111 protein-coding genes and 6 tRNA genes (2 of these 117 running past the window's edge) are annotated in these 111,611 nt (G+C 66.3%); 85 read left to right on the forward strand and 32 right to left on the reverse strand.

Going from position 1 to position 111,611, the window contains the following annotated elements; all coding sequences use genetic code 11:
* A protein-coding gene (gene hemB / locus P7B02_RS10175) for a porphobilinogen synthase (protein WP_277786235.1) crosses the window boundary here: on the reverse strand, positions 1–235 show its 5' end (the start). Its footprint begins 770 nt before the window's first position; only the first 235 of its 1,005 coding nucleotides appear in the window; the start codon lies at positions 233–235; the stop codon falls past the left edge of the window.
* Between the two features lie 124 nt (positions 236–359).
* Here hemB and P7B02_RS10180 point away from each other — a divergent pair, with 124 nt between their 5' ends.
* Positions 360–1,634, forward strand: a complete 1,275-nt coding sequence (locus P7B02_RS10180; RefSeq protein ID WP_277786236.1) for an NAD(P)/FAD-dependent oxidoreductase — start codon at positions 360–362, stop codon at positions 1,632–1,634.
* Positions 1,635–1,646: 12 nt separating this feature from the next.
* Here the strand turns inward: P7B02_RS10180 and P7B02_RS10185 are convergent, their stop codons facing one another.
* Positions 1,647–2,138: a hypothetical protein gene (locus P7B02_RS10185; protein ID WP_277786237.1), complete on the reverse strand. Its 492-nt coding sequence runs from the start codon at positions 2,136–2,138 to the stop codon at positions 1,647–1,649.
* Positions 2,139–2,257: 119 nt separating this feature from the next.
* On the opposite strand from P7B02_RS10185, the gene P7B02_RS10190 reads away from it, so the two are divergent.
* The 6 genes from P7B02_RS10190 to hemA all read left to right on the forward strand — a co-directional run bounded on the left by P7B02_RS10190 (position 2,258) and on the right by hemA (position 8,515).
* Complete coding sequence (locus tag P7B02_RS10190) at positions 2,258–3,397, forward strand: isobutyryl-CoA dehydrogenase (protein ID WP_277786238.1); 1,140 nt, start codon at positions 2,258–2,260, stop codon at positions 3,395–3,397.
* 124 nt (positions 3,398–3,521) lie between these two features.
* The gene (locus P7B02_RS10195) at positions 3,522–4,574 is read left to right on the forward strand and encodes an enoyl-CoA hydratase/isomerase family protein (protein WP_277786239.1); all 1,053 of its coding nucleotides are present in this window, start codon (positions 3,522–3,524) and stop codon (positions 4,572–4,574) included.
* Between the two features lie 64 nt (positions 4,575–4,638).
* Positions 4,639–5,430: a class I SAM-dependent methyltransferase gene (locus tag P7B02_RS10200; RefSeq protein ID WP_277786240.1), complete on the forward strand. Its 792-nt coding sequence runs from the start codon at positions 4,639–4,641 to the stop codon at positions 5,428–5,430.
* Positions 5,431–5,450: 20 nt separating this feature from the next.
* Entirely contained in the window at positions 5,451–6,206 is a 756-nt protein-coding gene (locus P7B02_RS10205) for a class I SAM-dependent methyltransferase (RefSeq protein WP_277786241.1), read from the forward strand.
* Positions 6,207–6,235: 29 nt separating this feature from the next.
* Positions 6,236–7,138: a 3-hydroxyisobutyrate dehydrogenase gene (gene mmsB / locus P7B02_RS10210; protein WP_347276646.1), complete on the forward strand. Its 903-nt coding sequence runs from the start codon at positions 6,236–6,238 to the stop codon at positions 7,136–7,138.
* Positions 7,139–7,288: 150 nt separating this feature from the next.
* Positions 7,289–8,515 carry a 5-aminolevulinate synthase gene (gene hemA, locus P7B02_RS10215; RefSeq protein WP_277786243.1) on the forward strand — a complete coding sequence of 409 codons (1,227 nt, stop codon included), beginning with the start codon at positions 7,289–7,291 and terminating at the stop codon, positions 8,513–8,515.
* A 63-nt stretch (positions 8,516–8,578) separates the two neighbouring features.
* Here hemA and P7B02_RS10220 read toward each other — a convergent pair whose 3' ends face one another.
* Positions 8,579–9,016 carry a MucR family transcriptional regulator gene (locus P7B02_RS10220; protein ID WP_277786244.1) on the reverse strand — a complete coding sequence of 146 codons (438 nt, stop codon included), beginning with the start codon at positions 9,014–9,016 and terminating at the stop codon, positions 8,579–8,581.
* A gap of 158 nt (positions 9,017–9,174) precedes the next feature.
* On the opposite strand from P7B02_RS10220, the gene glyA reads away from it, so the two are divergent.
* The 14 genes from glyA to P7B02_RS10290 all read left to right on the forward strand — a co-directional run bounded on the left by glyA (position 9,175) and on the right by P7B02_RS10290 (position 24,425).
* Positions 9,175–10,446, forward strand: a complete 1,272-nt coding sequence (gene glyA, locus P7B02_RS10225) for a serine hydroxymethyltransferase (protein WP_277786245.1) — start codon at positions 9,175–9,177, stop codon at positions 10,444–10,446.
* A 33-nt stretch (positions 10,447–10,479) separates the two neighbouring features.
* Entirely contained in the window at positions 10,480–10,947 is a 468-nt protein-coding gene (nrdR, locus tag P7B02_RS10230) for a transcriptional regulator NrdR (RefSeq protein WP_277786246.1), read from the forward strand.
* A gap of 6 nt (positions 10,948–10,953) precedes the next feature.
* Complete coding sequence (locus P7B02_RS10235; RefSeq protein ID WP_277786247.1) at positions 10,954–11,595, forward strand: RibD family protein; 642 nt, start codon at positions 10,954–10,956, stop codon at positions 11,593–11,595.
* Positions 11,596–12,186, forward strand: a complete 591-nt coding sequence (locus P7B02_RS10240) for a riboflavin synthase (protein WP_277786248.1) — start codon at positions 11,596–11,598, stop codon at positions 12,184–12,186.
* Complete coding sequence (ribB, locus tag P7B02_RS10245) at positions 12,187–13,299, forward strand: 3,4-dihydroxy-2-butanone-4-phosphate synthase (RefSeq protein ID WP_277786249.1); 1,113 nt, start codon at positions 12,187–12,189, stop codon at positions 13,297–13,299.
* Positions 13,300–13,305: 6 nt separating this feature from the next.
* On the forward strand, positions 13,306–13,773 hold the full coding sequence (locus P7B02_RS10250; protein ID WP_277786250.1) for a 6,7-dimethyl-8-ribityllumazine synthase: 468 nt from the start codon (positions 13,306–13,308) through the stop codon (positions 13,771–13,773).
* A complete protein-coding gene (nusB, locus tag P7B02_RS10255) occupies positions 13,770–14,225 on the forward strand; it encodes a transcription antitermination factor NusB (protein ID WP_277786251.1) in 456 nt (151 codons plus the stop codon). The genes P7B02_RS10250 and nusB overlap by 4 nt, the downstream gene beginning before the upstream one ends.
* 22 nt (positions 14,226–14,247) lie before the next feature.
* Positions 14,248–15,210 (forward strand): thiamine-phosphate kinase, encoded by a 963-nt coding sequence (thiL, locus tag P7B02_RS10260; protein ID WP_277786252.1) that lies wholly within the window; start codon positions 14,248–14,250, stop codon positions 15,208–15,210.
* A 101-nt stretch (positions 15,211–15,311) separates the two neighbouring features.
* The gene (locus P7B02_RS10265; RefSeq protein WP_277786253.1) at positions 15,312–16,439 is read left to right on the forward strand and encodes an L-talarate/galactarate dehydratase; all 1,128 of its coding nucleotides are present in this window, start codon (positions 15,312–15,314) and stop codon (positions 16,437–16,439) included.
* Between the two features lie 62 nt (positions 16,440–16,501).
* On the forward strand, positions 16,502–16,978 hold the full coding sequence (locus P7B02_RS10270) for a hypothetical protein (RefSeq protein ID WP_277786254.1): 477 nt from the start codon (positions 16,502–16,504) through the stop codon (positions 16,976–16,978).
* Between the two features lie 70 nt (positions 16,979–17,048).
* Positions 17,049–17,345, forward strand: a complete 297-nt coding sequence (locus P7B02_RS10275; protein WP_277786255.1) for a hypothetical protein — start codon at positions 17,049–17,051, stop codon at positions 17,343–17,345.
* 194 nt (positions 17,346–17,539) lie between these two features.
* Complete coding sequence (locus P7B02_RS10280) at positions 17,540–19,660, forward strand: sodium-translocating pyrophosphatase (RefSeq protein ID WP_277786256.1); 2,121 nt, start codon at positions 17,540–17,542, stop codon at positions 19,658–19,660.
* A 299-nt stretch (positions 19,661–19,959) separates the two neighbouring features.
* Positions 19,960–22,713: a TonB-dependent receptor gene (locus tag P7B02_RS10285; protein ID WP_277786257.1), complete on the forward strand. Its 2,754-nt coding sequence runs from the start codon at positions 19,960–19,962 to the stop codon at positions 22,711–22,713.
* Positions 22,714–22,994: 281 nt separating this feature from the next.
* Positions 22,995–24,425, forward strand: coding sequence for a S10 family peptidase (locus tag P7B02_RS10290; RefSeq protein WP_277786258.1), 1,431 nt, complete (start codon positions 22,995–22,997; stop codon positions 24,423–24,425).
* 21 nt (positions 24,426–24,446) lie between these two features.
* Here P7B02_RS10290 and P7B02_RS10295 read toward each other — a convergent pair whose 3' ends face one another.
* Positions 24,447–25,337, reverse strand: coding sequence for a LysR substrate-binding domain-containing protein (locus P7B02_RS10295; RefSeq protein ID WP_277786259.1), 891 nt, complete (start codon positions 25,335–25,337; stop codon positions 24,447–24,449).
* Positions 25,338–25,434: 97 nt separating this feature from the next.
* Here P7B02_RS10295 and P7B02_RS10300 point away from each other — a divergent pair, with 97 nt between their 5' ends.
* Positions 25,435–26,790, forward strand: a complete 1,356-nt coding sequence (locus tag P7B02_RS10300; RefSeq protein WP_277786260.1) for an aspartate aminotransferase family protein — start codon at positions 25,435–25,437, stop codon at positions 26,788–26,790.
* A 32-nt stretch (positions 26,791–26,822) separates the two neighbouring features.
* Positions 26,823–28,688: a DUF885 domain-containing protein gene (locus tag P7B02_RS10305; protein WP_277786261.1), complete on the forward strand. Its 1,866-nt coding sequence runs from the start codon at positions 26,823–26,825 to the stop codon at positions 28,686–28,688.
* Positions 28,689–28,761: 73 nt separating this feature from the next.
* On the opposite strand, the gene P7B02_RS10310 is transcribed toward P7B02_RS10305, so the two are convergent.
* Positions 28,762–29,250: an outer membrane protein assembly factor BamE gene (locus P7B02_RS10310; RefSeq protein ID WP_277786262.1), complete on the reverse strand. Its 489-nt coding sequence runs from the start codon at positions 29,248–29,250 to the stop codon at positions 28,762–28,764.
* Between the two features lie 99 nt (positions 29,251–29,349).
* Here P7B02_RS10310 and P7B02_RS10315 point away from each other — a divergent pair, with 99 nt between their 5' ends.
* The 7 genes from P7B02_RS10315 (at position 29,350) to P7B02_RS10345 (ending at position 33,622) form a co-directional block, all read left to right on the forward strand.
* Positions 29,350–29,874 carry a ubiquinol-cytochrome C chaperone family protein gene (locus tag P7B02_RS10315; RefSeq protein ID WP_277786263.1) on the forward strand — a complete coding sequence of 175 codons (525 nt, stop codon included), beginning with the start codon at positions 29,350–29,352 and terminating at the stop codon, positions 29,872–29,874.
* Positions 29,871–30,398: a DUF177 domain-containing protein gene (locus P7B02_RS10320; protein WP_277786264.1), complete on the forward strand. Its 528-nt coding sequence runs from the start codon at positions 29,871–29,873 to the stop codon at positions 30,396–30,398. The genes P7B02_RS10315 and P7B02_RS10320 overlap by 4 nt, the downstream gene beginning before the upstream one ends.
* Positions 30,399–30,493: 95 nt before the next feature.
* Entirely contained in the window at positions 30,494–31,561 is a 1,068-nt protein-coding gene (gene plsX, locus P7B02_RS10325; RefSeq protein ID WP_277786265.1) for a phosphate acyltransferase PlsX, read from the forward strand.
* Positions 31,562–31,569: 8 nt separating this feature from the next.
* Positions 31,570–32,538, forward strand: coding sequence for a beta-ketoacyl-ACP synthase III (locus tag P7B02_RS10330; RefSeq protein WP_277786266.1), 969 nt, complete (start codon positions 31,570–31,572; stop codon positions 32,536–32,538).
* An 89-nt stretch (positions 32,539–32,627) separates the two neighbouring features.
* Entirely contained in the window at positions 32,628–32,930 is a 303-nt protein-coding gene (locus P7B02_RS10335) for an integration host factor subunit alpha (RefSeq protein WP_277786267.1), read from the forward strand.
* A 10-nt stretch (positions 32,931–32,940) separates the two neighbouring features.
* The gene (locus tag P7B02_RS10340) at positions 32,941–33,345 is read left to right on the forward strand and encodes a MerR family transcriptional regulator (RefSeq protein ID WP_277786268.1); all 405 of its coding nucleotides are present in this window, start codon (positions 32,941–32,943) and stop codon (positions 33,343–33,345) included.
* Between the two features lie 200 nt (positions 33,346–33,545).
* Positions 33,546–33,622 (forward strand) — tRNA-Pro (locus tag P7B02_RS10345).
* Between the two features lie 20 nt (positions 33,623–33,642).
* On the opposite strand, the gene P7B02_RS10350 is transcribed toward P7B02_RS10345, so the two are convergent.
* Together P7B02_RS10350 and P7B02_RS10355 are read right to left on the reverse strand one after the other, a co-directional pair.
* Complete coding sequence (locus P7B02_RS10350; RefSeq protein ID WP_277786269.1) at positions 33,643–33,852, reverse strand: DUF2842 domain-containing protein; 210 nt, start codon at positions 33,850–33,852, stop codon at positions 33,643–33,645.
* The gene (locus P7B02_RS10355) at positions 33,849–34,097 is read right to left on the reverse strand and encodes a GlsB/YeaQ/YmgE family stress response membrane protein (protein ID WP_277786270.1); all 249 of its coding nucleotides are present in this window, start codon (positions 34,095–34,097) and stop codon (positions 33,849–33,851) included. The genes P7B02_RS10350 and P7B02_RS10355 overlap by 4 nt, the downstream gene beginning before the upstream one ends.
* Before the next feature lie 170 nt (positions 34,098–34,267).
* On the opposite strand from P7B02_RS10355, the gene P7B02_RS10360 reads away from it, so the two are divergent.
* A complete protein-coding gene (locus P7B02_RS10360; RefSeq protein WP_277786271.1) occupies positions 34,268–35,299 on the forward strand; it encodes a COX15/CtaA family protein in 1,032 nt (343 codons plus the stop codon).
* Here the strand turns inward: P7B02_RS10360 and P7B02_RS10365 are convergent.
* Positions 35,296–36,681, reverse strand: coding sequence for an alkaline phosphatase PhoX (locus P7B02_RS10365; RefSeq protein WP_277786272.1), 1,386 nt, complete (start codon positions 36,679–36,681; stop codon positions 35,296–35,298). The two genes, P7B02_RS10360 and P7B02_RS10365, sit on opposite strands and share 4 nt — an antisense overlap.
* Positions 36,682–36,921: 240 nt before the next feature.
* Between P7B02_RS10365 and rplM the strand changes: the two genes are divergently transcribed.
* From rplM to argC, 3 genes are all read left to right on the forward strand, one after another.
* Positions 36,922–37,395, forward strand: coding sequence for a 50S ribosomal protein L13 (gene rplM, locus P7B02_RS10370; protein WP_277786273.1), 474 nt, complete (start codon positions 36,922–36,924; stop codon positions 37,393–37,395).
* A 3-nt stretch (positions 37,396–37,398) separates the two neighbouring features.
* The gene (rpsI, locus tag P7B02_RS10375; protein WP_277786274.1) at positions 37,399–37,872 is read left to right on the forward strand and encodes a 30S ribosomal protein S9; all 474 of its coding nucleotides are present in this window, start codon (positions 37,399–37,401) and stop codon (positions 37,870–37,872) included.
* A 92-nt stretch (positions 37,873–37,964) separates the two neighbouring features.
* Positions 37,965–38,912 carry an N-acetyl-gamma-glutamyl-phosphate reductase gene (gene argC / locus P7B02_RS10380; RefSeq protein ID WP_277786275.1) on the forward strand — a complete coding sequence of 316 codons (948 nt, stop codon included), beginning with the start codon at positions 37,965–37,967 and terminating at the stop codon, positions 38,910–38,912.
* Here argC and P7B02_RS10385 read toward each other — a convergent pair.
* The 4 genes from P7B02_RS10385 to phaC all read right to left on the reverse strand — a co-directional run bounded on the left by P7B02_RS10385 (position 38,909) and on the right by phaC (position 45,330).
* Positions 38,909–40,414, reverse strand: coding sequence for a PepSY-associated TM helix domain-containing protein (locus P7B02_RS10385; protein ID WP_277786276.1), 1,506 nt, complete (start codon positions 40,412–40,414; stop codon positions 38,909–38,911). The genes argC and P7B02_RS10385 overlap by 4 nt on opposite strands.
* Entirely contained in the window at positions 40,415–40,990 is a 576-nt protein-coding gene (locus P7B02_RS10390) for a hypothetical protein (protein ID WP_277786277.1), read from the reverse strand.
* Positions 40,987–43,227, reverse strand: coding sequence for a TonB-dependent receptor (locus P7B02_RS10395; protein WP_277786278.1), 2,241 nt, complete (start codon positions 43,225–43,227; stop codon positions 40,987–40,989). Before P7B02_RS10395 ends, P7B02_RS10390 begins: the two co-directional genes overlap by 4 nt.
* A gap of 153 nt (positions 43,228–43,380) precedes the next feature.
* A complete protein-coding gene (phaC, locus tag P7B02_RS10400; RefSeq protein WP_277786279.1) occupies positions 43,381–45,330 on the reverse strand; it encodes a class I poly(R)-hydroxyalkanoic acid synthase in 1,950 nt (649 codons plus the stop codon).
* Positions 45,331–45,459: 129 nt separating this feature from the next.
* On the opposite strand from phaC, the gene P7B02_RS10405 reads away from it, so the two are divergent.
* The 11 genes from P7B02_RS10405 to P7B02_RS10455 all read left to right on the forward strand — a co-directional run bounded on the left by P7B02_RS10405 (position 45,460) and on the right by P7B02_RS10455 (position 53,688).
* Positions 45,460–45,846, forward strand: coding sequence for a hypothetical protein (locus P7B02_RS10405; RefSeq protein WP_277786280.1), 387 nt, complete (start codon positions 45,460–45,462; stop codon positions 45,844–45,846).
* A gap of 119 nt (positions 45,847–45,965) precedes the next feature.
* On the forward strand, positions 45,966–47,186 hold the full coding sequence (locus tag P7B02_RS10410) for an LL-diaminopimelate aminotransferase (RefSeq protein ID WP_277786281.1): 1,221 nt from the start codon (positions 45,966–45,968) through the stop codon (positions 47,184–47,186).
* 18 nt (positions 47,187–47,204) lie between these two features.
* Entirely contained in the window at positions 47,205–48,494 is a 1,290-nt protein-coding gene (locus P7B02_RS10415; RefSeq protein WP_277786282.1) for a homoserine dehydrogenase, read from the forward strand.
* 53 nt (positions 48,495–48,547) lie between these two features.
* Positions 48,548–49,498: a class II fructose-bisphosphatase gene (gene glpX, locus P7B02_RS10420; protein WP_277786283.1), complete on the forward strand. Its 951-nt coding sequence runs from the start codon at positions 48,548–48,550 to the stop codon at positions 49,496–49,498.
* A gap of 81 nt (positions 49,499–49,579) precedes the next feature.
* The gene (recJ, locus tag P7B02_RS10425) at positions 49,580–51,394 is read left to right on the forward strand and encodes a single-stranded-DNA-specific exonuclease RecJ (protein ID WP_277786284.1); all 1,815 of its coding nucleotides are present in this window, start codon (positions 49,580–49,582) and stop codon (positions 51,392–51,394) included.
* Positions 51,395–51,457: 63 nt separating this feature from the next.
* Positions 51,458–51,532 (forward strand) — tRNA-Glu (locus P7B02_RS10430).
* Positions 51,533–51,695: 163 nt separating this feature from the next.
* The gene (locus P7B02_RS10435; RefSeq protein WP_277786285.1) at positions 51,696–52,337 is read left to right on the forward strand and encodes a cold-shock protein; all 642 of its coding nucleotides are present in this window, start codon (positions 51,696–51,698) and stop codon (positions 52,335–52,337) included.
* 132 nt (positions 52,338–52,469) lie between these two features.
* Positions 52,470–52,546: transfer RNA gene (locus P7B02_RS10440), tRNA-Pro, on the forward strand.
* A 23-nt stretch (positions 52,547–52,569) separates the two neighbouring features.
* Positions 52,570–52,875: an ETC complex I subunit gene (locus P7B02_RS10445; protein ID WP_277786286.1), complete on the forward strand. Its 306-nt coding sequence runs from the start codon at positions 52,570–52,572 to the stop codon at positions 52,873–52,875.
* Between the two features lie 44 nt (positions 52,876–52,919).
* Positions 52,920–52,996 (forward strand) — tRNA-Arg (locus P7B02_RS10450).
* Positions 52,997–53,160: 164 nt separating this feature from the next.
* On the forward strand, positions 53,161–53,688 hold the full coding sequence (locus P7B02_RS10455) for a dihydrofolate reductase family protein (RefSeq protein ID WP_277786287.1): 528 nt from the start codon (positions 53,161–53,163) through the stop codon (positions 53,686–53,688).
* Positions 53,689–53,893: 205 nt separating this feature from the next.
* Here the strand turns inward: P7B02_RS10455 and P7B02_RS10460 are convergent, their stop codons facing one another.
* From P7B02_RS10460 to metC, 5 genes are all read right to left on the reverse strand, one after another.
* Complete coding sequence (locus tag P7B02_RS10460) at positions 53,894–54,985, reverse strand: sialidase family protein (RefSeq protein WP_277786288.1); 1,092 nt, start codon at positions 54,983–54,985, stop codon at positions 53,894–53,896.
* Between the two features lie 11 nt (positions 54,986–54,996).
* The gene (locus P7B02_RS10465; protein WP_277786289.1) at positions 54,997–56,382 is read right to left on the reverse strand and encodes a DUF4861 family protein; all 1,386 of its coding nucleotides are present in this window, start codon (positions 56,380–56,382) and stop codon (positions 54,997–54,999) included.
* Between the two features lie 203 nt (positions 56,383–56,585).
* Positions 56,586–57,278, reverse strand: a complete 693-nt coding sequence (locus tag P7B02_RS10470) for a cell wall hydrolase (protein WP_277786290.1) — start codon at positions 57,276–57,278, stop codon at positions 56,586–56,588.
* Positions 57,279–57,300: 22 nt separating this feature from the next.
* A complete protein-coding gene (locus P7B02_RS10475; RefSeq protein ID WP_277786291.1) occupies positions 57,301–58,044 on the reverse strand; it encodes a hypothetical protein in 744 nt (247 codons plus the stop codon).
* Between the two features lie 116 nt (positions 58,045–58,160).
* Positions 58,161–59,318, reverse strand: a complete 1,158-nt coding sequence (gene metC, locus P7B02_RS10480) for a cystathionine beta-lyase (RefSeq protein ID WP_277786292.1) — start codon at positions 59,316–59,318, stop codon at positions 58,161–58,163.
* A gap of 83 nt (positions 59,319–59,401) precedes the next feature.
* On the opposite strand from metC, the gene P7B02_RS10485 reads away from it, so the two are divergent.
* The gene (locus P7B02_RS10485) at positions 59,402–60,493 is read left to right on the forward strand and encodes an amino acid ABC transporter substrate-binding protein (RefSeq protein WP_277786293.1); all 1,092 of its coding nucleotides are present in this window, start codon (positions 59,402–59,404) and stop codon (positions 60,491–60,493) included.
* Here P7B02_RS10485 and P7B02_RS10490 read toward each other — a convergent pair.
* From P7B02_RS10490 to P7B02_RS10510, 5 genes are all read right to left on the reverse strand, one after another.
* A complete protein-coding gene (locus tag P7B02_RS10490) occupies positions 60,490–61,002 on the reverse strand; it encodes a GNAT family N-acetyltransferase (protein ID WP_277786294.1) in 513 nt (170 codons plus the stop codon). The two genes, P7B02_RS10485 and P7B02_RS10490, sit on opposite strands and share 4 nt — an antisense overlap.
* Positions 61,002–61,847: a 3-mercaptopyruvate sulfurtransferase gene (gene sseA / locus P7B02_RS10495; RefSeq protein ID WP_277786295.1), complete on the reverse strand. Its 846-nt coding sequence runs from the start codon at positions 61,845–61,847 to the stop codon at positions 61,002–61,004. Before sseA ends, P7B02_RS10490 begins: the two co-directional genes overlap by 1 nt.
* An 8-nt stretch (positions 61,848–61,855) precedes the next feature.
* Positions 61,856–62,857, reverse strand: a complete 1,002-nt coding sequence (locus P7B02_RS10500) for a cysteine synthase A (protein WP_277786296.1) — start codon at positions 62,855–62,857, stop codon at positions 61,856–61,858.
* A gap of 109 nt (positions 62,858–62,966) precedes the next feature.
* On the reverse strand, positions 62,967–64,199 hold the full coding sequence (locus tag P7B02_RS10505; RefSeq protein WP_277786297.1) for an SAM-dependent methyltransferase: 1,233 nt from the start codon (positions 64,197–64,199) through the stop codon (positions 62,967–62,969).
* A gap of 29 nt (positions 64,200–64,228) precedes the next feature.
* Positions 64,229–65,692, reverse strand: a complete 1,464-nt coding sequence (locus P7B02_RS10510; RefSeq protein WP_277786298.1) for a cryptochrome/photolyase family protein — start codon at positions 65,690–65,692, stop codon at positions 64,229–64,231.
* A gap of 76 nt (positions 65,693–65,768) precedes the next feature.
* Here P7B02_RS10510 and kdsA point away from each other — a divergent pair, with 76 nt between their 5' ends.
* The 3 genes from kdsA to P7B02_RS10525 are packed head-to-tail and all read left to right on the forward strand — an operon-like array spanning position 65,769 to position 68,787.
* Entirely contained in the window at positions 65,769–66,647 is an 879-nt protein-coding gene (kdsA, locus tag P7B02_RS10515) for a 3-deoxy-8-phosphooctulonate synthase (protein ID WP_277786299.1), read from the forward strand.
* Positions 66,644–67,651 (forward strand): ADP-glyceromanno-heptose 6-epimerase, encoded by a 1,008-nt coding sequence (gene rfaD, locus P7B02_RS10520; RefSeq protein WP_277786300.1) that lies wholly within the window; start codon positions 66,644–66,646, stop codon positions 67,649–67,651. The genes kdsA and rfaD overlap by 4 nt, the downstream gene beginning before the upstream one ends.
* Positions 67,652–67,659: 8 nt before the next feature.
* A complete protein-coding gene (locus P7B02_RS10525) occupies positions 67,660–68,787 on the forward strand; it encodes a DUF3089 domain-containing protein (protein WP_277786301.1) in 1,128 nt (375 codons plus the stop codon).
* Here P7B02_RS10525 and recG read toward each other — a convergent pair.
* The 5 genes from recG to P7B02_RS10550 are packed head-to-tail and all read right to left on the reverse strand — an operon-like array spanning position 68,764 to position 74,304.
* Positions 68,764–70,842, reverse strand: coding sequence for an ATP-dependent DNA helicase RecG (recG, locus tag P7B02_RS10530; protein WP_277786302.1), 2,079 nt, complete (start codon positions 70,840–70,842; stop codon positions 68,764–68,766). The genes P7B02_RS10525 and recG overlap by 24 nt on opposite strands.
* Before the next feature lie 32 nt (positions 70,843–70,874).
* Positions 70,875–71,819, reverse strand: coding sequence for a DMT family transporter (locus P7B02_RS10535; protein WP_277786303.1), 945 nt, complete (start codon positions 71,817–71,819; stop codon positions 70,875–70,877).
* Positions 71,816–71,986, reverse strand: coding sequence for a hypothetical protein (locus P7B02_RS10540; protein WP_277786304.1), 171 nt, complete (start codon positions 71,984–71,986; stop codon positions 71,816–71,818). Before P7B02_RS10540 ends, P7B02_RS10535 begins: the two co-directional genes overlap by 4 nt.
* Before the next feature lie 25 nt (positions 71,987–72,011).
* Positions 72,012–73,715, reverse strand: coding sequence for an alpha,alpha-trehalase TreF (treF, locus tag P7B02_RS10545; RefSeq protein ID WP_347276647.1), 1,704 nt, complete (start codon positions 73,713–73,715; stop codon positions 72,012–72,014).
* Positions 73,624–74,304, reverse strand: coding sequence for an HAD-IB family hydrolase (locus tag P7B02_RS10550; protein WP_431355804.1), 681 nt, complete (start codon positions 74,302–74,304; stop codon positions 73,624–73,626). Before P7B02_RS10550 ends, treF begins: the two co-directional genes overlap by 92 nt.
* A gap of 345 nt (positions 74,305–74,649) precedes the next feature.
* Here P7B02_RS10550 and clpX point away from each other — a divergent pair, with 345 nt between their 5' ends.
* The 5 genes from clpX (at position 74,650) to P7B02_RS10575 (ending at position 80,550) form a co-directional block, all read left to right on the forward strand.
* Positions 74,650–75,909, forward strand: coding sequence for an ATP-dependent Clp protease ATP-binding subunit ClpX (clpX, locus tag P7B02_RS10555; protein WP_277786307.1), 1,260 nt, complete (start codon positions 74,650–74,652; stop codon positions 75,907–75,909).
* A gap of 153 nt (positions 75,910–76,062) precedes the next feature.
* A complete protein-coding gene (locus P7B02_RS10560) occupies positions 76,063–77,328 on the forward strand; it encodes an MFS transporter (RefSeq protein WP_277786308.1) in 1,266 nt (421 codons plus the stop codon).
* A gap of 204 nt (positions 77,329–77,532) precedes the next feature.
* Positions 77,533–79,932: an endopeptidase La gene (lon, locus tag P7B02_RS10565; protein ID WP_277786309.1), complete on the forward strand. Its 2,400-nt coding sequence runs from the start codon at positions 77,533–77,535 to the stop codon at positions 79,930–79,932.
* Positions 79,933–80,098: 166 nt separating this feature from the next.
* Complete coding sequence (locus P7B02_RS10570) at positions 80,099–80,374, forward strand: HU family DNA-binding protein (RefSeq protein ID WP_277786310.1); 276 nt, start codon at positions 80,099–80,101, stop codon at positions 80,372–80,374.
* 101 nt (positions 80,375–80,475) lie between these two features.
* Positions 80,476–80,550 (forward strand) — tRNA-Val (locus tag P7B02_RS10575).
* A gap of 6 nt (positions 80,551–80,556) precedes the next feature.
* On the opposite strand, the gene P7B02_RS10580 is transcribed toward P7B02_RS10575, so the two are convergent.
* Both P7B02_RS10580 and P7B02_RS10585 read right to left on the reverse strand, forming a co-directional pair.
* Positions 80,557–80,943 (reverse strand): VOC family protein, encoded by a 387-nt coding sequence (locus P7B02_RS10580; protein ID WP_277786311.1) that lies wholly within the window; start codon positions 80,941–80,943, stop codon positions 80,557–80,559.
* A gap of 14 nt (positions 80,944–80,957) precedes the next feature.
* A complete protein-coding gene (locus P7B02_RS10585; RefSeq protein ID WP_277786312.1) occupies positions 80,958–81,125 on the reverse strand; it encodes a hypothetical protein in 168 nt (55 codons plus the stop codon).
* A 185-nt stretch (positions 81,126–81,310) separates the two neighbouring features.
* Here P7B02_RS10585 and P7B02_RS10590 point away from each other — a divergent pair, with 185 nt between their 5' ends.
* From P7B02_RS10590 to P7B02_RS10600, 3 genes are all read left to right on the forward strand, one after another.
* Positions 81,311–82,039: a glycine zipper domain-containing protein gene (locus tag P7B02_RS10590; RefSeq protein ID WP_277786313.1), complete on the forward strand. Its 729-nt coding sequence runs from the start codon at positions 81,311–81,313 to the stop codon at positions 82,037–82,039.
* 139 nt (positions 82,040–82,178) lie between these two features.
* Positions 82,179–83,345, forward strand: coding sequence for a glycosyltransferase (locus P7B02_RS10595; RefSeq protein ID WP_431355805.1), 1,167 nt, complete (start codon positions 82,179–82,181; stop codon positions 83,343–83,345).
* Between the two features lie 182 nt (positions 83,346–83,527).
* Complete coding sequence (locus P7B02_RS10600; RefSeq protein WP_277786314.1) at positions 83,528–84,100, forward strand: hypothetical protein; 573 nt, start codon at positions 83,528–83,530, stop codon at positions 84,098–84,100.
* Here the strand turns inward: P7B02_RS10600 and P7B02_RS10605 are convergent.
* Both P7B02_RS10605 and P7B02_RS10610 read right to left on the reverse strand, forming a co-directional pair.
* Entirely contained in the window at positions 84,097–84,483 is a 387-nt protein-coding gene (locus P7B02_RS10605; RefSeq protein WP_277786315.1) for a hypothetical protein, read from the reverse strand. The two genes, P7B02_RS10600 and P7B02_RS10605, sit on opposite strands and share 4 nt — an antisense overlap.
* A gap of 104 nt (positions 84,484–84,587) precedes the next feature.
* Positions 84,588–84,664 (reverse strand) — tRNA-Asp (locus P7B02_RS10610).
* Positions 84,665–84,931: 267 nt separating this feature from the next.
* Here P7B02_RS10610 and P7B02_RS10615 point away from each other — a divergent pair.
* The 26 genes from P7B02_RS10615 to P7B02_RS10740 all read left to right on the forward strand — a co-directional run bounded on the left by P7B02_RS10615 (position 84,932) and on the right by P7B02_RS10740 (position 108,130).
* On the forward strand, positions 84,932–85,309 hold the full coding sequence (locus tag P7B02_RS10615) for an NADH-quinone oxidoreductase subunit A (protein WP_277786316.1): 378 nt from the start codon (positions 84,932–84,934) through the stop codon (positions 85,307–85,309).
* Entirely contained in the window at positions 85,279–85,902 is a 624-nt protein-coding gene (locus P7B02_RS10620; RefSeq protein WP_277786317.1) for a NuoB/complex I 20 kDa subunit family protein, read from the forward strand. The genes P7B02_RS10615 and P7B02_RS10620 overlap by 31 nt, the downstream gene beginning before the upstream one ends.
* Entirely contained in the window at positions 85,899–86,510 is a 612-nt protein-coding gene (locus P7B02_RS10625; protein WP_277786318.1) for an NADH-quinone oxidoreductase subunit C, read from the forward strand. Before P7B02_RS10620 ends, P7B02_RS10625 begins: the two co-directional genes overlap by 4 nt.
* Entirely contained in the window at positions 86,510–87,739 is a 1,230-nt protein-coding gene (locus P7B02_RS10630) for an NADH-quinone oxidoreductase subunit D (protein ID WP_277786319.1), read from the forward strand. The genes P7B02_RS10625 and P7B02_RS10630 overlap by 1 nt, the downstream gene beginning before the upstream one ends.
* Positions 87,736–88,422: an NADH-quinone oxidoreductase subunit NuoE gene (nuoE, locus tag P7B02_RS10635; RefSeq protein WP_277786320.1), complete on the forward strand. Its 687-nt coding sequence runs from the start codon at positions 87,736–87,738 to the stop codon at positions 88,420–88,422. The genes P7B02_RS10630 and nuoE overlap by 4 nt, the downstream gene beginning before the upstream one ends.
* Complete coding sequence (locus P7B02_RS10640) at positions 88,422–88,643, forward strand: hypothetical protein (RefSeq protein WP_277786321.1); 222 nt, start codon at positions 88,422–88,424, stop codon at positions 88,641–88,643. The genes nuoE and P7B02_RS10640 overlap by 1 nt, the downstream gene beginning before the upstream one ends.
* Entirely contained in the window at positions 88,640–88,903 is a 264-nt protein-coding gene (locus P7B02_RS10645; RefSeq protein WP_277786322.1) for a hypothetical protein, read from the forward strand. Before P7B02_RS10640 ends, P7B02_RS10645 begins: the two co-directional genes overlap by 4 nt.
* A gap of 3 nt (positions 88,904–88,906) precedes the next feature.
* Complete coding sequence (gene nuoF / locus P7B02_RS10650) at positions 88,907–90,226, forward strand: NADH-quinone oxidoreductase subunit NuoF (protein ID WP_277786323.1); 1,320 nt, start codon at positions 88,907–88,909, stop codon at positions 90,224–90,226.
* A 4-nt stretch (positions 90,227–90,230) separates the two neighbouring features.
* Positions 90,231–92,291: an NADH-quinone oxidoreductase subunit NuoG gene (gene nuoG, locus P7B02_RS10655; protein WP_277786324.1), complete on the forward strand. Its 2,061-nt coding sequence runs from the start codon at positions 90,231–90,233 to the stop codon at positions 92,289–92,291.
* Between the two features lie 3 nt (positions 92,292–92,294).
* The gene (nuoH, locus tag P7B02_RS10660) at positions 92,295–93,359 is read left to right on the forward strand and encodes an NADH-quinone oxidoreductase subunit NuoH (RefSeq protein WP_277786325.1); all 1,065 of its coding nucleotides are present in this window, start codon (positions 92,295–92,297) and stop codon (positions 93,357–93,359) included.
* On the forward strand, positions 93,359–93,586 hold the full coding sequence (locus P7B02_RS10665) for a hypothetical protein (RefSeq protein ID WP_277786326.1): 228 nt from the start codon (positions 93,359–93,361) through the stop codon (positions 93,584–93,586). Before nuoH ends, P7B02_RS10665 begins: the two co-directional genes overlap by 1 nt.
* A gap of 7 nt (positions 93,587–93,593) precedes the next feature.
* Complete coding sequence (gene nuoI / locus P7B02_RS10670; RefSeq protein WP_269713440.1) at positions 93,594–94,085, forward strand: NADH-quinone oxidoreductase subunit NuoI; 492 nt, start codon at positions 93,594–93,596, stop codon at positions 94,083–94,085.
* An 80-nt stretch (positions 94,086–94,165) separates the two neighbouring features.
* A complete protein-coding gene (locus P7B02_RS10675; protein ID WP_277786327.1) occupies positions 94,166–94,798 on the forward strand; it encodes an NADH-quinone oxidoreductase subunit J in 633 nt (210 codons plus the stop codon).
* Positions 94,795–95,100: an NADH-quinone oxidoreductase subunit NuoK gene (gene nuoK, locus P7B02_RS10680; RefSeq protein ID WP_277786328.1), complete on the forward strand. Its 306-nt coding sequence runs from the start codon at positions 94,795–94,797 to the stop codon at positions 95,098–95,100. Before P7B02_RS10675 ends, nuoK begins: the two co-directional genes overlap by 4 nt.
* Positions 95,101–95,102: 2 nt before the next feature.
* Positions 95,103–97,190, forward strand: a complete 2,088-nt coding sequence (nuoL, locus tag P7B02_RS10685) for an NADH-quinone oxidoreductase subunit L (RefSeq protein ID WP_277786329.1) — start codon at positions 95,103–95,105, stop codon at positions 97,188–97,190.
* 13 nt (positions 97,191–97,203) lie between these two features.
* Positions 97,204–98,688: an NADH-quinone oxidoreductase subunit M gene (locus P7B02_RS10690; protein WP_277786330.1), complete on the forward strand. Its 1,485-nt coding sequence runs from the start codon at positions 97,204–97,206 to the stop codon at positions 98,686–98,688.
* Positions 98,689–98,698: 10 nt separating this feature from the next.
* Positions 98,699–100,135 carry an NADH-quinone oxidoreductase subunit NuoN gene (nuoN, locus tag P7B02_RS10695; protein ID WP_277786331.1) on the forward strand — a complete coding sequence of 479 codons (1,437 nt, stop codon included), beginning with the start codon at positions 98,699–98,701 and terminating at the stop codon, positions 100,133–100,135.
* The gene (locus P7B02_RS10700) at positions 100,136–100,876 is read left to right on the forward strand and encodes a biotin--[acetyl-CoA-carboxylase] ligase (protein WP_277786332.1); all 741 of its coding nucleotides are present in this window, start codon (positions 100,136–100,138) and stop codon (positions 100,874–100,876) included. It begins immediately after the preceding gene.
* The gene (locus P7B02_RS10705; RefSeq protein ID WP_277786697.1) at positions 100,873–101,655 is read left to right on the forward strand and encodes a type III pantothenate kinase; all 783 of its coding nucleotides are present in this window, start codon (positions 100,873–100,875) and stop codon (positions 101,653–101,655) included. Before P7B02_RS10700 ends, P7B02_RS10705 begins: the two co-directional genes overlap by 4 nt.
* Entirely contained in the window at positions 101,652–103,331 is a 1,680-nt protein-coding gene (locus P7B02_RS10710) for a ribonuclease J (protein WP_277786333.1), read from the forward strand. Before P7B02_RS10705 ends, P7B02_RS10710 begins: the two co-directional genes overlap by 4 nt.
* A gap of 32 nt (positions 103,332–103,363) precedes the next feature.
* The gene (gene mce, locus P7B02_RS10715; RefSeq protein ID WP_277786334.1) at positions 103,364–103,783 is read left to right on the forward strand and encodes a methylmalonyl-CoA epimerase; all 420 of its coding nucleotides are present in this window, start codon (positions 103,364–103,366) and stop codon (positions 103,781–103,783) included.
* Positions 103,783–104,043, forward strand: coding sequence for a DUF1467 family protein (locus P7B02_RS10720; protein WP_277786335.1), 261 nt, complete (start codon positions 103,783–103,785; stop codon positions 104,041–104,043). Before mce ends, P7B02_RS10720 begins: the two co-directional genes overlap by 1 nt.
* Positions 104,044–104,354: 311 nt before the next feature.
* On the forward strand, positions 104,355–105,683 hold the full coding sequence (gene proS, locus P7B02_RS10725; protein WP_277786336.1) for a proline--tRNA ligase: 1,329 nt from the start codon (positions 104,355–104,357) through the stop codon (positions 105,681–105,683).
* A complete protein-coding gene (locus tag P7B02_RS10730; protein WP_277786337.1) occupies positions 105,680–106,975 on the forward strand; it encodes a lipoprotein-releasing ABC transporter permease subunit in 1,296 nt (431 codons plus the stop codon). Before proS ends, P7B02_RS10730 begins: the two co-directional genes overlap by 4 nt.
* Positions 106,968–107,657 (forward strand): ABC transporter ATP-binding protein, encoded by a 690-nt coding sequence (locus P7B02_RS10735; RefSeq protein ID WP_277786338.1) that lies wholly within the window; start codon positions 106,968–106,970, stop codon positions 107,655–107,657. Before P7B02_RS10730 ends, P7B02_RS10735 begins: the two co-directional genes overlap by 8 nt.
* 2 nt (positions 107,658–107,659) lie before the next feature.
* The gene (locus P7B02_RS10740; RefSeq protein ID WP_277786339.1) at positions 107,660–108,130 is read left to right on the forward strand and encodes a ribonuclease H; all 471 of its coding nucleotides are present in this window, start codon (positions 107,660–107,662) and stop codon (positions 108,128–108,130) included.
* On the opposite strand, the gene P7B02_RS10745 is transcribed toward P7B02_RS10740, so the two are convergent.
* Complete coding sequence (locus tag P7B02_RS10745; protein WP_277786340.1) at positions 108,127–108,735, reverse strand: methyltransferase domain-containing protein; 609 nt, start codon at positions 108,733–108,735, stop codon at positions 108,127–108,129. The two genes, P7B02_RS10740 and P7B02_RS10745, sit on opposite strands and share 4 nt — an antisense overlap.
* 129 nt (positions 108,736–108,864) lie before the next feature.
* Between P7B02_RS10745 and sidA the strand changes: the two genes are divergently transcribed.
* Complete coding sequence (sidA, locus tag P7B02_RS19690) at positions 108,865–108,957, forward strand: cell division inhibitor SidA (protein WP_431355806.1); 93 nt, start codon at positions 108,865–108,867, stop codon at positions 108,955–108,957.
* 29 nt (positions 108,958–108,986) lie between these two features.
* Positions 108,987–111,611, forward strand: partial view of a DNA polymerase III subunit alpha gene (gene dnaE, locus P7B02_RS10750; RefSeq protein WP_277786341.1) — the 5' portion only. It continues 813 nt past the right edge of the window; the window shows 2,625 of its 3,438 coding nt (coding positions 1–2,625); the start codon lies at positions 108,987–108,989; the stop codon falls past the right edge of the window.

Consider the following 111,611-nt stretch of genomic DNA (forward strand, 5'->3'; position numbering starts at 1 on the left):
GAATGCCCAGTTCGCGGGCCTGGACCGCCGCCTTGGCCGCCTCGGCCACCGACAGGCGCTCGACTCCCGGCATGGAGGCCACCGGAACGCGGCCCTCGCCCTCATGCACCACCATGGACCAGATCAGGTCGGAGGGGGTGAGGACGGTCTCACGGACCAGGCGGCGGACCCAGTCGGCCTGACGCAGGCGGCGAAGACGAAGGGCGGGATAGGCGGCGAGTGGGGGAAGGCTCATGGCCGTCTTAGTCGCCGACACGCATGCCGGTGGCAAGGCCCATGACGCGCACTTGCCCAGCCGCCCGCCATATCGGCGTCTTCAGGGCGGCTGAACTTCAGCGGCGGCCCCGAGTTGTGAGACAATGAACCACGACATTGTCATCATCGGCGGCGGCGCCGGCGGCCTGGAGCTGGCCGCCCGGCTTGGGCGTCGTCTCGGCGCACGGGAAGGCCGCCGCCGCGTGCTGCTGATCGACCGGTCGATCTTCCACCTCTGGAAACCCAGCCTGCACGAGGTGGCCGCGGGCTCCCTCGACAGCCACCAAGAAGGGTTGTCGTACCCGCTGCTGGGGCGGCGCAATCATTTCAGCTTCACCCTGGGCGACCTGATCAAGCTGGACCCGAAGGCCAGGACCGTCACCCTGGCCAAGATAAAGGATGACGACGGCAAGACGCTGGTCGCCGAGCGGACCTTGACCTTCAAGACGCTCGTCCTGGCGATGGGTAGCGGGGCAAACCTGTTCGGCACGCCCGGCGCGGCGGAGCATGCCCATCGGCTGGAGGATGTGGCGGACGCCGAGGCGTTCAACAGCCGCCTGACCTCGGCCTTCCTGGGGGCTGCCTATTCGGACGAGCGAATGCTTCGCATCGCCATTGTCGGAGCCGGCGCCACCGGGGTGGAGCTGTCGACAGAGCTGATCGAAGGCCATGACGAACTGTCGGCTGGGCTATCCGACGACCAGCGCTTCAAGCTGCAGGTCACCATCGTGGAGGCGGCGCCCGCCATCCTGGGCGGACTGCCCAAGCGAGTCTCGGACAAGGCGGCGCGGGCGTTGACGGCCAAGGGCGTCAAACTGCTGACCGACGCCAAGGTTGAGGCCGTGCGCCCGGACAAGGTGGTGACCAGCAAGGGTGAGGTCGCCGCCGACCTGATCGTCTGGGCGGCAGGAGTGAAGGCCGATGACCTCCATAAGACGTTCGGCTTGGAGACCGGCAAGTTGAACCAGTTCGTCGTGGACGATCATCTGCGGACGTCCGTGGACGGCGTCTATGCAATGGGCGACTGCGCCCAGGCGCCGGGCCCTAACGACCGTCCCGTGCCGGCGCGCGCCCAGGCGGCGTCACAGCAGGCCGCCTATCTGGCGCGGGCGCTGACCAATCCCGGCAAGGACGTCGGGCCGTTCATCTATCGCGATCGGGGCTCGCTGATCTCGCTGGGCGAGGGTCGGGGCGTAGGCTCGCTGATGGGCGGCCTGGGCGGTCCGAATTTCCTGATCGAGGGGCTGCTGGCCAAGTGGGCCTATATCTCGCTGCATCTCGCCCACCACAGGGCGGTGATCGGGATCAGGCGCACGGTCATCCTGGCCTTGTCACGCCTGCTGCACCGTCGGGTGTCCGGGCGGCTCAAGCTGCATTGAGGCGAGGAGGGCCTATCGCTGGCCGATCGGGCGCTGGTTGATCAGGCGGATGAAGCCAAACGCGGGCGCGCAGAGCAGCCAGAGCGTGGCGATCAGGGTGAAGACGCCGGCGGCGATGGTCAGGACGATCATGGCGGGATCGAAGCGGATCGCCTCGAACTCCAGCTCCACCACGTCCCAGGCGCTCCAGTCGCCATGGACGGCGTACTGGAAGATGTCGCCGATGGCCGCCACCAGCCCGCCCATGCCGCACACCGCCGCGATCAGCGACAGAACCAGGGCGATCCAGAAGATGCGGATCTGGAAGTTGTGATGGGTCGTGACCTGCGGGTCGGCGTGACCACGCTGGGCGTAGGCGATGACCACGGCGATCAGGGCCGGGATGCCGGCGAAGAAGATCGACGAGAACAGCAGGGCATAGACGACCAGGGCCAGGTTCCGATCCACGTCCGAGGCGGGAGCCGTGACGGCGGGTTCGGGCGAGGCGGTGATGGGGTCGGTCATCGGTTGGTCGATTCCGGTTGTCTCAATCGGGGCGAGATTGACAGGCCGCGCGCGCCGCGTCACCTCCTGACCCCAACAAAACGAAGGCGGGTTCATGCCTTCGACAAGAGGAATCGCGCATGGACTTCACGCTGAACGACGATCAACGGGCCATCTGGGACGCCGCCAGCGCCTTCGCGCGGGAGGAGCTTGCCCCGCACTCGGCTCGCTGGGACGAGGAGAAGCACTTCCCCGTCGACGTAATCCGCCAGGCGGCGGCCCTCGGCTTCGCCGGCATCTATGTGCGCGAGGACGTGGGCGGCTCGGCCCTGGGGCGTCTGGACGCCAGCCTGATCTTTGAAGCCCTGTCCTATGGCGACGTGCCGACGGCGGCGTTCATCTCCATCCACAACATGGCGTCGTGGATGATCGACCGGTTCGGGTCGGAGGACCTGCGCCAGAAGTACCTGCCGCGCCTGACGACCATGGAGCTGATCGCCAGCTATTGCCTGACCGAGCCGGGCAGCGGTTCGGACGCGGCGTCCATGCGGACCTCGGCCAAGCTGGACGGCGACCACTACGTCCTGAACGGCTCCAAGGCCTTCATCAGCGGGGCGGGGGTGTCGGACGTCTATGTGGTCATGGCCCGCACCGGCGGCGACGGCCCCAAGGGCGTGTCCGCCTTCGTGGTGGAGAAGGGCTGGGAAGGCCTGACCTTCGGCGCCAACGAGAAGAAGATGGGCTGGAACGCTCAGCCGACGGCCCAGGTGAATTTCGACAATGTCCGCGTGCCGGCGGAGAACCGCATCGGGGCCGAGGGCGACGGCTTCCGCTTCGCGATGATGGGCCTGGACGGCGGGCGGCTGAACATCGCGTCGTGCTCGCTGGGCGGGGCGGGTTTCGCGCTGGATACGGCCAAGGCCTACATGGAGACCCGCAACCAGTTCGGCCGGCCGTTGAAGGAATTCCAGGCCCTGCAGTTCAAGATCGCCGACATGGCGACCGAACTGGAGGCCGCGCGCCTGATGGTGCGCCGGGGCGCCGACGCCCTGGACAAGAAGGACCCTCAGGCCACCAAGCTCTGCGCCATGGCCAAGCGCTTCGCCACCGACGCGGGGTTCTCGGTCGCCAACGACGCCCTGCAATTGCATGGCGGTTATGGCTATCTGCAGGACTATCCGCTGGAGCGCATCGTGCGCGACCTGCGGGTCCACCAGATCCTGGAAGGCACCAACGAGATCATGCGCGTGATCGTCAGCCGCGAGATGTTCCGGCAGTAGGAAGCGCTGTGCGTCCTTCGACCTGGCGCTGCGCGCCAGCTCAGGACGACGCATTCAGTTGCTATGGAGTTCGTCATCCTGAGCCGCGCTGAAGGCGCGAGTCGAAGGACCAGTGAGGTCGCCCATGTCTGAAGAACCCGAAGTCATCACCCGGATCGAGGGCAAGGTCGGGCGGATCACCCTGAACCGGCCCAAGGCGCTGCATGCGCTGAACCTGGGCATGTGCGAAGCGATGATCGCCGCCCTTCAGGCCTGGCGGAAGGATCCGGCGGTTTCGCTGGTGATGATCGACCATGCCGGTGAGCGCGGCTTCTGCGCCGGGGGCGACATCCGCATGTTGGCCGAGAGCGGCGCCAAGGACGGCAAGGAGGCCATGGCCTTCTTCCACACCGAGTATCGGCTGAACCACCTGCTGTTCGTCTATGAGAAGCCGGTGGTGGCGGTGATGGACGGGATCGTCATGGGCGGCGGCGTGGGCCTGTCCATGCCCTGCGCTTATCGCATCGCCACGGAGCGGACGACCTTCGCCATGCCGGAGACGGGCATCGGCCTGTTCCCCGACGTGGGCGGCGGCTGGTTCCTGCCGCGCCTGCCGGGCAAGACGGGGCTGTGGCTGGCCCTGACCGGCGCACGGATCAAGGCGGCGGACTGCCTGATCCTGGGCATCGCCACCGACTATGTGCAGAGCACGGAGGTCGAGGCGCTGAAGGCCGCCATCATCGCTGATCCGGCGGATATCGAGGGTGTCCTGGCCCAGATCGACGCCGATCCGGGCCACGCGCCGCTGGCGGACAATCTGGCCGTCCTGTCGGACACCTTCGCCATGACCTCGGTGGAGGGGATCGTCTCGGCGCTGGAGCTGCAGGATGGCGACTGGGCCAAGGCGCAGCTTGAGACACTGAAGACCAAGTCGCCCCAGACCATGAAGGTGGCCTTCCGTCAGTTGAAGCTGGGCGCCCGGATGGACGCCTTCGCCGACAACATGGCCATGGAGTACGCCATCGGCGCCCGCGTGGTGCGCAAGCACGACTTCCTGGAGGGGGTGAGGGCGGTGATCGTCGACAAGGACAACCAGCCCAAATGGAACCCTGATCGCCTTGATGCGGTCACAGAGTCGATGCTGGACGAGATCTTCGCCCCTCTGCCGGCCGACGAGGCATGGACGCCGCTGACGTAGCGGTGCTGCTGGAGTAGTCTGGCCGGCAACGAGAGAAAACGGTTCGTCCAAAGGGAATTTGCTCATGCGTAAACCGCTGCTCAGCCTCGCCGCCGCTTTGCTGGTGACGGCCTGCGCCACCGCTCCCGCGGCTCCGCCGCCCGGAGCCGGGCGGCCGATGGGCGGCGGTGATCCGCTCGTGCGCGCCCTGGACGATCCGAAGCGTCCCGAAGCCGATGTCCGCCTCGATGATTCCCGCCATCCGGCCGAGGTGCTGGCCTTCGGCGGCGTGCGTCCCGGCGCCAAGGTCGCCGATCTGATCCCCGGAAACGGCTATTACACCCGCATCCTGTCGCGCGCCGTGGGCCCGACAGGGAAGGTCTACACCTATGTGCCGGACGAGCTGACCAAACTGGCCAACCGCAAGCCGGCCGTGGCGGGGATCGCTGATGATCCGGCCTATGGCAATGTGGAGATGGTGCTGAACACCCTGCCGAACTTCGGCGCGCCGGAGAAGCTGGACCTGGTGCTGTCGGCGGGGACCTATCACTACCACTACACCCGCCTGCTGGGCTCGCCGAACGTGGTGGCGATCAACCGCAAGGTCTTCGATTCCCTGAAGCCGGGCGGGGTGTTCCTGGTGGTCGACGCCGTGGCCCCGGCCGGCACGGCGGCCCAGGGCGCGGAGAACCTGAACCGCATCGATCCGGCCACGGTCCGCAGCGACGTGACCAAGGCCGGCTTCGTGTTCGAGGGCGAAAGCCCGGTGCTGCGCACCACGGCGGATGGCTATCAGACCAACGCCCTGGCCCCGAACGCCGGGCGGGTCGACCAGTTCGTCTACAAGTTCCGCAAGCCGCGCACCGCGGCCCGCTAACCCCCGAAAGGGAGACTGGCATGCGTCGTCGTTCGATCCTTGTGGCCGCAGCGGCGGCGATGCTGTTTTCCGGCGTGGCATACGCGCAGCCCGAGGTGATCGCCAAGGCGTTGGGCGACCCGGGGCGTCCGGCCGCAGACAAGGCGCGCGACGCCGAGCGCGTGCCCGGGCCGCTGCTGTCCTGGGCCGGCGTGAAGGCGGGCGACAAGGTCGGCGAGTACATGCCGGGCGGCGGCTATTTCACCCGGGTCCTGTCACGGGTGGTGGGGCCTGCGGGGAAGGTCTACGCCTATGTGCCGACCGAGTTCGTGAAGGTGGCGCCCAAGTATCTGGCGGACGCGAAGGCCATGGCGGCCGATCCGGCCATCGCCGGCAATGTGGTGGTGTCGTCGGACACCAACGCCAATTTCGGCGCGCCGGAGCCGCTGGATGTTGTCTGGACCTTCCTGAACTATCACGACCTGCACGGCAAGTTCGCGCCGGCGGGGACGGCGAGCGCCTTCAACACGGCGGTGTTCAAGGCGCTGAAGAGCGGCGGGACCTATGTGGTGGTGGACCATTCGGCGCTGCCGTCCTCGGGCCTGAAGGGCGCGGCGGAGCAGCACCGCATCGCCAAGGCGGCGGTGATCGAGGAAGTCTCGCTGGCCGGCTTCGTGCTGGATGGCGAAAGCAAGCTGCTGACCAATCCGAACGATCCGCTGACCGCCTCGGTGTTCGACCCGTCGATCCGAGGCAAGACGGACCAGTTCGTTCTGAAGTTCAGAAAGCCGCAATAAGCGGCTGAAAAACAAGAATATCGCAGGGAGTGAGTTTTATGCGTATCGCGTTCATCGGCCTGGGGGCCATGGGTGGCGGCATGGCCGCCAATCAGGCCAAGGCCGGTCACGAGGTGGCGGCGTTCGACCTGTCCGCCGAGGCTCTGGCGCGGGCGGTTCAGGCCGGCTGCAGGGCGGCCGGTTCGGCGGTGGAGGCGGTGGTGGACGCGGACGTGGTGATCACCATGCTGCCGGCCGGGCCGCACGTGCGGTCGGTCTATGCCGAGGCGATCATCGGCAAGGCGCCGAAGTCGGCCCTGCTGATCGACTGCTCCACCATCGACGTGGAGAGCGCGCGGGCCGTGGCCGAACAGGCGAGGGCGGCGGGTTATCGCGCCGCCGACGCCCCGGTCAGCGGCGGCATCATGGCGGCGGACGCCGGAACCCTGGCCTTCATGGTCGGCTGCGAGGACGCGGCGTTCCCGCAGGTCGAGGCGGCGCTGAAGCCCATGGCCCGCGTGGTGATTCACGCCGGCTCGGCCGGGGCGGGGCAGGCGGCCAAGATCTGCAACAACATGCTGCTGGGCATCTCCATGCTGGGGACCTGCGAAGCCTTCGCCCTGGCGGAGAAGCTGGGTCTGGCGGCGGACCGGTTCTTCGAGGTGGCGAGTCAGTCCTCGGGGAACTGCTGGTCGGTCAGCACCTATTGCCCCGTGCCTGGCGTGGGGCCGCAGACGCCCGCCGATCGCGGCTATGAGGGCGGGTTCGCCACGGCCATGATGCTGAAGGACCTGAAGCTGGCGCAGGACGCTGCGGCAAAGGCTGGCGGGGTCACGCCGCTGGGCGCGCAGGCTGAGGCCCTGTATGCGCTGTTCGACGCGCAAGGTTACGCCAGGAAGGATTTCTCGGCCGTGTTGCAGATGCTGCGCGGACGACTTGGCGAGCTCAGTTGAGAACCGTTCGCGGAGTCCGCGACATTTTCGCGTCGATTGGCGAATAACCGGTCTCGATTTGTGGACAAATCTACAAACCACATGCGAAAAGCCGCGCCATATTGAGAGGGATCAATGAATCCCCCGCTGGCATGGCCGAGCATCGTCGTTATGGATTACAAAGCCGCTTTCAAAACCGCCGTCGAACAGGTTCGTTCGGAAGGCCGCTACCGGATTTTCGCCGACCTGAAGCGCCATCGCGGTGAATTCCCGCGCGCCACCTGGACCCGCCCGGACGGCGCCGAGCAGGACATCGTGGTCTGGTGCTCTAACGACTATCTCGGCCAGGGTCAGAATCCGGTGGTGATGGACGCCATGCACGCGGCCATCGACGCCCACGGCTCGGGCTCGGGCGGCACGCGCAACATCTCGGGCACCACGCACCAGCACGTCGAGCTTGAGCTGGAGCTCGCCGACCTGCACCAGAAGGAATCGGCGCTGGTCTTCACCTCGGGCTACGTGGCCAACGAGGCGACCCTGTCGAGCCTGCAGAAGATCCTGCCGGGCCTGATCATCTATTCCGACGCCCTGAACCACGCCTCGATGATCGCGGGCATCCGCAACGGCGGCGGCGAGCGTCACGTGTTCCGTCACAACGACCTGGAGCACCTGGAGGAGCTGCTGGCGGCCTCGCCGGCGGATCGTCCGAAGCTGATCGCCTTCGAGAGCGTCTATTCGATGGACGGCGACATCGCCGACATCGCCGGCACCATCGCCCTAGCCAAGAAGTACGGCGCCCTGACCTATCTGGACGAAGTCCACGCGGTCGGCATGTACGGCGAGCGCGGCGCGGGCGTGGCCGAGCGTGACGGCGTCATGAGCGACATCGACATCGTCGAGGGCACCCTGGGCAAGGCGTTCGGCGTCATGGGCGGCTATATCGCCGGCGACTCCGACATGGTCGACGCGGTCCGCCTGTATGCCGCGGGCTTCATCTTCACCACCTCGCTGCCGCCGTCGCTGATGGCCGGCGCCGCCGCCAGCGTGCGTTACCTGAAAGAGCACAACGAGCTGCGCGTGGCGCACCAGGAGCGCGCCGCGACCCTGAAGAAGATGATGGCCGACGCCGGCCTGCCGGTCATGCCGTCGGTCAGCCACATCGTGCCGGTGCTGGTGGGCGATCCCGTCCACTGCAAGATGATCTCGGACATGCTGCTGTCCGACCACGGCATCTATGTGCAGCCGATCAACTATCCCACCGTGCCGCGCGGCACCGAACGCCTGCGCTTCACGCCCTCTCCGGCCCACACCGACGCCATGATGCGTGACCTGGTGAAGGCCATGGAGAAGCTGTGGGCCCACTGCAACGTGGCCCGCATGGGCGGCTACGCGGCCTAAGCCGACAACAGCATCGCTGAATATGGAAATGGCCGGGGAGACCCGGCCATTTTTCGTTTCCGTCTAGCGCTTCCGCCGAACCCCGCGGCCGAGGCCGATCTGCTTGGCGAAGTCGGAGCGCCGGGCGGCGTAGGCGGGGGCGACCATGGGGTAGTCGGCCGGCAGGCCCCATTTGCGGCGATAGTCGTCGGGGCTCATGTCATAACGCGAGCGCAGGTAGCGCTTCAGCATCTTCAGGCGTTTGCCGTCTTCCAGGCAGACAATGTAGTCGTTGGCGATGGAGCGGGAGATCGGCACGGCCGGCTTCTGCTTTTCGGCCGGAGCCGGGGGCTCCGCCTCGCCGAGGCTCGTCAGGGTGGTGTGAACAGAGCGGATCAGCTCAGGCAACGAAGTCGCCGATACGGTGTTCTGGCCCACGTAGGCGGCCACGATGTCGGCGCTGAGCGACAGGATGTCCTGATCAGACAGGCCGCCGGTTTCGTTCTCGTCCAAAGACGCCATCGTCAATTATCCCCCATCGCACGCGAACAGGCCCGGAAACCCACCACAATCTGGTCCGGGTCGAGGCCTAACGCGAAGCTTGAGGTTAGGTTCCGATTGATCGGCGCGGCGGTCAGTTTAAAGAGGGGGCGCCCGCCGCAGCCGCAAGGAATCTCCCCATGAGCGCCTTTTTCTCCGCCGATCTCGCCACGTCCGACAAAGCGATCTTCGATCGCATCGGCCATGAGCTGAAGCGTCAGCAAAACCAGATCGAACTGATCGCGTCGGAGAATATCGTCAGCCGCGCCGTCCTGGAGGCCCAGGGCTCCATCCTGACGAACAAGTACGCCGAGGGTTATCCGGGCAAGCGCTATTACGGCGGCTGCGAGTTCGTCGACGAGATCGAGCAACTGGCCATCGACCGGGCCAAGGAGATCTTTGGCGCGGCCTTCGCCAACGTCCAGCCGCACTCCGGCTCGCAGGCGAACCAGGCGGTGTTCATGTCGCTGCTGCAGCCGGGCGACACCTTCCTGGGCATGGATCTGGCGGCGGGCGGGCACCTGACGCACGGCAGCCCGGCCAACCAGTCAGGCAAGTGGTTCAAGCCGGTGTCCTACACCGTGCGCACCCAGGACCAGCAGATCGACTACGACACGGTCGCCGAGATCGCGGCCAAGGAAAAGCCGAAGCTGATCATCGCCGGCGGCAGCGCCTACAGCCGGATCATCGACTTCGCCAAGTTCCGCGAGATCGCTGACAGCGTCGGCGCCTATCTGATGGTGGACATGGCCCACTTCGCGGGCCTGGTGGCCGGCGGCGTCTATCCCAACCCCGTGCCGCACGCCGACGTGGTGACCACCACCACCCACAAGACCCTGCGCGGCCCGCGCGGCGGCATGGTGCTGACCAACAACGAGACCATCGCCAAGAAGATCAACTCGGCGGTGTTCCCGGGCCTGCAAGGCGGGCCGCTGGAGCATGTGATCGCCGCCAAGGCCGTGGCCTTCGGCGAGGCGCTGCAACCGTCGTTCAAGGCCTACGCCAAGCAGGTGGTGGACAACGCCAAGGCCCTGGCCGACGCGCTGCAGGCCGGCGGCGTGAACATCGTCTCGGGCGGCACCGACAGCCACCTGATGCTGGTGGACCTGCGTCCCAAGGGCGTGAACGGCCGTGACACCGAGCACAGCCTGGAGCGCGCGAACATCACCACCAACAAGAACGGCGTGCCGTTCGACACCGCGCCCTTCACCATCACCTCGGGCATCCGCGTCGGCACGCCGGCGGGCACCACCCGCGGCTTCGGCGTGGAGGAGTTCCGTCTGGTGGGCCAGCTGATCGCCGAGGTGGTCGAAGGCCTCGCCAAGAACGGCGCCGACGGCAACGGCGCGGTGGAAGACAAGGTCCGTGAGCAAGTCTTGGCCTTGACGGCGCGCTTCCCCATCTACGCTTAATAGCGTCCATAAGGGGCCGGAGGGGCCAGATATATGCGTTGCCCGTTCTGCGGACATGCCGAAAGCCAGGTGAAGGATAGCCGCCCGTCGGAAGACGGGGCGGCTATCCGTCGTCGGCGTCTGTGCCCCGAATGCGGCGGCCGCTTCACCACCTTCGAGCGGGTGCAGCTGCGTGAGCTGATCATCGTCAAGCGGTCGGGCCGGCGCGCGCCGTTCGACCGCGACAAGCTGATGCGCTCGCTGTCCATCGCGCTTCGCAAGCGTCCGGTCGATCCGGAGCGCGTGGAGCGCATGGTCAACGGCATCGTCCGCCAGCTTGAAAGCATGGGCGAGACGGAGCTGCAGTCGCACGTGGTCGGCGAGCTGGTCATGAAGGGGCTAAAGAGCCTCGATGACGTGGCCTATGTCCGCTACGCCTCGGTCTATCGCGACTTCCGCGATGGAGAGGACTTTGCGAAGTTCCTTGGTGAGGAAGGCCTCAACGAGGGCGATGAGGCCTGATCGGCCATGTTCGTCACGCTCAAGTTAGCCACCTCCCTCGACGGGCGGATCGCGACCGCGTCGGGTGAAAGCCGGTGGATCACCGGCCCCGCCGCGCGGGAGACGGTGCATCGCCTGCGCTCGCGGCACGACGCCGTGCTTATCGGGGTCGAGACGGCCTTGGCCGACGACCCCGAACTGACCGTCCGCACGCCGGGCTACGAAGGCAGGCAGCCGTCGCGCATCGTTCTGGACAGCCGTCAGCGGCTTTCCGAGACCTGCAAGCTGGCGGCGACGGCGCGAGACATCCCCACCTATGTGCTGACGACGGAGCCGGCGCAGGCGCGCTTGACTGACGCTGGGGTGCGGTTGCTGCAAGTTCCGGCGACGGGCGAGCGGGTGGACCTGCCGGCGGCCATGCAGGTGCTGGCCGGGCAGGGGATCGGCAAGCTGTTCGTCGAGGGCGGTGGTCAGGTGGCGTCGAGCTTCCTGCGCTGCGGCTTGGTCGATGTGATGGAGTGGTTCCGGGCGCCGGTGGTGCTGGGCGGCGAAGGGCGGCCCGGCGTGGGCGCTCTGGCCGTCGAGGCGCTGGCCGATGCGCCGAGGTTTAAACGGGTCGCGGCCGCCACGCTCGGCGACGACCTCTGGGAGCGGTACGAGAGGCTCTAGATGTTCACTGGAATCGTCACCGACATCGGTCGTGTGCGCGCTGTTCGCGACACCGACCGCGACCGCCGCTACGAGATCGAGACCGCCTTCGACCTGTCGACCGTGGAGATCGGCGCGTCCATCGCCCATGCGGGCTGCTGCCTGACGGTGGTGGAGAAGGGCGCGGGCTGGTTTGCGGTGGAGGTTTCTGGCGAGACCCTGTCAAAGACCACCCTGGGAACCTGGGGCGAGGGCTCGCGGGTCAATCTGGAACGGTCGGCAAAGCTGGGCGACGAGATGGGCGGACACGTGGTGTCCGGCCACGTGGACGGTGTCGGGGAGGTGCTGAGCATCGAGGTGGTCGGCGGTTCGCACCATTTCCGCGTCCGCGCGCCGCGCCCGCTGCATCGCTACATCGCCCAGAAGGGCTCCATCGCCGTGGAGGGCGTGTCCCTGACGGTCAATGCGGTGGAGGACGACGTCTTCCACCTGAACATCATCCCGCACACCTTCGAGGTCACCACGCTGGGCGCGCTGAAGGCCGGCGACAGGGTGAACCTGGAGATCGACATGCTGGCGCGCTACCTCGCGCGGTGGCAGGAGACGGCTTAAATGAGTTCCGACATTCCCATCTCGCCCATCGAGGACATCATCGAGGACGCCCGCAACGGGCGGCCCTATATCCTGGTGGACGCCGAGGACCGCGAGAACGAGGGGGATGTGATCATCCCCGCCCAGTTCGCGACGCCGGACCAGATCAATTTCATGGCCAAGCACGCGCGAGGCCTGATCTGCCTGTCGATCACCGGCGAGCGGTCGCGTCAGCTTCGCCTGCCGCCCATGGCGCACCAGAACGAGAGCGGGCACGGCACGGCCTTCACCATCTCGATCGAGGCGCGGGAAGGCGTGACCACGGGCATTTCCGCCCATGACCGCGCCCACACCATCGCCGTGGCCGTAGATCCGACCAAGGCGGCGGACGACATCGTCTCCCCGGGGCACGTGTTCCCCCTGGTGGCCAAGGACGGCGGCGTGCTGGTCCGGGCCGGCCACACCGAGGCCTCGGTGGACATCTCGCGCCTGGCGGGGCTGAACCCAGCCGCGGTGATCTGCGAGGTGATGAACGACGACGGCACCATGGCCCGCCTGCCGGACCTGGTGGCCTTCGCCCAGCTTCATGGCCTGAAGATCGGCACCATCGCCGACCTGATCGCCTATCGCCGGCGCACCGAGCGTTGCGTGGAGCGCGTGGTCGAGACGCCGTTCGAGAGCGTCTATGGCGGCGCCTTCCGGATGATCGTCTATCGCAACGGCATCGACCGCAGCGAGCACGTGGCCCTGGTGAAGGGCCGGATCGAAAGCGACATGCCGACCCTGGTGCGGATGCACCAGGTGGACTTCGCCGCCGACATGCTGGGCCATGTGGACGCGCGCCGTGATTATGTGCCCAACGCCTTGCGGGCCCTGGGCGCGCATGACGGTCCGGGGGTGGCGGTGTTCATCCGCGACCCCAATCCGGCCTGGATGTCGGAACGCTACGGGACCCCCGCCGAGGACCTGCATCGAACGAACGCCTTGCGCGACTATGGCGTCGGGGCGCAAATCCTGCTGGACCTCGGGGTGCGGGAAATGGTCTTGCTCACCTCGAGTCAGTTCAAACCGGCGGCGCTCGAAGGATACGGCCTGAAGATCATCGGCCGGGCGCCGATACCGACCGAGGAATAGAAGCATATGCTGGAAGACAAGATCCGGGTTCTGATCGTCGAAGGACGGTTCTATTCCGGCATTTCCGACGAACTGCTGCGCGGCGCGACCAACGCCATCGAAGCGTTCGGCGCGGAGTTCGACGTGGTGTCCGTGCCGGGAGCCCTGGAGATTCCGGCGGTGATCGCCATGGCCGAGGAGGGCGGCGGCCGCCCCGTGGGCCAGCGCTATGACGGCTATGTGGCCCTGGGTTGCGTGATCCGCGGCGAAACCTACCACTTCGACGTGGTCTGCAACGAGTCCGCCCGGGCCCTGATGGACCTGGCCGTGGGCAAGCGTCTGGCCATCGGCAACGGCATCCTGACCGTCGAGGACGAGGACCAAGCCTGGACCCGCGCCCGCGTGTCGGAAGCCGACAAGGGCGGCGGCGCGGCCAAGGCCTGCCTGGAGATGATCGCGTTGAAGCAGCGTCTGCTGGGCGGAGCCGCCCGATGAACGCGACGCCTCCCCGCCAAGCCCGCTCGGTGGCCCGTCTGGCCGCTGTCCAGGCCCTGTATCAGATGGAGACCGCCGGCACGGGCGTCGAGGCCGTGGTGCGCGAATTCTCCGAGCACCGCTTTGACCGTGACCTGAGCGAAGACATCCGTCTGGCCGGCGCCGACGAGACGTTCTTCGCCGACCTGGTGCGGGGCGTGGTGGGCCAGCAGGCCAAGATCGACAAGGCCATCACCAGCCGTCTGGCGACCAACTGGCGCTTGGAACGGGTGGACGCCACCCTGCGGGCGATCCTGCGGGCCGGGGCCTATGAGCTGATCAACCGCTCCGACGTGCCGGTCGAGGTGGCGATCGACGAGTATGTCGACATCGCCAAGTCGTTTTTCGAAGGGCCGGAAGCCGGCTTCGTGAACGGCGCATTGGACGGCATCGCCAAGGACGCGCGCGCTTAAAACCTGGCTCGGAGGGGCCGTCATGGCCGACGAGTTCGAGACGATCGCCAAGCTCCTGCGCCCGCTGACGCGCGGCGCGCCGGAAGCGCTCGACCTTCTGGACGACGCGGCGGTTCTGCCGTCGCGTCCGGGGTTCGATCTGGTCCTGACCAAGGATGCGATGGTGGAGGGGGTGCATTTCCTCCCCACCGATCCGCTGGACCTGGTGGCCAGGAAACTGTTGCGCACCAATCTGTCCGACCTGGCCGCCAAGGGCGCGGAGCCTTTCGGCTATCTGCTGGCGACCGCCTGGCGGGAGAGCGACGGCTGGGCGGAGCGTGAGGCCTTCGCCAAGGGCCTGGCCGAGGACGGCGAGGCGTTCGATCTGCGGCTTCTGGGCGGGGATACGGTCTCGACCAGCGGGCCGCTGTTGGTCAGCGCCACCTTGCTGGGCTGGGTTCCCAGCGGCGGCATGATCCGCCGCGACGGCGCCAAGGCGGGCGATCTGGTGCTGGTGACCGGTCATATCGGCGACGGTTGGCTGAGCCTGCAGGCCGCGCTTGGGCGGGTCGGCGATCCCGAAGGCGAGCTGCTGGAGCGTTATCGCCTGCCGCAGCCGCGGGTCGGGATGCGTCGGGCCCTGAACCTGGCCAATGCGGCGGCGGACATCTCTGACGGCTTGCTGGCGGATGTGGGCCATGTGGCGCGGGCTAGCGGCCTGAAGGCCGTGGTGGACCTGCAGTGCATTCCGCGATCCCTGATCGGCGGGGTGTGGAGCGACGGCAAGGTGGAGCGCTTGCTGGCCCTTGCCACCGGCGGCGATGACTACGAGCTCGTTTGCGCCGTCTCGCCCGAAAACCTGCAAGCCTTCGGCGACCTGACTGGCGACATTCCGTTCGCGGTGGTGGGCCATTTCGAGGCCGGGGAGGGGGTCGAGGCCCGCTTCTTCGGCGATGTCGTGCCGGTGGAGCGCCCCGGCTGGCGGCACGGCGGCTTCGAGGACTGAGGTTCCTCATGCGCCCGCCGCATCGTTCCATGCGGCCTTGATTTTGGTCGGGCGGCTACGGACGGGCGATGCCTGCGTGGATTGAGACGAGGAGCCCCGGCATGAGCACCGACCGCATCGCGCGCATCGACCTGTCGCTGGTCATTCTGCCGCTGCAGAACCCGGTCAGCGACGCCAAGGTGACCACGGGGCGTCAGAAGCCGCTGTCCGAAGTCGCTCTGCTGATGGCGGAGATCGAGACGGAAGCGGGCCTGAACGGCCTGGGCTTCAGCTACTCCAAGCGGGCGGGCGGCCCGGCGCTGTACGCCCACGCCAAGGAGATCGCCGATAATCTGCTAGGCGAGGACCCGAACGATATCGGCCGGCTGTGGACCAAGCTGGTCTGGGCGGGGGCTTCGGTAGGCCGCAGCGGCTTGGCGATCCAGGCGATCGCGGCCTTCGACAACGCCCTATGGGACGTCAAGGCCAAGCGGGCGGGTCTGCCGCTGGCCAAGCTGATCGGCGCGCACCGCAATTCGGTGGCCTGCTACAACACCTCCGGCGGGTTCCTCTCCACGCCTATCGACGAGTTGCTCGACAATATCGACCGGTCGGTGGCGGCGGGCATCGGCGGCATCAAGATCAAGGTCGGGCAGCCGGATTGGCGCGAGGATCTGCGGCGGCTGGAGGCGGTTCAGAAGCGCCTGGACGACCGCGCGGCCCTGATGGTCGACGCCAACCAGCAGTGGGACCGGCCGACCGCCCTGCGCATGGGGCGGGCCATGGAGAGCTTCGGCCTGGTCTGGATCGAGGAGCCGCTGGACGCCTATGACGCCGAGGGCCACGCCGCCCTGGCGCGAGCGCTGGATACGCCCATCGCGTCCGGCGAGATGCTGGCCAGCGCGGCGGAGCATATCGAGCTGATCCGCCTGGACGCGGTGGACATCATCCAGCCCGACGCACCGCGCGTGGGCGGCGTTTCCCAGTTCCTGCGCATCCTGGCCCTGGCGGATCAGAAGGGGCTGGGCCTGGCGCCGCACTTCGCCATGGAGATCCACCTGCATCTGGCGGCGACCTATCCGCGCGAGCCGTGGGTGGAGCATTTCGACTGGCTCGACCCGCTGTTCAACGAGCGCCAGGAGATCAAGGACGGCCGCATGGTCCTGTCCGACCGCCCAGGCTTCGGCTTCACCCTGAGCGATCAAGCGCGGGCGTGGACGGTGGCGAAAGAGACGATTTCGCGGGTCTAGGCCGCGGCAAGACTAACGAAACCCTCGTTGGGTTAAGCATGGCCGAACCTTGAGGAACGCCCATGCTGCGACGCGCCTTTCTGACCGGCTTGCTGCTGACCGCCGCACAAGGCTTGTCGTCCGTGGCCCATGCCCGCTCCGGCGGGGGCGGAGCCAAGAAGGAGGGCGGCGATGAAAAGGGCGAGAACGGCCCCTGGGTCGATGTGAACGCCGTGGCCCTGCCGATCGTCGTCAACGGCGCGCTCAGGAACTACGTGTTCGTGCGCCTGCGGGTGGACCTGAATGAAGGCTCCGACTTCGGTGTGCTGAAGCAGAAGGAGCCGATGCTGCGCGACGCCATCATCCGCGCCTCTTACCGCACCCCCTTCGGCAAGAAGGACGACCTGCAGGAAATCGACGAGGCCCGTCTGAAGGCTGCGGTGAAGCAGGCCGCGATCCAGGTGCTGGGCGCCAAGGCGACGGGAGCGGTGACCATCATCAGCCAGAAGCCGCGCCGCTATCTGAAGGCCGTCCCGACCAAGACGGCCTCGGCCCACTGAGCGCCGATTGGCGGAACGAGGCTCGATCCAGCCCGTTGAGGTCGCCAGACCCATACGAAAGGATCGGCCCATGGCTACCGAACGAGTGACTGAAACCGAAGACGGTGTGGTGCGTGAACGCGTGATCGAGCGCGGCGGCGGCACGACTGTGGTTGAGCGTGGCGGCGGCGGCGGTTTCGCCGGCGTGCTGATCGCCGTGGCGGTGATCGCCATGGTCGCCGTGGCCGGCTTCTTCCTGATCAATCAGAACCGTCGCGAAAACACCGAGACCGCCGCTGTTTCGCAGGTGGCCGAGTCCGCCTCCGACGCGGCCAAGAGCGTGGGCAATGCGGCGGACGCCGCGGCCGAGAACATCCGTCCGCGCTAACCCTGGATTGTGTGCAACCGCCAAGCGCGGTTGCGCCGCCCCGGCTTATTTGCAAACGTCCCTAGGTCGAGCGCTGTCTGCGTTCGGCTTTAGGGTTGCGTGGGGTGACAGGCCTTAAGGCCGGAGCGTTCGCCAGCACTACCTAAGGCGAGCGCGCCCCGCGTTGGGAAACGCACGAAGGGGCGAAACACCATATGAGTCTCACACTGGTCTTTGCGGCCGGATTGCTGGCGGTGCTCTACGGCATCGTGCAGACGGCCATGCTTATGCGCGCCTCGCCAGGCAATGCGCGAATGCAGGAGATCGCCGCGGCGATCCAGGAAGGGGCGCAGGCCTATCTGCGCCGGCAGTACACCACCATCGGCATCGTCGGGATCGTGATCCTGGCGGCGGTCTGGTTCCTGATCGGCCAATGGGCCGCCATCGGCTTCCTGGTCGGCGCGGTGCTGTCGGGCCTGGCGGGTTTCGCCGGGATGCTGATCTCGGTCCGCGCCAATGTCCGCACCGCCCAGGCGGCATCGGAAAGCCTCGCCAAGGGTCTGTCCATGGCGTTCACCTCGGGCGCGGTCACCGGCATGCTGGTGGCGGGTTTCGCCCTGCTCGGCGTGGCGGGCTATTACATCGTCCTGACGCACCATCTGGGCTTCGATCCAGTGAGCCGTGAAGTCGTGGACGCCCTCGTGGCGCTGGGCTTCGGCGCCAGCCTGATCTCGATCTTCGCCCGTCTGGGCGGGGGTATCTTCACCAAGGGCGCGGACGTGGGCGGCGACATGGTCGGCAAGGTTGAGGCCGGCATCCCCGAGGATGACCCCCGCAACGCCGCCACCATCGCCGACAACGTGGGCGACAACGTCGGCGACTGCGCCGGCATGGCGGCCGACCTGTTCGAGACCTATGCGGTGACTACGGTGGCGACCATGGTGCTGGCGGCGATCTTCTTCCGCGGCACGGAGGTGGTTTCGACCATGATGCTTCTGCCGCTGGCGATCTGCGGCGTGTGCATCGTCACCTCGATCATCGGCGCGTTCTTTGTCCGCCTGGGCAAGAAGAACAACATCATGGGCGCCTTGTACCAGGGGCTGATCGTAACCGGCGTGCTGTCCATCGGCGCGGTCTGGTGGGTGATCAACGATCTGGTCACCGGCCCGGTCACCGTGGGCGACAAGACCTTCGGGGCGATGGAGCTGTTCTACTGCGGGCTTGCGGGCCTGGCGGTGACGGCGGCCATCGTGATCATCACCGAGTACTACACCGGCACGGGCTTCCGCCCGGTCAAGTCGGTGGCCAAGGCTTCGGTCAGCGGTCACGGCACCAATGTGATCCAGGGCCTCGCCATGTCGCTGGAATCCACGGCGGCGCCGGCGCTGGTGATCATCGCCGGGATCATTGTCACCTACGGCTTCGCCGGGTTGTTCGGCATCGCCATCGCCACCACCACCATGCTGTCCCTGGCCGGCTTCATCGTCGCTCTGGACGCCTTTGGGCCGGTGACCGACAACGCCGGCGGCATCGCCGAGATGGCGGGGCTGCCGGGCGAGGTGCGGGTGTCCACGGACGCCCTGGACGCCGTGGGTAACACCACCAAGGCGGTGACCAAGGGCTACGCCATCGGCTCGGCCGGTCTCGGCGCCCTGGTGCTGTTCGCGGCCTATACCGAGGATCTGAAGTACTTCTCGGCCAACGCGGCGCCGGGCTCGTTCTTCGAGGGGCTGGGCGTGGTCGCCTTCGACCTGTCCAACCCCTACGTGGTGGTCGGGCTGCTGTTCGGGGGGCTGCTGCCCTTCCTGTTCGGCGGCATGGCGATGACCGCGGTCGGCCGCGCCGCCCAGGCGGTGGTCGAGGAGGTTCGCCGCCAGTTCCGCGACATCCCCGGCATCATGGAGTTCAAGGCCAAGCCCGAATACGGCAAGGCGGTGGACATCCTGACCAAGGCGGCGATCCGCGAGATGATCGTGCCGTCGCTGTTGCCGGTCGTGTCGCCGATCGTGCTGTTCTTCGTCATCAACGCCATCGCGGGGAAGGCTGACGCCTTCTCGGCCCTGGGGGCGATGCTGATGGGCGTCATCGTCACCGGCCTGTTCGTCGCCATCTCGATGACCTCGGGCGGCGGGGCGTGGGACAACGCCAAGAAGTACATCGAGGAAGGCAATTATGGCGGCAAGGGCTCAGACGCCCATAAGGCCGCCGTCACCGGCGACACGGTGGGGGATCCCTACAAGGACACCTCCGGACCGGCGGTGAATCCGATGATCAAGATCACCAACATCGTGGCCTTGCTGCTTCTGGCGGTTCTGGCTAACGGCGCCGTGGGCTGATCTCGCGAGCCTTCGAAGAATCGGAGCGCCCCGGAGAGAAGTCTCCGGGGCGTTCTTTATGATTTCATCGAAAATAATTCGCCGAACTGTCGCAATTTGACGACGGGCGTTCGCGCCTGATCCAGTGTTGTCATAATTTCGTTGTAAATAATAGCCGTATTGAAATCCGAGTGTGTCCTATATGTAGTCATCAAGCGTTGTCATAAAACTTTGTCTTGAGCCCAATTCGGCGCGACGTTAGGCCGCGACCCCAGCAAGTCCTCTCATCGGAGGGCGCAAAGAACTTGCTAGGGGCACTTATGAAAAATCGAATTCTGGGCACGACGGCGTTCGCCGTTGTGGCTGCATCGCCGTTCGTCGCATTCGCTCAAGCCGCGTCGACCGCCGCTGACAGCGCCGCGGTTGAAGAGATCATCGTCACGGGCACCTACCGCCGCAGCCTGGAACAGGCCGTGGACATCAAGCGTGACACCATCGGCTTCTCGGACTCGATCGTCGCCACCGACGTGGCGAACTTCCCCGAGCAGAATCTGGCCGAAGCGCTGCAGCGCATCCCCGGCGTGACCATCGAGCGCAACAAGGGCCTGGGCAGCCGGGTCATGGTGCGCGGCCTGCCGAGCGAGTTCACCTTCGTCTCGATCAACAAACTGGCCACGGCGTCGGGCAGCGGCGGCCGTGACGTCGAGTTCGACATCTTCGCCTCGGAAATCATCCAGCAGGTGACGGTCCAGAAGTCGCCCAAGGCGTCGGACGAAGAAGGCGGCATCGCCGGTTCGGTCAACATCTCGACCGCCCGTCCGTTCGACTATTCGGGCCGCAAGCTGGTGGCCTCGGCCGAAGGCGCGCACAACTCGATCTCCGAAAAGTTCGACCCGAAGTTCGCGGTCCTGGCCAGCAACACTTGGGGCAACTTCGGCGCCTTGGCGTCCTTCTCGGTCGCCACCCGCACCAACCGCACCGACAGCAACTCGGGCATCAACTTCCGCCCGGCCTTCCGCTTCCTCGAGGCGGGCGGCGCGCGTGAAGCCCAGGGCCGCGCCACGCTGCTGCGAGACGTCGGTCTGAACCTGTCCAACGCCGACATGGACAACCGCGACGTCACTGGCCGCATCATCTTCCAGGACAAGGTGGGCGACCGCGCTTACCTGAACGAGCAGGACCAATGGGGCGGCACCCTGTCGCTGCAGTACCAGCCGTCGTCCAACTTCACCCTGTCGTTCGACGCCATGTTGGGCGGCTTCGACAGCACCGAGGACGAGTACGACGCGGCGGCCTATTCGGCCTCCAGCCGCAGCACGTTCGAGACGGTCCATGCGTTCGACAAGACGACGCTGGCCGATGACGGCATCGTCGTCCTGCGCGACGTGTCCTACACCGCCACCCAGCACGAAATGCTGAGCAAGGAACGGATCAACAAGACCGACTACACCCAGTTCGGCGGCGAGCTGGAGTGGAAGGGCGACAACTGGGAGTTCAACGCGCTGGCCGGTTATTCGGGCGCCGAGAAGACCCTGGACTACGCCAACCTCAAGCACGTGGCCTACGCCCCGTCGCGCACCCGCTGGACCGCCCGCGGCGGTGAGACGGTGAAGAGCGCCAACCCGCTGTCCATCGACATGTACAACTCGCCGCAGAGCTATCTGTTCGAGGCGTACGAGACGACCCTGGAGTCGATCAGCGACGACAAGTACGCCGCCCAGGCTGACTACACCCGTCACTTCAACCTCGACTTCTTCCCGGCGCTCGACAACATCCAGGTCGGCGCGCGCTACACCAAGAAGACGAAGGAGCGCGAGTACGGCGCCCTGAACATCCAGGGCCCGAGCGCCGGCAGCACCGCCTGGCTCAACAAGCGCACCCTGGCCGAAAGCCAGCTCACCCCGATCGGCGACATCGTCCCGGGCGGCGCCTACACCGCGCGTGACCTGAACTGGAGCCAGGTGAGCAACGCGTATGCTCGCGACACCTTCCGCTACGCGGGCTTCTCGACCCCGTTCGACGTCGGCCAGTACTACGAAGTCTCCGAAGAGGTGCTCAGCGCCTACGCCATGGCGGACTTCAAGTTCGACGTCGCCAGCGTTCCGGTCCTCATCAACGTCGGCGGCCGCTACATCGACACCACGGTCAACTCGGCCGGGTACCACCAGGTCCAGACCCCGACGGGCGGCACGGCCTATACGCCGGCGCCGGTGGAGAGCGAGGGCAGCTACAAGAAGTTCCTGCCCAGCCTGAACTTCACCGCCGACCTGATGGAAGATCTGGTCCTGCGCGGCGCGGCTTCGGAGACCCTGATTCGTCCGGCCCTGACCGACCTGGCCTACAAGCGCACGGCGAGCTGGAACTCGTTCCGCTTCACCGACGGCAACCCGAACCTGAAGCCGACCTACGCCAAGCAGTGGGAAATTGGCCTCGAGAAGTACCTGGGCAACGGCGGCCTGCTGGCGGCTTCGTACTTCTGGAAAGAGATCGAAGGCGTCGTCCGCAGCCAGCTGACCGGCACCGTGCCGGACGTGACCAAGTACAACGCCAACGGCACGATCGACGGCGTCTATGACTTCGACGTCTATCAGCCGGTGAACGCCGACGGCTCCTACAAGGTCAGCGGCGTCGAACTGGTGGCCGTGGTGCCGTTCGGCTTCATCCACGACCGCCTGGAAGGCTTCGGCGTCAACACCAACTTCACGCTGCTCGACAACTCGCTGACTGGCGAGTCGATCATCGGCGTGGCGACCCCGCCCATCGGCCTGGCGGAGTCCACCTACAACGTCACGCTCTATTACGAGAACGACCGGTTCCAGGCGCGCGCGTCCTATAACTGGAAGGACAAGTACGTGGAGAGCATCGGCTACGAGATGTACCCGGTCTGGCGCGACGCCTACGGCCAGGTCGATCTGTCGGCCAGTTACAACATCAGCGACAAGATCCAGATGAACGTCGAAGCCATCAACATCACCGACGAAGCCACGACGGGCTACACGATGGATCCGTCCTTCCCGGTCATGTACGAGCTGTCGGGACGCCGGATCAGCATGGGGCTTCGGGTAAACTTCTGATCCTGAGCGGAATTTTCGCCTGAAGAGGGCGCGGTCGGTGCGAGCCGGCCGCGCCTTTCTCATGGGGGCGACCTAGAATTAGTCGTCCTCAGAATGAAAATTAGTCGTTTGCGCGCCTGTGGCCTTGTCCGCGTGATGCCCCAATCCAAACAGGGGGCCCAAACAGGGGGCGACGATACGCAATGCGATGGACCAGAAGATCAAACCGAGGCGCGGCTGCCATCCTCGCCCTTAGTCTGACGACGGGGCTGAGCCTGCCCAGCCAAGGACTTGCCCAGGAGGTGAAGCCGGCCGTCGCCGAGGCCTCCAAGGAGGCCGCGCCGCCATCCTTCGTCTATCCGGCCGCCGCCTCGACCAAGCAGACGACAAGGGTAGGGGGCAAGGCGGTCTCCTACACCGCCACCGCCGGCGCCTTGCCGGTGCGCGACCCCAAGAACAAGACCATCGCGCAGGTGGTCTATACGGCCTACACGCTCGATGGGCCGCGTGATCCGAACCGTCCGGTGACCTTCGCCTTCAACGGCGGACCGGGCGCGGCTTCGGTTTTCCTGCACATGGGCGCCATCGGGCCCAAGCGGGTGCAGTTCGGCGCCCAGGGCGACGCGCCCTCGGACTCCGCTGTGCTCAAGGACAACCCCTACACCTGGCTCGATTTCACCGATCTGGTGTTCATCGATCCGGTCAACACCGGCTTCTCCCGGTCGCTGGTCGACGAAGCGGAGACCAAGAAGGCCTTCTACGGCGTCGAGCAGGACATCAGCTACCTGTCGCGGATCATCTATGACTGGCTGGTCAAAAATGAACGCCTGACGTCGCCCAAGTATATCGCCGGCGAAAGCTACGGCGGGTTCCGCGCCCCGCGGCTGGCGCACAAGCTGCAGAGTGAGCTTGGGGTCGGGGTCAGCGGGCTGGTGATCATCTCCCCGCTGTTCGACGGTTCAAGCTGGGTAGGTGGCGACTATTCGCCCATGCAGTGGGTCGTCACCCTGCCGACCATGGCGGCCGCCAATTATGAGCGGCAGGGCAAGGCCCTGACCGCCGCCCAGATGGGGGAGGTCGAGGCCTATGCCCGCGGCGAGTTCGCCGCTGACCTGCTCAAGGGCTGGAGCGATCCCGCCGCCCTCGACCGGATCGTCACCAAGGTCACACACTATACCGGCCTGCCGCAGGACAAGGTCCGTGAATGGGGCGGGCGGGTGGAGACCCGCGCCATCCTGCGCGAGCTCTATCGCAAGGAGGGCCGCGTCGGCTCCTGGTACGAGGCCAACGTCACCTTGCCGGACGCCTTCCCCTGGGCGCCGGACCAACGCATGGGTGATCCGCTTTTGGAAGGCTTGGTCGCCCCGACCACCAGCGCCTATGTGGATCTGGTCACGCGCCAGATCGGCTGGAAAGTGGATGATCGGTACTACGCCTTGAACCTCAACGTGATCACCAACTGGGATATCCCCAATAGCCGGGTGGAGTCCGTTGGGGCGTTCCGTCGAGCTCTGGCCAACGATCCGAAGATGAAGGTGCTGGTCGTGCATGGCTATGGCGACTTGGCGACCCCCTATATGAGCTCGAAGATCATCATCGATCAGGTGCCGCCCAACGTGGCAGGAGACCGCCTGGCGCTGAAAGTCTATGCGGGCGGGCACATGTTCTACAGCCGCGCAGACAGCGGCGCGGCCATGCGCTCGGACGTCATGGCGCTGTACGGCGCCCGCTGAGGACGGCGGACCCGCCTGGCCTCAAGCCGCTGGGCGGGTCTGGTCCCGAATCCACTCCACGAAGGCCTCGGCCGGCTCCGACAATGGGGCGGCGGTCTTGGTCAGCAGGTGGAACTGCTTGACCGCCGGAACGCGGCGGTCGGACAGGGCCCGCAGGCGTCCCTGCGCCAGAAGGTCCGCCACCAGCGACGTGTGGCCGATCATGAAGCCCTGGCCGTTCAGGGCGGCCTCAACGACCATCGAGTAGAGCGAGAAGGTCTGGGTGACGAGATCGGCCGGACCCGACTGCCCGGTTCGGGCCAGCCAGTCGTCGAAGTCGCTGGTCCAGTAGGTGTCGAGCAGCAGCGCCGCGCCCACCGGCAGGCCGCGCTCATCCGGCCGCGAGGCTTCTATCAGCGCCGGACTGGCGACCGGCACGAGTTCGTCGAAGAGGATCGGATTGTGGTCGCAGCCAGGGAAGGGCGGGCGGCCGTAGCGGATCGCCACATCGAAGTCGGAGGCGGGCAGGTCGACGATGGCGGCGTCCGCCCACACCTCGACGGCGGCGCCGGTGTCGAGCTTGTGGAATTGAGCGAGCCGCGGACCCAGCCAGAGCTGCGCGAAGGCCGGCAGGACCGTAACCTTCAGGGTCTTGCCGTTCTTGGCGGAAAGCAGCTCGCGCGTGGCCTGGGCCAGCTGCTCCAGCGGCGGCGCGGCGCGGCGGGCGTAGAGACGGCCGGCCTCGGTCAGGCGCACGCCCTGGGCGTGGCGCTGGAAGAGAGCGACGCCCAGGAAGCCTTCCAGCGACTTGATGCGCTGACTGACGGCCCCTGGGGTGACGCTGAGCTGCTGGGCGGCCAGGGCGAAGCTCTCGGTCTCCGCCGTGACCGCGAAGACCCGCAGCCAGTCGAGATTGGGCAGTTCACGCTGCATCAGAAAATGTCGTCCTGAGCGCGAAGATTAGTCATTTGCGGCCGGCGGCTCATTGGCGTGGATTGGCCTCACACAGTTGGGGGAGCCTAGCATCGTCATGCAAGCCGGCGACAGGTCCGAAGCGACACAGAGCCTCAATTCATCTAATGGCGCCAATCTTTCGGTCGATGACCTGCATCGGCATCTGATCCGCTATGGCGGCAAGTTCCTGCCGAACCTGATCGAGCGCACGGGCGGCAGTTACGTCTATGACGAGAACGGCCGCGCGCTGCTGGATTTCACCTCCGGCCAGATGAGCGCGATCCTGGGACACAACCACCCCGAGATCGTGGCGACCATGAAGGCCGCCGCCGACGAACCGGTGCATCTGTTCTCCGGCTTCCTGTCGCGCCCGGTGGTGCAGTTGGCCGAAGTGCTGGCCGAACTGCTGGGGCCGCAGCTGTCCAAGGCGCTGCTGCTGAGCACGGGCGCCGAGTCCAACGAGGCGGCCCTGCGGCTCGCCAAGCTCTATACCGGCGGACACGAGGTCGTCGCCTTCGATCTGGCCTGGCACGGCATGACCGGGGCCGCTTTCCCCACCACCTTCTCCGCCAATCGCCGGGGCTATGGGCCGCCGATCCCCGGCGTCATGGCCATCCCGACCCCTTATGTGTATCGGCGGCCTGAGTGGGCGGGGGAGGGGTTCGAGCTGGACATGCTCGACTACGCCTTCGATCTGATCGACCGGCAGAGCGTCGGTTCGCTGGCCGCCGCCATCGTGGAGCCGATCCTGAGCTCCGGCGGACTGATCGAACCGCCCCCCGGCTATCTGGCGCGCCTGCACCAAAAGTGCCGCGAGCGCGGCATGTTGCTGATCGTGGATGAGGCGCAGACGGGCCTTGGCCGAACGGGGTCGATGTTCGCGTGTGATCACCACGGGATCACGCCGGACATCATCACCCTGTCCAAGACCCTAGGCGCGGGCCTGCCCCTGGCGGCGACCATCACATCGCCCGAGATCGAGGAGCGTTGCCATGAGCGCAGCTTCCTCTTCTACACCACCCACGTCTCCGACCCGTTCCCGGCGCGGATCGGCCTGAAGGCCATCGAGATCATCCTGCGCGACCAACTCACCGCGCACGCCGCGACCATGGGCGAACGTTTGGCCCAAGGACTGCGCGAATTGCAGCAACGCTACGCTTGCATAGGCGACGTGCGGGGCAGGGGTCTGCTGGCCGGCATCGAGTTCGTGAAGGATCCGGTCAGCAAGGCGCCGGCGCCTGAATTCGGGGCCGCTGTCTCGCGTCGCTGCTTCGAGCTGGGGATGAACATCAACATCGTCCAGTTGCCGGGCATGGGCGGGGTGATGCGCATGGCGCCGCCCCTGACGATCTCGCCCGAGGAGCTGGATCAGGGCGTCGAGATCATCGGCCAGGCGGTGGGCGACTGCCTGGCGTCCGGCCTGCTGCGATAGCGCCGACCGCTGCATTGAGGGGAGATATGATGATGATTGAAAACCAAGATCAGCTTTCGGCGCGGATGCTGCTGGGCAGGCGTTCTCTGCTTGCGGGCGCGGCCGGCCTGTTCGCCGCCCAGCCGCTGACCGTCCTGGCGCTGGAGGCCGGTTCGGACGCCGAGACCGCCCGTCTCAACACCTGGCTGAACGCGCAGTATGAGGAGGCGCTGGATCTCAGCCCGATGATGCGTTCGTACGCAGGCGACAAGAAGGACTACGACAAGATCGACGACGTCTCCGAGGACGCCATGACCGCCGCCCTGGCCTGGCGCCGGACGTCGACGGAGACTCTGAAGCGTCAGTTCGACCGATCCAAGCTCTCGCAGGAAGGGCGGACCTCATACGACCTTTGGGTGGTCGAGTATGAGATGGCCGCGGCGGCCGACAAGTTTCGGCGCAATGAGTATGTCTTCAGTCAGGTCTTCGGCAGCCACACCAGCTTCGCGCAGTTCCTCATCGCCATCCATAAGGTCGACGAACCGGCGGACATGGACGCCTACGTGGCGCGGATCAGCGGCCTCTCACGGGCGCTGGGCCAGCGCCTGGATACGGCCAAGCTGAACGCCGCCGGCGGGGTGCGCTCGCCTCGCTACGCCTATGACGCGGTGATCAAGCAGGCCGGGAGCCTGAGTTCCGGCGCGCCCTTTGACGCCGGGCCGGACAACAGCGTCTGGGCGGACGTCAAGGCCAAGGCGGATGGTCTGGTCAAGGCAGGCAAGATCGATCAGGCCGCCGCTGACCGCTATAAGCAGGCCGCCCGGAAGGCGCTGATCGAGGATTGGGGGCCGGCCTATCAAAACCTGGTCGCCTGGCTCCAGGCCGACCGCCCCAACACCGCAGAGATCGCCACCGGCGTTGGCAGGGACCCGAACGGGGCCGCCTTCTACGCCGAGCGGCTTGCCGCCAGCACCACGACGGACCTGACGGCGGAGCAGATCCACCAGATCGGCCTGTCCGAGGTGGCGCGCATCAAGGGCGAGATGGAGACGATCAAGCGGCAGGTTGGCTTTACCGGCTCACTGCAGGACTTCTTCGTCTACATGCGCGAGGACGACCGCTTCTATTACCCCAACACGGACGAGGGCCGGCAGGCTTTCATCAAGGCGGCGACCGATCACCTGGCTTTCATGAAGACACGGCTGCCAGCGTACTTCGGCGTCCTGCCCAAGGCCGACGTGGTGGTCAAACGGGTCGAGGCCTATCGCGAGGTCGCGGGGGCGCCTCAACACTATCTCATCGGCTCAAGGGATGGGGCCCGCCCAGGCGTGTTCTACGCCCACATGTCGGACATGCGGTCGCTGCCGATCCCGCAGTTGGAGGTCATCACCTACCACGAAGGCAATCCGGGCCATCATATGCAGTTCTCGATCGCCCAGGAGCTGACCGACGTGCCCAAGTTCCGCACGCAGCTCTACTACAACGCCACTCAGGAAGGGTGGGGGCTCTATACCGAGCAACTGGCCAAGGAGATGGGGGCCTACAAGGACCCGTATTCGGACTTCGGCCGGCTGACGACAGAGATCTGGCGAGCGATCCGCCTGGTGGTCGACACGGGCCTTCACTCCAAGGGTTGGACCGAGGAGGAGGCGGTTTCCTACTTCAAGGCCAATTCGCCGGCCTCCGAAAGCCAGATCCGGGCCGAGGTGCAGCGCTACATCGTCATGCCGGGCCAAGCCACGGGCTACAAGATCGGCATGATCCGCATCCTGCAGATGCGCAAGAAGGCCGAGGCGGCTCTCGGGCCCAGCTTCGACATCAGGGGCTTCCACGATACGATCCTGGGCGGGGGGCAGATGACGCTCGTCTTGCTCGAGCAGCGCATCGACCAGTGGGTGGCGAGCCACAAGGCGGCCTGAGGTCTGCCCCCTAAAAGGCGAAGGCCCCGCAGATTGCTCTGCGGGGCCTTCGTGATTCTGTGGCGTGGCCCGTTTAGCGGCGGTCGCCGGGGCGGTTGCCCGGAGCGCCGTCCTGGTCGTCGCGGGGCAGCATGCCGCCGCGGCCGACGTTGCCGAGCAGCTGTTCGAGCACAGTCAGTTCGCGGCCGCGGGTCGGGGTCTCGCGGTCGGCGTAGTTGACGACCTTGCCGTCGCGCAGGGTGTAGGTCTTCACGCCGGCGACCTTTTCGTCAGCCTGGGCGAAGGTGATGGCGACCACGTCGCGCTTCACCACGCGCGGACGATAGAAGGCCACGCGGTCGGTCACCTGGGTCATGTAGTACCAGGTGTTGTTGTCGAAGGTGCTGGTGGCCGAGGGCGAGCCCAGCTTGCCCATGACGGTGGACTTGGTGTCCTCGCCGACCTTCACGTCCTTGGGCTGCTCCTCCACGGCCTGGAAGCCGGAATAAGCGGTCAGCGGCGTGCACGCGCCCGTAGCCAGAAGGGCGGCGGCGAGAGCGGCGATGGCGACGGGACGGGACATTCGGACTCCGAAGGCAGTGCGGACTTTGACCTATCGTCCGCGGGAGCTTAGTTCAATGCCTGCTTTAGGGCCCGACTGCGGGCGAAAACGAGGCGAAGCATGTTTCTGGAGCGGTTCTTTCCGCCAAGCCCCGCCAAAATCGCCGGCCGGCGTCTCTACGACTCGGCCGCCAAACAGGCGCGCTCGCCCAATCTATATACGGTGATGGGCGTGCCGGACACGCTTGAGGGGCGGTTCGAGCTGTACAGCCTTCATGTGGCGCTAGTGGTCGAGCGCCTGCGCGGGCAGGGCGAGACGGCGGCTGAAGTGTCGCAAGCGACCTTCGACGCCTATGTGCGCGGCCTGGATGACGCCCTGCGCGAGATCGGCGTGGGCGACCTGTCCGTTGGCAAGAAGATGAAGAAGCTGGCGGCCGCCTTCTACGGCCGCCTCAAGGGGCTGGACGAGGTTCTGGCGGCGCTGCCGGACCGTGCGCCCCTGGAGGCGCTGGTGCAGCGCACCGTGGCGCCCGCCAATGGCGGCGCGGCCCTGTCGGCCTATCTGCTGAAGGTGCGCGAGCATCTGGCGGGGCAGGAGACGGACGCCCTGCTGGGCGGAACCGTCAGTTGGCCGGAGGCCGCATGACCGCCGTGTGGCCAAAGACCGTCACCCTGGGCGAAGTCTCGCGCGGGCCGGTCAGCCTTGAGCTGGCGGCCGACGAGGCGTCGCGCAAGAAGATCGCCAAGAGCCTGGGCCTGGAGGCCGTGGGTAAGCTGGAAGCCAAGGTGAAGCTGACCGCCTGGCTGGACGGGGCGGAGATGAAAGGGCGGCTGAAGGCGGACGTTGTCCAGACCTGCGGCGTCTCGGCCGAATCCCTGCCGGCGAAGATCGACGCGGAGTTCATGGTGCGCTTGCTGCCGCCCGGCAGCCCGAATGCGCCGTCCGACGATTCGCCGGAGATCGACATCGAGCACGACGCTGAGGATCAGCCGGACGTGCTGGAGACCGAAACCGTCGATGTGTCGGGCTATGTGGTCGAGCATCTGTCGCTCGAGCTTGATCCGTTTCCTCGCAAGCCAGGCGCGGAGTTCGTTCAGCCCCCGGAGCCGGTGGACCTGTCGCCGTTCGCTGCGTTGAAGTCCTTGCAGAAGCCGAAGGCGGACGAATAAGTCCGGCGAAACATACGAACACGCATGCTATAGCCGCTTCGATCTGATCGCTGCGGCTGATCCGCGTGGTCAACTTCCGGGAGCCAGAGCGCGCCTTGTCCCAAAATCTTGTGATCTCCATCGACGCCATGGGCGGCGACCACGGACCGTCCGTGGTTGTTCCCGGCGTGGCGATCGCCGCCGGCCGCATCAGCGGCGTCCGATACTTGCTGCATGGCGACGAGACGGCGCTGAACGCCGAGCTCGGCAAGTGCCCGGCGGCCCGCGCGGTCAGTGAGGTGCGCCATAGCGAGCGCGCCATCGCCATGGATGAAAAGCCCGCCCAGGCCCTGCGTCGGGGCAAGGGCACCAGCCTGTGGAACGCCGTCGAGGCGATTCGGGCGGGTGAGGCGGGGGCGGCGGTCTCGGCCGGCAACACCGGCGCCCTGATGGCCATCTCCAAGCTGATCCTGCGGATGGCGGCGGACATGGAGCGTCCGGCCATCGTCGCCAGCTGGCCGACCATGCGCGGCGTCTCGGCGGTGCTGGACGTGGGCGCCAATGTGGAGAGCGACGCCGACCAATTGGTCGAATTCGCGATCATGGGCGCGGCCTTCCACCACGCGGTCCACGGCTCGACCAAGCCGACCGTCGGCATCCTGAACGTGGGTTCGGAAGACCAGAAGGGGCATGACGAGGTGCGCGAGGCGCACGCCATGCTCAAGGACATGACCCTCGACCTCGACTATCACGGCTTCGTCGAGGGGACGGACATCGCCAAGGGCACGGTGGATGTGGTCGTCACCGACGGCTTCACCGGCAATGTGGCGTTGAAGACCGCCGAGGGGCTGGCGCGGTTCTTCTCGAACGAGATCAAGAGCACCTTCATGAGCGGGCCGCTGGCCATGCTGGGGGCGGTGATCGCCTCGGGCGCGCTGAAGAAGATGCGTCGCCGCCTCGACCCGGGCCGGGTCAACGGCGGACCGCTGCTGGGCCTGAACGGCATTGTCGTGAAAAGCCACGGCGGGGCGGACGCGGAAGGCTTCGCCTCCGCCATTCGGGTGGCGGTGGACCTGGCGCGCAGCGACTTCTCGGCCGAGATCGAGCGGAACCTGCAGCGCCTCACGGCGGCCAAAGAGAAGTGCGAGACGGCGTCTCAGCCCGAGGGAGGGGCTGCGGAGTGACTGAAGTGATGCGTAGCGTGGTGACGGGCATCGGGGCCTATCTGCCCGAGCACGTCGTGACCAATGACGATCTGGCCAAGATCGTCGACACCAGCGACGAATGGATCATCGAGCGGACCGGTATCCGCCAGCGCCACAAGGCGTCCGATGAGCAGGCTGTCTCCGATCTGGCGGTCGAGGCGGCGAAGAAGGCCCTGACCGACGCCGGCAAGTCGCCGGAAGACATCGACCTGATCATCGTGGCGACGACCACGGCGGACCTGACCTTCCCGGCCACGGCGACCATCGTCCAGCGCAAGCTGGGCTGTCCCGTGGGCATCGCCTTCGACGTGCAGGCGGTGTGCTCCGGCTTCGTCTACGCCATGAGCGTGGCCGACGGCTTCATCGCGCGCGGCAACGCCAAGTGCGCCCTGGTGATCGGGGCGGAGACGATGAGCCGCCTGATGGACTGGACCGACCGCGGCACCTGCGTGCTGTTCGGCGACGGGGCCGGCGCGGTGGTGATCGAGCCCCAGGCGGGCGAGGGCACCAAGGCCGACCGCGGCATGCTGAGCTTCGCTCTGCGCGCGGACGGGACCAAGCAGGACCTGCTCTATGTGGACGGCGGCGTGTCGACCACGGGCACGGTGGGCAAGCTGCGGATGCTGGGCAACCAGGTATTCCGCCATGCGGTGGTGAACATCGCCGAAGCCATCACCATGGCCGCCGAGAAGGCCGGCGTGGAGATTCCGGAAGTCGATTGGTTCATCCCGCACCAGGCCAATCAGCGCATCCTGGAAGGGGTGGCGCGGCGCCTTGGGCTGGAGGAGCACAAGGTCATCTCCACGGTCGCGGAGCACGCCAACACCTCCGCCGCGTCGATCCCTCTGGCCCTGGCGCACGGGATCGCCGACGGGCGGATCAAGAAGGGCGATCTGCTGCTGCTGGAGGCCATGGGCGGCGGTCTGACCTGGGGCGCGGTGGTCCTGCGCCTCTAAAGAGGCGTCAGGCTTCTGCTGGAACCCTTTGACTTGACGCGACAATCACAGCATGCAGGCTGTCATTGTCGAGTTTTGGGGCGAGTTCCATGAACGGTGCGACTTTGACGCGGGCGGATCTTTGCGAAGCCGTCCATGAAGAGGTGGGCCTGACCCGGCAGGATTGCGCGGGTCTGGTTGAACGCACCCTGGACCTGGTGGCGAACGCCCTGGAAGACGGCGAGACGGTCAAACTGTCCGGCTTCGGCGTGTTCCAGGTCCGCTCCAAGCGCGCCCGCATGGGCCGCAACCCGAAGACGGGCGAGCCGGCCGAGATCGAGCCGCGCCGCGTGATCGGCTTCCGCGCATCGCAGGTCATGAAGGCGCGGGTCGAACGCGCCCTGGCGAAGTAGGACGACGCCGGTGGCGAAAGGTCCCAACGCCTTCCGCACCATTTCCGAGGCCGCCGACGAGCTGGGCGTGCCCCAGCATGTGCTGCGCTTCTGGGAGACCAAGTTCTCGTTCATCCGCCCGATGAAGCGGGCCGGCGGACGTCGGTTCTATCGGCCGCAGGACATCGCCGTGCTGAACGGCGTGCGCGCCCTGCTGCACGACGAGGGCTACACCATCAAGGGCGTGCAGAAGCTGCACAAGGACCTGGGCGTCCGGCGCCTGCTCGAAGCCGGGCAGGGCGGCGGCGTCTCGCCCATGGAGGGCGCGGCCATCGAGTCGGTGGATCTGAGCGTGGAAAGCCGCGATCGCCTGAGCTTCGCCCTGCAGGACCTGAACGCGGTGAAGGCGCGTCTGGACGCGCTTCTCAAGCACTAGCGCATTGCGTCCTTCGACAGGTCGCTTCGCTCCCGCTCGGGATGATGAGCGTGGACGGCTGTTGAATTCGTCATCCTGAGCCGTCCGCGCAAGCGGGCGAGTCGAAGGACGCGGAGGCTTTCCACAGCCCCTTTCTTTGCAGCTAAATTGGCGATTGCGGGACCGGGGAGCGGCGCCTATAAGGGCGCTCCTTCCCGTGTCGGAGCGTAGCGCAGCCTGGTAGCGCACTTGACTGGGGGTCAAGGGGTCGTGGGTTCGAATCCCGCCGCTCCGACCATCGGGAAGGATTTCTCCCCCTTACTTGAAGCCGAAGCGGCCCTTGTCCATCCAGGTGAGCAAGGGAATGATCGGCACGCCCCAGCCCAGTCCCACCACCACGAAATAGATCAGGTGGACGAAGCGGTTGTCCGGCAGGACGACGAAGATCGCCAGGGCCGCGACCACGTAGAAGAACAGGAAGACCATCAGGGCCAGGCCGCCGATGGCCTTGCGGATGCGGGGATTCATTTGCGGGGCGCCAGGCTGAGAAAGGCCAACAGCACGATCGCTCCGAAGGTCGAGACGATCAGGCTGCCGTAGAAGCCGCTGAACGGAATGTGCAGCGAGCGGATGAGAAAGGCGCCGACGAAGGATCCGACGACGCCCACGATGAGATTCATGAAGAGGCCCAGACGGCGGTTCAACACCCGTTCGGCGATGAGGCCGGCGACGATGCCGATGACCACGGCGCTGAAGATGTCGACTCCCTGCACGCGGGGCCTCCCTTTGAGGGTCGTGTTGCGCCACGTGGGGAACGCCCCGTCAAGGCCGGTCGGGTCAAGGCCAGCGGGTTGGGGTGGACGCAGACGAGCTTAGCCCTTAGGCATGCGGGCCGAGTAAGCCTTGCCTCACTTAGGCCCAATATGGACGTGACATCGCCGCGATGACGTCATTCCTGCGTTCAGACCGCTCCCGCCCGGTGGCCATCTGGCTGCTGTCCGTCGCTTTCCTGGTGTTCGCCATGGTGGTGGTGGGCGGCGTCACCCGCCTGACCGATTCCGGCCTTTCGATCACCCAGTGGAAGCCGATCACCGGCGCTATCCCGCCCCTGACCGAAGAGGGCTGGGCGCGGGAGTTCGCGGGCTACCAGCAGATTCCGCAGTACAAGCTGGTCAATCCGGACATGACGGTCGACAGTTTCAAGTCGATCTTCTGGTGGGAGTGGGCGCACCGCCTGCTAGGCCGCCTGATCGGCCTGGCCTTTGCCGTGCCGCTGGTGGTGTTCCTGGTTCGTCGTGACATCCCCAAGCGCCTGATCTGGCGCTGCTGGGGGATGTTCGTCATGGGCGGCCTGCAAGGGGCCGTGGGTTGGTGGATGGTGTCCAGCGGCCTATCGGAGCGGGTTTCGGTGGCGCCGGAGCGCCTGACGGTTCACCTGGGCTTGGCGCTGGCGCTGTTCGTGATGTTGCTGTGGACAGGCCTGGACGCCTGGACCGGCGCGCCGAGGCTGGAGGACCGTAGCAAGTGGCGGCCATGGTCGCTGGCCTTCCTGGGCGCGGTGTTCTTCCAGTGTCTGCTGGGCGCCCTGGTGGCCGGGGGCGATGCGGGGCTGGTCTATAACGACTGGCCGCTGATGAACGGCTCCTTCTTCCCGGCTGAGTATGTCGGGTCGAGCTTCTGGAACACGGTGGCCCACAGCCAGGGCGCGGTTCAGCTGCATCACCGCCTGTTCGCCTACGCCCTGTTCGTGGCGGGGATCGCCGTGGGCGTCATGGCCGTGCGCGTGCGGGTGCTGTCGTCCGAAGCCCGGGCGCTGGGTGTGGCGGCGGCGGTTGTCGTGACGCTGCAGGCCGCCCTGGGCGTGGCGACGCTGATGGCCGGCGTGCCGGTTTGGCTGGGCGCGCTGCACCAGGCTGGCGCCGTCGCCCTGCTGGCGGTGGCGACGGCCCTGGCGTGGCGAGTTCGTCGGGTCTAGGCCCGGAACGAGCCCCAAGGGCCGGTGATCGCCAGGGTCAGGCCCGGCGAATAGATGTTCACGAACAGGGTCTGGCCATCGGGGGAGAAGCAGGCGCCGGCGAGTTCTGCATTGCCGTCGTAGACATTACGACCAATCACATAGGCCTTGCCGTCGGGGGTGAGGCCCTTGAGATGATTGCGCTTGGCCAGTGAATACCGGTCTTCGCAAAGGACCAGATGCCCCCAAGGCGCGACCGCCAGGTTGTCGGCGTAGTCGAGAACCTTGGGATCGGTGCTTTCCACGAAGATCTGCAGCTTGCCGGGGGCGTCGGCCTCACCCGGCTGTCCCTCATGCTCGCTGGGCACATAGCGCATGACTTGGCCGGATTTGATCGCGCCGCCCGAGGTGCAGGTGAAATAGAGCTCGCCCTTGCCGAAGAACACGCCCTCGCCGCGGGCGAAGAGGGCGGCGCCGGCGGCGTGGCCTCGGTCCTTCAGGTCGTCATGCGGGTTGTCGACGCCGGTCATGTCGATCCAGCGGACATTGCGCCATTCACCCTGTGGCAGGGCGGCGGCCTTCCAGTTGCGGGTGTCGAAGCCGGCCTCGTCCAAAGCCAGGGCCTGGAGGCGGCCGCCCTTGGACAGGTCGGCGCGATCCACGGGCAGGAAGCGGTAGAACAGGCTGTCGTCCTGATCCTCGGTCAAATAGACGACGCCGCTCCGGGGATCGACACAGGCGGCCTCGTGTCGGAAGCGGCCAAGCGCCGTCAGCGGCCTGGGGTCGATCAGGCAGCGGCCGGCGGACGGCACCTCGAACACATAGCCGTGGTCCTTGGTCCCGCCGTCGCCGGCGCGGGCGGTGTTCTCCTCGCAGGTCAGCCACGAGCCCCATGGGGTGACGCCGCCGGCGCAGTTGGTGCTGGTGCCCACCAGGCTGAGGTGCTGGCTGACCGTCTGGCGGGTGCGGATGTCATAGACCACCGTAGTGACGCCGCCGGGCAGGGGGCGGCCGTCGGCGCGGTGATCATAGGCCTTGCCCTCGTTGCAGGCGGCGGCCATCAGGCCGTCCTTGCCGAAGGGGCCCTTGGAGACGTCGCCCGCCTTGAGTTCGTGATTGCGCAGCAGGGCGATCTGGTCGCCGCCCAGGGAGAAGCAGCCCATGCCGTCGAACTTCCCCGGAACCAGGAAGCCGTCGTTCATGGTCTCTCCCGCGCGGGAGATGACCTGGTAGGAGAAGCCCGCCGGCAGGTCGAAGATCCCCTCGGGGTCGGCCACAAGCGGGCCGTAGCCGGGGACTTGGTTGTGGATCGGGTCCGCCGCCCAGACCTCCGACCGCATCGCGACCCCCGCGAAAGCCAGGCCGGCGGCGGAGGCGAGAACGGAGCGGCGGGAGAGTTTCATGGCTGTCCTGAAGGCTGCGACGAGCAGAGCCTATAGCGAGCGACCATGACAGCGCCATGGAATTCCAGTGGATATGGTATTATGATACCGCAACGCTGAAATCCTTGCGCCACAAGGCTTTCGCGGGGTTTGTGTGATTAGTTTGTTGACAGCTTGCGCACCCTCGCGTATTCGCCGCGCCTCACGTCGAGGGACCGCTTCCGCGGGCTTTCGGCCCCAAGCTTTTTACGGATCAGTCCCATGCAAAAGACCACGGCTTCGCTGAAGCCCGCCGAGGTCGAGAAGAAGTGGATCGTGGTCGACGCCCAGGACGCCGTTGTCGGCCGTCTGGCTTCGTTCATCGCCATGCGTCTTCGCGGCAAGCATCGCCCCGACTACACCCCGCACGTCGACTGCGGCGACTTCGTCGTCGTGATCAACGCCGACAAGGTGAAGTTCACGGGCCGCAAGCTCGACCAGAAGATCTACTACCGCCACACCGGTCACCCGGGCGGCGTGAAGGAAATCACCGCCGGAAAGCAACTGGCTGGCCGTTTCCCGGAACGCGTTCTGGAGAAGGCTGTCGAGCGCATGCTGCCGAAGGAAAGCCCGCTGGCCCGCAAGCAGATGACGCACCTGCGCATCTACAACGCCGGCGAGCACCCGCATGAGGCGCAAAGCCCCGAAACGATCGCGTTCGCCTCGCTGAACGCCAAGAACACCCGGAGCAACTAAGCCATGACCGATACGCAAGGCTTTGAGGCTCTGGCGAGCCTGTCGAGCAACCCGGAAGCTGCTGCTCCGGCCGAGCCGCAGATCGACCAGTACGGCCGCGCTTACGCCACCGGCAAGCGCAAGAACGCCGTCGCCCGCGTCTGGATCAAGCCGGGCACCGGCAAGGTCACGATCAACGGCCGTGACCAAGAGATCTACTTCGCGCGCCCCGTGCTGCGCATGATGATCGCCCAGCCCCTGCAGATCGCTGATCGCCTGGGCCAGTTCGACATCATCGTCTCGGTCAACGGTTCGGGCCTGTCGGGCCAGGCCGGCGCGGTGCGTCACGGCCTGTCCAAGGCTCTGACCTATTACGAGCCGGCCCTGCGCGCCGTCCTGAAGCCGCACGGCTTCCTGACCCGCGACAGCCGCGTCGTCGAGCGTAAGAAGTACGGCAAGGCCAAGGCCCGCCGCAGCTTCCAGTTCTCGAAGCGCTAAAACTCGCGCGGACGATCCGCGTTTGGATGGGGCGCTTCGGGAAACCGGAGCGCCCTTTCTCTTTGGGCTGAATTTCCGGACAGGGAGGGCATATGGCCCCCAAGGTCTTCATCGACGGCGAAGCCGGCACCACCGGCCTTCAGATCCGCGAGCGGCTGGTCGGCCGCACCGACATCCAGCTGATCTCCATCGACCCGGAGCGCCGCAAGGACGCGGCCGCGCGGGCGGAGATGCTGAACGGGGCTGACGCAGTGATCCTGTGCCTGCCCGACGACGCGGCCAAGGAAGCCGTGTCGCTGATTCAGAACCCCGACGTGAAGGTCATCGACGCCTCCACCGCCTACCGCACGGCGGAGGGATGGACCTACGGCTTCGCCGAGATGTCCAAGGAGCAGCGCAAGAAGATCGCCGCCTCCAAGCGGGTGTCGAACCCCGGCTGTTATCCCACTGGCGCCATCGGCCTGATCCGGCCGCTGGTCTGCGCCGACATCCTGCCGGCCGAGTACCCGGTCTCGATCAACGCGGTGTCCGGCTATTCCGGCGGCGGCAAGGCGATGATCGCCGAGTTCGAAGACGCCTCGTCGGAGAACTACACGCACGACGCCTACCGCATCTACGCCATGGGCATGGGCCACAAGCACGTGCCGGAGATCCAGACGCACGGCGGCCTGTTCACCCGTCCGATCTTCGCCCCGGCTGTGGGCCGCTACGCCCAGGGCATGTTGGTCGAAGTGCCGCTGCATCTGAGCCTGCTGCCGGGCGCCGCGAGCCTCGCTTCGATCCACAAGGCGCTGAGCGAGCACTATGCCGGCGAGCAGTTCGTGGAGGTCGCCTCGCTGGAGGAGGCCAAGAGCCTGAAGACCCTCGATCCCGAGGGCCTGAACGACACCAACCGCATGAAGCTGTTCGTGTTCGGCTCCGACACCAGCGGCCAAGCACGGCTGGTGGCCCTGCTGGACAACCTGGGCAAGGGCGCCTCGGGCGCGGCCGTCCAGAACCTGAACATCATGCTCGGCCTGGACGAGGCGGCGGGGCTCTAGGCCGCCGCGGCCTTCGTCTTCTTCAGGCCGACGGTGAGGATCAGCGCCGCCCCCAGAGCGGCGATGGCCGCGGTCATGATCCATCCCATGGGATCGACGGCCGCCGCGGCGTGACGAGCGATCCACAGGGCCGCGACCGCCAGCATCAGCGCGCCTGAACCCAAGCGAAGTCCACGAGACAGAGCGTCCGCGCTGATCCACGCCGTCATCAGGCCGACGACGATGGTCAGACCCAGCCACGAGCCGATCGCCACGGCGGGCGAGGCGGGGACCATCGGCAGCAGGACGACAAGGCCGGAGCCCGCGAAGGCCAGGGGCTGGCTCCAAACCGCCGCGATCCACAGGCGCTCCCAGCGTGGCGCAGGACGTCCCTTGTCGCGACGGCGAGCCAGCCAGATGGCGACGCCGCTGGAGGTGACGGCGCACAGCGCCAGGCCGAGCAGGCCGTAAGCGATCTTCACCGCCCCGCCGCCGAACCAGCCGAAATGCAGGACGCTGACCGAGCCGAGAATCTTTTCGCCGAGATTGGCCTTGGACAGATGCTCCGCCTCAAGCAGGCGGGCCTGGCCGTCGAAGGCGAAGCTGTCAGAGTCCGCCATCAGCTTGGGATGGTTCACCAGCACGGTGATGCCCGCGCCGCGCTCCAGGGGGTGCTCCAGACCCACATAGGCCAGACGGCCGCCGGGAGCGCGCTTGATGCTCTCCTCCATCGCCTTGACGATGAGGGGCTGGGTGATGGCGGGGCGGGGATCGTCCTTCGGGTGCGGCGGCAGGAACAGGGCGTAGGCCTTGTCCATGTCGCCCTGGAACACCGCCAGGGCCAGGGCGCCGACGATGATCGTCGTCAGGCCGAGCAGGGCGCCGGTCGTCGATACGAGGACGTGGAAAGGCATGGCCCAGACGCCCAGGCGGTTGTGCAGATCCGCCTCCTGCAGACGCTTCGAGCCGCCCCAGCGCAGATGGAAGGCGTCCTTGAAGATGCGCGGATGCGCCAGGACGCCAGAGATCAGCGACGACAGCAAAGCAACCCCGACCATGCCGACCAGGAAGTCGCCAATGGTTCTGGGCAGGTGCAGGTCGGCGTGCAGCTTCATCATGAAGTTGGTCCAGACCGGGTCCGGCGTGTCGATGAGGCGGCCGTCGGCGTCAGCGAAGAAGGTGCGGTTGGGGCCCTCGCCGTCCACGGTCAGGACAAGGCGCGGCAGGTCCCGACGTGGCAGGTTGATATAGACGTGCTCGACTTCGTGGACCTTGGCGATGGCGGCGTAGGCGGCGGTCTGAACCGCTTCCGGCGACACATTTCGCATGGGCGCCGCGCGAGGGGTCTCCCAGCGCTGGAACTCGCGCGCGAAGACGGCCACCGAGCCGGAGAAGCAGACGAGGTAGATCAGGGCGGCGAACGCCAGGCCGAGGGACGAGTGGCCGGCCAGGACCGCGCGCACGAAGGCGGCGGGTATCTTCGGCCAGATCGGTTTGCCGGCCTTGCGGGGCGCGTCGGACATCTAGAACCCCTTGAGGACAGCGGCGGCGAAGGTGACGACGGCTGTCCCGACCAGGACGGCGGTGGCGCGCAGAATGCGGTCGTCGGCCAGAGTCCAGGCCATGGCGCCGCCCCACAGGATGGGGACGGTCACGCCGCCCAGCACGATGCGGGTCTGATCCTCAAGCGGCGCCCAGACGGCGAAGCAGACCGCCACGCCCATGGCGGCGGCCAGGCCGATCGGGCCGGCCAGAAGCGCCCGCAGCCAGCCGCGCCAGGCACGCGACGTCCGATCGGAGGGCTCTGGCGCCAGGCTCCTTTCCCCCCGCTGACGGGAGGCGCGGATCTGGACGTTGCGGGCGACGAGGGCCAGCGCTGACACCGAGATCAGGGTCCAGGCGATGAACACGCCTCGCACCGGGCCGAGAACCACGGCTCCGACGATGCTCGTCGCGGCCACGGCCGCCCAGCCAGCGATGATCCACATCGGCCGCCTGGCCGAGCGATCCCCCCAGGCGCGACGGAGAAGCCAAGCCATGACGCCGCCGCCTGCCAGCAGCGGCGCCGCCATGACGGCGGTGGCGAGGTGCGGGCTCACCAACGGGTCTGCAGCATGAGGCCAAGAACGCGCGGGTCGCCGAGAACGGCCTGACCCGTGGTCGGACGGCCGTAGGTGACGTAGCCGACGTCGAACAGGTTCTTGCCGTAGAGATAGGCGCCCCAATGGTCCGTCTCGTAACCCACGCGGCCGTTCAGCAGGGTGCGCGACTTGATCTGCGCGTTGTCCTGGGCGAAGCCCGTGCTGACAAAGGCCTTGTCGCGATAGTTGGCGTTCAGGTTGGCGACGAAGCCGGAGGCCCAGCGGTAGTTGCCTCCCACGGCAAGCGTCCAGCGGGGGGCATAGGCGAATTCCGACCCGCTCAGGTCGCTGGCCTCGCCGTCGAGGGTGGTGAGGAACTCGTCGAACTTGGTCTTGGAGTAGCCGACCGAGCCGTACCAGTCGAAGGCTTCGCTGACCTTGTGCGCCGTCTCGATCTCAAAGCCGTAGAGGTGCGACTTGCCGGCGTTGACGGTGTGGCTGTCGAAGTCGTTGAGGCCGAAGTTCACCGCCACCTGCTGGTCCGACCAGTCGATGTAGTAGGCGTTGGCGTTGACCGTCAGGCGACCGTCCAGCCAGGCCGAGCGCAGGGACGCCTCATAGTTCCAGGTGTACTCCGGGTCGTAGGAGAAGGACTGCGAGCGCGCGGTGTTGATGCTCGATCCGCCCGAGCGGTAGCCGCGTTGGACCACGAAGCCGGCGGTCATGTCCGGGGTCAGCTCGTAACGCAGACCGGCCTTCGGCAGGAAGGCGTCGAACTTGCGCTCTGCCTGCGGCGTGGCGGAGCCAGCCTGGGCCACAAGGTTCGCGACGCCGGCGTTGATGCCCATCACCGCCAGATAGAGCGGCGTGCCCGGCGCGCCGAAGGCGGCGGGGTTGGGATAGGTCCCGGCGAAAACGGCGGTCTGATCGACGTTGGTCCGGTTCTTTTCGTGATCCCAACGGAAACCGGCGACGAGGGAGAGGCGGTCCGTGACCCGCCACTCGCCGTCGCCGAAGATCGCGTGGGTGGTCACGTCCATCGGTTGGCGGGCGGCGTACTGCACCGGCACGACAGGGAGTTGCAGGGCGTACAGGTTCGCCAGCTGATTGGCGGTGGCGGCGGGCAGACCGCTGCTCTGAAGCAGGGCGGAGATGGTCGGGACCGGCGTGGTGACGTTGGCGAGGCTTCCTGAGGTCACGAGCTGATCGCGATCGTAATAGAAGGCGCCGATCAGGCCGCTGATCCGCTCGCCCTCGTAGTTCAGGCGAAGCTCCTGGGTCAGGGTCTCGTAGTCGTACTGGTTGAAGCCGTAGCCGATGCGCCGGGCCGTGCCGTCGCCGTCATAGCTGTTGAACTGGTCGACGCTGTTCCAGGAGCTGATGCTGGACAGGGTGAGACCCGCGCCGAGCTCCTGCGAGAGCTCCAGGGTCACCACATTGGCGTCGACCTTGGAGGCGTTGGCGATCTCGTTGAACGAGACGCGGTCCTCCATGTAGTTCGGCGTGGTGGTGCTGGCGTAGCCGAAGGGATAGCCGCCGTCGCGGACGAAGCGAGTGTAGCCCAGGCGGGCCTCGAAACCCTCGATCTCCGTGGGGCGCAGCAGAAGCTGGGCGCGCAGGTTGAAGGTGTCGATCGGGTCTTCCGGCGCGTCGCGGGTGACGTTGTGGATATAGCCGTCGGTGTCGCGTTTCTCAGCGGCGATACGGAACGCCAGTTGGTCGGCGATGATCGGCCCGCCGCCGGCGAACGCGAAAGCGGTTTCATCCGGATCGGCGACGATGGCCCGGGCGCGCATGTCCCAGTCGGAGGTCGGCTCCTGGCTGCGGATCACTACGGCGCCGGCCAGGGCGTTCAGGCCCTGCAGGGTCGATTGGGGGCCGCGGAAAATCTCGACCTGCTTCACATCCCAGGAGTCGGTCGGGCCGGCGAAGCTGATGGTCGAGGGCAGGGGGGCGCCATCCATGTAGATGGTCGCCAAGGCCGCGTCGCCGCCGCCGGACACGCCCTGGCTCGCGATGCCGCGGATGGTGAAGCCGCTATGTCCGTAGGTCTCGGACATGTTGGCGGTGCGTTCGTACATCTCCCAGAGGGATTGGATGGCTTCCTGTTCCGTGCGCTTGGCGGTGATGACGCCGACGCTGGTGGTGGTCTCCTGCAACGAGCGGTCGAACTTCTCGCCCGTGATGATGATGCCTTCGACCGTCGTGTCAGGCGCTGGCGCGTCCTCGGCGGCGATGGCGACAGAGGCGGCCATCAGGGCCGCGCCGCAGGCGCTCGCAAGATAACCAAAACGCATAGGTAACCCCCGGAAAGCTGATCGGGGGTCGATAACGGCGGCCAATATTGAGAGTCAATCGCATTCGCAACTGGCGTGCCGTAAAGCCGACATATTCCTTATGGAGCGGCCTTAGCTGCGCACCTGTACATATGAACCAGGGGCGTCCTCGATCGGAGCCAGCGGGCCCTTGGCGGGGTCGCGGGCCGGGATCAGGCGGCCTGAACGTTCCTTCAGCCAGGCCGCCCAGTGCGGCCACCAGGAGCCTGGATGCTCCTGCGCCTCGGCGATCCAGCCGTCCACCGCGCCGGGCAGGTGGCTGTTGGTCCAGTGCTGGTACTTGTTGGCGTCCGGGTGGTTGATCACCCCGGCGATATGGCCCGAGCCCGCCATGGTGAAGGTGGTCGGGCCGCCATAGCAGCGGGCCCCGCGATAGACGCTGCGGAAGGGGGCGATGTGGTCCTCTTTCGAGGACTGCACGTAGATCGGCGTCTCGACCTTCGACAGGTCCAGCCTCTCGCCGCCCATCTCCAGCTCGCCGCGGGCGAGGGCGTTACGCTGGTAGAAGTTGCGCAGATAGAACAGGTGCAGGGCCTTGGGCATGCGGGTCTGGTCGGCGTTCCAGAACAGCAAGTCGAAGGGCTTGGGCTCCTTGCCCAGCAGGTAATTGCTGACGAAGAACGACCAGATCAGGTCGTTGCCGCGCAGGGCGTTGAAGGTGTCGGCCATGGACTGGCTGGACAGGAAGCCGCCGTCGGCGTCCATCCGCGCCTCGATCTCCTTCAGCCAGGCCTCGTCGGTGAACAGCAGCAGGTCGCCGGCCTCGGCGAAATCGGCCTGGGCGGCGAAGAAGGTGGCGGAGTTGATCCGCTTGTCGTTCTTGGCCGCCATGTGGGCGAGGGCGCAGGCCAACAGCGTGCCGCCGATGCAGTATCCGACGGTGTTGATGCGGTCGACGCCGCACTGCTTCATGGCCTGGGCGCTGGCGTCATAGACGCCCTCGAACAAGTAGTCCTCGAAGGTCTTGGCCGCGAGGGTTGCGTCTGGATTGACCCAGGAGGCGACGAAGACGGTGAAGCCCTGCGCCGTCAGCCAGCGGATCATCGAGTTCTCGGGCCGCAGGTCGAGGATGTAGTACTTGTTGATCCACGGCGGGAAGATCAGCAGCGGGATCTCGTGAACCTGCTCGGTCGTGGGCGAGAACTGCAGAAGCTGCAGGATGTCGTTCTGATAGACGACCTTGCCCGGGGCGGTGGCGACGTTCACGCCGACCTTGAACTTCTCCAGATCGGTCTGGCTGATGGCCAGCTGACCGCCGCCGCGCTCCAGGTCGGCGGCGAAGTTCTCCATGCCGCGCACCAGGCTCTCGCCTTGGGTCTCGACAGCCGCACGCATGGCGGCCGGGTTGGAGAACAGGAAGTTCGACGGCGAGAAGGCGTCGGTCAGCATCTTGGTGAAGAACTCGACCCGGCGCTTGGCGGCGGGGTCCACGTCTTCGACCCCGGACACCAGGCTGTTCAGCCAGTTGGCGCTGAGCAGATAGGACTGCTTCATCAGGTCGAACATCGGGTGCTCGGACCAGTCGGGATCGTTGAAGCGCTTGTCGCCCTTGGCCGGGGCGACGACCGGTTCGGCGGGCTCGCCGGCCATGCGCTGGGCGGCGTTGCGCCACAGTTCGAGATATTGGGTGAAAAGGTCGGCCTGGGCGCGCATCACGCGGTCGGGCTGTGCGGCCAGGCGGCCCATGACCTCGGTGAGGGCCGGGGCCACATGGAACGGGTCGGGGCTGAGCGCGGCGGGGCGGTCAGCCTGGCGCAGGGCCGCCTCGGCGATGGCGCCTTGGGCGGTCATGGCCGCTTTGGCCAGATTTAAGGACAGGGTCTCCAGCGCCTTGCGCTGTTCGGGCGTCATCAGGCTGTAGAAGTCCGCGGCGGGGCTTTCGCCGATAGGCGGGATCTCCACCTTCGGCGCTTCGACCTTGGGGGCCTCGGCCTGCGGCTTGGCGGACGCGGCCTTGGGCTTGCTCGTTTTCGGGGCCGTCTTGGGTTTAGCGGTTTTGCGCGCCGGAGCGTCGTCGGCCATGGTCGTTTCTCCCGTCGCGGTGCTTTCAGCCTCAACCGAACGCACACGCCCTTTCGTTCGTTACGATCATCGCATAAGAGCGAAGACGATATGAACGGCGCAAAGCGGATTTTTGACCAGACGATTCGGGTGACCGCAGGCATCGCGGTGCTGGCGAGCCTCACTGGCTGCGCCATGCCCAAGGTCACCAGCGCGTCCTCGCCCCTGGCGCAGGAAGCCGCGCGGGTCGCCGCCGAGCCGGGCGAGTATCCCAACGTGGCCGACATTCCCAAGCCGCCGACCGACGTCCGCGGCGCGGGCGAATGGCGCGCCGCCGTTCAGGACTCCGAAGCCGCGGGCCGTCGTGTCGCGGCTCAGACCGCTCCGGAAACCTTCACCCTGAAGGAAACCGAGACCTATGCCGCCTCGGGCCGTCGCGCCGCGACTCCGCCGCCGGCCGTCACCACGCCTGCCGATACGGCAGCCTTCGTGCGCGCAGCACGCGAGCGAGCTACCCCGCCTCCGACCCCGCGCTGATCGCCGGCGCATCGGCGGAGGCAAAATCTTCTCGCAACCTGCTTGGCTATGCCCTGCGTGGGGTATATCCATGCGCGACTTCCGCTCCTGCCGCGCCAAGAAGGCGCATCGAGCTCTTCATGACGACCGATTTCCACCGTATCCGCCGCCTCCCGCCGTACGTGTTCGAGGAGGTGAACAAGATCAAGGCGCGCCTGCGCGCCGAGGGCACTGACATCATCGACTTCGGCATGGGCAATCCCGACATGCCGACGCCGAGACACATCGTCGACAAGCTGGTCGAGACCACCGCTGATCCCAAGGCCGGCCGCTATTCGGCCTCCAAGGGCATCCCGGGCCTGCGCAAGGCAATGGCCAACTATTACGGCCGCCGTTTCGGGGTGAAGCTGGACCCGAACACCGAGGTCATCGCCACCCTGGGCTCCAAGGAAGGCTTCGCTAACCTGGCCAACGCCCTGACGGCGCCTGGCGACGTGATCATCTGCCCGAACCCGGCCTATCCGATCCACGCCTTCGGCTTCATCATGGCCGGCGGGGTGATCCGCCACGTGCCCGCGCTTTCGCCGGAGGAATATCTGGCGGGCGTCAGCCGTGCGGTGAAGCACTCCGCGCCGCCGCCCAGCGTGCTGATCCTGTCCTATCCGTCGAACCCGACGGCACAGTGGGTGGACCTGGACTTCTACAAGGACGCGGTGGCCCTGGCGAAGAAGCACGACCTGCTCGTGATCTCCGACGTGGCCTATGGCGAAATCTATTTCGACAACAACCCGCCGCCGTCGGTGCTGCAGGTGGACGGCGCCAAGGACATCGCGGTTGAGGTCAACAGCCTGTCCAAGACCTACGCTATGGCCGGCTGGCGCGTGGGCATGGTGGTCGGCAACGCCCGCATCTGCGCGGCGCTGGCGCGGGTGAAGTCGTATCTCGACTACGGCGCCTTCACGCCGATCCAGGTGGCCGCCGCCGCCGCCCTGAACGGGCCGCAGGACTGCGTCGATGAGATCCGCGCCATCTACAAGGGCCGCCGTGACACCCTGGTGTCGTCCATGAAGCGCGCCGGCTGGGACATCCCGAGCCCGCCGGCCTCGATGTTCGCCTGGGCCAAGATCCCCGAGCAGTATCGCGAAGCGGGCTCCATGCTGTTCTCCAAGCTGCTGATCGAGGAGGCCGGCGTCGCCGTGGCTCCCGGCGTCGGCTTCGGCGAGTACGGCGAAGGCTATGTGCGCATCGGTCTGGTGGAGAATGAACACCGCATCCGCCAAGCGGCGCGCAACGTGAAGAAGTTCCTCGGGAACTCGGACGAAATCCTGGGGCGGGCGCACAACGCCATGGCCGCTCAGTAAGGCCTGTTAGGGGACCACATGACTGACAAGACCTGGCGCGTCGGCGTCGCGGGCCTGGGCACCGTTGGCGCGGGCCTGCTGCAATTCCTCAACGACAAGCCGGGCTACGCCCCGGCGGCCGGCAAGGCCGTGGTCACGGCGGTGTCGGCGCGTTCGCGCACCCGTCCGCGTCCGGTCGATATCTCCAGCCTGACCTGGTTCGACGATCCGGTGGCCCTGGCGGGCTCGCCGGACATCGACGTGTTCGTCGAGCTGGTCGGCGGCTCCGACGGCCCGGCCAAGGCCGCTGTCGAGACGGCGCTGAAGGCCGGCAAGCCGGTCGTCACCGCCAACAAGGCCCTGATCGCGGAGCACGGCGCGGAGCTCGCCGCTCTGGCCGAGGCCAACAACGTGCCGCTGCTGTTCGAGGCGGCGGTGATGGGCGGCGTGCCGGCCGTGAAGATGGTCCGCGAGGCTTTGGTCGGCGAGGAGCTGAAGAGCATCGCCGGCATCCTCAACGGCACCTGCAACTACATCCTGACCGAGATGGAGGCCGCGGGCCGGACCTTCGCCGACGTCCTAGCCGAGGCCCAGCGCCTGGGCTACGCCGAGGCGGATCCGACCATGGACGTGGGCGGCTTCGACGCCGGCCACAAGATCACCATCCTGGCGGCCCTGGCGTTCGGCTGCGCGCCGAACTTCGCCGCCGCCGAGATCGAGGGCATCGACAAGGTCGATCTGCTCGACATCCGTCTGGCCAAGGATCTGGGCTACCGCATCAAGCTGATCGCCTCGGTGGAGAAGGGCGAGGAGGGCGTGTCGGTTCGCGTACATCCGTCCCTGACGCCGCTGAGCCACCCGATGGCCCAGGCCAATGGCGCGCTGAACGCCCTTTTCCTGGAAGGCTCGCGCATCGGCCGCATCTTCCTGCAAGGGCCGGGCGCCGGGGCGGGGCCGACCGCCGCCGCCGTGGCCGCCGACATCGCCGATGTGATGACCGGCGCGGTGCGGCCGGTGTTCCAGGCTCCGGCTGGAACGCTGGAGCCGTTCGCGGCTGTCGATGCCGGCCACCGCTTCGAGAAGGCCTACGTGCGCATCCTGGTGAAGGACCAGCCGGGCGTCATCGCGGCCGTTTCGGAAACCCTGGCCGAGTGCGGCGTGTCCATCGACAGCTTCCTGCAAAAGCCCGTGGAAGATGCAGGCGGGGTTCCCATCGTGCTCATCAGCCATGCGGCGTCGGAGGCTTCCGTTACGGAAGCGATTAACCGCATCGAAAAGCTGCCGGCTGTGCTAGAGCGACCGCGCCACTTGCGCATCGCGCGCATCTAGAAACCGCCAGGATAGGCGGAAGGCGGCCCACGCAGGGCAGGAGGCGTCTTTCTATGAGTTCCAATCCTCTGGACCGCAATCTTGTGTTGGATGCGGTTCATGTGACGGAAGCGGCGGCCATCGCCTCCTGGGGCATGGTCGGGCGGGGTGACGAAAAGGCTGCTGACCAGGCCGCTGTCGACGCCATGCGCAATGCGCTGAACGAACTGAATATCGACGGCGAGATCGTCATCGGCGAGGGCGAGCGCGACGAAGCGCCCATGCTGTATATTGGCGAGAAGGTGGGCCGCGGCGGCCCGGCGGTGGATATCGCCCTGGACCCGCTGGAAGGCACGACCCTGGCCGCCAAGGCCATGCCGAACGCCTTGGCCGTGATGGCCTGGGCGCCGAAGGGCACGCTGTTGAACGCGCCCGACACCTATATGGATAAGATCGCCTGCGGGCCGGGCCTGCCGGCCGGCGTGATCGACCTGGACGCCTCGCCCGCCGAGAACGTCAAGGCGGTGGCCAAGGCCAAGGGCGTCGATCCGAGCCAGATCACCGTCTGCGTTCTGGACCGTCCGCGCCATGCGGAGATCATCGCCAGCGTGCGCGGCGTCGGCGCGCGGATCTATCTGATCACCGACGGCGACGTGGCGGGCGTCATCAACACCGCCGATCCGGACACGGGCGTGGATCTGTACATCGGGCAGGGCGGCGCGCCGGAAGGCGTTCTGGCCTGCGCGGCGCTGAAGTGCGTGGGCGGCCAGTTCCAGGGACGTCTGATGTTCCGCAACGCCGACGAGCGCTCCCGCGCCGCGCGGTGGGGCATCACCGACCTGGAGAAGAAGTACGATCTGCATGAGATCGTCCGCGCCGACGCCATCTTCGCCGCCACCGGCGTGACGGATGGCGCGCTGCTGGACGGGGTCACCTTCCGGCAAGGCATGGTCCACACGCATACCCTGGTGATGGACTCCGCCACCGGCGAGGTGCGCGAAGTGCGCATGAAGCGGAAAGCCTGAGCGCTTTTCGCGCACTCCACTTGCGGGGCGAGCAGGCCTATCCTGTCTGGATGATTCCTTCCGGACAGGCAGGCTCCAGCCATGGGTGAGGCGGCAGAGGTGCTGGCTCCGGCCGACGCCTTCCTGGGCGTCACGCGGTCGCTGACCGGACGTGTCTGGCGCGAGCGTCCGGCGGACTCTGCCGCCGCGCGCTCCCATCAACTGAAGCTGGGTCTCTCCGAACCGTTGGCGCGGGCGATCGCTGCGCGGGGCGTGGGTGTCGACACCCTGGACAGCTTCCTGTCGCCGACGCTGAAGGCGTTGTTTCCCGATCCCTCCTGCTTCACCGACATGGACCGCGCGGCGGAGATCCTGATCGATGCGGTGCAGGATGGCCGGCGCACCGTGGTGTTCGCCGACTATGACGTGGACGGCGCCAGCAGCGCCGCTCAGCTCGTCCGCTGGTTCCGGGCCATGGGCCGCGAACTGGCCATCTATGTCCCCGATCGCATGACCGAGGGCTATGGCCCGAGCCCTGCCGCTTTCCGCCGCTTGCGGGAGGAGGGCGCAGAGCTGGTGGTCACCGTGGATTGCGGCGCGGCCGCCTATGACGCCATCAACTGCGCCGCCGAGATCGGGCTGGAGGTGGTGGTGATCGACCATCACCTGATGCGCGAGGACCCGCCCAAGGCGGCGGCCGTGGTCAATCCGAACCGTCCCGGCTGCGTGTCGGGGCAGGGGGTGTTGGCTGCAGCGGGGGTGACCTTCGTCCTGCTGGCGGCCCTGAACCGCGAGGCGCGCAAGCGCGGCCTGTTCGCCGATCGGGCGGAGCCTGACATCCGCCAATGGCTGGATCTGGCGGCGCTCGGCGCCGTCTGTGACGTGACCCAGCTTGTCGGCTTCAACCGCGCCCTGACGGCGCAAGGCCTGCGGATCATGTCCGGCTGGGCCAATCCGGGGCTGAAGGCGCTGTTGGAAGTGGCCAAGGGGACCGGCCCGGCCACGACCTTCCACGCCGGCTTCATCCTGGGGCCGCGCATCAACGCCGGCGGGCGCATCGGGCGCTCCGATCTGGGGACGCGTCTGCTGTCCACGGACGATCCGATCGAGGCTGCTGCCCTGGCGGCCGAACTCGACGCCCTGAACGCAGAGCGCAAGGACGTGGAGCGGGAGGTCATTGACCAGGCCGTTCTGGTCATCGAGCGTGACAGCAACTTCGACCCGGACGCGCCGGTGATCGTGGTGGCGGGCGACGATTGGCATCCGGGCGTCATCGGCATCGTCGCCGGGCGGCTGCGCGAGCGGTATCGCAAGCCCGTGGTGGTGATCGGCGTCGATCGCGCCGCGGATGTGGGCAAGGGCTCGGGGCGTTCGCAGCCCGGCATGAATCTGGGCAAGGCGATCCAGGCCGCCTACGAGGCCGGTCTGCTGATGGCTGGCGGAGGCCACGCCATGGCGGCAGGTCTGACCATGCGTCCGGCCCAGATCCCCGAACTGCGCGCCTTTTTGGAAGAGAAGCTGGCGGCCGAGCGCGAGGCCGCCGGTGACGAGCCCCTGGAGATAGACGCCCTGATCCGGCCGGGCGCGGCCGACCGGGCGTTGCTGAACGAGTTCCAGGCGCTGGCGCCTTTCGGGCCGGGCAATCCGGAGCCGATGTTCGCTCTTTCCGGCGTGCGAGTGGATCGTCCCATGGCCATGCGGGGCGGGCATCTGCGCTGCATCCTGGTGGACTCGAACGGCGCCAAGCTGAAGGCTGTCGCCTGGCGCTGCGAGGATACGGAGCTGGGGCGACGGCTGCTGTCCGGCGAAGGCTCGCTGCACGTGGCCGGACGCCTGAAGCCCGATGATTACATGGGTCGAGAGGGCGTCCAGCTGGAGATCGAGGACGCCTACGACCCCCGCATCCGGATGGCCTGAATTTTCTGGAATAGGGGGTTGCGCCTCAAAAATGAGGCGGCTATATCCCCGGCTCCTCGCCGCGCTCCCTTCGTCTATCGGTTAGGACACCAGATTTTCAATCTGGGAAGAGGGGTTCGATTCCCCTAGGGAGTGCCACGAGGCCCTCGATTTCGATGCGCGCTTTCGCGTCGAAATGTCACGCCTCAGAAACATTAGGGCCAAATTGCGCCAAATCTGGTTGACGGTCGCCTGCCGTCGATAACACTGTTTCCCTGCGCGCCTGTCCAAGGAGGGCTTTGGGGACAGGCCAGAGGGGCGAATGTCTGGTTTTGATTTCGAGGGGGCTGGGGCGCACGAAGAAGCCGTGCGCATCAGCGGGAAGATCAAGTGGTTCGACGCAGGCAAGGGGTACGGTTTCATCGTTCCCGATGATCCCGGCCAGACCGGGCTGCGCGACGTGCTTCTGCACATCACTTCATTGCGCAACAGCGGCCGTGAATCGGCGCCGGAAGGTTCGATGATCGTCTGCGACGTCATCAAGCGGCCCAAGGGTTGGCAGGTGTCCGAGGTCGTCGACCTGGACGAAAGCACCGCCACCCCGGCTCAAGAGCGTCCGCGCCGGCCTTTCGACGATCAAGGCGGCCACGGGGGTGGAGTCCGTCGCGATCGTGGAGACGGCTATGACCGCGGCCGCAGCGGGGGCTTTTCGTCCGCGCCGCCGCGTCGTCCGGCCGGTCCGCGCGGGCCGCTGGAGCGGGCCAAGGTGAAGTGGTTCAACCGCACCAAGGGCTATGGTTTCGTCGTTCGCGACGGCGAGCCGGGCGACATCTTCGTGCATATCGAGACCCTGCGCCGCAGCGGGCTGGAGGATCTCCAGCCTGGCGACGACGTCATGGTCCGGTTCGCCGAGGGGCCGAAGGGCCTTGTGGTCGCCGAGATCGAGGGCTCGGGCTACGCCTGATCCTACCTTCTGATGCTGGCGCGCGGCCGACGACGGCCGCGCGTTTTCGCGCATCGCAAAATTTCCACACGGGAACTAGGCGTTTCGTTTGCGGCGCAGTCCGGTGCGTGGCAAGAACGCGCCCACCGATGTCGGGGTGTGGCGCAGCCTGGTAGCGCATCTGTTTTGGGAGCAGAGGGTCGCAGGTTCGAATCCTGCCGCCCCGACCATCGGGAAGACGGAGACTAGTTCAATGCTCGCGCGCATCTTCCGCCCCGCCAAGACCGCCATGCAGTCGGGCAAGGCCAAGACCAAGGATTGGGTGCTGGAGTTCGCCCCCGCCTCGGCGAGAAAGGCTGATCCGCTGATGGGCTGGACCCAGTCGACCGACATGGACGGTCAGGTTCGCTTGAAGTTCGAGACCCGTGACGAGGCCGTGGCCTACGCCCAGAAGCACGGCGTGGCCTTCCAGCTGTTCGAGCCGAAGACTCCGAAGCGGATCATCAAGGCCTACGCCGACAATTTCGCGTCCAACCGCAAGTTTCCCTGGACGCATTGATTTTCCTGGATGCGGCCGCCTTGTGTCCGCATCCTGCCTGCGCGGCTCCCGTAGCTCAGCTGGATAGAGCATCTGCCTTCTAAGCAGACGGTCGCAGGTTCGAATCCTGCCGGGGGCGCCAAACTCCCCAATCGTTTCAAATCTCTAGAGTTGGCGTCGAAAGCCGCCGCCAGCGTTGCTTCACGCGCACTGAAAACTGATTGCGATCTGAAATCAGTCGATCTAGCTTGAGGCTGGTTGCGCAACGCAACCGGATGCGCGCGGCGCTCAAGGCAGGAGATCGGCATGGCCAAGCTCGTGTTCGGGATGAACCAGTCGCTGGACGGTTACGTCGATCACATGGCGTTCGGGCCCGGCCCAATACTCTTCCGTCATTTCGTCGAGCAGGCTCAAAGGTCGGCGGGCAGTCTGTATGGACGCAAGATCTACGAGATCATGAGCTACTGGGACGACGAACACCCGGAGTGGAGCGCGGATGAGCGCGCCTTCGCTGAAGCGTGGCGGAAACAGCCGAAGTGGGTCGTGTCCCGCACTCTGAAATCCGTCGGTCCAAACGCCACCCTGCTGCAGGGCGATCTTGAGAGCGCGGTGCGCAGGTTGAAGGCTGAGCGCGACGGGGTGATCGAGGTCGCTGGTCCGGATCTGGCCCGGAGCCTGACCGAGCTTGGCCTGATCGACGAATATTGCATCTACCTGCATCCGGTCGTGCTGGGCCACGGCACGCCTTACTTCGCCGGCCCACGATCTCCGCTTCGCCTTGTGGCGAATGAACGGATCGAGGACGTGATTAAGCTGACCTACGTTCCGGCCTGAGGCGTCGGCGCCTCACAGGCCGCGCCGGCGGCAGGCGTTTCGATGCGCCGATCAGCGCCATCGGCCCGCTGATCGCTGAGGTGTTCTCCGATCACCTTCGACGGCCGGCTGCTGACGGCTATCGGGGCGAAGGCGATTCCGGCGCTGCTCATCTCGGCCGCTTGCGCCGCGGGATCGGCTCTGCGCGCCCGTTCGGCGGCTTGCGCTACTCGATCTTCGTCGGGTCCAGGACCACGTGGCGGATGCCGCGGCGGTTGTAGGTGTAGGTGATGTGGACCTTTCCGTTCCTGGCCTGGATGACGGCGGGATAGGCATAGCCGTCGGGCTTGGGCTCGCTCTCCAAGGTCAGCACTTCGCGCCAGCTTATCCCGTCCTTGGATATCGCCACATTGATCGGATAGCGCAGACCCTTGCCCGGCGTGGCCGGCAGGTGGCCCGTGTGGTTGTACACCAGCAGCTGCCGCCCATCAGCCAGGGTCACCGCGTCGGTGCCGGAATTGGGGTTGGGCAGGTTGATCGTGGCGAGGGGGCTCCAGGTCTTGCCGCCGTCCTTGGACCAGGTCTGGGCCAGGGCGCCCTGACGGGTGCGGGCCACCGCCTCCAGCACGCCTTCGGGATGGAAGAGGATGCTGGACTGGATGGCGTCGATCTTCAGGGGAGAGGGGACCAGCGGCGTCTTGGTCCAGGTGCGGCCCTGATCCTCGCTGCGCTCGAAATAGAGGTCCCAGCCGCCGCCGTCGGCCAGGGTGACGCCCTCGCGCAGTTCGACGCTGACGGGCGACAGCCAGGCGCCGTCAGCCAGGACCACGGGCTTGTTCTTGATCGGGCCGAGGATGCCGTCGGGCAGGCGCTTGGGCTTCGTCCAGGTGCGGCCGTCGTCGGCTGACGTCATCACCATGCCCCACCAGGCCTGGGGGCTGGGGCCGACCTTGTAGAACAGGTGCAGGTCGCCGCCCGGCGGCTGGAACAGCACGGGATTCCAGGTCGGCTGCCGCGTGCCGTCAGGCTGGACGCCATTGGCGACCTCGACCGCCTCCTGCCATTTGCCGTCCACATGCCGCGCGAACCAGATGCCGACGTCAGGGTTGCGTTCGTGCGTCCCGCCGAACCACGACGCGGCGATCGTGCCGGCCGTCGTCTCCACGATCGTGGAGGCGTGCGACTGCGGGTAGGGGGCGTTCGTATAGACGAACTCCTGCACCACGATCGCGGGGGAGGAGGGCGCCGCGATGCTCGCCGAAGGGGCGACGATCAAGAAGGCGGCGGCGCCCAGAGAGGCCAGCAGGCGGGTCGTCATGGCGTTTCTCCTCAGCGGGACTGCTGCATCATGCCGGTCAGCCGGACGGGAGCATTGTATTCCCGCGCCGACTTGATGACGTAGTCGCGGAAGGCGTCGGCGGTCTTCAGGTTCGGACCTTCGCTCCAGGCCGCCGCCAGCATGTACTCGAACGTCCCGTCCCTGGTCGGCTCTATGCGGAAGACGTGGTTGCCCTGGCGCTCGGTCCAGAAGTTGTAGCGCGGCTTGTAGATGTCCCTGACCACCAGCGCTGACCCGGCATAGTCGATGCGGAAGGCGTTCTGAACGGCGTCCTTGTCGTCGGGATTGCGCACGTTCTCGCCGCCGCCGGTGATGACGACGCCGCCCTTCTGATAGCTGATCTCCTCCGGATCATGGCGGCGGATGCCGGCGGCCCAGGCTGCGCACGCCGCCTTCGGCTTGAAGGTGGGGAAGCTGACCCTGGCGGTGGAATAGTTCTGGCCCGCATAGGCGGTGTAGAGCTGCTCGACCTCGTAGCGCCCAAAGCCGCTGTCCCAGTTCAGGGTCTTCACCCGGATCATGCTGCGCAGGGGGCCGTTGGTGACGACCTCGAAGGCGTAGCGGGTGTCGGTCAGGCCATTGCCGTTGAAGCGGTTCTCTTGGTCGGAATTCGGCGTGAAGCGCGGGCGTGAGACCGTCTCGGGCCGACTTGGCTGGTCGAACACGCCGATCCCGCCGCCGCCGAAGCTGTCGTCCACCGACATGATGTCGGACCCCATGGCCGGATCGATCCGCGAGACCGCGTAGCCGTCGAGGTTCTCCCCATAGAGCCGGTGCGACATCAGCAACGGTTCGCGCTTGCCATAGACGTCGGCGTCTGTGGGGAACCAGAGCTTCCAGCCGACGGCCTCGGACTCCCAGAAGGGCACGGTGTGGCGCATGTAGCTGCCGATGCCGGCGTGGGTGCGGTGAGGATTCCAGCCGCGCTGCTGGAAGCCGAGATAGATGTGCAGCGTCTTGGTCTCGTGCGCCTTCAGATCAACCTGCAGAAAAAGCTCGTCCCAGAGGCCGTCGGCGTTGAGGTCGTCCAGCTGATAGTCGACCGCGCGCCCATTGGCTTCCGCGAGGTGGCCGTGCGGGCCCTCCTGGGCTTGGCGTTCGTGATCGGGAGCGGGGCGAGGCTCGCCCGCCGGATCGACGAGAGTGATGGTCAGGGCCTGCGCCCCACGAAGCATCGGCAGTTGTTCGGGCGTCAGGACGACCGGGCTGGCGCGGCGCTCCTCGCCGAGATCGTTGGTGAGCTGGATCTCTATGCGCTGGGTCGGGGCGAACTGACCCTGAGTGTACCAGGGCGCATCGGCTTGGGCCGTGGGGACAAACCCCAGCAGAGGCGCCAAGGCGAATACGGCGAAGCAGCCTCGCGCGAGCGGGTTCATCCACAGCCTCCCAATGCATGCCCGGCCTCATCGGGTGCTGAGCCCTCGAGGCCTTGTTCTGCAAGGAAACCTCCCGAAGATCAGGACTTGCGGCAAGGTGCTGCACAGTCCGAGCGATCCATAGTGTGAATGGAACCAGTCCGAATTGGTGTGGCGTTCATATGTACATATGAAGCTATAAATGATGCCCTACTCGGGGAAGCTTATTCAATCGGCGCGGTTTCGGTCGCCTGAGGCATGGTCTGCACCACCTTCATCTTCCGCGCGCCGCCGTAGAAGGTGTGGCCGCCGATCTGGGTGATGCGGGGCAGGACAGCGGCCCAGGACGGGCTCACATAGTCGGCGTGGAAGCTCAGGGCGTTCCCCACCTCATGGCCTGCTTCGCCGGCAATGACGGCGTCGGCGACCTTGCGGGCCTTTCGCCAGGCTGGGCCATGAGGCGGCGAGGCCAGCATCGCGCCGTTGCAGGCGAAGCTGAACTGGCAGCCCCGGCGCGGCGCGCCCTGGAAGACCACTTCGCAGACGGACTTGGGATAGCGCGGGCTGCGCACGCGGTTCATGACCACGGCGGCGATGGCGGCCTGTCCGGCCTCGGCCTCGCCGCGCGCTTCGTAATAGACGGCCTGGGCCAGGCATTCACGCTCGCCGCCCGACATCGCGGTGCGGACCTGGCGCAGGATGGCGCTGTCCATGGGACGGCCGATGAAGTCCTCGTCGGTGAGGCGGCGCAGGCGCGGGCCATCCCCAAGGCGGCCCCGCAGCATGGGATCGGCCGCGACGGATTCAGCCAGGGTCTGCGGCGGGGTGATGTAGGTGCAGCCGGCGACGCCGAAGAGGGCCGCCAGCCCGGCCAGAACAGTGGCGACGGATCGGGTGCGGGCGTAGGCGGCGGCCACGATCAATCCCCCTCTATCCCCTTCAGCCCCAACCTAGATCGTCGATCCGGGAATCAGGCCCGTACACCGCGATCAGGTTGACGCGATGCTCCGCCGTGCCGTCGGACATGTCGAGATAGAAGTTCTCGATTGAGCGGGCGTAGAGGCCGACCTCGGCCTTGATCGCCTCGGCCATGATGTAGCCGACCATGGCGGCTTTCGCGGCCAGATCGGGGTCATAGATGGGCATCCGCTGCGCCGCGTAATCCTTGAAGTAGGTCTCGCGCGAGATGATGTCATTGATGGCGTCGCCCGGCTCGATGCCCGCATTGGAGGCGTACTGGAAGCCGATGATGACGTCGTAGGCCTTCTCCACCGCCTTGGCGAAGGTCATGTTCTTGTAGTTGGCGGCGAAAAAGTCGCGCCCTTCGCCGGCCAGGCCCAGGTTGGCCGAGAAGTTGATGTAGCGGTTCTCGAGGCTGAAGCGGCGATAGTAGCCGTCGTTCAGGTCGGTGAAATTGGCGGGCGAATTGACCAGCCAGTCCAGGCCGGCGGCGGTCGGGGTCGCGCCGGTATAGAACTGATAGGCGGCAAGGGCGACCGAGGTGGTGTCCTTGGTCACGTCGAACATCTGCCAGGCCACTTGGCGCGGCGTCCAACCGTCGATCAGGACCGATGTGGTCACCAGGGCGGCGGTCTTCGAAAGCTCCGGCGTCAGGCTGGTGACGCGCAGGGCGTTCTTGAACGCGATCTCGGCATTGGTCGTATTGAAGCTGTAGGTGGCCAAGACACGCCCTCGGATGCGGGCCTTCGCCCGATGAGTGCGTTGTCCTTAGCGCAAAAATGTCGTGATAAGGTTTACGCACCGTCTCTCAGCGGGCGGGTGCGCGCATGGGCCGCGCCCTAGAAATGGCTGGCGTAGACTTCCAGTGCGCGACGCAGATCGGCGATCAGGTCGTCCGGCCCTTCAAGCCCCACATGCAACCGGATCAAGGGTCCGCCAAGCTCCAGGCCTGGCCGGCTGGACCGCACCTGCGGATCGCAGTGGATGGCGAGGCTTTCGTAGCCGCCCCAGGAGAAGCCCAGGCCGAACAATTCGAGTGTATCCAGGAAGTTCAGGACCGCCTTGTTTGAGGCAGGGCGCAAGACGGCGCCGAACAGGCCGCTGGCGCCGACGAAGTCACGCTTCCAAAGGGCGTGGCCCGGATCGCTTTCCAATCCGGGGTGCATGACCCGGATCACCTCGGGCTGGCGCTCCAGCCAGTCGGCGACCATCAGGCCGCTGGCCCCGTGACGGTCCAGCCGGGTCTTGAGCGTGCGCAGGCCGCGAACCGCCAGATAGGCGTCGTCGGCGGAAACGCCCCAGCCGGCGTTTGTGAAGCCGGCCTTCAGCAGACGGCCAAGTTCCGGGTCCACCGTGGCGGCGGAGCCCATCAGCAGATCGGAATGGCCGCCGATGTACTTGGTCAGGGCCTGGACGCTGATGTCGACGCCATGGGCCAAAGGCTTGAACAGCAGGCCGGCCGCCCAGGTGTTGTCGATCATGGTCAGCACGCCGCGCGCCTTGGCGGCGGCGGCGATGGCGGGAACGTCCTGCATCTCGAAGGTGAGAGAGCCGGGGGCTTCCAACAGGATCAGGCGCGTCTGCGGCTGGACCAGCGCCATCAGCGCCTCGGCGTCGAGGCCCGGATCATAGTAGCGGGTGGTGACGCCGAAGCGGGCCAGCTGGTCGCCCGCGAAGCGGCGCGTGGGCTTGTAGACGCTGTCCACCACCAGGATGTCGTCGCCCGCCTTCAGCAGGGCCATGAGCGGCGCGGTGACCGCCGCCAGTCCCGAGGGATAGAGCTGGACGTCGCGGGCGCCTTCCAGGGCGCGCAGACCTTCGACGAGGGCGTCGTGGGAGGCGAAGCCTTCAAGGCCGTAGGTCTTCTGACCGTCGTCATAGAGGGACGCCGCATCCGGCATCAGAACGGTCGAGCCGCGCTGAACCGGAGGGTTCACCGTGCGCGCCAAATCGCCAGTTTTGGCGCCGGCGCGGATCAGACGGGTTTCTTCGTCCATTTGGGTTGACGTACTCGACCAGACAAACTTGAAACTCCAAGGCGTCATATCGCCTTGCCGGTCAAGGACGAAGGAGCAGTTTCGTGTCCCACCGCGTAGTCGTCGCCTCTATGCTGCTGGCCCTGACCGCCGGCGCCTGCGGCGAGCGCGCGGTTGAGGCGCCGGCTCCCGGTCCGGGCAAGGAGTTGCCGGTGTCGTCGGACCTGGCGGCCAAGAGCGAGACGCTTCGCGCCGTGGTCGCCCGGGGGCGACTGAACTGCGGCGTCGACCAGGAGCTTTCGGGCTTCTCCTTCCGCGACAACCGGGGCGTCTGGCGAGGATTCTCGGTTGACCTGTGCCGCGCGGTGGCCGCCGCGGCCGTCGGCGACGGCAATGCGGTGAACTTCGTGCCGGTCACCGCCGACAATCGCATCGAGCTGTTGCGCACCGGCAAGATCGATCTTCTGACCCGCAGCACGAGCTGGACCTACAGTCGGGATGCGGGCGAGGGCGTCGATTTCGCGGGGATCGCCTATTACGACGGCCAGGGGTTCCTGGCGCGCAAGTCGCTGAATCTGCAAAGCGCGCTTGAGCTGAACGGCGCGCGCGTCTGCGTGCAGTCGGGTTCGACGAGCCAGAACAATCTGGCCGACTATTTCCGCGCCAACGGCCTGAACTACACCGCCGTCCCCGCCGCCTCGAACGAGAAGGCGCGGGAAATCTATCAAACCGAGGGCTGCGATGTTCTGAGCGCGGACATCTCGGCCTTGGCGTCGGCGCGGTCGGTGGCCAGCAATCCTGGCCAGCACGTGATCCTGCCCGATGTGATCTCCAAGGAGCCCTTGGCCCTGGCTGTGCGCCAGAACGATCCGGCGTGGAAGGATCTGGTTCATTGGACCCTCAACGCCCTGATCCTGGCGGAGGAGCTGGGCGTCAGCTCGAAGAACGTCGGCGAATTGGCCGAAGATTCGCCTGTGCCGGAGGTGCGTCGTCTGCTGGGTGTCGACGCGGGATATGGCGCCAAGATCGGTCTGGACGACGCCTTCGCTTTCCGCGCCATCCAGGCGGTGGGCAACTACGGCGAGGTGTTCCGGCGCAATGTCGGCGTTGAATCGCCGCTGCGGCTTGAACGGGGCCTCAACGCCCTGTGGAACGCGCCGCAGCCGGGCCTGCTGTACGCCCAGCCTTTCCGCTAGAGCGGGCGGATCATCACCGAGCGAAGCGCTGGGTCATGGCCGGCGGCGGCCTCCTGGTCGCGCATGGCCTGCAGGGCTGGCGGGACGTCCGAGCCCGTGACTTCGGTGAAGCCCAGTCGCGCGTAGTACGGGCCGTTCCAGGGGGTGTCACGATAGGTCGTCAGGCCCATGGTCGTGGCGCCGGCCTTGCGGGCGCCTTCGACAGCCGCCTCGATCAGCTGTGCGCCGAGGCCTTGGCGATGATGATCCAGATGGACGGAGACCTGATGGATGACCGCCAGCTCGCCATGCGTTTCGCCCGCAAGGTAGCCGACGGGGCGGTCGTTCAGTGTGATCACCCACAGGCCGCCATGATCCAGATGCGCCTGAAGCGCGTCCAAGGACGGCGGCGGATCGTCGGCGACCCAGGCCAATTGCGTCGCGCGGAACGGTTCACCCGCCGAAATCTCGATCTGCTGAAGGATGGGAAAATCAGCAGGGACAGCGCGGCGGATGACGTAGCCGCTCATCAGGCCGGGCCGGTGACCACCGGCGCATCCGGCAAGCCGCCCCATTCGGTCCACGAGCCGTCATAGACCGCCACGCGCGACAGGCCGAGACGATGCAGGGCCAGGGCGAGGATGGCGGCGGTGACGCCCGAGCCGCAGGTGGTGACGATCGGCTTGTCCAGATCGACCCCAGCCTCCGTGAAGATGGCCTTCAGCTTGTCGGCGGGCAGAAGCGTGCCGTCCGGGGCGATGACGCTCGACGCCGGAACGCTCCGGGCGCCAGGCATGTGGCCGCCGCGCAAGCCTTCACGCGGCTCGGGCGCCTCGCCGGTGAAGCGGGCGGCGGGCCGGGCGTCCACCAGTTGTTCGCGGCCGGTTTCGATGGCCTTGCGCACCTGATCCTTGTCCCGGACCAGATCGGCGGCGAAGCGCGGGGTGAAGTGGCGTTCCTGCGGGGAGGACGGCAGGTCCTCCACCGGGCGGCCCTCGGCGATCCACTTGGCCAGACCGCCGTCGAGCACGAAGACGTTCTCGTGGCCCATGGCCCGGAACGCCCACCAGGTGCGGGCGGCGCGGAAGCCGCCGCCGTCATAGACGACGATGGTCGAGCCGTCGCCGAGGCCCATGGCCTTGACCCGCGACGCGAATTTGGCGGCGGAGGGCAGCATGTGCGGCAGGTCGCTGTCGGTGTCGGCGATCTCGTCGATGTCGAAGAACACCGCGCCCGGAATGTGGGCCAGATCGTACTCGCGCTTGGGGTCGCGCGCCTCGGCCGGCATGTACCAGCTGGCGTCGACGACCTTGATGTCCGGGGCCGAAAGACGCTCGTGCAGCCAGGCGGTGGAGACGAGCGGATCGTTCGACATCGAAAACCTCAACTGAGCCAGGGCGGCGTCGGCAGACCGCGCTCGGCGAGGAACGCGGGATTGAACAGCTTGCTCTGATAGCGCGATCCGTGGTCGCACAAAACGGTCACGATGGTGTGGCCTGGGCCGAGGTCGCCGGCCATGCGGATGGCGCCGGCCACGTTGATGCCGGTGGAGCCGCCCATGCAAAGTCCCTCGTACTGCACGAGGTCATAGAGCACCTCGAGCATCTCCTCGTCGGAGATGCGATAGGGGCGGTCGATCTTCAGGCCTTCGAGGTTGGCGGTGATGCGGCCCTGGCCGATCCCCTCGCTGATCGAGTTCCCCTCCGACTTCAGCTCGCCGTGGGCGTACCAGTTGTAGAGCGCCGCGCCGTGCGGGTCGGCGAGGCCGATCTGGACGCCGGGCTTGCGCTCGCGAAGCGCCTGGGCGACCCCAGCCAGGGTGCCGCCGGAGCCGACGGCGCAGATGAAGGCGTCGACCTTACCCTTTGTCTGATCGAAGATTTCTGGCCCCGTCGTCAGATAGTGCGCCTGGCGGTTGGCGACATTGTCGAACTGGTTGGCCCAGATGGCGCCGTTGGGCTCGGTGCGGGCCAGTTCCTCGGCCAGACGGCCCGAATAGCGGACGTAGTTGTCCGGGTTGGAATAGGGGACGGCGTCCACCTCGACCAGGTCCGCGCCGAGCAGGCGGATGGCGTCCTTCTTTTCCTGGCTCTGGGTGCGGGGGATGACGATGGTGGCCTTGTAGCCCAGCGCCGAGGCGACCATGGCCAGGCCGATTCCGGTGTTGCCGGCTGTGCCTTCGACGATGCGGCCGCCCGGGCGGATCAGGCCCTCGGCCTCAGCGTCGCGGATGATCTGCAGGGCGGCGCGGTCCTTCACGGACTGGCCCGGATTCATGAACTCCGCCTTGCCCAGGATCTCGCAGCCGGTGGCGTCGCTGGCGCGCTTCAGGCGGATCAGCGGCGTATCGCCGATGGCGTCGAGGACGCTGGTCTGGACGGTCATGCGTGGGCCTTCACGGGCTGCGGACGGGTCGCTGCTAGATCGGCGCCAGCGCCCGTGATGCAAGCGTAGCTTTTCTGAAGCCGCGTGGCGCGGGTTCAGCGTCTCTAAATCAGGCCCGGGCGAGGCCGAGCTGGATGACGTTGGTCCGTTCGCTGCGGAAGCCCGCCTCGCAGTAAGCCAGATAGAACTTCCACAGACGGCGGAAGCGCTCGTCGAAGCCAAGGGGGCGAATGTCGCTCCAGGCCGCTTCGAACCGTCGCGCCCACTCGGCCAGAGTGTCGGCGTAGTCCTGGCCGAAGCGGACGAGGCCACGCTGCTGAAGGCCGGCCTTGTCGGTCTCCTGGCGCAGGCGCTCCTCGCTGGGCAGCATGCCGCCCGGGAAGATGTACTTCTGGATGAAGTCGGCGCGGCTGCGATAGTGGGAGAACAGCTCGTCCCGGATGGTGATGATCTGCAGGGCCGCAAGCCCGCCGGGCGACAGAACGTCGTGGACCTTGCGGAAGTAGGTGGGCCAATAGGACTCGCCCACCGCCTCGAACATCTCGATGGAGGCGACGCGGTCGAAGCGGCCGTTCACATCGCGATAGTCAACCAGCTTGATGTCGGCCCGTTCTGCCAAGCCCGCCTCGAAGATGCGTTTGCGGGCGAAGGCGAACTGCTCCTTGGAGATGGTGATGCCGGTGACGTGGGCGCCGCGCTCCTTGGCGGCGAACTCCGCGAAGCCGCCCCAACCGCAGCCGATCTCCAGCACGCTCTGGCCCGGCGAGAGGTCCATGGCCTTGGCGAGGGCGGCGTACTTCTCGTGCTGGCCTTCTTCGAGCGACTGGTGCGTCGGGTCGAACTTGGCCGACGAATAGGTCATCGAGGGGTCGAGCCAGCGCGAATAGAAGGCGTTGCCCAGGTCGTAGTGGGCGTGGATGTTCTTGGCCGAGCCCTTGCGGGTGTTGGCGTGCAGCAGGTGGCCGATGAAGTTGACCGCCCGCATCAACGGATTGCCATCCACCAGGGCCTTGATGCGATCGAAGTTGAGCGTGAACACGGTCAGCAGGGCGGCCAGATCGGGCGTTTCCCACTCGCCGGCCATGTAGCCCTCGGCGAAGCCGATGTCGCCGCCCCGGAACACGCGTCCGACGAAACGATAGTCGTGGACCTTGAGGACTCCGTTGGGACCGGGTTCGGAGCCCTTGATGGGAATGGAGCGGCCGGAGGGCAGGATGAAGGTCACCGTGCCGTAGAGCCAGTTCTCGGCGCAGATGCGGACCAGGGTGCGGAACACCGCTGGAGCCAGCTTGAGGTCCGGATCTTCCTTAAGCCTCGGAAGATCAAGCGGCATGTCGGTCATGCATTTGCCTCCGTCCTGAAAGCTTAACATCAATCACTCTCGACAGGCGAATCAGCGTCGGTCTTCACCGCCTGATAGGCGTCGAGCGCTCTGCGGCGCGCCGCGTCGTGCTCAACTATGCATTTGGCGTAGGTGTCGCCCAATCGCACCCCCGCCTTGTCCAGAACGGCCTGAGGCGCCTTCCAGGGCTCATGGATGTGCTTGGCCGGGAGAGCGGCCAGCTCTGGGACCCAACGGCGGATATAGTCGCCCTCGGCGTCGAACTTCTGGCCCTGGGCGATGGGGTTGAAGATGCGGAAGAACGGCGAGGCGTCGGCCCCGCAGCCGGCGACCCACTGCCAGTTGTTGACGTTGTTGGCCATGTCGGCGTCGAGCAGGGTGTCCCAGAACCACGCCTCGCCCTCGCGCCAATCCACCAACAGGTGCTTGGTCAGGAACGAGGCGGTGATCATCCGCACCCGGTTCTCCATGTAGCCGGTGGCCCAGAGCTCACGCATGCCAGCGTCCACGAACGGAAAGCCGGTGCGGCCGCGTTTCCAGGCCTCCAGCCCGTGCTTGTCATGCCGCCAGGGCAGGTGGTCGAAGGCCGGCTTGAAGGGGTTCTGAGGCAGGTCCGGGCGGGCGTAGAGCAGGCCGTGGTTGAACTCCCGCCACCCCAGCTCAGACAGGAACTTGTCGACCTGGCTGTCCGACGCGCCGCGATGAGCCGCGGCATGGCCGGCGCGCCAGATCGCCCGGGGCCCGATTTCACCGAAGTGCAGGTGGGGAGACAGGCGCGAGGTGGCCTCCCGCGCTGGAAAGTCGCGGCCCTCTGTGTAGTCCCGGAGGTTCTCGTCCAGGAAGTCGTGCAGCCGTTCGCTCGCGCCAGCCTCGCCGGGCGTCCAGTCGGAGAAACCTTTCGACCAGTCCGGCTTGGCAGGATGCAGGCCCCAATCCGTCAGCTTGTCGGACGCTGGCCATCGGGCGGGCGCGGGGAGAGCCTCCGGCGCACGGTGGATGACGTCGAGTTGGATCTGTGAGCGGAGGGCCCGCCAGAAGGGGGTGAAGATCTTGTAGGAGCCGCCGGTCCCGGTCTTGATCTCCCATGGCTCGGTCAGCAGGGCGGCGTTGCAGGAGGTGACGGATACACCGGCCTGTTCGAGTTCCGCCTTGATCGCCTTGTCGCGCGTGATGGTGTCCGGGTCGTAGAGGCGGTTCCAGAGGAGGCATTCGGCCCCGGTCTGTTCGACCAGGCCTTTCAGCACCTCCCCCGCAGGGCCGCGACGCAGGATCAGGCGCGAACCCAGAGCTTCCAAGTCGCCGCCGAGCGCTTTCAGCGACTTGTCGAGCCACCAGAGCGATGCGCCGCCCATGGGGCGCACGTCTTTCGTTGTATCCAGGATGTAGACCGGGATCACCGGCCCGCCGTGCTGCGCGGCCTTATGAAGGGCGGGATTGTCGGCCAGCCGCAGGTCGCGGCGGAACCACACGATCACCGGACTTTGCTGCGGCATCGCCACCCCTTTCGCTTGCGCTTACAATTCCCGAAGGCCAATTACGTGCCTTCGAACCGTCTGGATGAGGCTTACCTTGACTGAAACGAAATCCGTCCAGCCGAATTCGCTGATCGAGCTGAAAACGCCGACGGGCAAGCCTGTGCGGATCGGTCAGCGCGAGCGCCTGTCGATCATCGCCGGGCCTTGCCAGATGGAGAGCCGCCAGCATGCGCTGGAGACAGCCCACGCCCTGAAGGAGATCGCCGACCGCCTCGGCATCGGCTTGATCTACAAGACCTCCTACGACAAGGCGAACCGCACCTCGGCCAACGCCCAGCGCGGCATCGGGCTGAAGGACAGCCTGCCGATCTTCGCCGAGATCCGCGAAGTCACCGGCCTGCCGACCCTGACCGACGTGCATGAGACCGAGCACTGCCCGTTGGTGGCGGAAGCCGTCGATGTCATCCAGATCCCGGCCTTCCTGTGCCGCCAGACCGACCTGCTGCTGGCCGCCGCTGCGACGGGCCGTGCGGTCAACATCAAGAAGGGTCAGTTTCTGGCCCCTTGGGACATGAAGAACGTCATCGCCAAGGTGACGGGCGCGGGCAACCCGAACGTCATGGCCTGCGAGCGCGGCGCGTCGTTCGGCTACAACACCCTGGTGTCCGACATGCGGTCGCTGCCGATCATGAGCGAGATCGGCTGCCCGGTGGTGTTCGACGCCACCCATTCCGTCCAGCAGCCCGGCGGGCAGGGGACCAGCTCCGGCGGCCAGCGCGAGTTCGTGCCGGTCCTGGCGCGCGCGGCGGTGGCCATCGGCGTGGCGGCGGTGTTCATGGAGACGCACCCGGACCCGGACAACGCGCCGTCCGACGGCCCCAACATGGTGCCGTTGAGCCATTTCGAAGGTCTGATCGCCGAACTGCTGGACTATGACGCCCTGGCCAAGAAGCGCCTGGGAGCGGCGGCATGAGCACGCCCCGCCGCATCATCTTCGTGACCGGCGGCGCCGGATTCATCGGCTCCAACGTCGTCGGCCGACTGGCTCAGGATCCAACCCTGGACATCGTGGTCTGCGATCGGCTGCGGGAGGCGGAGACCGGCAAGTGGCGCAACATCGCCAAGCACCCGATCGGCGACTTCGTGCATCCCGACAACATGTGGGAGTGGCTGGAGAAGCGTTGGCGCGACGTGGAGGCGGTGGTCCACATGGGCGCCGTGTCGTCCACGACCGAGCCGGACGCCGACAAGATTATCCACGCCAACTTCACCCTGTCGCGGGACCTGTTCCGCTGGTGCGCCGATCATCAGCGCCGCTTCATCTACGCGTCCTCGGCCGCGACCTATGGCGACGGCTCGCACGGGTTCGACGACAAGGACGACTACCAGTCCCTGACGGGCCTCCGGCCGCTGAACACCTATGGCTGGTCCAAGGCGCTGTTCGACCAGTTCGCCGCCCGTCAGGCGGCCCGCGACTACGCCCCGCCGCAATGGGTCGGGCTGAAGTTCTTCAACGTCTATGGGCCGAACGAAGAGCATAAGGGCGGCATGAAGTCGGTGGTCGCCCAGATCTGGCCGAAGGTGGCGCACGGCGACACCGTGCGGCTCTTCAAGTCGCACAATCCGGACTACGCCGACGGCGGCCAGCTGCGCGACTTCGTCTATGTCCGCGACGTGGCCGATGTGGTCGAGTGGCTGACCCAGAATCCGCAGGTGAACGGCGTCTACAACCTCGGCTCGGGCCAGGCGCGGTCGTTCAAGGATCTGGCCGAAGCGACCTTCAAGGCCGCCGGCAAGACGCCGAAGATCGAGTACTTCGACATGCCTCCCGGCCTGCGCGGCAAGTACCAGTACTACACCCAGGCCAGCATGGAGCGGCTCAAGGCGGCGGGTTACGCCAAGCCCTTCACCAGCCTGGAGGACGGGGTCGCCGACTACGTCCAGAGCTACCTGTCGCAGCCTGATCCTTACGCCTGAGGCGGTTGGTGGCGGGACGGCGGCTTCGTTGGGGTCTGGTGGCGGGCGGTCTGGCGATCGTCGCGCTGCTCGGCTCGGCCGCCTTCATCTGGCGGGACGACATCTTGCGCACGGGGCTGGATCCCAAGGTTCCGTACCAGACCTATAATCCGCCGCCGACGCCGAACTACGCCACGGCGGACGCCTGGGCCTTGCTGCCCAGTCGTCCGGCAACGCCTGGGGTTGATGATCCCGCGGCCGATGTTTTCTTCGTCCACCCCACGACCTATGACGGCGGAGGGGATTGGAATGCGCCGATCAGCAAGGAGCAGTCGAACGCGCTTCTGGCGACGGTGATGCTGCCGAACTATGCGGGGCCGTTCGAGCGGGTGGGGCGGGTCTTCGCGCCCCGTTATCGCCAAGCCAGCCTCTATACCCGCCTGACCCTGCGCGAAGACGCGCGAGAGGCGCGGCGCTTCGCCTATCAGGACGTCCGTGCGGCTTTCCATCGGTACATATCGGCTTATGGGGCGAATAGGCCCTTCATCCTGGCCGGTGTGGAGCAGGGCGGTGAACTGGCGGCGCGCTTGCTTGAGGACGTGATCGCGCCCGATCCGGTCCTACGCGATCGACTAGCCGCCGCCTATTTCGTTCAGACGGTGACGCCGGCTTATCTCTACGGCCCCGGGTCGCTGGTTCCGGCCTGCCAGATGAAGCCGCAGGCCGGATGCGTTGTAGCCTATGCGGCGGCTCAGGCCACCGATCGCGAGGCGCAGCGGCTGTTGCTGGAGCGCGCCCTGGTCTGGAACGGCGCCGGTGATCTGGTGAACCTCGAGCGGCAGCCAGCGCTCTGCGTCAATCCGCTGCTGGGCGCCCAGACCGACGAGGCGGCGGGTGAACGCCTGAACCTCGGCGCAGCCAACGCCACGGGTCTGGAATGGGGCGCGCGGCCGGCATTCCTCAAGCGCCAGACCGCGGCGCAATGCCAAGGCGGGGTGCTGAAGGTCTCCAAGCCGCGCTCGGACGCCTTCAAGAGCACCGGGAGCTGGGCGGATCGCAAGAAGGTCCGTGGTTACAATCTGTTCTACGCCGACCTTGAGGCGGATGCGCAGAGGCGGCTGGAGGTGTGGAGGTCAGCCCGCCTCGCCCAGCGGTGAGCCTGGCCGCCAGTCGAAGAGCTCCTGCAGCACCTTCAGCGCTTCGCCGCGCTCGGTCTTGAGCTCCGGGTCGCGGGCCAGGATCAGCCGCGCGTCATCGGCCGCCACGGCGATCAGTTCACGGTGCGCGACGGGATCGGCGAGGCGATAGGCGGGAAAGCCGCTCTGGCGCAGACCCAGCGGATCGCCGCCGCCGCGCAGCTCCAGATCCTTCTCGGCGATCAGGAAGCCGTCGTCCGTCTTGCGCAGGATGTCGAGGCGGGCCTGGGCGGTCTCTGACAGCGGCGGATCGTAGAGCAGGACACAGGCGCTTTCACGTGCGCCCCGGCCGACGCGGCCGCGCAGTTGGTGAAGTTGGGCCAAGCCAAAACGCTCGGCTTGCTCGATGACCATGATGCTGGCGTTGGGGACGTTGACCCCGACCTCGACGACCGTGGTGGCGACCAGGACCGAAACCTTGCCGGCGGCGAAGGCGGCCATGACGGCGTCCTTGTCGGCGGCCGGCATCTTGCCGTGAACCAAGCCGACGGAGTCGCCCAGGATGCGGCGCAGGTCTTCGGCGCGTCCCTCGGCGGCCTGCAGGTCGATCAGCTCGGACTCCGAGACCAGCGGGCAGATCCAGAAGGCCTGGGCGCCGTCGCGGATGGCGGCCTTCAGGCGGTTGACCACGTCGCCAATGCGCGGCGTCGGGACGGCGGCGGTGGCGACGGGCGTGCGGCCCGGCGGCTTTTCGTCGATGCGCGAGACGTCCAGGTCGCCGAAGACGGTCAGCTCCAGCGTGCGCGGAATCGGCGTGGCCGACATGGCCAGCAGATGGACGCCGTCGCCCTTGTCTTGCAGCCGGCGTCGCTCGCCCACACCAAAGCGGTGCTGTTCGTCGATGACCGCCAGGCCGAGGCTTCGATAGGCTACGTCTTCCTGGAACAGCGCGTGGGTGCCGACCGCGACGTGCGCCGTGCCCTCGAGCAGAGCCATCAGCTTTTCCGCCCGCACCTTGCCCTTGTCGCGGCCAGTGAGCAGCAGGACGCGCAGACCGGCGGCCTCCAGAGGCGGAGCAATGGTCTCGTAGTGCTGACGAGCCAGGATTTCGGTGGGCGCCATGAGGGCCGATTGGCGGCCGGCCGACGCCGCGTCCGCTATGGCCAGCATGGCGACAACGGTCTTGCCCGCACCCACGTCACCCTGGAGCAGCCGGCTCATCCGCTCGCCTGAGGCCAGATCGCCGCCGATGTCGGCAAGGGCCCGCTGCTGCGCGCCGGTCAGGCGGTAGGGCAGGTCGGCCTCAATCTGTTGGGCGTAGTCGCTGCGACTGGCGATCTTCGGCGCGGGATGGGAGCGGCGGGCCGCCTTGCGCTGGGCGAGCGCCAGTTGGTGAGCCAGCAGTTCGTCATAGGCCAGGCGGCGGCGGGGACGTGAGAGCGGCGCCAGATCCGCTTCGGACTTCGGCTCATGCACGACCGCCAGAGCCTCGCGCCAGGACGGGAAGCCTTCACGCGCCATCCAGGCGGGGTCCTGCCATTCCGGCAACTCGGTGGCGCGGCTGAGGGCCTCGTTGGCCAGCTTGCGGATGGCGCGGGAGGCCAGGCCGGCGGTGGCGGGATAGACGGGCTCAAGCTCCGGAATCTCGTCCGCCCGCTCTATCGGCAGCAGATAGTCCGGATGCGCGATCTGCACCTCGCCGTTGAAGCGCTCGACCTTGCCGCTGACGATGCGCTGCTCGCCGACGGGGTTCTGCTTCTCTAGCGTGTCGCCATAGACCTTGAAGAACACCAGGGTGACGAAACCCGTGCCGTCATAGCCCCGAATGCGCCAGGGCAGGTTGGGGCGGCCCGGCTTGATGTGGGCGTCGATAGTGACGACCAGGGTCTGAATCTCGCCCTCGACCACCTTGTCGGCGGTGACCGGCGTGCGCCGGATGACCGACTGCGGCGTCAGGAACAGGACGTCGCGGACGAGGGAGCCCGCGACCTTCTCCACCAACGGCGCGACGCGCGGCCCAACGCCCTTCAGCGTGCCGATCGAAGCGAAGAGCGGGAAGAGAATCTCGGGCCGCATGAGGTCACGATAGCAAGGCTTCCCGCCCGCCGTCAGGCAGGGCGTCGGCCGGCGCGCGTGACCAACCAGATCCCGCCGCAGACCAGCACTAGGGCCGCAAGATTCTTCCAGGCGAAGACCGTCTCATGCAGGAAGGCGGCCGACAGGATCACCCCGAAGACCGGAATCAGGAAGTTGAACGGCGCGACCAGGCTGACCGGATTGTGCTTCAGCAGCAGGCTCCAGATCGCGAAGGCGGCCGCGGACAGCGCGCCCAGATAGATCAGCAGCGAGGCCGACCGCCAGTCGAAGCCGTGGACCTCGCCCCCGACGGCCATGCCGCCGACGGTGAGGATCAGGCCGCCGATGCCGAGCTGCCAGCCCGTCATGATCATGGGGTCGAGGTCGCGGGAGATGCGCTTTCCGTAGATCGCAGCCCCGGCCAGGATGAAGGCGGAGAAGGCGACGAAGCCCTCGCCCGTGATGGTGAAGTCGAAATCGGTCAGGCCGCTGCCCAGATTGACGGTCAGCACGCCCAGGAAACCGACGAGGCAGCCAAGCGCCTTGCGGCCGGTCAGGCGGTCATTCGCATAGACGAAGTGCGCGATCAGCACGCCGAAGAACGCGCCCGTGGCGTTCATGATCGAGCTCTTCACCCCGGTCGCGTTGGCGACGCCGATGTAGAAGAACACGTACTGCAAGGTGGTCTGGAAAAAGCCGAGCAGGGCCATCTGGCCGAACTGTCGCCGCGTCGCGCCGAAGATCGGACGGCGCAGGAGCACGGCGGTGGCCAGCAGCATCACGCCCGCCAGGACGAAGCGATAACCGGCGAAGACGACCTGATCGGCCAGATCGGTCTTGGTGATCTCCAGCAGGCGATAGCCGTTTTTGATCGCCGGGTACGAACTTCCCCACAAGACGCAGCAGAAGGCGGCGGCCAGGTAGACGAAACGACGATCAGAAAACAGGTCCGGCTTGGACGGCGTAGAAGCCGTCACCGGGACATCCAGGGCTTGGATTTGGACGCGGAGCGAGCGGAGGCGAGCTGCTCCGCCTTACGCTGTGCGCGGCCGGAGGTGTGGCCCTCGCCAGTCTCGAGGCGTTGCTTCTTGGCGGCGACGAGCGCGGCCATCTTTTCGGCGGGGGTCTTGGCGTCTTCGGACATGATGCCGCGCGCCATAGCACGCGTTCTATGACGCGGGGTAGAGCGCTAGGAGCGCCTGGGTCACGCCGTTGGTCCAGCCGAAGCCGTCCTGAAGCGGATATTCGCCGCCGCCGCCGGGGCGAACCTCCTCGATATCGTACTTTTCGAGCATGCGGCCGCTGGCCTGATACTCGCGCTGGACCGTGGCCAGCCAGCGCTTGCCGATCTCCGCCGCCAAGGCGTCTTCGCCGTAGGTCCGCAGACCCTTCACCGCGACCCACTGCAATGGCGCCCATCCGTTGGGCGCGTCCCACTGCTGGCCCGTGGTGAGCGTGGTGGTGCGCAGGCCGCCCGGCGCCAGCAGCTCATCCCAGGTTTTGCGCGCGATGATGTTCGCCTGGCGTTGGCTGGCGGCGCCGACGAACAGCGGATAGAGCGCGGCGGAGCTGACAACCTGGGAAGCCCGGCGCTCGCGCCATTGGTAGTCGAGATAGAGGCCTTGTTCAGCGTTCCACAGCCAACGGTCCATGGCCGCGCGGCGGGCGTCGGCGCGGCGGTCGAAGTCCTTGCCGCACGTATGATCATCCAGACGGCGGCAGGCGTCCGCGATGGCGCGCTCCATGCCGTACATCAGGCTGTTCAGGTCGACGGGAACGAAGGCGGTGGTCTGGATGGTGTGCAGGCTCTTGCCGTCCGCCAGCCAGCGGGCGCTGAAATCCCAGCCGCTTTCGGCGCCCGCGCGCAGGTCGCGGAAGATATCGGCGGCGGGCCGCTTGCCTTCGCGGGCTGTCAGGATGTCCTCACGCCAGGACTCGTCGCGCGGCGTGTTGCGGTCGTCCCAGTAACGATTGAGGACCGCGCCGTCGGGCATGCGGACGACCCGGGCGAAGGCGCCTTCCTTGCTCAGGCTTTCTTCGCCCTGCATCCAGAAGGCGTACTCCCGTCGCATCTGATCGAGACGGCGGCGCAGGACCAAGGCGTCGCTCTGATCCGTGAGGTCGACCATCAGATAGAAGAACGGCGGCTGCGAGCGGCTGAGGTAGTAGCTGCGCGTTCCGTTGGGGATTCGGCCGTAGCGGTCGATCAGGCTGCCGAAATCATCGACCATGGCCTCGATCAGGTCCTGGCGGTCATCCTCGGCAAGGCCCAGCATCGTGAAGTAGCTGTCCCAGTAGTACATCTCCCGGAAGCGGCCGCCGGGCACGACATAAGGGTTGTCCATGCGCAGGGCGGTGGAGCCCTCGGGCGTCGCGGCGGGCTGACGGGTCAGGATGGGCCACAGCCGGGCGATATGGGTGTCGATGGGCGGGCGGGCCGTGGAAGGAGTCGGAACCAACACTTCCTGCGGCAGGTCAAACTGGGTCGCGACGAAACGCTTGAGCTCCTCGTCGGAGAACCAGGTGCGGGCGCGATAGCTGGCGAGAATCTGGTCGGGGGAACGCCGGGCCGTGGCGTCGACGAATGTCTTGCCGTCGGGGAACAGCCGCCGCATCTGCACCTGATGGAACAGCTCGCTGTAGAGATCAGCGGGCGTCGCGACCTGGGCGTGCGCTGTACCGAGCGAGAGGGCCGTGGCGGCCGCGGCGATGACCATGTGACGAAGCAAGCATACCTCCGACTGAACGGAGGCTGAACGCATCAGGGCGTGGGTGGCTGCGTCAGGCCCGGCCGCCCGGTTTGCCGATGAAGACGCGATATCCCTTCTCGTCGGCGATGGAGAGCATCTCCTTGTCGCCGTCGGTGTCTCCATAGGCGGCGGCAAGGTGGACGTCCTCGCCGAACATCTCCTGCAGACGGCGGACCTTTTCAGGTCCTCGGCAGTTACCGCCCGCGAAGGCTCCGCTGACCTGGCCGTAGGTGTTCACTTCCAATTGGGTGCCAATCAGGGCGTCCGCGCCCAGACCCCGGGCGAACGGCGCGACGATGGTTTCAGGCGAGGCGGTGACGATTACCGCCCGCGCGCCGCGGGCCCGCCAACGCTTCCAGGTGGCGACCGCGTCGGGGCGGAGGAGGCGGGTGGCGTGGGTTTCAGCAAAGACCTTGGCCTCGGCCTCGACCTTCTCCAGCGGCACGCCCTTGAGGAACTGCACCACGGCTGCCGCCTTCAGGCGTCCACGGTCACGGTGCCCCAGATAGGACAGAATCGCGGGTGTAAGTTTGAGGACGCCCAGGGTGTAACGCGCCCGTCCCACCCGCCAGGCGAGGAATGCCGTGAAGCTGTCGCGTACGGTCATGGTGCCGTCGAAGTCGAACGCCACCAGCGCCTTGTCATCAAGCGGATCGTTCATCGGCCGCGAAGGTGCGGCCATGCCCATGGGCCGCCGAGAGCGTCTAGCCATCGTTCACGTACTGCAACTGTTCGGTACTTTATCGACCACGATTCCCGTCCGGCGCTAACAGGGCAGGCGCTCCTCAGGATGCGATGCGGTGTCGCGGACCTCGCGCGTGGCGTAACGACGTCCTATATGCCCTAATGAGGAGCAAGCCGTCTCAACCGGGACGTGTTTAGCGTCTCTATCCCCAGTTTAAGCGCTCAAAGGGTTGTGAAGGGCGCTCGGATCGGGGAATGTCAAGGTTTAGACAACCCGTGGCTCGTATCCTGCATTTAGAACAGGAAGCGAGACGTCTTTCGGGAGTGGCGGTGTCCGGCTTCGGCCCAGCATCGCCGTAGTGTGAGAAGCGATATGACTAAAGCCGCCAGCGGCGACACCAAGAGCACCCTGTACTGCTCCTTCTGCGGGAAGAGCCAGCACGAGGTGCGTAAGCTCATCGCGGGCCCGACCGTGTTCATCTGCGATGAGTGCGTCGAGCTGTGCATGGACATCATCCGCGAAGAGCACAAGATCGCCTTCGTGAAGTCCAAGGATGGCGTTCCCACGCCGCGCGAAATCCGCGAAGTGCTGGACGACTACGTCATCGGTCAGGACCACGCCAAGAAGGTCCTCGCGGTCGCGGTCCACAACCACTACAAGCGCCTGAACCACGCGACGAAGAACAACGACGTCGAGCTGGCCAAGTCCAACATCATGCTCGTCGGCCCGACCGGTTCGGGTAAGACGTTGCTGGCCCAGACGCTGGCGCGCATCATCGACGTGCCCTTCACCATGGCCGACGCCACCACCCTGACCGAAGCCGGTTACGTGGGTGAGGACGTCGAGAACATCGTGCTGAAGCTGCTGCAGGCGGCCGATTACAACGTCGAGCGGGCTCAGCGCGGCATCGTCTACATCGACGAAATCGACAAGATCAGCCGCAAGTCCGACAACCCGTCGATCACCCGCGACGTGTCGGGTGAAGGCGTCCAGCAGGCTCTGCTGAAGATCATGGAAGGCACCGTCGCCTCCGTGCCGCCGCAAGGCGGGCGCAAGCATCCGCAGCAGGAGTTCCTGCAGGTAGACACCACCAACATCCTCTTCATCTGCGGCGGCGCCTTCGCCGGCCTGGAGAAGGTGATCAGCGCGCGCGGCCAGGGCGCTTCCATCGGCTTCGGCGCCAAGGTCGCTGATCCGGACGAGCGCCGCACTGGCGAAATCCTGCGCGAGGTCGAGCCCGAGGACATGGTCAAGTTCGGCCTGATCCCGGAATTCATCGGCCGTCTGCCGGTGATCGCCACGCTGGAAGACCTGGACGAAGCGGCCCTGGTGAAGATCCTCACCGAGCCGAAGAACGCCCTGGTGAAGCAGTACCAGCGTCTGTTCGATATGGAGAATGTCGGCCTGACCTTCACCGACGACGCCCTATCGGCGGTGGCCCGCAAGGCCATCACCCGCCGCACCGGCGCTCGCGGCCTGCGCTCGATCCTAGAAGCCATCCTGCTGGAGACCATGTTCGAGCTGCCGAACTACGACGGCGTCGAGGAAGTGGTCGTGAACCAGGAAGTCGTGGAAGGCCGCGCCCAGCCGCTGGTCATCTACGCCGAGAAGAAGGCGGGCGGGGCGGCCTAAGGCCTCTCCACCTCAGCAACACAATGAAGCGGCGGTCCCTTTCGGGGCCGCCGTTTTTTGTTTCTGGGCTCCGTCGTCGTCGGAACGCCGCCAGCCAAGCTTTCTTGACGCGACGCGGTGAAGGCGCGATGCGAGGAGGGTGGGGGAAATAAAATGAACAACAGCACGCCGGCGTCGAACCGCCGGATTTTGACGGCCAGCCTGGTGGGCACGGCGGTGGAGTTCTACGACTTCTACATCTACGCCACGGCCGCCTCGCTGGTGTTCGGGCCGCTGTTCTTCCCCAGCGCGTCGCCGTCGATGCAGTTGATCTCATCCTACGCCACCTTCGCCATCGCCTTCTTCGCGCGTCCCGTGGGGGCGGCGCTGTTCGGGCATTTCGGTGATCGGGTGGGGCGCAAGTCGACCCTGGTGGCCAGCCTGCTGCTGATGGGCGGCTCCACAGTCGCCATCGCTTTCCTGCCCACCTACGCCATGGCGGGTTGGATCGCACCGGTCCTGCTGTGCTTGCTGCGCTTCGCCCAGGGCCTGGGTCTTGGCGGGGAGTGGGGCGGGGCCGCCCTGCTGGCGGTGGAAAATGCGCCGCCAGGGTGGAAAGCCCGCTTCGGCATGTTCCCGCAACTCGGCGCGCCTGTGGGCTTCCTGGCCGCCAACGGCCTGTTCCTGATCCTGGGCATGATCCTGAGCCCGGAGGCGTTCATGACCTGGGGCTGGCGTCTGCCGTTCCTCGCCAGCGCGGTGCTGGTGGGCGTGGGGCTTTGGGTGCGCCTTAAGATCAGCGAGACGCCGGCCTTCGCCAAGGCGATGGAGGAGGGGCCGCCGCCCAGCGTGCCGTTGGGTGAGGTGCTGACCCGCTATCCGCTGCAAACCTTGGGCGGGACCTTCGCCGTGGTGGCCTGCTTCGCCATCTACTATCTGGCGACCACCTTCGCCCTGGGATACGGCACGATGACTCTGGGCTACAGCCGCCAGGTGTTTCTGGGCGTGCAGCTGGCCGCCATCGGCTTCATGGCCGTGGGCATCGTGGTCGCCGGCTACTGGTCGGACGCGCGGACCCCGCGCAAGGTGCTGATGTCGGGCTGCGTTCTGACCATCGGGGCCGGATTCCTGCTGGCGCCGCTGATGGGGGCGGGGTCCCTGTTTCTGATCTGGGCGTTCCTGGCCCTGGCTCTGTTTCTGATGGGGCTGGTCTATGGGCCGCTGGGCGCGTTCCTGCCGGGACTTTTCCCGGCGCGGGTTCGCTATACGGGGGCCTCCATGGCCTTCAATATCGGCGGGATCATCGGCGGCGGACTGGCGCCGATGGTGGCCCAGGCGCTGGCCGATAAAGGCGGCCTGGCCCCGGTGGGACTCTATCTCAGCACGGCGGCCCTGATCAGCTTTCTGGCCTTGGCGCCGCTTCGCCGAGAAGCAGAATGAGCTGTGGATAAGCTCGTTTCAGCCTGCGACCCCCTGCCGCTGCGCTGCGGCGCCGCTTGAACGCGGTCGCAAAAGGTCCACATAAATCTCCGAACGCCGTCCAATCGCGGGCGGACGGATCGTACGACTCAGGCGCATCGTTTGGGTGACTGCGATCCGTAAGGTCGAGCGTGAGCAACGCGCCGGCCAGGAGTTGAAAGCATCATGTCCGAGATCAAGACCCTTCCTGTGCTGCCCCTGCGGGACATCGTGGTGTTCCCGCACATGGTCGTGCCGCTGTTCGTCGGCCGCGACAAATCCGTGCGCGCCCTGGAAGAGGTGATGAAGGGCGACAAGCAGATCCTGCTTCTCACCCAGAAGAATTCCGCCGATGACGATCCGGCCCCGCAGGACATCTTCGAGGTCGGGGTGATCGCCACCGTGCTGCAGCTGCTCAAGCTTCCGGACGGCACCGTCAAGGTGCTGGTCGAGGGCAAGGGCCGCGCCGGCGTGGCCAAGTTCACCGACAACCCGGAATACTACGAAGCCGACGTGGCCGAATTGTCCGAGGACGGCGGTGAGAGCCGTGAGGCCGAAGCCCTGTCGCGGGCCGTGGTCGAGCAGTTCGAAAATTATGTGAAGCTCAACAAGAAGGTTCCGCCGGAAGCCCTGGCCTCGATCCCGCAGATCGCGGAGCCGGGCAAGCTGGCCGACAGCATTGCCGCGCACCTGTCGGTGAAGATCGGCGACAAGCAGAGCCTGCTGGAGATCTTCAATGTCGTGAAGCGCCTGGAGAAGGTCTTCGCCCTCATGGAAGGCGAGATCAGCGTCCTGCAGGTCGAGAAGAAGATCCGCTCGCGCGTGAAGCGCCAGATGGAAAAGACCCAGCGCGAGTACTATCTGAACGAGCAGATGAAGGCGATCCAGCGCGAGCTGGGCGATCAGGACGACGGCCGCGACGAACTCATCGAGCTCGAAAAGCGCATCAAGAAGACCAAGCTGTCCAAAGAAGCGCGGACCAAGGCCGAAGGCGAGCTGAAGAAGCTGCGCAACATGAGTCCGATGTCCGCCGAAAGCACCGTGGTCCGGAACTATCTGGACTGGCTGCTGTCGGTGCCGTGGGGCAAGGCCAAGACCAAGAAGATCGACCTCAACGAGTCCGAGAACATCCTCGACGCCGATCACTATGGCCTGGAGAAGGTCAAGGAACGGATTCTGGAGTACCTGGCCGTGCAGGCCCGGACCAACTCGCTGAAGGGGCCGATCCTCTGCCTCGTCGGTCCTCCCGGCGTGGGCAAGACCTCACTCGGCAAATCGATCGCCAAGGCGACCGGCCGCGAGTTCGTGCGCATGTCGCTGGGCGGCGTGCGCGACGAGAGCGAGATCCGCGGTCACCGCCGCACCTACATCGGCTCGATGCCCGGCAAGGTCATCCAGTCGATGAAGAAGGCCAAGACCACCAACGCCTTCGTCCTGCTCGACGAGATCGACAAGATGGGCAGCGACTGGCGAGGCGACCCGTCCTCGGCTCTGCTCGAGGTGCTGGACCCGGCGCAGAACTCGACCTTCGGCGACCACTATCTGGAGGTCGATTACGACCTGTCGCAGGTGATGTTCGTCACCACGGCCAACAGCCTGAACATGCCCCAGCCGCTGCTGGACCGCATGGAGATCATCCGCATCCCCGGCTACACCGAGGATGAGAAGCTGGAGATCGCCAAGCGTCACGTCCTGCCCAAGCTGGCCAAGGACCATGGGCTGAAGCCGGACGAGTTCATCGTGCCGGACGAGGCGATCCGCGACCTGATCCGCTACTACACCCGCGAAGCCGGCGTTCGCTCGCTTGAGCGTGAGCTGGGCGGTCTGGCCCGCAAGGTCGTCCGCGACCTGGCGCGCGAGAAGGTGGCCTCGATCACCATCGACGACGAGCGTCTGGCCAAGTACGCGGGTGTGAAGAAGTACCGCTATGGCGAGACCGACGCCGAGGATCAGGTGGGCATCGTCACGGGCCTGGCCTGGACCGAGTTCGGTGGCGACATCCTCACCATCGAAGCCGTCAAGATGCCGGGCAAGGGCCGCACCACGGTCACCGGCAACCTGAAGGACGTGATGAAGGAGTCGATCTCCGCGGCTCACTCCTATGTCCGGTCGCGGTCCCTGCGCTTCGGCATCAAGCCGCCGGTGTTCGAGAAGACCGACATCCACGTGCACGTGCCGGAAGGCGCGACGCCCAAGGATGGTCCCTCGGCCGGCGTGGCCATGGCCGTGTCCATGGTCTCGGTGCTGACCGGCGTTCCGATCCGCAAGGACATCGCCATGACCGGCGAGATCACCCTGCGCGGCCGGGTGCTCGCCATCGGCGGCCTTAAGGAGAAGCTGCTCGCGGCTCTGCGCTCCGGCGTGAAGACCGTGCTGATTCCGCAGGAGAACGCCAAGGACCTGGCCGACATCCCCGACAACGTGAAGAACGCGCTGGAGATCATCCCGATTTCGACCGCCGACGAAGCGTTGAAGATCGCCCTGACCGGCCCTCTGACGCCGGTCGAGTGGAACGAGGATGAGGAGCCGATCCGTCCAATCAAGGGCGGCGACGACCTCGACGGTGACGCCGTTCGCGCCCACTAGGGTTAGCGGACATCCTAAATAACAAGGTTATCATTGATAACTTGCGTGGGGCGGGAGATTCCCGCCCCACGTTCGTTTGACGGGCGTTACGCAACCGCCATAATCCCAAGGAAGCGAGCGACGCAGCCAACAATAGCGCCGCCGTTCATTAGGCTGGGAGAACTACATGACCAAGGCGGAACTCGTCACGGCGATCGCCGACAAGGCGGGCATCAACAAGAACCAGGCCAAGGATGCCCTGGAAGCGTTCATCGACTCGGTGACCGGGTCCCTGAAAGCGGGCCAGGACGTGCGTCTGGTGGGCTTCGGCACCTTCAAGGCCGTGGCGCGCGCCGCCGGCACGGCTCGCAACCCGCGCACCGGCGAAACCGTGAATCGCCCGGCGTCCAAGACCGCCCGCTTCCAAGTGGGCGAGGGCCTCAAGGGCGCCCTGAACGGCTGATCCGTTCACAGTGAGATTCGGGAAAAGGCGGGCGCCGGTGGGCCCGCCTTTTTTCTTGGCGCTTCCAACAACGCGAACACCCCGCTAGAACCCCGTCTCCCGGGCGGCTAGCTCAGCGGTAGAGCGTCTCGTTTACACCGAGAGGGTCGGGGGTTCGATCCCCTCGCCGCCCACCACCGCCCCTAGGGGCGGTCCTCCAGCAGATCCCATCGATTGCCGTAGAGGTCCTCGAACACAGCCACCGAACCGTAGGGCTCGCGTCGCGGCGCCTCCAGGAAGCGGACGCCGCGCGCCAGCATGGCCGCATGATCGCGATCGAAGTCGCGGGTTTTCAGGAACAGCAGCACCCTGCCGCCAGCCTGCAGGCCCACGGCCGCGAGCTGTTCCGGGGATGCGGCCTTGGCCAGGAGAATGGCGGTCTCACGCGCCCCGGGAGGCGCGACGCGCAGCCAACGCTTCCCGCCGCCCAGTTCGGTGTCTTCAAGCAGTTCAAAGCCCAGGACACGGGTGTACCAGTCCCGCGCCTCGTCATAGTCGCGGACGACCAGGGTGAGCGCACCGATATGCATGAGGTCTTGAACGCCTAGAGCGGCCCGAGGGGCGGCGGCAGGGTCTGGGCGCAGGCATAGGCCGCGCCCATGACCACGAGTGCTATGGCGGTGAAGCGTAGGCATGCCCAGAAAGCGCTGACCGGCTCGATGACTATCGGCGCGTGCGGATCGATGACCGGCTTGTCCTCGGCTTCGCTCATGGGCGTTCCTCGCGTTTACGGCACGGTTGTGGCCACGCTTGATCACACGGTCAAGCTTTCGCCCTTTGCAACCGATCCGGCCAGGGTCGCGTTTGCTCGCTGATCGTTGCGAGCCTTTCCGGGGAGGCGAAGTCCATCGCGACGGCGAAACGGCCGCTGAGGGCGGCTGGACCCGGAGGAAAGACATGAAGACCCTGACCATTGGCATCGTCGCCGCCCTGACCATGGGTACGGCCTCGGCCACCCTCGCGCAGTACGACGACAGCTATCGCCAGCAGATGCGCGACTATCGCGCTGACCAGGCTGACTACTACGCTCAGAACCGTGATTATGAGGCCCAGCGCCGCGAGTATGACCGCCGTCGCGCCGACTATGAGGCCTCCCGCGCCCGTTACGACCGCCGCTATGGCTACGGCGCCTATGTACGCCGCTATGGCGAGTTCAACTATCCCGCCCCGGCCTATTCGGCGGGTGACTACGGCGCGCCGGTCTCGGCCTACTACCGCGACAATCCCTGTGAACGTCGCGGCAGGACCAATCAGACCGCCGGCGGCGTGATCGGCGCTCTGGCCGGTGCGGCTTTGGGCGGCAGCGTCGCCGCCAGCGGCGCCAAGACCGAAGGCGCGGTGCTGGGCGGCGTGGTCGGCGCCATCGCCGGCGCGGCCATCGGCAATAACGCCGACAAGAACGCCCGCTGCGACAACACCGGCTATTATTTCGACTACAACCAGACCGTTCCGTATCGCGAAACGGCCGAGGACCGCCGCCTGAGCAATCGTCGTTACGACTATGCGTGGTCAGAGCGCAATCGCTGCCGTCTGGCGGCGGCTCCCGCTGACTGGGGCGGCCGCACGGAGTACCGCTACGTTCGTGTTTGCCCTGACGCCCAAGGGCGCTATCGTATCACCGGCTAAGCTTGAATACCGCGCTCGGGAACTTCACCGTTCCCGAGCGTCTTATCGCTAAGGTGGGCCGCGTGGGGCGGCGTGAGGCGAGGGCGTCGGCTTGAGTGTTACGGGGTTTGGTCCTTTCGCGCTCGATTCTTCCGCGCAGTTGGCGGAACGCAACGCATTTGATTCTGACGGCCGTGTCCGGCTGGTCGACACCACCATGTTGTATGCGCCCCGCAGCGGCGGGGTGAAACGCTACCTCACCAACAAGCGCGAATGGTTCGCCGCCCATCGCCCGGATGTGCGGCACACCTTGGTCGTGCCGGGGCCTCGTCACGCCCATGACGGCGATGGGGAGGTGTCCATCTATGCCGCGCCCCTTCCGTTCGGGGACGGCTATCGCTGGCCGATCGGCAAACGCAGCTGGATGGAGCGGCTGATCCGCCAGCGTCCCGACATCATCGAGGCCGGCGACGTCTATACGCCGGGCCTGGCCGCTTTGAAGGCGGGCGAGGAGCTCGGGATTCCTGTCGTCGGCTTCTGCCATACTGATCTTGCGGCCTTGGCCGCCCTGCACATCGGCGAATGGGCTGAAAAGCCGGTTCAGCGCCGCTGGGCCGCCATCTATCGCCAGTTCGCCAAGGTCGTGGCGCCGAGCCGCTATATCGCCGGGCGGTTGGTTGAGGCTGGCGTCGAGGACGCCATCGCGCTGCCGCTTGGCGTGGATGTGGCCTCCTTCAGCCCGCAGCGCGCCGATCGTGAGGCTTTGCGCCGCGAACTCGGACTTTCCAGTGATACGCGCTTGCTGGTCTTCGCTGGCCGTCCGGCGCGCGAGAAGCGCCTGGAGGTTCTGGTCGAAGCGGTGGAGAAGCTCGGCGATCCCTATCGCCTGTTGCTGGTGGGGGCGGGGGCAGGGGCCCCGACGTCCGACTACATCATTCCCATGGGTTATCAGAAGTCTCCGGTCGAGCTGGCGCGGGTGCTGGCCTCTTGTGACGCCTTCGTTCACGCCAATGATGCGGAGCCGTTCGGTCTCATTGTGCTTGAAGCCATGGCCTGCGGGCTGCCGGTCGTCGGCGTCAACGCCGGCGGCGTGGCCGAATCCGTCGATTCGGAAGTCGGCGAGCTGGCCGTCGCATCGGAAGGCGCGGCTATGGCTGAAGCGATCGCCGCGCTGTTCGAGCGCGATGTGCAGGCCGTCGGCGCCGCAGCGCGGGCGCGGGCGGTGGCCCGTCACGCCTGGACGACTGTCTTCGAACAGCTTTCCAGCGTTTATGGCCGCCTGACGGATCGCTCGGCCTTCGGTCAGGCGACGATGCTGAGCGCCTAGAGCGCGACCTTAAGAACTCGAAAGCTGCGGTACGGACCTAAAGGTAGCCATCGGAGCTCCTGGAACGGGCTTTCATGGATCGCCGGCTTCTGCTTCTTGTCATCATCGGCTTTTGCGTGCCTGCTCACTCACTGGCTGAGAACTGGCGCTGGACGGGACGTTTCCTGGCGGCCAGCTAGATCGTGAACGCTAAAGGCGTAGGCCTGACGGATCGTGATCCTGGCGTGCTGCTGCGAGTAGAGCGGCGGGGCGCCAGCGCCTATGTCGGCGGGCTGATGATGACGGAGAACGGCTGGGACGATCGTGAGATCGAGGCCGAGATTCTCGCGGGGATCACGCGCTCGGCCGGGGCCTACGGGATCGATGCTTCCGCCTACTATAAATACAGCACGGGCATGTCGGCGGGGCGGGACCGCGACATGTTCGCGTATCGCCTTGATCTTACGCGTCGTGAGGGGCGGGCTTCGGGGCGCTTGCGGCTGGACTACACGCCTGACGTACAAGGCCGCCCAGACGCGGCCTTGTGGGTAGAGGGGCAGGGCGGCTGGCGTGTTTCACCTCGCGCCACGGTGTCCAGCGCGTTTGGCCGTCGCACGCTGGCCGGCGGACGTGACTTCAATTCCTGGAACCTGGGCGTCAACTGGCGGCTTGCGTCGACCATGACGGTCGACCTGCGTTGGTACGACACAGACGCTAGCGGCCTGGGGCGGAATCACCAGGCCAGGCCGGTGGCGGCCCTGATCGCCAGCTTCTAGAACCGCGGCGCGTTCGGCCCGTGGATGCACATCCAGTTCTGAACGATCGGACCGGCTTCGCTCACCGCGGTGCGGCGCATCTGGCCGTCATAGCGATTCACGACAATCTCGCCCGGCTGGAACGAGCTGCCGGGCGCTACGGTGAGTCGATATTCGTAGGGGCTGGTGGCCAGTCCGCCCGTCGGGCCGCCAGGAACGTTCGCAACGGTGAATCGGCTGGCGCCTGGATCGAGGAGCAGGACCAGGGGCGGGTCGCCTTCCTGCATCACGCATTCCAGCTTGAACTTGGGCGGAGCGGGAGCCGCGGCCTTTTCGGCCGGCTTCTTTTCACAGGCCGCCAGCAGGGCGACGGGGAGAATGAGTGCGATGGCGTAGTTGCGCATGTTCGTCCGCGGGTCTGGTCCGCGACGAATGGTCACGGTTCAGTTCGCTAAACGAGCTTTGCGGTGAGGGGTTGCCGATCAACGGCTAGGCACCTGAAAGAAAGTGGCGCGAATGACGGGGCTCGAACCCGCGACCTCCGGCGTGACAGGCCGGCGCTCTAACCAACTGAGCTACATCCGCATTCTTTGTCCGCCGGGGCGGGAAGTGCGTCCCGCCGTGCGGCGAGGGGCGCTGTGTAGGTCTGGTCCCTTTTCGTGTCAACAGCACTTTCGAAGCTTCTGTGGGTAATTTCAGAAAACCCCGCCAGAAGGCCTTTGCGGCCAAGGATCGAGAGTATGCGAACCTTGCGTAAGGTGCGACTTTTTAAGAAGCGTTCGCAAGTGCGGCAATGCGCTTGGAACCCTGCGCGCAGGGGGCTAAAAGGCCCCGATTCCAGTAGGGCCTCCCATGAACGCCTTTCTTCTCCAGTACCTGCCGATTGTGATCTTTTTAGGGATCGCTCTCGTGCTGGGTGTCGGTTTCATCGTCGCTGCGGCGCTTCTCGCCCCGAAGTCTCCGGACCCTGAAAAGCTCTCCGCGTACGAGTGCGGCTTCAACGCCTTCGACGACGCGCGAATGAAGTTCGACGTCCGATTCTATCTGGTCTCGATCCTCTTCATCATCTTCGACCTGGAAGTGGCCTTCCTCTTCCCGTGGGCGGTCTCGCTCATGAAACTGGAACGTCCTGAGATGATCTTCGCCTTCTGGTCGATGATGACCTTCCTGGGCGTGCTGACGGTCGGCTTCATCTACGAATGGAAGAAGGGAGCCCTGGAATGGGAGTGATCCTGAACGCCGACGGCTCGCCGATGAACGGCTCTAGCCCGCTGGTTCCCGCCCTGTCCGCCGGCCGCACCTCGGTCGAAGGCTATGACCCGAAGATCCACGATCCGTTCTTCGACGGGCTGTCGGACCAACTGGCCGACAAGGGCTTCGTGACGGCGGCGCTGGACGACGTGGTCACCTGGGCGCGCACCGGTTCGCTGATGTGGATGACCTTCGGCCTGGCGTGCTGCGCCGTCGAGATGATCCAGATGTCGATGCCGCGCTATGACGTGGAGCGCTACGGCGCCGCGCCGCGCGGTTCGCCCCGTCAGTCGGACCTGATGATCGTCGCCGGCACCCTGTGCAACAAGATGGCTCCGGCCCTGCGCAAGGTCTACGACCAGATGCCGGACCCGCGCTACGTGATCAGCATGGGCTCGTGCGCCAACGGCGGCGGTTACTATTATTACAGCTACAGCGTCGTGCGCGGCTGTGACCGGATCGTTCCGGTCGACGTGTACGTGCCGGGCTGCCCGCCGACCGCCGAGAGTCTGCTGTACGGCATCCTGCAGCTGCAGAAGAAAATCCGCCGCACGGGGACGATCGAGCGATGAGCGATCTGAACGCCCTCGGCGAATCCATCATCGCCAACAGCGCCGGCGCTTTGACGTCCTTCAGCATCGCCTATGGCGAGCTGACCGTGGCCGGTCCGGCCAACCGGATCGTCGAGGCCCTTACCTTCCTGCGCGACCATCCGGACTGCCAGTTCCAGCAACTGATGGAGCTGACCGCTGTCGACTGGCCGCAGCGCGCCCAGCGCTTCGACGTGGTCTATCACCTGCTGTCGCTGACCAAGAACCATCGCATCCGCGTGAAGGTGGCCACCGACGAGGACACCCCGGTTCCGACCGTCACCGGCGTCTACACCGCCGCCGACTGGTACGAGCGCGAGGCGTTCGACATGTACGGCGTGTTCTTCGAAGGACACCCGGACCTGCGCCGCATGCTGACCGACTACGGCTTCCATGGTCATCCGCTGCGCAAGGACTTCCCGATGACCGGGTACATGGAGCTGCGTTACGACGACGAGCTGAAGCGCGTGGTCTATGAGCCGGTGAAGATCACCGAATTCCGCAACTGGGACTTCCTGTCTCCGTGGGAGGGCGCGCAGTACGCCCTGCCGGGCGACGAGAAGGCCGAAAAGCAGGCGGGGGACCGCTGATGGCGACCGAGATCGTCGAAGCCGCCATCGCCGCAGGCGAAGGCACGCCGGAAACCCCGGTTCGCAAGTTCACCATCAACTTCGGCCCGCAGCACCCGGCGGCGCACGGCGTGCTGCGCCTGGTGCTTGAGCTGGACGGCGAGGTCGTGGAGCGGGTCGATCCGCACATCGGCCTGCTGCACCGCGGCACCGAGAAGCTGATGGAGGCCCGCACCTACCTCCAGAACATCCCGTACATGGACCGCCTCGACTACGTGGCGCCCATGAATCAGGAACATGCGTTCTGTCTGGCGATTGAGAAGCTGCTGGACGTGAACGTGCCGATCCGCGGCTCCCTGATCCGGGTCTTGTACTCGGAAATCGGCCGGATCCTGAACCACCTGCTGAACGTCACGACCCAGGCCATGGACGTCGGCGCGCTCACCCCGCCGCTGTGGGGCTTCGAAGAGCGCGAAAAGCTGATGGTGTTCTACGAGCGTGCTTCGGGCGCCCGTCTGCACGCCAACTACTTCCGTCCCGGCGGCGTGCGGCAGGACCTGAGCGACAGCCTGATCGACGACATCGAGGCGTGGGCCAAGGCCTTCCCCGAGAAGATTGACGACATCGACGCCCTGATCACCCCGAACCGCATCTTCAAGCAGCGCAACGTCGACATCGGCGTGGTCAGCAAGCAGGAAGCCATGGATTCGGGCTTCTCGGGCGTGATGGTGCGCGGCTCGAACATCCCGTGGGATCTGCGCCGCAACCAGCCGTACGAGTGCTACGACGACTTCGACTTCGACATCCCGCTGGGCGTGAATGGCGACTGCTACGACCGCTACCTGTGCCGGATGCAGGAGATGCGGGAGTCGCTGAAGATCATCCTTCAGTGCACCGACCGCCTGCGCAAGACGCCGGGCCCGGTGCTGACCGAGGACAACAAGATCGCGCCGCCGCGCCGCGGCGACATGAAGCGGTCGATGGAAAGCCTGATCCACCACTTCAAGCTTTTCACCGAGGGCTTCCGCACGCCGGAAGGCGAGGTCTACGCCGCCGTCGAAGCCCCCAAGGGCGAGTTCGGCATCTACCTCGTCAGCGACGGCACCAATAAACCCTACAAGTGCAAGATCCGCGCGCCGGGCTTTGCGCACCTTCAAGCCATGGACTGGATGAACCGGGGTCACATGCTGGCGGACGTGTCCGCCATCCTGGGCTCGCTGGACATCGTGTTCGGGGAAGTCGACCGATGAGCGTCCGTCGCCTCGCAAAAGAACAGCCCGCCAGCTTCGCGTTCAGCGCGGACACGAAGGCCAAGGCCGACTGGTGGATCGCCAAGTACCCGGAAGTCCGTCGCCAGTCGGCGGTGATCCCGATCCTGTGGCTCGTGCAGAAGCAGGAAGGCTGGGTCTCCGAGCCCGCCATCCGCGCCATCGCCGAACTGCTCAGCATGCCGGTGATCCGCGTGCTGGAGGTCGCCACCTTCTACACCATGTTCCAGCTGGAGCCGGTGGGTAAGGTCGCCTTCGTGCAGCTTTGCGGCACGACGCCCTGCATGCTGCGCGGCGCCAACGACCTGAAGCAGGTCCTGCGCGACCGGATCGGCGAGCCGCATCATTGCTCCGCCGACGGCAAGTTCTCGTGGGAAGAGGTTGAGTGCCTCGGCGCCTGCTCGAACGCGCCCATGGCCGCGATCAATGACTACTACTACGAAGACCTGACGCCGGAGACCCTGGCCACGATTCTCGACGACTTCGCCGCGGGCAAGAAGCCGAAGCCGGGCTCCTATGTGGGCCGTGGCGCGTCCGAGCCGCACGATGCGATCAAGACCCTGACCGATCCGAAGCTGTACGACGGCTCGGCGGCCAAGAAGATCAAGATCCCGAACCTGCCCGAGAAGCCGAAGAAGGCGCCGAAGGCGAAGACCGAAGCCTGATGAACCCAGCCGCCCAGAAAAAGCGTCTGATCCTGATGGTCGCCATCAACCTGGCCTGCTTCATCGCGGCCGGGGCAGCGATCGTGGGTCACGTTTCGATGGGCGTGGGCTGGCTTCTGCCGGTGTTCGTGATCTGCATCCTGGGCGGCGTCGCGGCTCAGGTCTGGTTCCTGGTGGGCTGGGCCAAGTCCAGCCGTCCGCCGGCGGGAGGCGTGCAATGAGCGACGCCGACCTCGTGCAACGCCAGACCGACTACGTGCAGACCCTGCGCACCATGGGCAAGCGCGAGCGCACCCTGGGCCTGGTGGCCAGCCTGATCGGCGTCCTGATGCTGATGTGGGCGACTTATCGAGGGGAGGGGGCTCGCTCCCTTCTTGGGTTCTCCGGCGTGGGCGTGGTCGCCCTGGGCTGGGTCCTGTTTGTTTCCGTCGTGGTTCGTCGGGCGCGTTTCGTCCGTTCGAACCCCTTTCCGCAAAGCTGAGACATGGTCGGCATCCTCGAAGACAAGGACCGCATCTTCACCAACCTCTACGGCCTGCATGACTGGGGCCTCGAGGGCGCGAAGACGCGCGGCTGCTGGAACGGCGTCAAGGACATCCTGGACGCCGGCCGCGACTGGATCATCGACAACATGAAGGCCTCGGGCCTGCGCGGCCGCGGCGGCGCAGGCTTCTCGACCGGCCTGAAGTGGTCCTTCATGCCGAAGGAGCTGAAGGAAGGCCGTCCGCACTACCTGGTGGTGAACGCGGACGAGTCCGAGCCGGGCACCTGCAAGGACCGGGAGATCATGCGGCATGACCCGCACCTCCTGATCGAAGGCTGCCTGATCGCCAGCTTCGCGATGCAGGCCCACGCCTGCTACATCTACATCCGCGGCGAGTACGTGTTCGAGCGCGAGCGCCTGGAGGCGGCGATCAAGCAGGCCTACGAGGCCAAGCTGGTCGGCAAGAACAACGTCCATGGCTGGGACTTCGACATCTACGTCCACCATGGCGCCGGCGCGTACATCTGCGGCGAAGAAACCGCTCTGCTGGAAAGCCTGGAAGGCAAGAAGGGCCAGCCGCGCCTGAAGCCGCCGTTCCCGGCCGGCGCGGGCCTGTACGGCATGCCGACGACCGTGAACAACGTCGAGAGCATCGCCGTGGCCGGCACGATCCTGCGTCGCGGCGCCGGCTGGTTCTCCAGCTTCGGTCGTCCGAACAACGCGGGGACCAAGCTGTTCTGCGTGTCGGGCCACGTGAACCTGCCCTGCAACGTCGAAGAAGCCATGAGCATCCCCTTCCGTCAGCTGATGGAAGATCACTGCGGCGGCATCCGGGGCGGCTGGGGCAACCTGAAGGCCGTCATCCCGGGCGGTTCGTCCGTGCCGATGATCCCGGCCGAGCAATGCGAAGACCTGCCGATGGACTTCGACGCCCTGCGCGAGCTGCGCTCGGGCCTCGGCACCGCGGCCGTCATCGTCATGGACAAGTCCACCGACCTGGTCCGCGCCATCGCGCGCCTCAGCTACTTCTACAAGCACGAGAGCTGCGGCCAGTGCACGCCGTGCCGCGAAGGCACCGGCTGGATGTGGCGGGTCATGGAGCGCATGGCCACGGGTGAGGCGGAGATGAAGGAGATCGATACGCTCCTCGACGTCACCACCCAGGTCGAAGGCCACACCATCTGCGCCCTGGGCGACGCCGCCGCGTGGCCGATCCAGGGCCTGTTCCGTCACTTCCGTCACGAAGTCGAGGAACGCATCACCTCTTATCGCGCCGGCCGCCCGCACGTGCAGGGCGCCTCGCTGATCGCGGCGGAGTAACGGTATGCCTATCGCTAAGGTCAACGGCGCCGAGGTCGAGTTCGAACCCGGCATGACGGTTCTGCAAGTGGCCGAGCTGGCGGGGGAGGAGATCCCGCGCTTCTGCTACCACGAGCGCCTGTCGATCGCCGGCAACTGCCGCATGTGCTTGGTTGAGGTGAAGCCTGGGCCGCCGAAGCCGCAGGCTTCGTGCGCGCTGCCGGCCGCCGAGGGTCAGGAGATCTTCACCAAGACCCCGATGGTCAAGAAGGCCCGCGAAGGGGTGATGGAGTTCCTGCTCATCAACCACCCGCTGGATTGCCCGATCTGCGATCAGGGCGGCGAGTGCGACCTGCAGGACCAGGCCATGGGCTATGGCCGCGACGACAGCCGCTACGAAGAGAACAAGCGCGCCGTCGAAGAGAAGTACATGGGTCCCCTGATCAAGACGATCATGACCCGCTGCATCCAATGCACCCGCTGCGTGCGCTTCGTGACGGAAGTCGCGGGCTCGCCGGAGATCGGTCTGATCTCGCGCGGCGAAGACGTTGAAATCACGACCTATCTGAACTCGGCGGTGACGTCCGAACTCAGCGCCAACGTCATCGATCTGTGCCCGGTCGGCGCGCTCACCTCCAAGCCCTACGCCTTCGAGGCGCGGCCGTGGGAGCTGAAGAAGACCGAGAGCATCGACGTCATGGACGCCCTGGGCTCGTCGATCCGTGTCGACAGCCGCGGCACCGCCGTGCTGCGCGTGCTGCCGCGCACCAATGACGACGTCAACGAAGAGTGGATCAGCGACAAGACGCGCTACGCCTGCGACGGCCTGCTGCGTCAGCGTCTGGATCGCCCGTACGTCCGCACCAACGGCAAGCTGGCTCCGGCCACCTGGGCCGAGGCGTTCGCCGCCGTCGCCGCCAAGCTGCAGGCGACCGCGCCGGAGCGCGTCGGCGTCATCGCCGGCGACCTGCAGGACGCCGAGTCCATGAAGGCGACGCTGGATCTGTTCCGCGCCCTGGGCGTGAAGAACACCGACAGCCGCCAGGATGGCGTGGCTCTGGGCCAAGGCCCGCGTGAGAGCTGGCTGTTCAACTCCACCCTGGCCGGGATCGAGGACGCCGACGTCGTCCTGATCGTCGGCGCCAATCCGCGCATGGAGGCGCCGGTCCTGAACCAGCGCCTGCGCAAGCGCTGGATCGCTGGCAAGGTCCGCGTGGGCGTGATCGGCGAGCAGGGCGACCTGACCTACACCTACGACTATCTGGGCGCCGGGACGAAGACCCTGGCGGGCCTGGCCAAGTCGAAGTCCGACTTCGTCACCGCCCTGAAGAACGCTGAGCGTCCCGCGATCATCGTGGGGCAGGGCGCCCTGACCGGCGGCCACGGCGCCGCGACGCTGAAGGCGCTGGCCGGTGTGGCCAAGACCTTCAAGGTCGTGCGTGACGGCTGGAACGGCTGGAACGTTCTGCACACCGCCGCCGCCCGCGTGGGCGGTCTGGACATGGGCTTCATCCCGGACGAGGGCGGTCTGTCCACGGGTGAGATGCTGAAGCCGGGCGCGCTGGACGTCCTGTTCCTGCTGGGTGCGGACGAGTGCGAAACCTCGGCCACCGACGCCTTCAAGATCTATCTGGGCACGCACGGCGACGCCGGCGCGCACAAGGCCGACGTGATCCTGCCGGGCGCCGCCTATACCGAGAAGGACGGCCTGTACGTCAACACCGAGGGCCGGGTCCAGATGGGCCGCCGCGCGGTGTTCCCGAAGGGCGAGGCCCGCGAAGACTGGTCGATCCTGCGCGCCCTGTCGGAACGTCTGGGTCAGAAGCTGCCCTATGACAGCCTGGACCAACTGCGCGCCAAGCTGTTCGCTGATCACCCGACTTTCGGCCAGATCGACTACGCGCCGGGTTCGGTCGCCACGTCCTTCGACCTGTCGGGCCTCGGCTCGGACGGTGACGCGGGCGACGTCGCGCTGAAGACGACCCTGCCGAACTTCCACCTGACCAACCCCATCGCGCGCGCCAGCGTGACCATGGCCGAGTGTGCGGCCCTGGTCTCCAACGCCGCCAAGATCGCCGCGGAGTAAGACGTGACGAACTTCTGGACCACTCCCGGCGGTTGGGCGCTCATCACTCTCGGCCAGATCCTGGCCGTGACGGTGTGGCTGCTGCTGTCCATCGCCTTCCTGCTGCTGGCGGACCGCAAGATCTGGGCCGGCGTGCAGATGCGCAAAGGCCCGAATGTGGTGGGCCCGTTCGGCCTGCTGCAATCTTTCGCCGACCTGCTGAAGTTCGTGCTGAAGGAAGTCGTCATTCCCGGCGGCGCCGACAAGGTCGTCTTCCTGCTGGCCCCGGTCATCACCGTGGTTCTGGCCCTGATCGGCTGGGCGGTCATTCCGCTCGCCCCGGGCTGGGTCATCGCCGATCTGAACGTCGGCATCCTGTACCTGCTGGCGATGAGCTCGCTGGGCGTCTACGGCATCATCATGGGCGGCTGGGCTTCGAACTCGAAGTATCCGTTCCTGGGCTCGCTGCGTTCGGCGGCGCAGATGGTGTCCTATGAAGTCTCCATCGGCTTCATCATCATCACCGTGCTGCTGTTCGCCGGCACCATGAACCTGCAGAAGATCGTCGAGTCCCAGGCCGGCTGGTTCTGGAACTGGTACGTCTTCGGCGGCGGCCTCAAGAACCTGCCGATGATCGTCGTCATGTTCCCGATGATGATCATGTTCTTCATCTCGGCCCTGGCCGAGACGAACCGTCCGCCGTTCGACCTTCCGGAAGCGGAATCCGAACTCGTGGCCGGCTATCAGGTCGAGTACAGCTCCACCCCGTACCTGCTGTTCATGCTGGGCGAGTACGCCAACATCGTTCTGATGTGCGCCATGATCAGCATCCTGTTCTTCGGGGGCTGGCAGGCGCCGTTCCCGACGACGTTCATGGAAGGGTGGGCGCCCACCCTGGTGAGCTTCATCGGCTTCGCCTTCTTCTTCCTGAAGACCTGCTTCTGGTTCTTCATGTTCGGGATGGTGAAGGCGATCGTCCCCCGCTACCGCTACGATCAGCTGATGCGTCTGGGCTGGAAGGTGTTCCTTCCGACCTCGCTGGCCGCCGTGATCGCGGTCGCCGCCTGGCGCGTGTTCGGTCCTCAGTGATGAGAGCCGCGCTCGCCCTTCCCATGGCCCTGGCCTGCGTCGCCTGCGCGACCAGCCAGACGCCGGCTTCCTCCTACGGCCTCGGCCGGGGGACGGTCAGCTATGACCGTCTGAAGGAGGAGGGGCAGAAGTGCGTCGCCCTGGGCGGCGTGCTGAAGCCGAGGGACGAGGGCGGAAGCCCGAACATGCTTTCGAACTACTATTGCGACATTCAGAAGCGTAAGTGAGCCGCCAATGATGCAACGTGTCGGACAAGCCCTGAAGGGCGCCGCGCTCCTCGACTTCTGGGGGGCCTTCGGCCTCGCCATGCGCTACATGATGGCGCCGAAGAAGACCGTTCTGTACCCGAACGAGCGCAACCCGCAGTCGCCGCGTTTCCGTGGCGAGCACGCCCTGCGCCGCTATCCCAGTGGTGAAGAGCGCTGCATCGCGTGCAAGCTCTGCGAAGCCATCTGCCCGGCCCAGGCCATCACCATCGAAGCCGAGCCGCGCGCCGACGGCAGCCGCCGCACGACCCGCTACGACATCGACATGGTGAAGTGCATCTACTGCGGCCTGTGCCAGGAGGCCTGCCCGGTGGACGCCATCGTCGAGGGGCCGAATATCGAGTTCGCCGTGGAGACCCGCGAAGAGCTCTACTACGACAAGGAAAAGCTTCTCGACAACGGCGACCGTTGGGAGCGGCTGATCGCGAAGAATCTGGAACTGGACGCGCCCTACCGATAAGAACGGGCGCGATTCCGCTGGCCTTTCGGGACCTCCCGCTGGGCCGATTTGTTTGGAATTAAAGGGGAGCACTGGGGCCTATGGCCTTGCAGGCGATCGCATTCTACCTGTTGGCGACGGTAACCGTCGGCGCGGCCTTGTTGGTCGTGTCGGCGAAGAATCCCGTCCACTCCGTGCTGTTCCTGATCACCGCCTTCTTTTCGGCGGCGGGACTGTTTGTTCTGCTGGGAGCTGAGTTCCTGGCGATGCTGCTTATCGTCGTCTACGTCGGCGCGGTGGCGGTGCTGTTCCTCTTCGTCGTGATGATGCTCGACGTGGACTTCGCGGCCTTGAGACAGGGCTTCGCACAGTACCTGCCCATCGGCGCGCTGATCGCGGGCGTCCTGACGATCGAGATGATCATGGTCGCCGTCTCGGTGGCCACGAAGGGCGCAGCCTCGAAGAACGCCACGCCGCAGACCTTCACGGACGCGGTCAGCAACACCGAGACGATCGGTCGGGTGCTCTACACCGACTACGTCTACTTCTTCCAAGCCTCCGGCCTCGTGCTGCTGGTCGCCATGATCGGGGCCATCGTCCTGACCCTGCGCCACAAGCCGGGCGTGAAGCGCCAGGACATCGCCGCTCAGGTCGCTCGCAACGAGAAGACCGGCATGCGCATCGTCCAGATCAAGTCGGGCTCGGCCCTGGACCAAGAGGGGCTTTCCGAATGATCGGCCTGCCGCACTATCTGACGGTCGCCGCGATCCTGTTCACCATCGGGGTCTTCGGCATCTTCGTGAACCGCAAGAACATCATCGTCATCCTGATGTCGATCGAGCTGATCCTGCTCGCGGTGAACATCAACCTGGTGGCTTTCTCGGCCTTCCTGCATGACGTGACGGGGCAGATCTTCGCCATGTTCGTGCTGACCGTCGCCGCGGCCGAAGCCGCCGTCGGCCTGGCCATCCTCGTCACCTTCTTCCGTAACCGCGGCGACATCGCCGTGGACGACGCGTCCATGATGAAGGGCTGATCGTGCAAACGCTCGTCACCGTTCTTGTCTTCGCCCCTCTGCTGGGCGCGCTGATCGCGGGGCTGTTCGGCCGCCGCATCGGCGACATCGCTTCGCAGACGGTCACCACCGGCCTGCTGTTCCTGGCCTGCGGTCTCTCCTGGTACACGTTCAGCCAATGGACGTGGGGCCACATGGAGGCCTTCACGGTCCAACTGCTGCCCTTCATCAACATCGGCGACTTCCAGTCGGTGTGGTCGATCCGCATCGACGCCCTGTCGGCGACCATGCTGATCGTGGTGACCACGGTCTCGGCCCTCGTTCACCTCTATTCCTGGGGCTACATGGCCGAGGATGACAGCCGTCCGCGCTTCTTCGCGTACCTGTCGCTCTTCACCTTCGCCATGCTGTCGCTGGTCACCGCCGCCGACTTCATGCAGCTGTTCTTCGGCTGGGAAGGCGTGGGCTTGGCGTCCTATCTGCTGATCGGCTTCTGGTTCAAGAAGCCCACCGCCAGCGCTGCCGCCATCAAGGCCTTCGTCGTGAACCGCGTGGGCGACTTCGGTTTCGCCCTGGGCATCATGACCGTCTTCTGGTCGTTCGGAACGATCCAGTTCGCCGAGATCTTCCCGCAGGTCGCCGCCAACGCCGGCCGCACCTGGGCGTTCGCGGGCCACACGTTCCCGCTGATGGATATCGCCTGCTTCCTGCTGTTCATCGGCGCCATGGGCAAGTCGGCGCAGTTCTTCCTGCACACCTGGCTGCCGGACGCCATGGAAGGCCCGACCCCCGTGTCGGCCCTGATTCACGCCGCCACCATGGTGACCGCCGGCGTCTACATGCTGTGCCTGCTGTCGCCGATGTTCGAATACGCGCCGATCGCCAAGAACATCGTCACGGTCATCGGCGCGGTGACGGCCCTGTTCGCGGCCACCGTCGGCCTGACCCAGAACGACATCAAGCGCGTCATCGCCTATTCGACCTGCTCGCAGCTCGGCTACATGTTCTTCGCCGCGGGCGTCGGCGCCTACGAGGCGGCGATGTTCCACCTGTTCACGCACGCCTTCTTCAAGGCGCTGCTGTTCCTGGGCGCGGGTTCGGTGATCCACGGCATGCACCACGAGCAGGACATGCGCCGCTACGGCAACCTGGCGAAGTTCCTGCCCATCACCTACGCCGCCATGACGATCGGCACGATCGCCATCACCGGCCTGGGCCTGCCGAACCTGCATCTGGGCTTCGCCGGCTTCTACTCGAAGGACACGATCATCGAGGCGGCCTTCGCGGCTGGCGCTCATAACCCGATCGCCAACTTCGCTGGCGTCATCGGCCTGATCGTGGCCGGCCTGACCGCCTTCTACTCCTGGCGCCTGGCCTTCTTCACCTTCAACGGGCACGCCCGCTGGGGTCATGACGAGACGCACGCTCACGCGGCGCACGGTCATGACGATCATGCGAGCTCGGCTCAGCACGAGACGCACGACGAGCCGCTGGCCGAGGAAGCTCATCAGCACGACGAACACCACGGCCATGGTCACGACCACAAGCCGCACGAGAGCCCGTGGGTCATGCTGACCCCGCTGGTGATCCTGTCGATCGGCGCCGTCGCCGCCGGCTTCGTGTTCGTCGACTACTTCGTGGGCCACCACGAGGCCGAGTTCTGGCGCGGCGCGATCTTCAGCGCTCCCGACAACCACGTCCTGCACGACGCCCACAATTCGCCCGCCTGGGTGAAGTGGTCGCCGCTGGTCATGTCGGTCGGCGGTCTGCTGGTCGCGGCCTATGTCTACCTGCTGAAGGAAGGGCTGGGCGCGCGCCTGGCCGCCCGCGGCGGGCCGCTCTACACCTTCTTTTACAATAAGTGGTTCTTCGACGAGCTGTACCAGGCGACTTTCGTCCGGGCGGCCAAGTTCCTGGGCGACCTGTTCTGGAAGGGCGGGGACCAGAAGATCATCGACGGGCTGGGCCCGGACGGCGTGTCGGCCGTCTCCTACGCCGTCGGCCGCCGGACCGGAAAGATCCAGACCGGCTACGTCTACCACTACGCCTTCGTGATGCTGCTCGGGGTGGCGGGTCTGCTGACCTACGCCCTCTGGGCCTGGGCGCGCTGAGCAGGAACCGAAGATGACCGGCATTCTCAGCCTTACGACCTTCGCGCCGCTGATCGGCGTCGCGGCCATCCTCGCCCTGCGCCACTTCGGCAAGCCGGGCGAGAAGACGGATACGGCCGCCAAGTGGGTCGCGCTCGCGACCACCCTGGCGACCTTCGCCCTGTCGCTGATCGTGACACTGCGCTTCGACGCCTCGAACCCGGGCTTCCAGTTCGTGGAGGACTTCGCCTGGTTCGCGGGCCTGCATTACCGCATGGGCGTGGACGGCATCTCCGTCCTGTTCGTCCTGCTGACCGCCTTCCTGCTGCCGATCTGCATCGTGGCCAGCTGGAAGTCCGTCGAGAAGCGGGTGATCGAGTACCTGATCGCCTTCCTGGTTCTGGAGACTCTGGTCATCGGCGTGTTCTGCGCCCTGGACCTGATCCTCTTCTACCTGTTCTTCGAAGGCGGTCTGGTCCCGATGTTCCTGATCATCGGCATCTGGGGCGGCAAGCGCCGCATCTACGCGGCCTACAAGTTCTTCCTCTACACGCTGCTCGGCTCGGTGCTGATGCTGGCGGCCATCCTGGCGATGATCGGCATCGCGGGCACGTCCTCGATCCCCGAGCTGATGACCTATCAGTTCGCTCCGTGGCTCCAGACGTGGCTGTGGCTGGCCTTCTTCGCCTCCTTCGCGGTGAAGATGCCTATGTGGCCGGTCCATACCTGGCTGCCTGACGCCCACGTGGAAGCCCCGACGGCGGGCTCGGTCATCCTGGCCGGCATCCTGCTGAAGATGGGCGGCTACGGCTTCATGCGCTTCAGCCTGCCGATGTTCCCGAACGCGAGCGAGCTGTTCACCCCGCTGGTCTTCGCCATGTCGGCGATCGCCGTGGTCTACACCTCGCTGATCGCCTTCCGTCAGACGGACATCAAGAAGCTGATCGCCTACTCGTCGGTGGCCCACATGGGCTTCGTGACCATGGGCATCTTCAGCGGCAACGCCCAGGGCGAGCAGGGCGCGCTCTACCAGATGATCAGCCACGGGGTGATCTCCGGCGCGCTCTTCCTCTGCGTCGGCGTGGTCTATGACCGGATGCACACCCGCGAGATCGCCTTCTACGGCGGTCTGACCCAGCGGATGCCGATCTATGCGGCGATCTTCCTGCTGTTCACCATGGGCAATGTCGGCCTGCCTGGCACCTCGGGCTTCGTCGGCGAAATCCTGACCATGACGGGCGTCTATCAGGCGTCCACCTGGACGGCGATCGTGGCGGCCACCGGCGTCATCTTCTCGGCGGTCTACGCCCTGACGCTGTACCGCCGGGTCATGTTCGGCGAGATCACCAATCCCGAGCTCAAGACGATCACCGATGTGGACTGGCGCGAAATCGTCATCTTCGTTCCGCTGATCATCTCGACCCTGGTGCTGGGCGTCTATCCGGCTCTGATTTTCAACGTCACCGACACGTCCGTGAACGCGTTGGTCAGCGCTTACCGCGCCGCGATCGGCGGGTGAGGGGCATAAGATGAACCTTTCCTCCGCTCTTTCCCTGGCCCTGCCGGAAGTCATTCTGGCGATCTCGGCCCTGATCCTGGTGGTCTGGGGCGCGTTCCAGGGCCGCAGCAACCCGATCTTCTCCGGGGCCGCGGTCGTGGTCCTGCTGGCCGCAGCGGCTGTGGCCGCCATGGGCCCGCACGGCGTCGCGTTCAACGGCGCCTATGTGGCCGACGGCGTGGCCGCCTTCGCCAAGGTGGCGATCTATATCGCCAGCGCCCTGGCGATCCCGCTGGGCGACAAGTGGCTGGGCGCGCGCGGCGACGCCAAGTTCGAATTCCCGGTCCTGATCGTGCTCACGGCGCTCGGCATGGGCGTCATGGCTTCGGCCGGCGACCTGATCTCGCTCTATGTGGGCGTGGAGCTGCACTCGCTGGCCCTGTACGTCCTGGCGGCCTTCCGCCGTGACGACGCCAAGGGTTCGGAAGCGGGCCTGAAGTATTTCGTGCTCGGCGCCCTGTCTTCGGGCCTGCTGCTCTACGGCGCCTCGCTGATCTACGGCTTCGCCGGCTCCACCAAGTTCACCGACATCGCCGCCGTGGTTTCCAACGGCGCCGAGACCGGCGTGCTGTTCGGCCTGGTGTTCCTGATCTGCGGTCTGGCGTTCAAGGTTTCGGCCGCGCCGTTCCACATGTGGACCCCGGATGTGTACGAAGGCGCCCCGACCCCGGTCGTCGGCTTCTTCGCCGCCGCGCCTAAGCTGGCCGCCATGGTCCTGCTGGCCCGCGTGCTGCAGGAAGCCTTCGGCGGCGCCGAGGCCCAATGGCGCCAGATCCTGGTGATCGTGGCCCTGCTGTCGATCTTCGTCGGCGCCTTCGCCGGCCTGGCGCAGAAGAACCTGAAGCGCCTGTGGGCTTACAGCTCCATCGCCAACATCGGTTACGCCGTCCTTGGCCTGGCCGCTGGCGGCGAGGCGGGCATGCAGTCCATGCTGATGTTCCTGATCCTCTACATGGTCGACGTTACGGGCTTCTTCGCCTGCCTGTCGGCCCTGAACCGCGGCGGCAAGCCGATGGAGACGATCGAGGACATGGCCGGTCTGGTGAAGGAACGTCCGGGCCTGGCCCTGGCGATCACCGCCTTCTCGCTCTCGGCCCTGGGCCTGCCGCCCCTGTCGGGCTTCTGGGCCAAGTTCTATGTGTTCAAGGCCGCCATCGGCACGGGCGACGTGGTCATGCAGACCGCCGCTGTCTTGGGCCTCGTCGGTTCGGTCGTCGCGGCGTTCTATTACCTGCGCCTGATCAAGACGATGTGGTTCGACGGCTCCGTCGGCGCCACTGACAAGCCGGAGCCGGGCGCGCGCCTGATCGCGTTCGCCATGGCCCTGTTCGCCTTCCCGGTCGTTCTGATCGCCCTGGCCTGGATCGACCCGATCGCCAAAACGGCCGCCGCGGCCTTCGGAGGCTAGGTGGCGGGTCTGCCGCCGATCATCGCCTTCGACGAGATCGACTCCACGAACGCCGAGGCCCGTCGTCGGGCCGAGGCGGGGGAGGCGGGACCGGTGTGGATCACCGCCGCCCGTCAGACCGCCGGACGCGGTCGTCGCGGCCGGGCTTGGGAGACCGGGTCCGGCAATCTGGCCGCCAGCCATCTGTTCACGACAACCAAGCCGCCGGCCGAAGCCGCCCAGGTCTCGTTCCTGGCGGCCTTGGCCGTGGCCGATCTCGCCGCTGCCTTCGTGCCGGCGTCGCTGGTCAGCCTGAAGTGGCCGAACGACCCGCTGATCGGCGGGGTGAAGGCCAGCGGCATCCTGGTCGAGAGCGGTCAGCAGGGCGGCGCCTTGTGGGTCGTCACCGGCATCGGCGTGAACCTGGCCACGGCGCCCATGGCGGCCGAGCGGCCCGCGACGACTTTCGCCGCGCACATGACCGCGCCGCCGCCGGCGCCGCTGGACGCCCTGAACATCCTGGCCGAGAGCTTCGAGCGCTGGCTGACCCTTTGGAACAGCGCCGGCTTCGAGCCTATCGCCGAGGCGTGGACCCGCCGGGCGCATGGGCTGGGCGAGTCCTGCGTCGCGCGCCTGGGCCACGAGACGGTCGAGGGCGTGGCCGAGGGGCTGGACACCGACGGCGCCTTGAGGCTCCGTCTTGCTGACGGAACGCTGCGGCGCATCAGCGCCGGCGAAGTCTTCTTCGGAGGGGCCGCCTGATGCTGCTGGCCATCGAACAGGGCAACACCAACACGCTGTTCGCCGTTCATGACGGCGAACGCTGGGTCTCACAGTGGCGGGCGGCCACGGATTCCTCGCGCACCGCCGACGAGTACGCCGTCTGGCTGGCGCAGTTGCTGCACATGGGCGGACTGACCTTCGGCGTGATCGACGCCTGCATCATTTCCAGCGTGGTGCCGCAGTCGCTGTTCAATCTGCGCAACCTGTCCCGGCGCTACCTGCACGTGGAGCCGCTGGTGATCGGCGAGAACGCCAAGCTCGGCGTCGAAGTCCGCATCGACAAGCCGTCAGAGGCGGGCGCTGATCGCCTGGTCAACGCCATCGGCGCGCACATGATCTACGGCGGCCCGCTGATCGTCATCGACAGCGGCACGGCCACGACTTTTGACGTGATCGCCAAGGACGGCGCCTTCGAGGGCGGCATCATTGCCCCGGGCATCAACCTGTCCATGCAGGCGCTGCATGAAGCCGCGGCCAAGCTGCCGCGCATCGCCATCCAGCGGCCGGCCCGCATCGTCGGCAAGGACACCGTCGGGGCCATGCAGTCCGGCGTCTTCTGGGGCTATATCGCGTTGATCGAAGGGCTGGTGGCCCGGATCAAGGAAGAGCGCGGCGAGCCCCTGACCGTGGTCGCCACCGGCGGGGTCGCCTCGCTGTTCGAAGGCGCGACCAAGGCCATCGACCATTTTGACGCGGACCTTACGATCCGCGGCCTCCTCGAAATTCACCGTCGCAATTCCCATCTTGGGGCTCAATGAAACCGAAAACTGACGACGAACTCGTCTTCCTGCCGCTCGGCGGGTCGAATGAGATCGGTATGAACTTCAATCTCTACGGCTATGGGCCGGCCGACGACCGCAAATGGGTCGTCGTCGATCTCGGCGTGACCTTTGGCGACCAGACGACGCCGGGTGTCGAGATCATCCTGCCCGACCCTGAGTTCATCGAAGAACATGCCGAGGACATCCTGGGCATCGTCCTGACCCACGCGCACGAGGATCATATCGGCGCGGTGGCCTGGCTGTGGCCGCGCCTGAAGGCGCCGATCTACGCCACGCCGTTCACGGCCTTCCTGCTGCGCGAGAAGCTGCGCGACGCCGGCCTGCTGGACGAGGTGTCGATCACCGAAGTGCCGCTGAGCGGCAGCTTCGACCTTGGCCCGTTCAAGTTCGAGCTGATCACCCTGACGCACTCGATCCCCGAGCCGAACGGCGTGGCGATCCGCACGCCGCTGGGCACGATCCTGCACACCGGCGACTGGAAGATCGATCCCGATCCCATGCTGGGCAGCGCCACCGACGAGGCCGCCATCCGCCGCCTGGGCGACGAGGGCGTGCTGGCCATGGTTTGCGACAGCACCAACGTCTTCGTGGACGGCGAGGCCGGCTCCGAAGCCGGGGTGCGCGAGGCCATGACGCCGCTGATCGCCGGCCTGAAGGGCAAGGTGGCCGTGGCCTGCTTCGCCTCCAACGTGGCGCGCATGGACACCATCATCCGCGCCGCCCAGGCGGCTGGACGCAAGGTCTGCCTTGTCGGCCGCTCCATGCACCGCATGGCGGCCGCGGCGCAGTCCGTGGGCCTGTTGAAGGACCTTGAGCCGTTCATCACCGATGATCAGGCCAAGTACGCGCCGGAAGACCAGGTGCTGTTCCTTTGCACCGGCTCCCAGGGTGAGGCACGCGCGGCCCTGGCCCGCATCGCCGACGGTTCGCACCCGCATGTGCGCCTGGGCGAGGGGGATCATGTGATCTTCTCGTCGCGGGTCATTCCGGGCAACGAGATCCCGATCCGCAACCTGCAGAACAAGCTCGCCGACCGTGGCGTGCGCCTCTACACCGAGCGCGACCATCCGGGCATCCACGTCTCCGGCCACCCGTGCCGTGACGAGTTGAAGCAGATGTATCAATGGGCCCGCCCGCAGATCGCGGTGCCGACCCATGGCGAGCGCCGCCACCTGCTGGAGCATGCCGCCTTCGCCAAGGACTTGCAGGTCGGCCAGGCCATCGCGCCCCGCAACGGCGACATGGTGCGCCTGGCGCCGGGCCATCCGTCGATCATCGACGAGGTTCCGTCCGGCCGTCTGTATGTGGACGCCGGGGTTTTGACGCCCGAGAACGGCGAAGCGTTGAAGGAACGTCGCCATGCGGCCTTCAACGGCATGCTGGCGGTCTCCATCGTGATCGACGGCCGCGGGCGCATCGCCTCAGGGCCGCAGGTGCGGGCCATCGGTCTGCCGGGCGACGAGGAGTATCCGCTCGAAGACGCCATGGATGATCTGGCCGAGGAAGCCGAAGGCGCGTTCAAGCGCCTGGAAGGCGCGTCGCGCGAGATCGACGAGCAGGTTGAGCAGGCCCTGTCGCGCGCGGTGAAGAGGGCCGCCTACCGGATCTGGGAGCGCCGACCCGTGGTGGAGACCACGGTGCTTCGCCTGTAAGCTCGACGAAAAGAGCAGGGGAGACAAAGGGCATGATCGGAAAGCTCAACCATGTGGGCGTCGCGACCCCGTCCATCGACGAGGCGGTGAAGATGTATCGCGACGTCCTGGGCGCGACCTCGATCACCGACAAGTGGGCCATGCCTGAGCAGGGCGTGTGGGTCTGCTTTGTCAATCTGCCCAACAGCCAGATCGAGCTGATCGAGCCTTATGGCGAGACGTCGCCGATCCATGGCTTTCTGGCCAAGAACCCCAAGGGCGGCCAGCACCACATCTGTTTCGAGGTCGAGGACATCCTCGCCGCGCGTGACGCCATGAAGGCCAAGGGCGCGACGGTCCTGGGCGAGCCCCGCATCGGCGCGCATGGCACGCCGGTGATCTTCGTCCACCCCAAGGACATGGGCGGGATGCTGGTTGAACTGATGGAAACCCCGAAGGGCGAGCACCACTGATGGGACCGATCACCTCCATCGCCGTCTTCCTGACCATCTGGTGGACGGTTCTGTTCGCTGTGCTTCCCCTGGGCACGCGCAGCCACGCGGAGATGGGCATCGACCTGAAGGACGGCGGTGATCCCGGCGCGCCGGTGAACCCGAATCTGAAGCGCAAGTTCCTGACCACAACCTTGGTCTCGGCCGTGGTGTTCGTGGTCTTGTGGCTGGTGATCCGCTTCGGCCTGATCACTCTGCCGGAGATTCCGGCCAACTATTGAGGCTTCTGAACCGGCGCGGCGCCCAAGACTTGGGCGTATGCGCATGGTTTGGTCGCTGATCGCTCAAGCCTTGGGCGGTTTCACCTGAAACGGGAGGGGATGGCGGTTCACGGTGCGCCGGCGGCGGCGATGCGGCTACCGTCAATCACATGAGGCATGGCCGCTCGGTCGTGCTCCGTGGCGTAATTCCCCGACGACAACTATCAAGGCCGCGCAGATTGCGCGGCCTTCTTTTCTCCACGTTCATTGCCAAGTCTGCGACCGAAGGGGTATCTCAGCCCCTTCGCTTTCTCGCAGGAATCTTGCCGCACATGCGCCTTTCGCGCTTTTTCCTGCCGGTGCTGAAAGAAGCCCCGGCCGACGCCCAGATCGTTTCTCACCAGCTCATGCTGCGCGCCGGCATGATCCGGCAGGAGGCCGCCGGCATCTACGCCTGGCTGCCGTTGGGTCTGCGGGTGCTGCGCAAGGTCGAACAGATCGTCCGCGAAGAGATGGATCGGGCCGGCGGCGTCGAGCTGCTGATGCCGACGCTTCAGCTGGCCGACCTTTGGCGGGAGTCGGGCCGTTACGACGCCTATGGCCCGGAGATGCTGCGCATCACCGACCGGCATGAGCGTGAGCTGCTCTACGGGCCGACTAACGAGGAGATGATCACCGAAATCTTCCGCGCCTATGTGAAGTCGTACAAGGACCTGCCCAAGAGCCTGTACCACATCCAGTGGAAGTTCCGGGACGAGCGCCGCCCGCGCTTCGGCGTCATGCGCGGCCGCGAGTTCCTGATGAAGGACGCCTATTCCTTCGACCTCGACGAAGCGACGGCCCGCGCCGCCTACAACCGCATGTTCGTGGCCTATCTGAACATCTTCTCGCGCATGGGCCTGAAGGCCGTGCCGATGCGCGCCGACACCGGCCCGATCGGCGGGGATCTTTCTCACGAGTTCATCGTTCTGGCGGAGACCGGGGAGAGCCAGGTCTTCTGTCACAAGGATCTGGTGGAGATGGGCGCGCCCGGACCCGACGTCGACTTCCAGGGCGATCTGCAGCCGCTGGTGGACCAGCGCATCGCGCTCTATGCCGCCACCGAAGAGATGCATGACGAAGCGGCGTTCAACGCCGTGCCGGAGGACAAGCGTCTGTCGGCCCGCGGCATCGAGGTCGGCCACATCTTCTATTTCGGCGAGAAGTACTCGAAGCCGATGAACGCCAAAGTGACCGGCCCGGACGGCCTGGAGCACTTCGTTCACATGGGCTCCTACGGCGTCGGCGTCTCGCGCCTGCTGGGCGCTATCATCGAGGCCAGCCACGACGAAGGCGGCATCATCTGGCCGGAGGCCGTGGCCCCTTACGATGTGGCGATCATCAATCTGCGTCCGGGCGATGAAGCCTGCGACGCGGCGTGCGAGAAGGCCTATGCGGCGATCAACGCCTCTGGCCAGAGCGCGCTCTATGACGACACGGCCGATCGACCGGGCGCCAAGTTCGCGACCATGGATCTGATCGGCATCCCCTGGCAGATGATCATTGGCCCGAAAGGCATCGCCGAGGGTCAGGTGGAGATCAAGAACCGCGCCACCGGCGAGCGCTCCACCGCGCCGCTTGACGCCGTGATCGAAGGCCTGGCCAAGAAGGCGAAGGCATGAAGACCGAGGCGCTCGCGGGCAGCGTCGCGCCTCCCTTCAGCGCCTGGGAGCGCTCGGTCGCGGCCCGCTATCTGCGCGCCAAGCGCAAGAACGGCGGCGTGGCCCTGATCTCCATCATCAGCTTCGTCGGCATCATGCTGGCGGTGGCGGTGCTGATCATCGTCATGAGCGTGATGAACGGGTTCCGGACGGAGCTGCTGGGCAAGATGCTCGGCTTCAACGGCCACCTGTTCGTCTCGGGTCAGGTGCTGTCCGACCCGGTGCAGACCTTCGCCGCGACCCAGCGCATCCGCCGGGCCGACGGGGTGGTGCAGGCCGTGCCTATGGTCGAGGCCCAGGCCATGGCCATCGGGCCGGCCCAGATCACGGGCGCCATCGTCCGCGGCATCGCGCCGGCCGACCTGAAGGCCACGCCGATCATCGCTGGCAACATCAAGCAAGGCTCCATGGCCGCCTTCGGCCAGGGCGAGTTCGGCGGCGACACGGTTCTGATCGGTGACCGCCTGGCCGAGGGGCTGGGCGTCAAGCCCGGCGATGTGGTCAAGCTGGTCTCGCCCTCCGGTCCCGCCACGGCCTTCGGCACGGCGACCCAGGAAAAGGACTATGTGGTCGGCGGCGTGTTCTCGGTCGGCATGACCCAGTTCGACGCGGCCTTCATCTACATGCCTATCGACCAGGCGCAGTTGTTCTTCGGCCGTGACCAGTCGGTGGACGTGATCGAGGTGAAGGTGGACGATCCCGACGACGCGCGCGGCATGCGCCCGGTCGTAAGCCGCGCCGCTGGGCCGGGGGCGTTCGTCACCGACTGGACCCAGAAGGACAAGGCGTACTTCGACGCGCTTCAGGTGGAACGCGCCGCCATGCGCCTGATCCTGATGATGATCGTGGCCATCGCCGCCCTGAACATCATCTCCGGCCTGGTGATGCTGGTGAAGAACAAGGGCAAGGACATCGCCATCCTGCGAACCATGGGTGCGGGGCAGGGGGCTATCCTGCGCATCTTCTTCATGGCGGGCGCGTCTATCGGCGTGCTCGGCACCTTGGCGGGCCTCGCCGCCGGCGTGCTGTTCTGCACCTTCATCGAACCGATCCAGAAGGTTCTGGAAGCGGTGACGGGCACCAAGGTGTTCAACGCCGAGATCTACTTCCTCAGCCACATCCCGGCGCGGATCGAGTGGAGCGAAGTCGGCATCGTCACCCTGTTCGCTGTGATCGTGTCGTTCCTGGTCACCCTGCCGCCGGCCTGGCGGGCGTCTCACCTCGATCCGGTGGAGGCGCTCCGCTATGAGTAAGCTGATCCTCCACCTGAAGGGCGTCGAGCGCGTCTATGTCACCGAGGCCGGCAAGCTGCCGGTGCTCAAAGGCGTGGATGTCGACGTCAACGCCGGCGAGATCGTCGGCCTGATAGGCCCGTCGGGCTCGGGCAAGTCATCCTTGCTGCACGCCGCCGGCCTGCTGGAGCATCCCGACGCCGGGGAAGTGGTCGTGGACGGCCGCGACTGCTCCAACATGAACGAGCGTCAGCGCACCCGCGTGCGCCTGTCGACCATCGGCTTCGTCTATCAGTTCCACCATCTGCTGCCGGAGTTTTCCGCGCTGGAGAACGTGGCCTTGCCGCTGTTGATCGCCGGCAAGTCCAAGCGTGAGGCGGAGGATCGAGCCATGGAGCTGCTGACCCAGCTCGGCCTGGAAAGCCGCGTGAAGCACCAGCCGGCCCAGCTTTCGGGCGGGGAGCAGCAGCGGGTGGCCATCGCCCGTGCGCTCGCCAATCGACCGCGCCTGCTGCTGGCGGACGAGCCGACCGGGAACCTCGATCCGGCCACCTCGGCCTCCGTGTTCCAGTCGCTTTACGATCTGGCCCGCAACGAAGGCGTGGCCTGCCTGATCGCCACGCACAACATGGAGCTGGCGCGGTTCATGGACCGGGTGTTCGCCCTGAAGGACGGCCACCTGGAAGCGCGCAGCGACCTCTGATCATGACGGTCAGCCTCTGGACCGCCGGCAGCGTCACCGGTCCGCCGGGCTATGGCGGCTGGTCCTGGGTCTCTGCCCAGGATGGCGTCGCCAGCGGCATGGCTGGCGGAGAGCGGCGGACGACCTTGCGCCGGATGCAGCTGGTCGGGCTGATCGAAGCCGTGAGGGCGGCGCCGGCAGGCGCCAAGCTGATCATTCATTGCGACGATGTCGCGGTCGCTCAGATCGCCCTGACCCGGCTCGCCGGAAAGCCGGTCGAAGTGGAGGAGGGGGATATGTGGGCTCAGATCGACGCTCTGCTAGCGCCGCGGCGTGAGGCGCTGGAGTTCCGCCGCATGGCCGTGCCTGGCGCGACCCATGGTTTTGTCGCCGCCTGGGCCGATCAGGCGCGTGACAAGACCAAGGCGACCGGGCCGTTCAAGACCGCGATCCCCAAGCCGAACCTGTCGAAGTTTCCGGGCCTGAGCGCCTAGGCGGCTGCAGGGTCAGGGTAGCGCCCCTTGCGCGCGATCTCTTCCGGCCGACGCTTGCGAAGCACGATCTCGATGGCGCTCTCGCCGGTGACCAGGACTGTCTGATCGAAACGGACGAGACCTTGCAGGAAGCAGGCGTCCAGCACCTCCATCTTCTGCACGCTGATGAGGTTCGTGAACTGGCTCAGCAGGTCCATGACATTCACGGACCGGGGGCTCCAGCTCTCGCGCTTGCCCGTCGTGAAGGTCCACTTGTGGTCGTCATTGAAGGTCGAGGGGAAGATTCCCTGTTCGTACATGTCCTCGTCGGGGATCATGATGACGATGTGGCCGCCCGGCTTGCAGATGCGGATCCAGTGACCCAGCGCCACCATCGGATCGACCAGATGCTCCAGACAGTGGCTGGAGTGGACGAAGTCGAAGCTCTCGTCCGGCACGCCTTCCATCAGCATGGCGTCGCCGTCCGGCAGGTCCCAGCTCCGCAGACTGGTCATCAGCGGAAAGAGCTGGCCGTAGTTGCCGATCGTGTCCTGACCGGCCCCGATGTCGATGCCCGCGCCGACGAGCCAGCGGGTGGCGAAGCGTGCGTCGCTAGAACGCCGCATGATCGACTTGCTGGTTTCCTGCATCTCTCGCCCCGTTTTGCGGCCGGCATGATGGCGCGATTCCGCGGAAGGGCTATTGACCGGAACAAAATTGGAACATAGAACAAACGGGCAACTAGGGAGGCTTTTATGGCTCTTCGTATCGCTCGTGAATCTCTGGCGCTTGCATCCGTCGCCGGCTTCGTCTGGATGATGTGTTCGATGGCGTTTCTGGTGGCCTGAGTCGCGGCCGCCTAGCGGGAGATGGATTGATGGCGGATGGCGCGGCTGAAGGTTTCGTCCATCTGCGGGTCCGCTCCGCCTATTCGCTGCTGGAGGGGGCCATCAAGGCCGACGCCATCGGCAAGCTCGCGGCCCAGCAGGAGATGCCTGCCGCGGCCCTGGCTGACCGGGCCAATCTCTTCGGGGCCCTGGAATTTTCGGTCACGACCAAGGACACGGGTGTCCAGCCGATCGTCGGCTGCGCCCTGCCGATCACCGGCATCGGCGACCGGCCGCCGGAGCGCTGGGCTCGTACGCCGACCATCGTGCTGCTGGCGCAGAACGAGACCGGTTATCTCAATCTCTCGGAGCTTTCCTCCGCCGCCTATCTGAATGGCGACGGCATGTCGGAGCCTTCGGTGCCCTGGAGCCTGGTGGCCCAGCACCACGAGGGGCTGCTGCTGCTGTCCGGCGGACCGGATGGGCCCGTGGACCCGCTGTTCGCCGCCGGCAAGACCGCTGAGGCGAACGCCGCCCTGGCCGAAATGGCCAGAGTTTTCGGCGACCGCTTCTATGTCGAGCTGCAGCGACACGGAAAGCATGAAGAGGCCTTGGCCGAGCCGGGGCTGGTGGCGTTCGCCTATGAGAACGACGTGCCGCTGGTGGCGACCAACGACGTCTATTACGGCGAACCGTCCCTGAGCGAGGCGCATGACGCCCTGCTGTGCATCGCCGACGGCGCCTTTGTCGGTCAGGATGAGCGCCGGCGGGTGACCAGCGAGCATTGGTTCAAGTCGGCGGAAGAGATGCGCCGGCTGTTCTCCGACCTGCCGGAGGCCTGCGACAACACCCTCGACATCGCCAAGCGCTGCGCCTTCATGGTCAAGAAGCGCGACCCGATCCTGCCGCGGTTCGACACCGGCGCCGGCCGCAGCGAGCCGGAAGAACTGGCGCACCAGGCCAGGGAGGGCCTCAGGAAACGCCTCGAAGCGCTGCCGAGCCTGGCCGTGCCGGAGGAGGAATACTGGGCCCGCCTGGAGCGGGAGGTCGGGATCATCCAGAAGATGGGATTCCCCGGCTACTTCCTGATCGTGTCGGACTTCATCAAGTGGGCCAAGTCACAGGGGATTCCGGTGGGACCGGGGCGCGGTTCGGGCGCCGGCTCCCTGGTCGCCTGGGCCCTGACCATCACCGATCTCGACCCGCTGCGCTTCGGCCTGCTGTTCGAGCGCTTCCTCAACCCGGAGCGGGTCTCCATGCCCGACTTCGATATCGACTTCTGCCAGGAGCGCCGCGAAGAGGTGATCTCCTACGTGCAGGAGAAATACGGTCGCGACCGCGTGGCCCAGATCATCACCTTCGGCTCCCTGCAGGCGCGCGCCGTGCTGCGGGACGTGGGCCGGGTGATGCAGTTGCCGCTCGGCCTTGTGGACCGGCTCTGCAAGATGGTGCCGGCCAACCCCGCCAATCCCGTGACCCTGGCCAAGGCGATCGAGATCGAGCCGCGCCTGCAGGAAGCCAAGCGCGACGACCCTGCGGTGTCCGGCTGTCTCGACGTGGCGCTGCTGCTGGAGGGCCTGTTCCGCAACGCCTCGACCCACGCGGCCGGCGTTGTGATCGGCGACCGTCCGCTCACCGAGCTGACGCCGCTCTACAAGGATCCGCGTTCCGAACTGCCCGCCACCCAGTTCAACATGAAGTGGGTGGAGAGCGCCGGCCTGGTGAAGTTCGACTTCCTCGGCCTGAAGACGCTCACTGTGCTCGACCGGGCGGTCAAGCACATGGCCAAGCGTGGCGCGCTGGTGGACCTGTCGGCCCTGCCGTTCGACGATCTGCCGTCCTATGAACTGATGAGCTCAGGCCAGACCGTCGGCGTGTTCCAGCTTGAAAGCCAGGGCATGCGCGACACCCTGCGCAAGATGCGTCCCGGAACGCTGGAGGAGGTCACCGCCCTGATCTCGCTCTACCGCCCGGGTCCGATGGACAACATCGACACCTTCGTGGACTGCAAGTTCGGCCGCAAACCCGTCGACACCCTGCACCCGACGCTCGAACCCGTGCTGCGCGAGACCTATGGCGTCATCGTCTACCAGGAGCAGGTGATGCAGATCGCCCAGATCCTGGCGGGCTACAGCCTCGGCGAAGCCGACCTGCTGCGCCGGGCCATGGGTAAGAAGAAGAAGGAGGAGATGGACCTCCAGAAGGCGCGCTTCGTCAAAGGCGCGTCCGAGAAGGGCGTCCCCGAGGCGCAGTCGGACAGCATTTTCGAACTGGTGGCCAAGTTCGCCGGCTACGGCTTCAACAAGTCTCACGCCGCCGCCTACGCCCTGATTTCGTATCATACGGCCTGGTTGAAGGCGAACGCGCCGGTGGAGTTCTACGCGGGCTCCATGAGCCTCGACATCTCCAACACCGACAAGCTGGCGGTCTTCTATCAGGACGCCCGCAAGTTCGGGGTGAAGGTGCGGCCGCCGTGCGTGAACCGTTCCGGCGCAGACTTCGAGGTCGAGAACGGCGAAGTGCTCTACGCCCTGGGGGCGGTGCGCAACGTGGGTCTCACCGCCATGGAGCATCTGGTCGCCGTGCGGGACGAGGGCGGGCCCTTCCGCGACATCTTCGACTTCGTCGAGCGAGTCGATCCCAAGCAGGTCAACAAGCGCGCCCTGGAAAACCTG

The organism is Caulobacter segnis (assembly GCF_029543125.1).
Taxonomy (GTDB): domain Bacteria; phylum Pseudomonadota; class Alphaproteobacteria; order Caulobacterales; family Caulobacteraceae; genus Caulobacter; species Caulobacter segnis_D.

What these genes read in the sequence shown, in the direction of transcription:
- P7B02_RS10180 (WP_277786236.1), top strand. Translation starts at nt 360, where the DNA reads ATGAACCACGACATTGTCATCATCGGCGGCGGCGCCGGCGGCCTGGAG.
- P7B02_RS10185 (WP_277786237.1), bottom strand. Translation starts at nt 2,138, where the DNA reads ATGACCGACCCCATCACCGCCTCGCCCGAACCCGCCGTCACGGCTCCC.
- P7B02_RS10190 (WP_277786238.1), top strand. Translation starts at nt 2,258, where the DNA reads ATGGACTTCACGCTGAACGACGATCAACGGGCCATCTGGGACGCCGCC.
- P7B02_RS10195 (WP_277786239.1), top strand. Translation starts at nt 3,522, where the DNA reads ATGTCTGAAGAACCCGAAGTCATCACCCGGATCGAGGGCAAGGTCGGG.
- P7B02_RS10200 (WP_277786240.1), top strand. Translation starts at nt 4,639, where the DNA reads ATGCGTAAACCGCTGCTCAGCCTCGCCGCCGCTTTGCTGGTGACGGCC.
- P7B02_RS10205 (WP_277786241.1), top strand. Translation starts at nt 5,451, where the DNA reads ATGCGTCGTCGTTCGATCCTTGTGGCCGCAGCGGCGGCGATGCTGTTT.
- hemA (WP_277786243.1), top strand. Translation starts at nt 7,289, where the DNA reads ATGGATTACAAAGCCGCTTTCAAAACCGCCGTCGAACAGGTTCGTTCG.
- P7B02_RS10220 (WP_277786244.1), bottom strand. Translation starts at nt 9,016, where the DNA reads ATGGCGTCTTTGGACGAGAACGAAACCGGCGGCCTGTCTGATCAGGAC.
- glyA (WP_277786245.1), top strand. Translation starts at nt 9,175, where the DNA reads ATGAGCGCCTTTTTCTCCGCCGATCTCGCCACGTCCGACAAAGCGATC.
- nrdR (WP_277786246.1), top strand. Translation starts at nt 10,480, where the DNA reads ATGCGTTGCCCGTTCTGCGGACATGCCGAAAGCCAGGTGAAGGATAGC.
- P7B02_RS10235 (WP_277786247.1), top strand. Translation starts at nt 10,954, where the DNA reads ATGTTCGTCACGCTCAAGTTAGCCACCTCCCTCGACGGGCGGATCGCG.
- P7B02_RS10240 (WP_277786248.1), top strand. Translation starts at nt 11,596, where the DNA reads ATGTTCACTGGAATCGTCACCGACATCGGTCGTGTGCGCGCTGTTCGC.
- ribB (WP_277786249.1), top strand. Translation starts at nt 12,187, where the DNA reads ATGAGTTCCGACATTCCCATCTCGCCCATCGAGGACATCATCGAGGAC.
- P7B02_RS10250 (WP_277786250.1), top strand. Translation starts at nt 13,306, where the DNA reads ATGCTGGAAGACAAGATCCGGGTTCTGATCGTCGAAGGACGGTTCTAT.
- nusB (WP_277786251.1), top strand. Translation starts at nt 13,770, where the DNA reads ATGAACGCGACGCCTCCCCGCCAAGCCCGCTCGGTGGCCCGTCTGGCC.
- thiL (WP_277786252.1), top strand. Translation starts at nt 14,248, where the DNA reads ATGGCCGACGAGTTCGAGACGATCGCCAAGCTCCTGCGCCCGCTGACG.
- P7B02_RS10265 (WP_277786253.1), top strand. Translation starts at nt 15,312, where the DNA reads ATGAGCACCGACCGCATCGCGCGCATCGACCTGTCGCTGGTCATTCTG.
- P7B02_RS10270 (WP_277786254.1), top strand. Translation starts at nt 16,502, where the DNA reads ATGCTGCGACGCGCCTTTCTGACCGGCTTGCTGCTGACCGCCGCACAA.
- P7B02_RS10275 (WP_277786255.1), top strand. Translation starts at nt 17,049, where the DNA reads ATGGCTACCGAACGAGTGACTGAAACCGAAGACGGTGTGGTGCGTGAA.
- P7B02_RS10280 (WP_277786256.1), top strand. Translation starts at nt 17,540, where the DNA reads ATGAGTCTCACACTGGTCTTTGCGGCCGGATTGCTGGCGGTGCTCTAC.
- P7B02_RS10285 (WP_277786257.1), top strand. Translation starts at nt 19,960, where the DNA reads ATGAAAAATCGAATTCTGGGCACGACGGCGTTCGCCGTTGTGGCTGCA.
- P7B02_RS10295 (WP_277786259.1), bottom strand. Translation starts at nt 25,337, where the DNA reads ATGCAGCGTGAACTGCCCAATCTCGACTGGCTGCGGGTCTTCGCGGTC.
- P7B02_RS10300 (WP_277786260.1), top strand. Translation starts at nt 25,435, where the DNA reads ATGCAAGCCGGCGACAGGTCCGAAGCGACACAGAGCCTCAATTCATCT.
- P7B02_RS10305 (WP_277786261.1), top strand. Translation starts at nt 26,823, where the DNA reads ATGATTGAAAACCAAGATCAGCTTTCGGCGCGGATGCTGCTGGGCAGG.
- P7B02_RS10310 (WP_277786262.1), bottom strand. Translation starts at nt 29,250, where the DNA reads ATGTCCCGTCCCGTCGCCATCGCCGCTCTCGCCGCCGCCCTTCTGGCT.
- P7B02_RS10315 (WP_277786263.1), top strand. Translation starts at nt 29,350, where the DNA reads ATGTTTCTGGAGCGGTTCTTTCCGCCAAGCCCCGCCAAAATCGCCGGC.
- P7B02_RS10320 (WP_277786264.1), top strand. Translation starts at nt 29,871, where the DNA reads ATGACCGCCGTGTGGCCAAAGACCGTCACCCTGGGCGAAGTCTCGCGC.
- P7B02_RS10330 (WP_277786266.1), top strand. Translation starts at nt 31,570, where the DNA reads ATGCGTAGCGTGGTGACGGGCATCGGGGCCTATCTGCCCGAGCACGTC.
- P7B02_RS10335 (WP_277786267.1), top strand. Translation starts at nt 32,628, where the DNA reads ATGAACGGTGCGACTTTGACGCGGGCGGATCTTTGCGAAGCCGTCCAT.
- P7B02_RS10350 (WP_277786269.1), bottom strand. Translation starts at nt 33,852, where the DNA reads ATGAATCCCCGCATCCGCAAGGCCATCGGCGGCCTGGCCCTGATGGTC.
- P7B02_RS10360 (WP_277786271.1), top strand. Translation starts at nt 34,268, where the DNA reads ATGACGTCATTCCTGCGTTCAGACCGCTCCCGCCCGGTGGCCATCTGG.
- P7B02_RS10365 (WP_277786272.1), bottom strand. Translation starts at nt 36,681, where the DNA reads ATGAAACTCTCCCGCCGCTCCGTTCTCGCCTCCGCCGCCGGCCTGGCT.
- rplM (WP_277786273.1), top strand. Translation starts at nt 36,922, where the DNA reads ATGCAAAAGACCACGGCTTCGCTGAAGCCCGCCGAGGTCGAGAAGAAG.
- rpsI (WP_277786274.1), top strand. Translation starts at nt 37,399, where the DNA reads ATGACCGATACGCAAGGCTTTGAGGCTCTGGCGAGCCTGTCGAGCAAC.
- argC (WP_277786275.1), top strand. Translation starts at nt 37,965, where the DNA reads ATGGCCCCCAAGGTCTTCATCGACGGCGAAGCCGGCACCACCGGCCTT.
- P7B02_RS10385 (WP_277786276.1), bottom strand. Translation starts at nt 40,414, where the DNA reads ATGTCCGACGCGCCCCGCAAGGCCGGCAAACCGATCTGGCCGAAGATA.
- P7B02_RS10395 (WP_277786278.1), bottom strand. Translation starts at nt 43,227, where the DNA reads ATGGCCGCCTCTGTCGCCATCGCCGCCGAGGACGCGCCAGCGCCTGAC.
- phaC (WP_277786279.1), bottom strand. Translation starts at nt 45,330, where the DNA reads ATGGCCGACGACGCTCCGGCGCGCAAAACCGCTAAACCCAAGACGGCC.
- P7B02_RS10410 (WP_277786281.1), top strand. Translation starts at nt 45,966, where the DNA reads ATGACGACCGATTTCCACCGTATCCGCCGCCTCCCGCCGTACGTGTTC.
- P7B02_RS10415 (WP_277786282.1), top strand. Translation starts at nt 47,205, where the DNA reads ATGACTGACAAGACCTGGCGCGTCGGCGTCGCGGGCCTGGGCACCGTT.
- glpX (WP_277786283.1), top strand. Translation starts at nt 48,548, where the DNA reads ATGAGTTCCAATCCTCTGGACCGCAATCTTGTGTTGGATGCGGTTCAT.
- recJ (WP_277786284.1), top strand. Translation starts at nt 49,580, where the DNA reads ATGGGTGAGGCGGCAGAGGTGCTGGCTCCGGCCGACGCCTTCCTGGGC.
- P7B02_RS10435 (WP_277786285.1), top strand. Translation starts at nt 51,696, where the DNA reads ATGTCTGGTTTTGATTTCGAGGGGGCTGGGGCGCACGAAGAAGCCGTG.
- P7B02_RS10445 (WP_277786286.1), top strand. Translation starts at nt 52,570, where the DNA reads ATGCTCGCGCGCATCTTCCGCCCCGCCAAGACCGCCATGCAGTCGGGC.
- P7B02_RS10455 (WP_277786287.1), top strand. Translation starts at nt 53,161, where the DNA reads ATGGCCAAGCTCGTGTTCGGGATGAACCAGTCGCTGGACGGTTACGTC.
- P7B02_RS10460 (WP_277786288.1), bottom strand. Translation starts at nt 54,985, where the DNA reads ATGACGACCCGCCTGCTGGCCTCTCTGGGCGCCGCCGCCTTCTTGATC.
- P7B02_RS10465 (WP_277786289.1), bottom strand. Translation starts at nt 56,382, where the DNA reads ATGAACCCGCTCGCGCGAGGCTGCTTCGCCGTATTCGCCTTGGCGCCT.
- metC (WP_277786292.1), bottom strand. Translation starts at nt 59,318, where the DNA reads ATGGACGAAGAAACCCGTCTGATCCGCGCCGGCGCCAAAACTGGCGAT.
- P7B02_RS10490 (WP_277786294.1), bottom strand. Translation starts at nt 61,002, where the DNA reads ATGAGCGGCTACGTCATCCGCCGCGCTGTCCCTGCTGATTTTCCCATC.
- sseA (WP_277786295.1), bottom strand. Translation starts at nt 61,847, where the DNA reads ATGTCGAACGATCCGCTCGTCTCCACCGCCTGGCTGCACGAGCGTCTT.
- P7B02_RS10500 (WP_277786296.1), bottom strand. Translation starts at nt 62,857, where the DNA reads ATGACCGTCCAGACCAGCGTCCTCGACGCCATCGGCGATACGCCGCTG.
- P7B02_RS10505 (WP_277786297.1), bottom strand. Translation starts at nt 64,199, where the DNA reads ATGACCGACATGCCGCTTGATCTTCCGAGGCTTAAGGAAGATCCGGAC.
- P7B02_RS10510 (WP_277786298.1), bottom strand. Translation starts at nt 65,692, where the DNA reads ATGCCGCAGCAAAGTCCGGTGATCGTGTGGTTCCGCCGCGACCTGCGG.
- rfaD (WP_277786300.1), top strand. Translation starts at nt 66,644, where the DNA reads ATGAGCACGCCCCGCCGCATCATCTTCGTGACCGGCGGCGCCGGATTC.
- recG (WP_277786302.1), bottom strand. Translation starts at nt 70,842, where the DNA reads ATGCGGCCCGAGATTCTCTTCCCGCTCTTCGCTTCGATCGGCACGCTG.
- P7B02_RS10540 (WP_277786304.1), bottom strand. Translation starts at nt 71,986, where the DNA reads ATGTCCGAAGACGCCAAGACCCCCGCCGAAAAGATGGCCGCGCTCGTC.
- treF (WP_347276647.1), bottom strand. Translation starts at nt 73,715, where the DNA reads ATGGAGACACCGACGGCGACAAGGAGATGCTCTCCATCGCCGACGAGA.
- P7B02_RS10550 (WP_431355804.1), bottom strand. Translation starts at nt 74,304, where the DNA reads ATGGCTAGACGCTCTCGGCGGCCCATGGGCATGGCCGCACCTTCGCGG.
- clpX (WP_277786307.1), top strand. Translation starts at nt 74,650, where the DNA reads ATGACTAAAGCCGCCAGCGGCGACACCAAGAGCACCCTGTACTGCTCC.
- P7B02_RS10560 (WP_277786308.1), top strand. Translation starts at nt 76,063, where the DNA reads ATGAACAACAGCACGCCGGCGTCGAACCGCCGGATTTTGACGGCCAGC.
- lon (WP_277786309.1), top strand. Translation starts at nt 77,533, where the DNA reads ATGTCCGAGATCAAGACCCTTCCTGTGCTGCCCCTGCGGGACATCGTG.
- P7B02_RS10570 (WP_277786310.1), top strand. Translation starts at nt 80,099, where the DNA reads ATGACCAAGGCGGAACTCGTCACGGCGATCGCCGACAAGGCGGGCATC.
- P7B02_RS10580 (WP_277786311.1), bottom strand. Translation starts at nt 80,943, where the DNA reads ATGCATATCGGTGCGCTCACCCTGGTCGTCCGCGACTATGACGAGGCG.
- P7B02_RS10585 (WP_277786312.1), bottom strand. Translation starts at nt 81,125, where the DNA reads ATGAGCGAAGCCGAGGACAAGCCGGTCATCGATCCGCACGCGCCGATA.
- P7B02_RS10590 (WP_277786313.1), top strand. Translation starts at nt 81,311, where the DNA reads ATGAAGACCCTGACCATTGGCATCGTCGCCGCCCTGACCATGGGTACG.
- P7B02_RS10605 (WP_277786315.1), bottom strand. Translation starts at nt 84,483, where the DNA reads ATGCGCAACTACGCCATCGCACTCATTCTCCCCGTCGCCCTGCTGGCG.
- P7B02_RS10615 (WP_277786316.1), top strand. Translation starts at nt 84,932, where the DNA reads ATGAACGCCTTTCTTCTCCAGTACCTGCCGATTGTGATCTTTTTAGGG.
- P7B02_RS10620 (WP_277786317.1), top strand. Translation starts at nt 85,279, where the DNA reads ATGGAAGAAGGGAGCCCTGGAATGGGAGTGATCCTGAACGCCGACGGC.
- P7B02_RS10625 (WP_277786318.1), top strand. Translation starts at nt 85,899, where the DNA reads ATGAGCGATCTGAACGCCCTCGGCGAATCCATCATCGCCAACAGCGCC.
- P7B02_RS10630 (WP_277786319.1), top strand. Translation starts at nt 86,510, where the DNA reads ATGGCGACCGAGATCGTCGAAGCCGCCATCGCCGCAGGCGAAGGCACG.
- nuoE (WP_277786320.1), top strand. Translation starts at nt 87,736, where the DNA reads ATGAGCGTCCGTCGCCTCGCAAAAGAACAGCCCGCCAGCTTCGCGTTC.
- P7B02_RS10640 (WP_277786321.1), top strand. Translation starts at nt 88,422, where the DNA reads ATGAACCCAGCCGCCCAGAAAAAGCGTCTGATCCTGATGGTCGCCATC.
- P7B02_RS10645 (WP_277786322.1), top strand. Translation starts at nt 88,640, where the DNA reads ATGAGCGACGCCGACCTCGTGCAACGCCAGACCGACTACGTGCAGACC.
- nuoF (WP_277786323.1), top strand. Translation starts at nt 88,907, where the DNA reads ATGGTCGGCATCCTCGAAGACAAGGACCGCATCTTCACCAACCTCTAC.
- nuoG (WP_277786324.1), top strand. Translation starts at nt 90,231, where the DNA reads ATGCCTATCGCTAAGGTCAACGGCGCCGAGGTCGAGTTCGAACCCGGC.
- P7B02_RS10665 (WP_277786326.1), top strand. Translation starts at nt 93,359, where the DNA reads ATGAGAGCCGCGCTCGCCCTTCCCATGGCCCTGGCCTGCGTCGCCTGC.
- nuoI (WP_269713440.1), top strand. Translation starts at nt 93,594, where the DNA reads ATGATGCAACGTGTCGGACAAGCCCTGAAGGGCGCCGCGCTCCTCGAC.
- P7B02_RS10675 (WP_277786327.1), top strand. Translation starts at nt 94,166, where the DNA reads ATGGCCTTGCAGGCGATCGCATTCTACCTGTTGGCGACGGTAACCGTC.
- nuoK (WP_277786328.1), top strand. Translation starts at nt 94,795, where the DNA reads ATGATCGGCCTGCCGCACTATCTGACGGTCGCCGCGATCCTGTTCACC.
- P7B02_RS10690 (WP_277786330.1), top strand. Translation starts at nt 97,204, where the DNA reads ATGACCGGCATTCTCAGCCTTACGACCTTCGCGCCGCTGATCGGCGTC.
- nuoN (WP_277786331.1), top strand. Translation starts at nt 98,699, where the DNA reads ATGAACCTTTCCTCCGCTCTTTCCCTGGCCCTGCCGGAAGTCATTCTG.
- P7B02_RS10710 (WP_277786333.1), top strand. Translation starts at nt 101,652, where the DNA reads ATGAAACCGAAAACTGACGACGAACTCGTCTTCCTGCCGCTCGGCGGG.
- mce (WP_277786334.1), top strand. Translation starts at nt 103,364, where the DNA reads ATGATCGGAAAGCTCAACCATGTGGGCGTCGCGACCCCGTCCATCGAC.
- P7B02_RS10720 (WP_277786335.1), top strand. Translation starts at nt 103,783, where the DNA reads ATGGGACCGATCACCTCCATCGCCGTCTTCCTGACCATCTGGTGGACG.
- proS (WP_277786336.1), top strand. Translation starts at nt 104,355, where the DNA reads ATGCGCCTTTCGCGCTTTTTCCTGCCGGTGCTGAAAGAAGCCCCGGCC.
- P7B02_RS10730 (WP_277786337.1), top strand. Translation starts at nt 105,680, where the DNA reads ATGAAGACCGAGGCGCTCGCGGGCAGCGTCGCGCCTCCCTTCAGCGCC.
- P7B02_RS10735 (WP_277786338.1), top strand. Translation starts at nt 106,968, where the DNA reads ATGAGTAAGCTGATCCTCCACCTGAAGGGCGTCGAGCGCGTCTATGTC.
- P7B02_RS10740 (WP_277786339.1), top strand. Translation starts at nt 107,660, where the DNA reads ATGACGGTCAGCCTCTGGACCGCCGGCAGCGTCACCGGTCCGCCGGGC.
- P7B02_RS10745 (WP_277786340.1), bottom strand. Translation starts at nt 108,735, where the DNA reads ATGCGGCGTTCTAGCGACGCACGCTTCGCCACCCGCTGGCTCGTCGGC.
- sidA (WP_431355806.1), top strand. Translation starts at nt 108,865, where the DNA reads ATGGCTCTTCGTATCGCTCGTGAATCTCTGGCGCTTGCATCCGTCGCC.